Annotated in this window: 101 protein-coding genes and 2 pseudogenes (2 of these 103 running past the window's edge); 58 read left to right on the plus strand and 45 right to left on the minus strand. The window is 61.1% G+C overall.

Annotated elements, in window-relative coordinates:
* The 5 genes in view from epsE to epsA are tightly spaced (at most 19 nt apart) and all read right to left on the minus strand, a layout consistent with a single transcriptional unit that may run on beyond the window.
* Nucleotides 1-335, minus strand: the 5' end (the start) of a protein-coding gene (gene epsE / locus FDM28_RS17015) for a polysaccharide export protein EpsE (RefSeq protein WP_138517318.1). 469 nt of this gene lie to the left of the window's left edge; only the first 335 of its 804 coding nucleotides appear in the window; its start codon is at nt 333-335; the stop codon falls past the left edge of the window.
* A gap of 15 nt (nt 336-350) precedes the next feature.
* Entirely contained in the window at nt 351-1316 is a 966-nt protein-coding gene (locus FDM28_RS17020) for an EpsD family peptidyl-prolyl cis-trans isomerase (RefSeq protein WP_206022007.1), read from the minus strand.
* 8 nt (nt 1317-1324) lie between these two features.
* The gene (epsL, locus tag FDM28_RS17025) at nt 1325-2521 is read right to left on the minus strand and encodes an XrtB/PEP-CTERM-associated polysaccharide biosynthesis outer membrane protein EpsL (protein WP_138517322.1); all 1197 of its coding nucleotides are present in this window, start codon (nt 2519-2521) and stop codon (nt 1325-1327) included.
* A gap of 19 nt (nt 2522-2540) precedes the next feature.
* Nucleotides 2541-3962 (minus strand): undecaprenyl-phosphate glucose phosphotransferase, encoded by a 1422-nt coding sequence (locus FDM28_RS17030; RefSeq protein ID WP_138517324.1) that lies wholly within the window; start codon nt 3960-3962, stop codon nt 2541-2543.
* A complete protein-coding gene (gene epsA, locus FDM28_RS17035; protein WP_138517326.1) occupies nt 3955-4755 on the minus strand; it encodes an XrtB/PEP-CTERM-associated transcriptional regulator EpsA in 801 nt (266 codons plus the stop codon). Before epsA ends, FDM28_RS17030 begins: the two co-directional genes overlap by 8 nt.
* Before the next feature lie 311 nt (nt 4756-5066).
* Between epsA and galE the strand changes: the two genes are divergently transcribed.
* From galE to FDM28_RS17055, 4 genes and pseudogenes are all read left to right on the plus strand, one after another.
* Complete coding sequence (gene galE, locus FDM28_RS17040; protein ID WP_138517327.1) at nt 5067-6077, plus strand: UDP-glucose 4-epimerase GalE; 1011 nt, start codon at nt 5067-5069, stop codon at nt 6075-6077.
* A 6-nt stretch (nt 6078-6083) separates the two neighbouring features.
* Nucleotides 6084-7187, plus strand: a complete 1104-nt coding sequence (locus FDM28_RS17045) for a nucleotidyltransferase family protein (RefSeq protein WP_138517329.1) — start codon at nt 6084-6086, stop codon at nt 7185-7187.
* Between the two features lie 24 nt (nt 7188-7211).
* Entirely contained in the window at nt 7212-8666 is a 1455-nt protein-coding gene (locus tag FDM28_RS17050; RefSeq protein WP_138517331.1) for a mannose-1-phosphate guanylyltransferase/mannose-6-phosphate isomerase, read from the plus strand.
* Nucleotides 8667-8830: 164 nt separating this feature from the next.
* Nucleotides 8831-9268 (plus strand): annotated as a pseudogene (locus tag FDM28_RS17055) (FxDxF family PEP-CTERM protein); the annotation flags it as partial.
* A gap of 95 nt (nt 9269-9363) precedes the next feature.
* Here the strand turns inward: FDM28_RS17055 and FDM28_RS17060 are convergent.
* On the minus strand, nt 9364-10293 hold the full coding sequence (locus FDM28_RS17060; protein WP_138517335.1) for a polyprenyl synthetase family protein: 930 nt from the start codon (nt 10291-10293) through the stop codon (nt 9364-9366).
* 207 nt (nt 10294-10500) lie between these two features.
* Between FDM28_RS17060 and rplU the strand changes: the two genes are divergently transcribed.
* The 4 genes from rplU to proB all read left to right on the plus strand — a co-directional run bounded on the left by rplU (nt 10501) and on the right by proB (nt 13438).
* On the plus strand, nt 10501-10812 hold the full coding sequence (rplU, locus tag FDM28_RS17065) for a 50S ribosomal protein L21 (RefSeq protein ID WP_087496570.1): 312 nt from the start codon (nt 10501-10503) through the stop codon (nt 10810-10812).
* An 11-nt stretch (nt 10813-10823) separates the two neighbouring features.
* Nucleotides 10824-11081 (plus strand): 50S ribosomal protein L27, encoded by a 258-nt coding sequence (rpmA, locus tag FDM28_RS17070; RefSeq protein ID WP_087496571.1) that lies wholly within the window; start codon nt 10824-10826, stop codon nt 11079-11081.
* A gap of 73 nt (nt 11082-11154) precedes the next feature.
* A complete protein-coding gene (gene cgtA, locus FDM28_RS17075) occupies nt 11155-12246 on the plus strand; it encodes an Obg family GTPase CgtA (protein ID WP_138517337.1) in 1092 nt (363 codons plus the stop codon).
* 55 nt (nt 12247-12301) lie between these two features.
* The gene (gene proB, locus FDM28_RS17080) at nt 12302-13438 is read left to right on the plus strand and encodes a glutamate 5-kinase (RefSeq protein WP_138517339.1); all 1137 of its coding nucleotides are present in this window, start codon (nt 12302-12304) and stop codon (nt 13436-13438) included.
* 34 nt (nt 13439-13472) lie between these two features.
* Here proB and FDM28_RS17085 read toward each other — a convergent pair whose 3' ends face one another.
* The gene (locus tag FDM28_RS17085; protein ID WP_138517341.1) at nt 13473-13985 is read right to left on the minus strand and encodes a CNP1-like family protein; all 513 of its coding nucleotides are present in this window, start codon (nt 13983-13985) and stop codon (nt 13473-13475) included.
* Complete coding sequence (locus FDM28_RS17090; protein WP_138517344.1) at nt 13978-14604, minus strand: RNA pyrophosphohydrolase; 627 nt, start codon at nt 14602-14604, stop codon at nt 13978-13980. The genes FDM28_RS17085 and FDM28_RS17090 overlap by 8 nt, the downstream gene beginning before the upstream one ends.
* A 91-nt stretch (nt 14605-14695) precedes the next feature.
* Between FDM28_RS17090 and FDM28_RS17095 the strand changes: the two genes are divergently transcribed.
* On the plus strand, nt 14696-16438 hold the full coding sequence (locus FDM28_RS17095) for a proline--tRNA ligase (protein WP_138517346.1): 1743 nt from the start codon (nt 14696-14698) through the stop codon (nt 16436-16438).
* Nucleotides 16435-17079 (plus strand): lytic transglycosylase domain-containing protein, encoded by a 645-nt coding sequence (locus FDM28_RS17100; RefSeq protein WP_138517348.1) that lies wholly within the window; start codon nt 16435-16437, stop codon nt 17077-17079. Before FDM28_RS17095 ends, FDM28_RS17100 begins: the two co-directional genes overlap by 4 nt.
* Here the strand turns inward: FDM28_RS17100 and FDM28_RS17105 are convergent.
* Nucleotides 17076-18986, minus strand: coding sequence for a putative bifunctional diguanylate cyclase/phosphodiesterase (locus tag FDM28_RS17105; RefSeq protein ID WP_170211835.1), 1911 nt, complete (start codon nt 18984-18986; stop codon nt 17076-17078). The genes FDM28_RS17100 and FDM28_RS17105 overlap by 4 nt on opposite strands.
* Nucleotides 18987-19058: 72 nt before the next feature.
* Nucleotides 19059-19385, minus strand: a complete 327-nt coding sequence (gene grxD, locus FDM28_RS17110; RefSeq protein WP_138517352.1) for a Grx4 family monothiol glutaredoxin — start codon at nt 19383-19385, stop codon at nt 19059-19061.
* A 112-nt stretch (nt 19386-19497) separates the two neighbouring features.
* On the opposite strand from grxD, the gene FDM28_RS17115 reads away from it, so the two are divergent.
* Together FDM28_RS17115 and leuA are read left to right on the plus strand one after the other, a co-directional pair.
* Nucleotides 19498-19974 (plus strand): FKBP-type peptidyl-prolyl cis-trans isomerase, encoded by a 477-nt coding sequence (locus tag FDM28_RS17115; protein WP_138517354.1) that lies wholly within the window; start codon nt 19498-19500, stop codon nt 19972-19974.
* Between the two features lie 168 nt (nt 19975-20142).
* Nucleotides 20143-21906: a 2-isopropylmalate synthase gene (leuA, locus tag FDM28_RS17120; RefSeq protein ID WP_138517356.1), complete on the plus strand. Its 1764-nt coding sequence runs from the start codon at nt 20143-20145 to the stop codon at nt 21904-21906.
* Here leuA and FDM28_RS17125 read toward each other — a convergent pair.
* The 3 genes from FDM28_RS17125 to prmC form a co-directional block, all read right to left on the minus strand.
* On the minus strand, nt 21903-23051 hold the full coding sequence (locus FDM28_RS17125) for a DUF4268 domain-containing protein (RefSeq protein WP_138517358.1): 1149 nt from the start codon (nt 23049-23051) through the stop codon (nt 21903-21905). The genes leuA and FDM28_RS17125 overlap by 4 nt on opposite strands.
* A gap of 71 nt (nt 23052-23122) precedes the next feature.
* The gene (locus FDM28_RS17130; protein WP_138517359.1) at nt 23123-23461 is read right to left on the minus strand and encodes a zinc ribbon domain-containing protein YjdM; all 339 of its coding nucleotides are present in this window, start codon (nt 23459-23461) and stop codon (nt 23123-23125) included.
* 75 nt (nt 23462-23536) lie between these two features.
* Nucleotides 23537-24367 (minus strand): peptide chain release factor N(5)-glutamine methyltransferase, encoded by an 831-nt coding sequence (prmC, locus tag FDM28_RS17135; protein ID WP_138517361.1) that lies wholly within the window; start codon nt 24365-24367, stop codon nt 23537-23539.
* A gap of 117 nt (nt 24368-24484) precedes the next feature.
* Between prmC and FDM28_RS17140 the strand changes: the two genes are divergently transcribed.
* On the plus strand, nt 24485-26023 hold the full coding sequence (locus FDM28_RS17140) for a methyl-accepting chemotaxis protein (RefSeq protein WP_138517363.1): 1539 nt from the start codon (nt 24485-24487) through the stop codon (nt 26021-26023).
* Between the two features lie 7 nt (nt 26024-26030).
* Here FDM28_RS17140 and prfA read toward each other — a convergent pair whose 3' ends face one another.
* Together prfA and hemA are read right to left on the minus strand one after the other, a co-directional pair.
* Complete coding sequence (gene prfA / locus FDM28_RS17145; protein WP_138517365.1) at nt 26031-27140, minus strand: peptide chain release factor 1; 1110 nt, start codon at nt 27138-27140, stop codon at nt 26031-26033.
* Nucleotides 27141-27289: 149 nt separating this feature from the next.
* Entirely contained in the window at nt 27290-28549 is a 1260-nt protein-coding gene (hemA, locus tag FDM28_RS17150; RefSeq protein WP_138517367.1) for a glutamyl-tRNA reductase, read from the minus strand.
* A 76-nt stretch (nt 28550-28625) separates the two neighbouring features.
* Here hemA and FDM28_RS17155 point away from each other — a divergent pair, with 76 nt between their 5' ends.
* Complete coding sequence (locus tag FDM28_RS17155) at nt 28626-28895, plus strand: hypothetical protein (protein ID WP_138517368.1); 270 nt, start codon at nt 28626-28628, stop codon at nt 28893-28895.
* A gap of 51 nt (nt 28896-28946) precedes the next feature.
* Nucleotides 28947-29606 (plus strand): HAD family hydrolase, encoded by a 660-nt coding sequence (locus FDM28_RS17160; protein WP_138517370.1) that lies wholly within the window; start codon nt 28947-28949, stop codon nt 29604-29606.
* Nucleotides 29607-29619: 13 nt separating this feature from the next.
* Here FDM28_RS17160 and FDM28_RS17165 read toward each other — a convergent pair whose 3' ends face one another.
* From FDM28_RS17165 to ugpB, 6 genes are all read right to left on the minus strand, one after another.
* Nucleotides 29620-30405 (minus strand): substrate-binding periplasmic protein, encoded by a 786-nt coding sequence (locus tag FDM28_RS17165; protein ID WP_170211837.1) that lies wholly within the window; start codon nt 30403-30405, stop codon nt 29620-29622.
* A 72-nt stretch (nt 30406-30477) separates the two neighbouring features.
* Entirely contained in the window at nt 30478-31296 is an 819-nt protein-coding gene (gene ugpQ, locus FDM28_RS17170; RefSeq protein WP_138517374.1) for a glycerophosphodiester phosphodiesterase, read from the minus strand.
* Complete coding sequence (gene ugpC, locus FDM28_RS17175; RefSeq protein ID WP_138517377.1) at nt 31293-32330, minus strand: sn-glycerol-3-phosphate ABC transporter ATP-binding protein UgpC; 1038 nt, start codon at nt 32328-32330, stop codon at nt 31293-31295. The genes ugpQ and ugpC overlap by 4 nt, the downstream gene beginning before the upstream one ends.
* 15 nt (nt 32331-32345) lie before the next feature.
* Nucleotides 32346-33197, minus strand: a complete 852-nt coding sequence (gene ugpE / locus FDM28_RS17180; protein ID WP_138517379.1) for a sn-glycerol-3-phosphate ABC transporter permease UgpE — start codon at nt 33195-33197, stop codon at nt 32346-32348.
* The gene (ugpA, locus tag FDM28_RS17185) at nt 33197-34084 is read right to left on the minus strand and encodes a sn-glycerol-3-phosphate ABC transporter permease UgpA (protein ID WP_138517381.1); all 888 of its coding nucleotides are present in this window, start codon (nt 34082-34084) and stop codon (nt 33197-33199) included. Before ugpA ends, ugpE begins: the two co-directional genes overlap by 1 nt.
* A 95-nt stretch (nt 34085-34179) precedes the next feature.
* The gene (gene ugpB / locus FDM28_RS17190; protein WP_138517383.1) at nt 34180-35499 is read right to left on the minus strand and encodes a sn-glycerol-3-phosphate ABC transporter substrate-binding protein UgpB; all 1320 of its coding nucleotides are present in this window, start codon (nt 35497-35499) and stop codon (nt 34180-34182) included.
* Nucleotides 35500-35699: 200 nt separating this feature from the next.
* On the opposite strand from ugpB, the gene FDM28_RS17195 reads away from it, so the two are divergent.
* The 15 genes from FDM28_RS17195 (at nt 35700) to FDM28_RS17265 (ending at nt 51579) form a co-directional block, all read left to right on the plus strand.
* Nucleotides 35700-39650 carry a DUF3683 domain-containing protein gene (locus tag FDM28_RS17195; protein ID WP_138517385.1) on the plus strand — a complete coding sequence of 1317 codons (3951 nt, stop codon included), beginning with the start codon at nt 35700-35702 and terminating at the stop codon, nt 39648-39650.
* A 9-nt stretch (nt 39651-39659) separates the two neighbouring features.
* Nucleotides 39660-40073 carry a gamma-butyrobetaine hydroxylase family protein gene (locus FDM28_RS17200; RefSeq protein ID WP_138517387.1) on the plus strand — a complete coding sequence of 138 codons (414 nt, stop codon included), beginning with the start codon at nt 39660-39662 and terminating at the stop codon, nt 40071-40073.
* 82 nt (nt 40074-40155) lie between these two features.
* Nucleotides 40156-40887 carry a bifunctional demethylmenaquinone methyltransferase/2-methoxy-6-polyprenyl-1,4-benzoquinol methylase UbiE gene (ubiE, locus tag FDM28_RS17205; RefSeq protein WP_138517389.1) on the plus strand — a complete coding sequence of 244 codons (732 nt, stop codon included), beginning with the start codon at nt 40156-40158 and terminating at the stop codon, nt 40885-40887.
* Nucleotides 40888-40912: 25 nt separating this feature from the next.
* On the plus strand, nt 40913-41899 hold the full coding sequence (locus FDM28_RS17210) for a Tim44 domain-containing protein (protein WP_138517391.1): 987 nt from the start codon (nt 40913-40915) through the stop codon (nt 41897-41899).
* 34 nt (nt 41900-41933) lie between these two features.
* Nucleotides 41934-42488, plus strand: coding sequence for a ubiquinone biosynthesis accessory factor UbiJ (locus FDM28_RS17215; protein ID WP_138517393.1), 555 nt, complete (start codon nt 41934-41936; stop codon nt 42486-42488).
* Nucleotides 42485-44050: a ubiquinone biosynthesis regulatory protein kinase UbiB gene (ubiB, locus tag FDM28_RS17220; RefSeq protein WP_138517394.1), complete on the plus strand. Its 1566-nt coding sequence runs from the start codon at nt 42485-42487 to the stop codon at nt 44048-44050. The genes FDM28_RS17215 and ubiB overlap by 4 nt, the downstream gene beginning before the upstream one ends.
* A 52-nt stretch (nt 44051-44102) precedes the next feature.
* Nucleotides 44103-44414, plus strand: a complete 312-nt coding sequence (locus tag FDM28_RS17225; protein ID WP_138517396.1) for an FmdB family zinc ribbon protein — start codon at nt 44103-44105, stop codon at nt 44412-44414.
* An 18-nt stretch (nt 44415-44432) separates the two neighbouring features.
* A complete protein-coding gene (locus tag FDM28_RS17230) occupies nt 44433-45077 on the plus strand; it encodes a DUF502 domain-containing protein (RefSeq protein ID WP_138517525.1) in 645 nt (214 codons plus the stop codon).
* Nucleotides 45078-45124: 47 nt separating this feature from the next.
* Nucleotides 45125-46939 carry an aspartate--tRNA ligase gene (gene aspS / locus FDM28_RS17235; protein WP_138517398.1) on the plus strand — a complete coding sequence of 605 codons (1815 nt, stop codon included), beginning with the start codon at nt 45125-45127 and terminating at the stop codon, nt 46937-46939.
* Between the two features lie 76 nt (nt 46940-47015).
* Complete coding sequence (gene nudB / locus FDM28_RS17240) at nt 47016-47513, plus strand: dihydroneopterin triphosphate diphosphatase (RefSeq protein ID WP_138517400.1); 498 nt, start codon at nt 47016-47018, stop codon at nt 47511-47513.
* The gene (locus FDM28_RS17245; protein WP_138517402.1) at nt 47510-48259 is read left to right on the plus strand and encodes an endonuclease/exonuclease/phosphatase family protein; all 750 of its coding nucleotides are present in this window, start codon (nt 47510-47512) and stop codon (nt 48257-48259) included. Before nudB ends, FDM28_RS17245 begins: the two co-directional genes overlap by 4 nt.
* Nucleotides 48253-49470, plus strand: coding sequence for a cardiolipin synthase ClsB (clsB, locus tag FDM28_RS17250; protein ID WP_138517404.1), 1218 nt, complete (start codon nt 48253-48255; stop codon nt 49468-49470). Before FDM28_RS17245 ends, clsB begins: the two co-directional genes overlap by 7 nt.
* 102 nt (nt 49471-49572) lie before the next feature.
* Complete coding sequence (gene folE / locus FDM28_RS17255; protein WP_240792062.1) at nt 49573-50274, plus strand: GTP cyclohydrolase I; 702 nt, start codon at nt 49573-49575, stop codon at nt 50272-50274.
* A gap of 4 nt (nt 50275-50278) precedes the next feature.
* A complete protein-coding gene (locus FDM28_RS17260; RefSeq protein WP_138517408.1) occupies nt 50279-50701 on the plus strand; it encodes a BLUF domain-containing protein in 423 nt (140 codons plus the stop codon).
* A gap of 44 nt (nt 50702-50745) precedes the next feature.
* Complete coding sequence (locus FDM28_RS17265; RefSeq protein ID WP_138517410.1) at nt 50746-51579, plus strand: DUF429 domain-containing protein; 834 nt, start codon at nt 50746-50748, stop codon at nt 51577-51579.
* Here FDM28_RS17265 and FDM28_RS17270 read toward each other — a convergent pair.
* The 5 genes from FDM28_RS17270 to gpmA all read right to left on the minus strand — a co-directional run bounded on the left by FDM28_RS17270 (nt 51576) and on the right by gpmA (nt 56367).
* Entirely contained in the window at nt 51576-52412 is an 837-nt protein-coding gene (locus FDM28_RS17270; protein ID WP_138517412.1) for a MinD/ParA family protein, read from the minus strand. The genes FDM28_RS17265 and FDM28_RS17270 overlap by 4 nt on opposite strands.
* Nucleotides 52412-53206 carry a GGDEF domain-containing protein gene (locus FDM28_RS17275; protein ID WP_170211839.1) on the minus strand — a complete coding sequence of 265 codons (795 nt, stop codon included), beginning with the start codon at nt 53204-53206 and terminating at the stop codon, nt 52412-52414. The genes FDM28_RS17270 and FDM28_RS17275 overlap by 1 nt, the downstream gene beginning before the upstream one ends.
* A 105-nt stretch (nt 53207-53311) precedes the next feature.
* Nucleotides 53312-54064, minus strand: coding sequence for a HesA/MoeB/ThiF family protein (locus FDM28_RS17280; protein ID WP_138517414.1), 753 nt, complete (start codon nt 54062-54064; stop codon nt 53312-53314).
* Between the two features lie 5 nt (nt 54065-54069).
* Nucleotides 54070-55506, minus strand: a complete 1437-nt coding sequence (locus FDM28_RS17285) for a S41 family peptidase (RefSeq protein WP_138517416.1) — start codon at nt 55504-55506, stop codon at nt 54070-54072.
* A 117-nt stretch (nt 55507-55623) separates the two neighbouring features.
* Entirely contained in the window at nt 55624-56367 is a 744-nt protein-coding gene (gene gpmA / locus FDM28_RS17290; protein WP_138517418.1) for a 2,3-diphosphoglycerate-dependent phosphoglycerate mutase, read from the minus strand.
* Nucleotides 56368-56477: 110 nt separating this feature from the next.
* On the opposite strand from gpmA, the gene FDM28_RS17295 reads away from it, so the two are divergent.
* The 4 genes from FDM28_RS17295 to FDM28_RS17310 all read left to right on the plus strand — a co-directional run bounded on the left by FDM28_RS17295 (nt 56478) and on the right by FDM28_RS17310 (nt 58777).
* Nucleotides 56478-56885 (plus strand): rhodanese-like domain-containing protein, encoded by a 408-nt coding sequence (locus tag FDM28_RS17295; RefSeq protein WP_138517420.1) that lies wholly within the window; start codon nt 56478-56480, stop codon nt 56883-56885.
* Between the two features lie 29 nt (nt 56886-56914).
* The gene (gene grxC / locus FDM28_RS17300) at nt 56915-57178 is read left to right on the plus strand and encodes a glutaredoxin 3 (RefSeq protein WP_138517422.1); all 264 of its coding nucleotides are present in this window, start codon (nt 56915-56917) and stop codon (nt 57176-57178) included.
* Between the two features lie 84 nt (nt 57179-57262).
* Entirely contained in the window at nt 57263-57706 is a 444-nt protein-coding gene (gene secB / locus FDM28_RS17305) for a protein-export chaperone SecB (RefSeq protein ID WP_138517424.1), read from the plus strand.
* A 51-nt stretch (nt 57707-57757) separates the two neighbouring features.
* Entirely contained in the window at nt 57758-58777 is a 1020-nt protein-coding gene (locus FDM28_RS17310) for an NAD(P)H-dependent glycerol-3-phosphate dehydrogenase (RefSeq protein ID WP_138517426.1), read from the plus strand.
* Between the two features lie 17 nt (nt 58778-58794).
* On the opposite strand, the gene cphA is transcribed toward FDM28_RS17310, so the two are convergent.
* Together cphA and FDM28_RS17320 are read right to left on the minus strand one after the other, a co-directional pair.
* The gene (gene cphA / locus FDM28_RS17315) at nt 58795-61368 is read right to left on the minus strand and encodes a cyanophycin synthetase (protein ID WP_138517428.1); all 2574 of its coding nucleotides are present in this window, start codon (nt 61366-61368) and stop codon (nt 58795-58797) included.
* 7 nt (nt 61369-61375) lie between these two features.
* Nucleotides 61376-63550, minus strand: coding sequence for a cyanophycin synthetase (locus FDM28_RS17320; protein ID WP_138517430.1), 2175 nt, complete (start codon nt 63548-63550; stop codon nt 61376-61378).
* 180 nt (nt 63551-63730) lie between these two features.
* Between FDM28_RS17320 and FDM28_RS17325 the strand changes: the two genes are divergently transcribed.
* Together FDM28_RS17325 and FDM28_RS17330 are read left to right on the plus strand one after the other, a co-directional pair.
* The gene (locus FDM28_RS17325) at nt 63731-65989 is read left to right on the plus strand and encodes a cyanophycin metabolism-associated ABC transporter (RefSeq protein WP_138517433.1); all 2259 of its coding nucleotides are present in this window, start codon (nt 63731-63733) and stop codon (nt 65987-65989) included.
* Complete coding sequence (locus tag FDM28_RS17330) at nt 65986-66477, plus strand: cyanophycin metabolism-associated DUF1854 family protein (protein ID WP_138517435.1); 492 nt, start codon at nt 65986-65988, stop codon at nt 66475-66477. The genes FDM28_RS17325 and FDM28_RS17330 overlap by 4 nt, the downstream gene beginning before the upstream one ends.
* Nucleotides 66478-66523: 46 nt before the next feature.
* Here FDM28_RS17330 and FDM28_RS17335 read toward each other — a convergent pair whose 3' ends face one another.
* From FDM28_RS17335 to FDM28_RS17360, 6 genes are all read right to left on the minus strand, one after another.
* Complete coding sequence (locus FDM28_RS17335; RefSeq protein ID WP_138517437.1) at nt 66524-67084, minus strand: DUF1569 domain-containing protein; 561 nt, start codon at nt 67082-67084, stop codon at nt 66524-66526.
* 15 nt (nt 67085-67099) lie between these two features.
* Nucleotides 67100-67924, minus strand: a complete 825-nt coding sequence (gene panC, locus FDM28_RS17340; RefSeq protein ID WP_138517438.1) for a pantoate--beta-alanine ligase — start codon at nt 67922-67924, stop codon at nt 67100-67102.
* Nucleotides 67925-68038: 114 nt separating this feature from the next.
* Complete coding sequence (panB, locus tag FDM28_RS17345; RefSeq protein WP_138517440.1) at nt 68039-68941, minus strand: 3-methyl-2-oxobutanoate hydroxymethyltransferase; 903 nt, start codon at nt 68939-68941, stop codon at nt 68039-68041.
* 104 nt (nt 68942-69045) lie between these two features.
* Nucleotides 69046-69894 carry a segregation and condensation protein A gene (locus FDM28_RS17350; RefSeq protein WP_138517442.1) on the minus strand — a complete coding sequence of 283 codons (849 nt, stop codon included), beginning with the start codon at nt 69892-69894 and terminating at the stop codon, nt 69046-69048.
* 62 nt (nt 69895-69956) lie between these two features.
* A complete protein-coding gene (locus FDM28_RS17355) occupies nt 69957-70163 on the minus strand; it encodes a DUF3460 family protein (RefSeq protein WP_138517444.1) in 207 nt (68 codons plus the stop codon).
* A 24-nt stretch (nt 70164-70187) separates the two neighbouring features.
* Nucleotides 70188-71210 carry a DUF2167 domain-containing protein gene (locus FDM28_RS17360; protein WP_138517446.1) on the minus strand — a complete coding sequence of 341 codons (1023 nt, stop codon included), beginning with the start codon at nt 71208-71210 and terminating at the stop codon, nt 70188-70190.
* 94 nt (nt 71211-71304) lie between these two features.
* Between FDM28_RS17360 and nadC the strand changes: the two genes are divergently transcribed.
* From nadC to FDM28_RS17390, 6 genes are all read left to right on the plus strand, one after another.
* On the plus strand, nt 71305-72174 hold the full coding sequence (gene nadC / locus FDM28_RS17365) for a carboxylating nicotinate-nucleotide diphosphorylase (RefSeq protein WP_138517449.1): 870 nt from the start codon (nt 71305-71307) through the stop codon (nt 72172-72174).
* A complete protein-coding gene (gene nadA, locus FDM28_RS17370; RefSeq protein WP_138517451.1) occupies nt 72174-73277 on the plus strand; it encodes a quinolinate synthase NadA in 1104 nt (367 codons plus the stop codon). Before nadC ends, nadA begins: the two co-directional genes overlap by 1 nt.
* A gap of 103 nt (nt 73278-73380) precedes the next feature.
* On the plus strand, nt 73381-74967 hold the full coding sequence (locus tag FDM28_RS18155; RefSeq protein WP_138517453.1) for a methyl-accepting chemotaxis protein: 1587 nt from the start codon (nt 73381-73383) through the stop codon (nt 74965-74967).
* 112 nt (nt 74968-75079) lie between these two features.
* Entirely contained in the window at nt 75080-75778 is a 699-nt protein-coding gene (locus FDM28_RS17380; RefSeq protein WP_138517454.1) for a glutathione S-transferase N-terminal domain-containing protein, read from the plus strand.
* A complete protein-coding gene (locus tag FDM28_RS17385; protein WP_138517456.1) occupies nt 75775-76152 on the plus strand; it encodes a response regulator in 378 nt (125 codons plus the stop codon). Before FDM28_RS17380 ends, FDM28_RS17385 begins: the two co-directional genes overlap by 4 nt.
* A 67-nt stretch (nt 76153-76219) precedes the next feature.
* Nucleotides 76220-78199, plus strand: a complete 1980-nt coding sequence (locus tag FDM28_RS17390; RefSeq protein WP_138517458.1) for a methyl-accepting chemotaxis protein — start codon at nt 76220-76222, stop codon at nt 78197-78199.
* A 13-nt stretch (nt 78200-78212) separates the two neighbouring features.
* On the opposite strand, the gene ctlX is transcribed toward FDM28_RS17390, so the two are convergent.
* Both ctlX and FDM28_RS17400 read right to left on the minus strand, forming a co-directional pair.
* Nucleotides 78213-79145, minus strand: coding sequence for a citrulline utilization hydrolase CtlX (ctlX, locus tag FDM28_RS17395; protein ID WP_138517460.1), 933 nt, complete (start codon nt 79143-79145; stop codon nt 78213-78215).
* 48 nt (nt 79146-79193) lie between these two features.
* On the minus strand, nt 79194-80243 hold the full coding sequence (locus FDM28_RS17400; protein WP_138517462.1) for an ornithine cyclodeaminase: 1050 nt from the start codon (nt 80241-80243) through the stop codon (nt 79194-79196).
* A gap of 160 nt (nt 80244-80403) precedes the next feature.
* Here FDM28_RS17400 and FDM28_RS17405 point away from each other — a divergent pair, with 160 nt between their 5' ends.
* Nucleotides 80404-80823 carry an Lrp/AsnC family transcriptional regulator gene (locus FDM28_RS17405; protein WP_138517464.1) on the plus strand — a complete coding sequence of 140 codons (420 nt, stop codon included), beginning with the start codon at nt 80404-80406 and terminating at the stop codon, nt 80821-80823.
* A gap of 74 nt (nt 80824-80897) precedes the next feature.
* Here FDM28_RS17405 and nadB read toward each other — a convergent pair whose 3' ends face one another.
* The 6 genes and pseudogenes from nadB to FDM28_RS17435 form a co-directional block, all read right to left on the minus strand.
* Nucleotides 80898-82523 (minus strand): L-aspartate oxidase, encoded by a 1626-nt coding sequence (nadB, locus tag FDM28_RS17410; RefSeq protein WP_138517466.1) that lies wholly within the window; start codon nt 82521-82523, stop codon nt 80898-80900.
* Between the two features lie 33 nt (nt 82524-82556).
* Complete coding sequence (locus tag FDM28_RS17415; RefSeq protein WP_138517467.1) at nt 82557-84230, minus strand: SulP family inorganic anion transporter; 1674 nt, start codon at nt 84228-84230, stop codon at nt 82557-82559.
* A gap of 7 nt (nt 84231-84237) precedes the next feature.
* Entirely contained in the window at nt 84238-84984 is a 747-nt protein-coding gene (locus FDM28_RS17420; protein ID WP_138517469.1) for a YoaK family protein, read from the minus strand.
* Nucleotides 84985-85032: 48 nt separating this feature from the next.
* Nucleotides 85033-87201: a methionine--tRNA ligase gene (gene metG / locus FDM28_RS17425; protein ID WP_138517471.1), complete on the minus strand. Its 2169-nt coding sequence runs from the start codon at nt 87199-87201 to the stop codon at nt 85033-85035.
* 386 nt (nt 87202-87587) lie between these two features.
* Nucleotides 87588-88400: a crotonase/enoyl-CoA hydratase family protein gene (locus tag FDM28_RS17430; protein WP_138517473.1), complete on the minus strand. Its 813-nt coding sequence runs from the start codon at nt 88398-88400 to the stop codon at nt 87588-87590.
* Between the two features lie 581 nt (nt 88401-88981).
* Nucleotides 88982-91000 (minus strand): annotated as a pseudogene (locus FDM28_RS17435) (oxidoreductase); the annotation flags it as partial.
* A gap of 138 nt (nt 91001-91138) precedes the next feature.
* Between FDM28_RS17435 and FDM28_RS17440 the strand changes: the two are divergent.
* On the plus strand, nt 91139-91675 hold the full coding sequence (locus tag FDM28_RS17440) for a PadR family transcriptional regulator (protein ID WP_138517477.1): 537 nt from the start codon (nt 91139-91141) through the stop codon (nt 91673-91675).
* A 95-nt stretch (nt 91676-91770) separates the two neighbouring features.
* Here FDM28_RS17440 and FDM28_RS17445 read toward each other — a convergent pair whose 3' ends face one another.
* Nucleotides 91771-92385 (minus strand): FMN-dependent NADH-azoreductase, encoded by a 615-nt coding sequence (locus FDM28_RS17445; RefSeq protein WP_138517479.1) that lies wholly within the window; start codon nt 92383-92385, stop codon nt 91771-91773.
* Nucleotides 92386-92500: 115 nt separating this feature from the next.
* Between FDM28_RS17445 and FDM28_RS17450 the strand changes: the two genes are divergently transcribed.
* On the plus strand, nt 92501-93436 hold the full coding sequence (locus FDM28_RS17450) for a LysR family transcriptional regulator (RefSeq protein WP_138517481.1): 936 nt from the start codon (nt 92501-92503) through the stop codon (nt 93434-93436).
* Nucleotides 93437-93440: 4 nt separating this feature from the next.
* On the opposite strand, the gene FDM28_RS17455 is transcribed toward FDM28_RS17450, so the two are convergent.
* The gene (locus FDM28_RS17455) at nt 93441-94724 is read right to left on the minus strand and encodes a patatin-like phospholipase family protein (protein WP_420853042.1); all 1284 of its coding nucleotides are present in this window, start codon (nt 94722-94724) and stop codon (nt 93441-93443) included.
* A 122-nt stretch (nt 94725-94846) separates the two neighbouring features.
* On the opposite strand from FDM28_RS17455, the gene apbC reads away from it, so the two are divergent.
* From apbC to moeA, 12 genes are all read left to right on the plus strand, one after another.
* Complete coding sequence (apbC, locus tag FDM28_RS17460) at nt 94847-95938, plus strand: iron-sulfur cluster carrier protein ApbC (protein ID WP_138517485.1); 1092 nt, start codon at nt 94847-94849, stop codon at nt 95936-95938.
* A 16-nt stretch (nt 95939-95954) separates the two neighbouring features.
* Nucleotides 95955-96902, plus strand: a complete 948-nt coding sequence (locus tag FDM28_RS17465) for a LysR family transcriptional regulator (protein ID WP_138517487.1) — start codon at nt 95955-95957, stop codon at nt 96900-96902.
* Nucleotides 96903-97011: 109 nt separating this feature from the next.
* Nucleotides 97012-98553 carry a methyl-accepting chemotaxis protein gene (locus tag FDM28_RS17470; RefSeq protein ID WP_138517488.1) on the plus strand — a complete coding sequence of 514 codons (1542 nt, stop codon included), beginning with the start codon at nt 97012-97014 and terminating at the stop codon, nt 98551-98553.
* 140 nt (nt 98554-98693) lie between these two features.
* A complete protein-coding gene (locus tag FDM28_RS17475) occupies nt 98694-100364 on the plus strand; it encodes an OFA family MFS transporter (protein ID WP_138517490.1) in 1671 nt (556 codons plus the stop codon).
* A gap of 27 nt (nt 100365-100391) precedes the next feature.
* The gene (locus FDM28_RS17480; RefSeq protein WP_138517492.1) at nt 100392-102194 is read left to right on the plus strand and encodes an NAD(P)H-dependent oxidoreductase subunit E; all 1803 of its coding nucleotides are present in this window, start codon (nt 100392-100394) and stop codon (nt 102192-102194) included.
* The gene (fdhF, locus tag FDM28_RS17485) at nt 102195-105089 is read left to right on the plus strand and encodes a formate dehydrogenase subunit alpha (RefSeq protein ID WP_138517494.1); all 2895 of its coding nucleotides are present in this window, start codon (nt 102195-102197) and stop codon (nt 105087-105089) included.
* Nucleotides 105090-105101: 12 nt separating this feature from the next.
* Nucleotides 105102-105968 (plus strand): formate dehydrogenase accessory sulfurtransferase FdhD, encoded by an 867-nt coding sequence (locus FDM28_RS17490; protein ID WP_138517496.1) that lies wholly within the window; start codon nt 105102-105104, stop codon nt 105966-105968.
* On the plus strand, nt 105965-106711 hold the full coding sequence (locus FDM28_RS17495) for an ABC transporter permease (RefSeq protein ID WP_138517499.1): 747 nt from the start codon (nt 105965-105967) through the stop codon (nt 106709-106711). Before FDM28_RS17490 ends, FDM28_RS17495 begins: the two co-directional genes overlap by 4 nt.
* Nucleotides 106708-107421, plus strand: a complete 714-nt coding sequence (locus FDM28_RS17500) for an ATP-binding cassette domain-containing protein (protein ID WP_138517500.1) — start codon at nt 106708-106710, stop codon at nt 107419-107421. Before FDM28_RS17495 ends, FDM28_RS17500 begins: the two co-directional genes overlap by 4 nt.
* Nucleotides 107418-108245 carry an ABC transporter substrate-binding protein gene (locus FDM28_RS17505; RefSeq protein WP_138517502.1) on the plus strand — a complete coding sequence of 276 codons (828 nt, stop codon included), beginning with the start codon at nt 107418-107420 and terminating at the stop codon, nt 108243-108245. The genes FDM28_RS17500 and FDM28_RS17505 overlap by 4 nt, the downstream gene beginning before the upstream one ends.
* 10 nt (nt 108246-108255) lie before the next feature.
* Complete coding sequence (gene mobA, locus FDM28_RS17510; protein ID WP_138517504.1) at nt 108256-108939, plus strand: molybdenum cofactor guanylyltransferase MobA; 684 nt, start codon at nt 108256-108258, stop codon at nt 108937-108939.
* Entirely contained in the window at nt 108939-110204 is a 1266-nt protein-coding gene (moeA, locus tag FDM28_RS17515; RefSeq protein ID WP_138517506.1) for a molybdopterin molybdotransferase MoeA, read from the plus strand. The genes mobA and moeA overlap by 1 nt, the downstream gene beginning before the upstream one ends.
* 645 nt (nt 110205-110849) lie before the next feature.
* Here the strand turns inward: moeA and FDM28_RS17805 are convergent.
* Nucleotides 110850-112079 carry a type VI secretion system tube protein Hcp gene (locus FDM28_RS17805; protein WP_206022009.1) on the minus strand — a complete coding sequence of 410 codons (1230 nt, stop codon included), beginning with the start codon at nt 112077-112079 and terminating at the stop codon, nt 110850-110852.
* 379 nt (nt 112080-112458) lie between these two features.
* Here FDM28_RS17805 and FDM28_RS17525 point away from each other — a divergent pair, with 379 nt between their 5' ends.
* On the plus strand, nt 112459-114240 hold the 5' portion of the coding sequence (locus FDM28_RS17525; RefSeq protein ID WP_138517508.1) for an ABC transporter permease. 735 nt of this gene lie beyond the right edge of the window; the window shows 1782 of its 2517 coding nt (coding positions 1-1782); its start codon is at nt 112459-112461; its stop codon lies beyond the right edge, outside the window.

A 114240-nucleotide genomic window follows, 5' to 3' on the forward strand; every position in this document is an offset into this window, starting at 1 on the left:
CCCAACACAGACACTTGGTTGCCACGGATTTGAATGAGAGCAATGTTGACCTGCGGTTTTTGGATAAAGCCACCGGCTTGCAGGGCATCGGCAATCTTCTTTTCAGCGGCGGCTACCGACAGGCCACCCAGCGGCACGGCGCCTATGAGCGGGTAGGTGATGATGCCGCTTTCAGACACGCGGGTTTCAATGGTGAGGTCCGGGTTTTGGAAGACTTGCACCTTGATGGTGTCGCCCGCGCCCAGCGGGTAGTCGGCTTTGCCGTCTTGCGCCTGGGCTATCAGGCTACTGAGACCGAGTAAGCCGATAGCGAATAGTTGTGTGAGTTTTTTCATGGTTGTGGTGCTGGCTTACTTCAGGCCGGAGACGCCTTTTTCGATAACGGACTTGGTTTTGTCTTCGCTTGCGGCAGATGTGGGCTCTGCTGGGGTAGGCGTGGGGGCGGGAGCCGTAAGAGCTGCGGCGGCGTTGCCTTCAAACTCTCCCATGTAGGTGATTTTGGTGGTGCTGCGCAGTTGCTTGATGTTGGCTGCCACGGCTTCGCCCGCGCGCTGATTGATCAAAAACTGCTCAATGCGTGGCAACGCTGCGGCTTCGGCCACGGGCGCTTGCTGCGAAGACACCACGCGCACCACGGTGTTGCCTTGGGGGTTGTCGATGACAGTGGATTGACCATCTTTGAGTGCGTGGATTTTGGGCAGAGCCTCCAGCGGGATTTGCTCTGCGGCGCGGGTGGCGCTGCCGCCGTTGAACGGAATATTTTTAGCCTTGAGCGCAGCAGCAATGTCTTCCAGGCTTTTGCCTGTGGCTACCAGGGCTTTGAGCTGGTCTGCAACGCCCGGGGTGGCGGGGGCCACGATTTCTTGCACATTGAAAATGCGGCGCTCGCTGAACAACTGAGGGTGCTCAGTGAAGTATTTTTTGGTTTCTTCGGCGGTGGGCTTGGCGGTGCTCGCGGTGATTTGCTGAATGTAGGCACGGGCCAGAATGTCGCGCCGGGCGGCTTCAATTTGTGCCACCACATCGGGGGAGCGGTGCAGCTTGTTTTCGGTGGCTTGGTCGACAGCGAGTTGCTGGTCGATGAGCTTTTCGAGCACTTCTTTGCTCATGGCCTTCAAGGCTTCAGGACTCGCACCACCGGTGTTGGCACGGCTGAGCACCTGGTTGATTTGGTGGACAGAGATTTCTTCGCTACCCACTTTGGCGGCTACTTGGGTGGCGACTTTTTTGCCTTCTTTGTCTCCGCAGGCAACCAGCGCAGCGGCCAGGGCAACGGCCAGCAGGGTGGTAGAGAGGCGTGTGTGTTTCATGATCATGGGCTTGCTCAGTAAGTCAGTTGTGCGGATAAGAAAAGCATGGTGCTGTCGTAGTCCAACCCGGCTTGGTTGACGCCACGCGAAGCTGATTGCAGCGATGCGCTCAAGGCCAGTTTTTGGTGGGGTTGCCAGTTCACAGACACGCTGGTGTCGCGGGTTATGTCGCGGCGGGTACTGCTTTGGCCAGCGGTGGGGCTGCCCGCGTAGTCGCGTTGGGCCCATTCGTGTTTGAGGCGCAGGCCTACCTTGGGGCTGATTTGCCACACCGGGCCGATGCTGATGCGATCGGTGCTGGAGTAGTTGGTGTTAGTAGTGGCATACGCGTCTAGCGCGTGGGTGAAGCCTAAGCTGAGGCTGGATTTGCCGCTAATGGCCCAGTTGACGCCCGTGCCGAAGTTAAACCCGCTGTAGTCTCGCTGCCCATAGGTGGGGTGGGTGCGGTTGATGTGGGTGATGTTGGCGTTGGCCGAGTTGCCGCCGCCCAAGTCCCAGCGCAGGCGCAGGTCGTTGTCGATTTGGGTGTACTGGCTGTCTTGAGAGCCGGTGTTAGGCACCACGCGGTTGAGGTAACTGCCTTTGCCGGCCCGCATTTGGTAGCTGATGTTGCTACCGGAGCCGAATACGTAGCGCACTCCAGCGTCCACGGAGTTGGTGGTGAAGTCGCTTCCAGTAACTTGAGCAAGCTGGTTTTCCTGGCGGGTGGTGCTGGCGCCGCCAATCAAACGCCAGGGGCCATCGAGTTGCGCTGTGGCGTCAAAGCGGGTGGTGGTGTCTATGCGCTGGTTGCGCTGGCGGTAGCCGGTAAAGTCTGCAAAGCTGTTGAGTGTTTCTTTGCGGTCTGTGCTCAGTGTGCCGGTCACGCTGGGCGTGATGGCCCATTGCCATGCTGCGTCGTAGTTAGTTGCAGCAAAGCTCAAGTAGTTGAAGTTTTGGTACTGGTAGTCCACCACGTTGAGGTTGACGGCCAGTGTTTGCAGGCTTTGTTGGGTGTTAAAGCCCAAGCCGAGGGTGGTGACACCAATAGTTTCTGCGGCGCTGCTTTTGCCGATCAGGTTTTGCGTGTTGGCGCTGGAGGGCAGGCGAAACAGGTTGCTATCGGTTTGCACCGTGTAGCCCGCTGTAAGCGTGAGCGGGTCTTGCTGGGCGTGTGATGCACCAGCGGCTACCAAGGCCACTAGGGCCGGGAGTGTGTGGGAGATACGCATGGGTCCTGTACGCCTGGGCTCAGTACGCCTGTTGGTCTTTGGCCACCAGACGCACCGTGCGCAAGATGATGTGAATGTCCAGGCGCAAAGACCAGTTGCGCAGATAGTCGAGGTCGTAGTCAATGCGGCCTTGCATTTTGTCCAAGGTGTCGGTTTCGCCGCGGTAGCCGTTGACTTGGGCCCAGCCGGTAATGCCGGGTTTGACTTTGTGGCGCACCATGTAGCCTTTGATGAGCTTGCGGTACAGCTCGTTGTGGGCCACGGCGTGCGGGCGGGGGCCGACGATGCTCATGCGGCCTTGCAGCACATTGATGAACTGGGGCAGCTCATCGAGCGATGTTTTGCGCAAAAAGGCACCCAGTGGGGTGATGCGGCTGTCGTTCTTTTTGGCTTGGGTGACCACACCGCCGTCTTCGGTGACGGTCATGGAGCGGAATTTGTAGACCAATATTTCTTCACCATCCAGCCCGTAGCGCCGTTGCTTGAAGATGATGGGGCCGGGGGACGTGAACTTGACGGCTGCGGCAATGGCGAGCAGCACAGGGGCAATCAGGGTGAGGATGCCAAGCGAAAACACAATGTCGCTCAAGCGCTTGACCGCACCATTGGCACCACGGAAAGGGGTTTCACACACCGAGATCACCGGCATGCCGCAGACGGCGCTGGGGTGGCCCTGAATCAGATCGGTGACGAACATATCGGGCACAAAGTAAATGGAGGCCGTGGTGTCTTTGAGCTCGTCCAGGATGTGCAGGATGCGCGGCTGCGAGGCCATGGGCAGGGAGAGGTAGATCACCTGGATGCGGCTTTGCTGTGCAATGGTGGCGAGTTGGTCCAGCTTGCCGAGCAGGGGGTAGGAGGCGTCGGAAGCCAAGCGCTCGGTGTTGCGGCTGTCTACAAAGCCCACCAATTCCATGCGGGAGTAAGGGGAGCTTTTGAGTTTGTCGGCCAGGGCAAGGCCTTGCTCGTTCATACCCACAATCAAAGCCCGCTGTTTGCCGCCGTTGAGGCGCATCAACGTGGGGGCGGCCAGGCGCAGGCCCAGGGTGAGGGTGATTTCGGTGGCGGGGGCCGCCCAGAGCCAGGCGATGAGTGCGTCGCGGTCAAACTGTTTGACGTAGCCGGTGGCGTAGCCGGTGATGCCGAGCAAGCCCGCAATCCACACCCAGTTCAGGCCGATATCGAGCAGGCTGCCGGCCTTGGAGGCTTGCAACCGCGGCTCCCCCGGAAAAGTGAGCGCAAAGGTGAGCACTGCCAGTAGCAGGTAGGCGGGGGGAATATCGCCTTCGTAAATATATGCAATGACCCATAGCGAGCCCACGAGTGCAGCCGCGCAGAGGCAGGACTCGAGCATGCCGAGCAGGTTGTCCCGGCCCATGGAGGCTTGCTCGACACCGCGGTTGAACTCCGCCGCTGAAACCGTGACGTGCGCCTTAGACATGGCTGACCCAAGCGCGGAATTTGCCAACGGCTTGGGCGCGGTTGGATACGTCGAGCTTGCGGAAGACGCGCTGCATATGGTTTTTGACGGTGAATGCACTGATATCCAGGATGGACCCGATTTCGGGGTTGGTTTTGCCGAGTGCGACCCATTTCAGGATCTCGGCTTCGCGTTCGGTTAGCACGTCGGCCTCGGCGGGCAAGGCGGGTGTATCTGCCGTGGCAGGAGCAGCACCGATGTTGGCTTGGTGGGGCAGGTGCTCCACTTGGCGCAAGGCTGTGTCGATGTAGGGCAGCACAACCGCCATGGCGTTGCGTTCTTTCTCTGAAAACAGCTCTTGGGTGCTGAACACGACATAGAGGCAATCGTGGCTGCCGCGTTCGTCGGTGATGCCATGCACCGTGGCAGAGCGCATTTTTAACAAGGCCCCGCCCAAAGCACTTTTCAGGCCAGCATCGTCCATCGAAAAGCCGGATTGCCCGGCGTTGAGGCTGAAAGGCCGCTTGCCGAAGCTGGTCCAGCGCTCAAATAGGCTCACCAGCAGTGGTGTGAGCGGCTCGGTGTGGGAGGCGTGGGAGCGCACGCCGGCCATCGCGGAGAGGATGTCGTGCTGCACCGCACCGTTGGCAAAGTCACCCCACGAGGCAATCAGGATGTCGTGCGGCAGGTACTTTTGCATGTCGCCCTGCAACCAGATCAGCATGTCGAAGTGGCTGCGCACATCCACCGAGTGGGTAACCACGCGGTGGTAGTGATGAAGTTCCTCGGTACTGAGCGAGGGCAGAAAGGACATGGTGTGCACCGCGAGGTCTAAGGGTTAATGCTGATGTTTGAGCAAGTGCGCGATGGTACGTAGTCCATTCGGACCCGCCTATCCCCCAAATGGGTGAATTTGATCGGTGTAGTGCTATCCGCCACAGTTAATGTGAATTTGTTCACATTTCAAAAAGAAATCTTCTGTCTAATGCAGCGCTGGAATCTCACACGATGTTGTGACGGAACAGTGAATTCGCCCCTGAGGCAACCGGATATGTGTGGTGTTGTAGTCCGATTGGACTAAAGGGCAAACGCTAAACTTCTCACCAGAAAAAACGGGAGTAAACAATGATTTTTGTCACCGGCGGTGCGGGCTACATTGGTTCGCACACCTGTGTAGAGCTGTTGAATGCGGGCTTGGATGTGACCGTGTTTGATAACTTTTCCAATAGCCAACCAGAAGCCTTAAGTCGGGTGCAATCCATCGCCGGCAAGCAATTGCGGGTGGTTGAGGGTGATATTCGCGATGGCGTGGCGCTGCAACAAGCGCTGGCTGACAGCGGTGCAAAGGCGGTCATTCACTTTGCAGGGTTGAAGGCCGTGGGCGAGTCCGAGGCCGAGCCCTTGCGCTACTACGACAACAACGTGGTCGGCACCATGCGTTTGCTGGAGGCCATGAAGGCCACGGGCGTGAAGCAGATGGTGTTTAGCTCGTCTGCGACGGTGTATGGAGTACCCCAGTTTTTGCCCTACACCGAGCAGCACCCCTTGTCGGCAACCAATACCTACGGGCAGACCAAACTGGCGGTTGAGAGCATGTTGCGCGATGTGCATCGCAGCGACCCCGAGTGGCGTTTTGCCATCTTGCGCTATTTCAACCCGGTGGGGGCGCATCCGTCTGGCCGAATCGGTGAGGATCCGCAGGGCGTGCCCAACAACCTGATGCCTTTTGTGGCGCAAGTTGCGGTGGGGCGCCGAGAGTTTTTGAATGTGTGGGGTAACGATTACCCGACGCCGGATGGAACAGGGGTGCGGGATTACATCCACGTGGTGGATTTGGCGCTGGGACATGTGAAAGCCGTGCAGTTTTTGGAGCGGGAAGCAGGCTGCAATGCCATCAACTTGGGCTCGGGCGTGGGGCACAGTGTGTTGGATTTGGTGCGCGCTTTCGAGCGTGTGAGTAATCGGCCGGTTCCGTTTAAGGTTGGGCCTAGGCGTAGCGGTGATATCGCCGAGTCGTGGGCCAACCCCGCCTTGGCAAAGAATTTGCTGGGATGGTCTGCGATGTCTGATTTAAATAAGTTGTGCGCAGACACTTGGAATTGGCAAACACGCAATCCGAATGGATACACGGGATAAAAATAAATGACAAAAGGAATGATTCTGGCCGCTGGCCAAGGAACCCGCGTGCGGCCGCTGACCAAGGATTTGCCCAAGCCCATGGTGCCGATTTTGGGTAAGCCGGTGATGGAATACCTGATTGAGCACCTGGCCCGGCATGGCATACGCGAAATCATCATCAACGTGGCCTACCACCATCACCGGATTGAGCAGTATTTCGGGGATGGCAGCCGTTGGGGCGTGGAGATTGCCTACTCCTACGAAGGCGTGCGCGAGCATGGCGACATCTTGCCGCGGCCTATGGGCTCGGCAGGGGGCATGCGCAGGATTCAGGACTTCAGCGGTTTCTTTGACGAAACCACGCTGGTGTTGTGTGGCGATGCCCTGATTGACTTGGACATTACTGCCGCGATTGCAGAGCACAACGCCAAAGGCGCGCTCGCCAGCGTGGTGGCTTTGGAGGTGCCTCTGGAAGAGGTGCAAAACTACGGCATGGTGGTGGCAGACGATGACGGACGCATTCGCTCGTTCCAGGAAAAGCCGAAGCCTGAGGATGCTAAGTCCACCTTGGCCAGTACGGGTATTTACATTTTTGAGCCGGAAGTGCTCAACAAGGTGCCGGCTGGCAAGGTGTACGACATCGGCTCGGAGTTGTTTCCGCAGTTGGTGGCTGATGGGTCGCCCTTCTTTGTCCAAAACCGCCCTTTCCACTGGATCGACATTGGTCGGGTGAGCGACTATTGGACGGTGCTGCAGCGTGTGCTCAAGGGCGAGGTCGAGAACATGCCGATGCCGGGCAAGGAAGTGAAGCCCGGTGTGTGGGTGGGCTTAAACACGCAGATTCCGTGGGACAAAGTGAAGATTGAAGGCCCGGTGTACATCGGCTCCAGCGTGAAGATGGAGCCGGGTGCCACCATCATCGGCCCCGCTTGGATCGGGCATGGCAGCGTGATCCGCTCGGGGGCCCGTATTACGCGTGGCATTTTGTTTGAGTACACCCGCATTGCGCCGGACATGCATTTCCACGAGATGATTGTGTCACGCCTCTATTGCGTGAACCGCCATGGTGAAACCCTGTATGCAGGGGACGATACCTCCCGCTTGCGTTGGGGCGATGCGCGCGCTTGATTTTTTGACTATTCGAGAACTTTGATGTTGATTCAACCTGTTGTTTTGTCTGGCGGCTCCGGCACCCGTTTGTGGCCCTTGTCCCGCGAAAAGTACCCCAAGCAGTTATTGCCTTTGATCGGGAATGACTCGCTGCTGCAAGCCACGGTGCGTCGTGTGGAGGGTATTGCGGGCGTGGAGTTGGCTGCGCCTTTGGTAGTGTGCAACGAGGAGTACCGCTTTGTCATCGCGGAGCAGATGCGCTTGATGGGCAAGCCGGGCACCGTGGTGCTGGAGCCTTTAGGAAGAAATACGGCTCCAGCGCTTACTATTGCTGCGCGAGCAGCTATGAAAAACGGAGCGGACCCGGTTTTGCTGGTGATGCCTGCAGACCATGTCATTATGGACAAACCAGCGTTTCAGGCTGCCGTGGTGCAGGGTGCTGCGCTGGCTGAAAGCGGTGCTGTGGTGACGTTTGGCATCACACCGGATGCGCCCGAAACGGGTTATGGCTACATCCAGTCCGGGGCGGCATTTGGCGCGGACGGCGCCAAACAAATCGCTCGCTTTGTGGAAAAGCCGAACCTCGAAACCGCCCAAGCGTATTTGCGCGAGGGCACCTACTCTTGGAACAGCGGCTTGTTCATGATGAAGGCGTCGGTGTGGTTGGCGGCCCTGGAGCTTTGCCGCCCCGATATCGCCGGTGCATGTAAAACAGCGTGGGACCAGGGTAGCACCGACGGCGAGTTTGTGCGCGTGGGCAAAGACGCTTTTACTGCGTGCCCCAGTGACTCGATTGACTATGCGGTCATGGAGCGTTTGGCCGGTCAAACTGGCGCTGCATCTGTTGGCTTGCCGGTGGGCGTGGTGATTCCATTGTCTGCAGGCTGGTCCGACGTAGGGGCCTGGGAGGCCTTGTGGAATGTGTTGCCCAAAGATGCCGACGGCAATGTGGCGCAGGGCGATGTGCTCATGCAAGACAGTCGCAATACCTTGGCCTTGTCTGAAGGTCGCCTGATTGCGTGTGTGGGCGTGGATGATTTGATCGTGGTGGAAACTGCGGACGCGATTCTGGTGGCTCACAAAAACAAGACGCAGGACGTCAAGAAAATTGTGGATCGCTTGAAGCAAGCGGGACGCAGTGAAGGCCAGGCGCACCGTAAAGTATTCCGCCCTTGGGGCTGGTACGACAGCATCGACCATGGTGATCGCTTCCAGGTAAAGCGTATCGTGGTGAAGCCGGGCGCTGCGCTGTCGTTGCAGATGCACCACCATCGCGCGGAGCATTGGATTGTGGTGAGCGGTACCGCCAAGGTTACGGTGGGTGACAAAGCCGTACTGCTGTCAGAAAACGAGTCGACTTACATTCCGCTGGGTACGACACACCGTCTGGAAAACCCTGGCAAGTTGGCGCTGGAGATGATCGAAGTGCAGTCTGGCAGCTACCTGGGCGAGGACGATATCGTCCGCTTTGAGGATGTGTACGGACGCCAAGTGTGATTTTTTACACATTTTTGCCTTATGCCTAGTCCGTTGAGACTATGTCTTTTGACTTGGATGAGCGAGAAAATCGTGTTGTCTTTAGTTGATGTAACAAGATGTTTTTTCTTGTATCAATATTTGGGGGATTTATGAAGATAAAAAACTTGTTGATGGCAGTCCTGATTGCCGCCGCGAGCACTGCGGGTTTTGCTGGCGTGCTGACCTTTGCGGATGGCGAGGCTAAGATCGATGTCCAAGTCGCGAGCCCAACATTCCACGACGTATACAACCTCAAGGGATTGGGTGCGGGCACTTATGACTTCTCTGGTACGTTGAGCGGTAGTTATGTATCGTTCACTTCTGTAACCTTGAATGGTCAAGCTTGGACTGTTACCCCAAACGGAGGCTTCAGCTTTGCCTCTATCGAGTATTCTGGGAGCGGCCCATTCCAGCTGATCGTCGATGGTGTTAAGTTGACTGCGCCCAAAAAGTTCACATCTGGATACACCGGAACTATTTTTGCTGTGTCTGCAGTGCCCGAACCAGAAACCTATGCCATGCTGTTGGCCGGTCTGGGTGTGATGGGTGCTATCGCCCGTCGCCGCAAGCAGGCTGCTTAAGTAAGCGTCGCTCCATGTAAAAAGGGCTTGCCAGACGGCAAGCCCTTTTTACATGGAGCGACCGCTTGGTGCGCGCGAACTTGCGCGCTGTCTATTCAGTGATTCCGCTCCAAAAGCTGCGTTGCTAGCTGGATCAGGCAAGCGGAGTGATCATTCTCGGGCAGGCGTTTGGCGGCCTTAACGGCGCGTGCGGCTTCTGCGCGTGCGGAGGCTTTGGCAACATCCAGCGCCCCTGTCTTGCGCACGATAGAGACCACGGCGTCCAACATGCTCAGGTCGCCAGTTTCAATGGCGGTTTGGATCGTTGCTCGCTCGTCTTCGGTGCCGCGTTGCATGGCGGCAATCAGCGGGAGGGTGGTTTTGCCTTCGCGCAAATCATCACCTAAATTTTTGCCCATGACCGCCGCGTCTCCGGCGTAGTCCAGCACGTCGTCGATTACCTGGAACGCGGTGCCCATGGCTTGACCGAACTCGGCGCATGCCTCTTCTTGCTCGGAGCTTGCACCGGACAGAATCGCACCCACGCGGGCACTGGCTTCGAACAATTTGGCAGTTTTGGAGCGAATGACTTGCAGATAGCCTGCTTCGTCGAGCGCCGCGTTGTGCATGTTCATCAGCTGCATCACCTCACCCTCCGAGATGATGTTGGTAGCGTCCGCCAAAACTTGCATGATGCGCATGCTTTGAGCGTCCACCATCATCTGAAAAGCGCGGGAATACAAAAAGTCTCCCACCAAGACGCTGGCCGGATTGCCAAAGCGTGCGTTGGCGGTGGGTGCCCCGCGGCGCAGGTCGGAATCATCTACCACGTCATCATGCAGCAGGGTTGCCGTGTGGATGAACTCCACCACGGCAGCCATGTTGAAGCGTTGCTCGCCTTTGAACCCCAATGCGCCGCAGCACAAGAGCAATAGGGCGGGACGCAAGCGCTTGCCGCCAGCGGAAATGATGTATTGGGATACGCTGCCGACCAGGGGAACGCCGGAGTCCAATCTCTGGGCGATGACCCTGTCAACTTCGCGCATGTCGGGCTCGACGATAGAGAGACTCGTCGAAGAAGCAGGAGTGGAGACTTGCAAGGCGTTAGACCGGTTTGTTTTGCTGAATTATAGAGAGCCGTAAGCGTCGATGCGGTGGCTATGCCTCGAGGCTTTGACGTTTTTCCACGAAATGCTATACTCCAAGGCTCTGTAAAAATTCATTTGCAGAATTTCCTAGTCGAAGAGGTCAACATGTACGCGGTCATAAAAACCGGCGGCAAGCAATATCGCGTTGCTGCTGGCGAAAAAATTAAAGTAGAACAGATTGCTGCGGACGTAGGCCAAGAGATCGTGATCGACCAGGTTCTGGCAGTCGGAAACGGCGCCGAACTGAAGGTTGGCACACCCTTGGTGTCCGGTGCGACCGTTACGGTCACAGTAATTTCCCACGGCAAGCACGACAAAGTGCGCATTTTCAAAATGCGTCGTCGTAAGCACTACCAAAAACGTCAAGGTCACCGTCAGCAGTTCACCGAACTGCAAATCGGCGCGATCAAGGCTTAAAGGAATAGGTCATGGCACAGAAAAAAGGCGGCGGCTCTACGCGCAACGGACGTGACTCCAAGCCAAAGATGCTCGGTGTGAAGGCTTTCGGCGGTGAATTGATCAGCGCTGGCTCCATCATCGTGCGTCAACGCGGCACCAAGTTCCACGCTGGCGACAACGTCGGCATGGGCGTGGACCACACCCTGTTTGCACTGGTGGACGGCAAAGTGTCGTTTGCAGTGAAGGGTGCGTTGAACAAGCACACAGTGAGCATTACTGCAGCGTAAACTGCATAGGCTCCCCCGAGAAACCCTGCGCCCTTCGCGCGGGGTTTTTCATTTTTAACCTCGGTGTACGACCATGAAGTTTGTTGACGAAGCCTACATTGATATCTCCGCGGGAGATGGTGGCGCGGGTTGCGTCTCCTTCCGGCATGAGAAGTACAAAGAATTCGGTGGCCCCAATGGCGGCGACGGTGGCCGTGGCGGCCACGTGTTTGCGGTGGCCGACTCCAACTTGAATACGTTGGTGGACTACCGCTTTGCGCGTCGTTATGACGCCAAGCGCGGCGAGCACGGAATGGGTTCCGATATGTTCGGCGCCGCGGGCGATGACATCACTTTGAAGATGCCTGTGGGCACCATCATTTCCGATGCAGAAACCGGCGAAGTGTTGTTCGAATTGTTGCAGCCCGGTGAGGTGATCACTATCGCCAAAGGCGGTGACGGTGGCTTCGGCAACCTGCGTTTCAAAAGTGCAATCAACCGTGCGCCACGCCAGAAAACACCGGGCTGGCCCGGCGAAAAGCGCAACCTCAAGCTGGAGCTGAAAGTGCTGGCAGATGTGGGCTTACTGGGTATGCCGAATGCCGGTAAATCCACGTTTATTTCGGCAGTGTCCAACGCACGCCCTCGGATTGCTGACTACCCGTTCACCACCCTGCACCCCAACTTGGGTGTGGTGCGCGTAGGCCCGGAGCAGAGTTTTGTGGTGGCGGATTTGCCTGGCTTGATCGAAGGTGCCGCCGAAGGTGCGGGCCTGGGTCACCAGTTTTTGCGGCACTTGCAGCGCACCCGCTTGTTGTTGCACGTGGTCGATATGGCGCCTTTTGATGAAGGCGTGGACACCGTGGCGCAGGCCAAAGCCATCGTGAATGAGCTCAAAAAGTACGACGAAGAGTTGTACAAAAAGCCGCGCTGGCTGGTGTTGAACAAGCTGGATATGGTGCCCACCGATGAGCGCGCGGCACTGATCAAAGACTTTGTGAAGCGCTACAAGTTCAAAGGCCCGGTGTTTGAAATCTCGGCCTTGACCCGTGAGGGTTGCGAGCCGCTGATCAAGGAGATTTACAAGCACATCAAGGCGCAGCAGATTGCTGAGATGCCGCATGTGGAAGTAGACCCACGCTTTGCGCCCGGTTCGGCAGAGCCTGATGCGAATCCTGCAGCGTAATTTGCTCCTATTTTCATAGCTGCTCGCGCATGTAAAACGGGCGCTACAAGCCAAAATGAATCAAAAATTCAGTTCAACCGTGTTGCGTGATGCCCGGCGCGTGGTGGTCAAAGTGGGCTCCAGTTTGGTCACCAATGATGGGCGCGGCTTGGACGAGCAGGCCATTGGGGAGTGGTGCCGGCAATTGGCGCATCTGATTCGTGATGGGCGTGAAGTCATCATGGTGTCCAGCGGCGCGATTGCCGAGGGCATGAAGCGTTTGGGCTGGACGACACGTCCCAAAGCGGTGCAGGAGTTGCAAGCGGCTGCGGCGGTGGGCCAGATGGGCTTGGCCCAGATGTATGAAACCAAGCTGCGTGCCAATGACCTGGGCAGCGCCCAAGTGCTGTTAACGCACGCCGACTTGGCGGACCGCGAACGGTACCTGAACGCCCGCTCCACGTTGTTAACCCTCTTGAAACTGGGCGTGGTGCCCGTGATCAACGAGAACGACACCGTCGTCAACGATGAAATCAAGTTTGGTGACAACGACACCTTGGGCGCCTTGGTGGCGAACCTGGTAGAAGCTGATGCTTTGGTGATTCTCACCGATCAAAAAGGCCTGTTTACCGCCGACCCACGCAAAGACCCGACGGCCACATTCGTGAGCGAGGCCTTGGCCGGCGATCCCAAGCTGGAACTGATGGCTGGCGGCGCGGGCAGCAGCATCGGTCGCGGAGGCATGCTCACCAAAATCTTGGCTGCCAAGCGGGCCGCGGGTTCTGGCGCCTCCACCGTCATCGCTTGGGGGCGGGAGCCAGACGCTCTGATCCGCTTGACCCAAGGCGATGCCATTGGCACGTTGTTGACGGCGCAAACCCAAAAGAACCAGGCCCGCAAACAGTGGATGGCAGACCATCTGCAGATGCGTGGCGCTGTGGTGGTAGATGCCGGTGCGGCGGCCAAGGTGCGTGACGAGGGCAAGAGCTTGTTGCCCATCGGCATGGTGCAAGTAGAGGGCGATTTTTCCCGTGGCGATGTGATTGCAGTGCGGGATGAAGCAGGGCAGGAAATCGCGCGCGGTCTGGCCAACTACGCCAGCGCCGAGGCCCGCTTGCTATGCCGTAAGCCTTCTGCTGAGTTCGAGCGCTTGCTCGGGTATGCGGCAGAACCGGAAATGTTGCACCGGGATAACTTGGTGCTCACACGCTAAGCCTTTTGACCTGGTGGCACACCGGGTTAGCGTTTCAATCTCCGCCCAGTTTGGGCGATTTCTTGCCAAATTGCAGTGCTTTGAGAATGTCTGCTTTGGAGCTCGCAACGCGTGCGTCGCAAGCGGCTTGCTTGGCAAACACGCGGGCATGCTGCGAACCCATGTTGTCCATCACATCCCGCCACACGGGTGTAGATACTGTAGACCAGCTGCCGCTCGAGCCTGCGCGTGCGTAGGTTTTCACTTCACCCGTGAGGCAGCGAATGCCTTCGTACACGGCATTGGTGGTGCCGGTGCTGTTGGTCATGACTGCCACATAGCGCACGATGCCATCCCCGCCGGTGTACAGCGTGTTGGGGTCAATGCCCACTTTCACCGTCACGAAGTTGGGCATGTCCAGCATGAGCAATTTGCTAGTGGAAAAGGCGGGAGGTGGTGCTTCTTTCTCCTCCGCCCAGTCCGGGTTGTCCAGCGTGTTTTGGGCCGTGGCAAGTGTGGCCCACAGCGACAAGGCCAGCAGGCCCAGCGTCTGTTGCAATTTATTCATGGTGAGGCGGCAGGTTGGTGCCCGGGTCCGGCTCAAAGGATGCGCCGGGCGGGAGTTCCATGATGTTGGGCTGCAGGCGGTCAAAGCCGCTGTCCGGGTCCCGGTGGCGACCTCCGCCATGCCGCAAAAAGCGGTTGCGAGATTCGTTGCGGGGCAAGTAGCGGGCCAACTCGGTCAGCGCCATTTCATACACCCCGCGTTTGAACTCCACGACGGCGTCCAAGGGCACCCAGTAGTCATTCCAGCGCCAAGCGTCAAACTCCGGATGGTCGGTGGCACGCAGGTTCAAATCCCAGTCGTGCCCCACCAGTTGCAGCAGAAACCAAATCTGCTTTTGTCCTTTGTAATGGCCTCGCGCGTCTCGGCGGACATACCTGTCCGGCACCTCGTAGCGCAACCAGTCCCGGGTACGGGCCACAATGCTTACATGCTCCGGGTGGAGCCCCACTTCTTCGTGCAATTCGCGGAACATGGCTTGCTCGGGAGTCTCCCCCCGGTCAATGCCACCTTGCGGAAATTGCCACGAATGGGTCCGTATGCGCTTGCCCCAAAATACCTGATTTTTCTGGTTGAGCAGGACGATGCCGACGTTGGGCCGAAATCCGTCCCGGTCAAGCATAATCAAACCCCAATTTTTAAACTTCATTCATTATGCACAGCGAAAGCGGTGCATCAAGGTCTGGAGTTCCCTGTAGTTCACTGAGCGACCCATGAAAGCCTCCCAATTCCTGATTTCCACCCTCAAAGAAGCACCCACCGATGCCGAAGTGGTGAGCCACAAGCTCATGATGCGTGCGGGCATGATCAAAAAACTGGGTGCCGGCATTTACAACTACATGCCCATGGGCCTGCGGGTGATCCGCAAGGTGGAGGCCATCGTCCGCGAGGAAATGAACCGCGCAGGCGCGGTGGAACTGACCATGCCGGTGGTGCAGCCTGCCGAGCTGTGGCAGGAAACAGGCCGCTTTGACAAGATGGGCCCTGAGCTGCTCCGCATCAAAGACCGGCATGAGCGCGATTACGTGGTGCAGCCCACCAGCGAAGAAGTAGTGACCGACATCGCCCGTCAAGAAATCAAAAGCTACAAACAGCTGCCCAAAAATTTCTACCAGATTCAGACCAAGTTCCGCGACGAGCGCCGCCCCCGCTTTGGCCTGATGCGCGGCCGCGAGTTCATCATGAAAGATGCCTACAGCTTCGACCGTGATCAGGATGCGGCAAAAGCCAGCTACCAGGTCATGGCCAAGGCCTACCGCCGCATCTTCGACCGCTTTGGCCTGACCTACCGCGCAGTAGCGGCGGACAGTGGCGCAATTGGCGGCGATTTGAGCGAAGAGTTCCAAGTAATTGCAGCGACGGGTGAGGACGCTATCGTCTACTGCCCTACCAGCGACTACGCCGCCAACATGGAAAAAGCAGAGGCTTTAGCGCCTGTGGCGCCCAGAGCGCCTGCGCAAGCTGCTATGGAAAAGGTAGCAACCCCGGGCAAGAGCACCTGCGCCGATGTGGCTGCGCTGCTGAGCGTGCCGCTGACGACCACAGTGAAGTCACTGGTGCTCGCCACTGATACGCTGGATGAGCACGGCGCGGTTCAAAAGACCCAGGTCTGGCTGTTGTTGCTGCGCGGCGACCACGACATGAACGAAGTCAAGGTCGGCAAGCTGCCCGGTTTGGCGGACTTCCGCTTTGCCACCGTGCCCGAAATCGAGGCGCACTTCGGAGCCAAGCCCGGCTACTTAGGCCCGATAGGTTTGAAGCTGCCGGTGAAGATCGTGGCGGACCGCGATGTGGCTGTCATGGCGGACTGGATTTGCGGTGCCAATGAGGAGGACTTCCACATCCGTGGTGTGAATTGGGGGCGTGATTTGCCCGAGCCTGCACTGGTGGCAGATATCCGCAATGTGGTGGAGGGCGATGCCTCGCCAGACGGCAAGGGCGTGCTGGCCATCGAGCGCGGTATTGAAGTGGGCCATGTGTTCTACCTCGGCACCAAGTACAGCAAGGCCATGAACGCCACCTTCCTCGACGTGAATGGCAAACCCCAGTTCATGGAAATGGGCTGCTACGGCATTGGTGTCACGCGCCTGCCGGCGGCTGCGATTGAGCAGAACCATGACGACAAAGGCATCATCTGGCCCGACGCCTTGGCGCCGTTTACCGTGGTGCTGTGCCCGATCAACCCCGATCGTTTCCCGGACGTAAAAGCCGCGGCCGACAAGCTCTATGAAGAATTGCTGGCTGCGGGTGTTGACGTGATTCTGGACGACCGCAACGAGCGCCCCGGCGCCATGTTTGCGGACTGGGAGCTGATTGGTGTGCCGCACCGCGTCAACATCGGCGATCGTGGTTTGAAAGACGGTGTGGTGGAGTACCAGCACCGCCGGGATGCTGCCGCTATCAGCGTGCCCGTGGCGGACATCGCCTCTTTGCTGCTTAACCGTCTCAAGGCATGAGTCTGCCGGTAGCCGGTTCGCTGATTTCAAGGCGAATCGGGCTGCAGCGCTTGACTGCTCTGTGCGGGCTGCTCTGTTTTTCGCAGCAAAGAGCATGGGCGGGCGCCCAGGTGGAAGAGCCATTGGTGGACTCGGTGCGTACCGCGCTGTCGTCGGCCATTACCAACTCGGCCCCGCCGATTCCGGAGTTTCAGGATACGGAGTCGCGCCTCAAATACCTGCGCTGGCTGGGTGCCATGAGCGAGCGCTTGAAGAAGAAAAAGCCCGAGTGGGATGTGCGCCGCGAGTTTTTGCAAACGGTCTGGTACGAGAGCAGGCGCGCCGGGCTGGATGTGTCATTGGTGCTCGGTCTGATCCAAGTGGAGAGCAACTTCCGCAAATTTGCCGTGAGCAGTGTGGGCGCTCGGGGCTATATGCAGGTCATGCCGTTCTGGACGCGGGTGCTGGGCGATGGGGATGCCGGCAAGCTGTTCCATATGCAAACCAATCTGCGTTTCGGTTGCGTGATCTTGCGCCATTATCTGGAGCGTGAGCGGGGCGATGTGTTCATGGCCTTGGGCCGCTACAACGGCTCCCGGGGCAAGGCGCCGTACCCCAACGCGGTGCTGGGCGCGCGCCGCAACTGGGAGTGGGCGGGCTAAGCCGCCTGGGTTGCCAGCGCCTGCGAGCGCATACTGGGGCGGGAGCGCCAATAAGCCTCAAAATCCCGTGCCGGCATGGGGCGGGCAAACAAGTAGCCTTGCGCCTGGTCGCAGCCCATGCGGGCCAAGGCGTCGCGTGTGGCCTCGTCCTCGACGCCTTCTGCGGTGACTGTCAGCCCCAAGCTCTTCGCCAGGTGGATGATGGCGCTGACCATGGCTACATCCTGCGCCCCTTGGAGCAAGCGGCGCACAAAAGACTGGTCGATCTTGAGCTTGTTGACGGAAAAGCGCTGCAGGTATGACAGGTTGGAGTAGCCGGTGCCGAAGTCGTCAATCGCCAGTCGTATGCCCATGTCCTGAATACGCTGGAGCGTGGAAATGAACTTCTCGGTGTCCCGGATCAGGGTGGACTCGGTCACCTCCAGCTCCAGCGCATGCGGGTCCAGACCAGTGTCTTGAAGCGCTTTGGCGATCACGGCCTCCACATTGCCCCGGCTGAATTGCACGGGGGAGAGGTTGACGGACACCGTCATGGGCGGCGCGCCAGCCTCACGCCACACCTGCATTTGCCGGCAGGCCTCGGTCAGCACCCATTGGCCGATATCCACAATCAGCCCCGACTTTTCTGCTGCAGGAATGAACAGCCCCGGCGACACCATACCCAGTTTGGGGTTTTGCCAGCGCACCAGGGCTTCGGCGCCTACGAGCTCGCCACTGTGCATATCAAACACCGGCTGATAGTGCAGCACAAACTCCTGCTGGGCCACCGCTTGCCGCATGCTGGAGACCAGTTGCAGGCTCTCGTTCATGCTGCTGCGGATGTCCTCGGAGAAGATGCGGAAGGTGTTGCGCCCGGCCTCTTTGGCCTGGTACATGGCTTGGTCGGCATGGCGCAAGAGCTCGTCAAACGTAGTACCGTGCTCCGGGTAGATGGCAATGCCGATGGAGCACGAGGCCAATACGTCCAACCCGCGCAGGTGAAAGGGCGCGTGCATGCGCTGCAGAATTTGCTCGCTGACCAGTACGATGTCCTCCACCCCGTGCAGGTCCGTCAGGCCGATCAAAAACTCATCACCTCCCTGACGGCAGACGATGTCCGTCTGCCGCACGGATTCGCGCAGGCGCTCGGCCACCTGGGTCAAAAAATTGTCGCCGGCGGAGTGGCCGACCGAGTCGTTCACGTCTTTGAAATTGTCCAAGTCCACAAACAACAGGGCGACCAGCGTGTGGTTGGTGGCAGCAACGCGCATGGCCTCGGTCAGCAACTCGTTGCCGAGCATGCGGTTGGGCAGGCGTGTCAGGCCGTCATGCTGGGCCAGGTAAGTCAGGTTTTTTTCAGACGCATGAAAACGGGCAATCTGGGCGCGCAGCCGGCTCAGCGCGTTGTGCATGTCGTAGGTGAGGAACCAGATCAAAAACCCATTCACCAGCAGAATGCTCAGGCTGTCGGTGAGCCGGTCCAGCTCGGTGCCCGGCGTGACCCCGGTGCGCCAGTTATTCAGCGTGCCCAAGCCCAGCAGCAACACGCAGCCGAGCATGAACATCAGCAGCATCCAGAAACGCCGCGGTTTGAGCAACTGGCCCGCCCCGATCAGGATGACGGGGTATCCCAAGAGCGACGAGTCCCGCAACCCGTCGCTGAACCACATGATGCTGAAAAGGGAGAGGGTGGCCGTGCCCAGAATCAGCCCGGCGGCAGCCTCGTAGTGGCCTTTGTAGTTCCACCACTGCCCGGGCAACATCATCGCGGCACCCAGGCCCAGGCTGATCACTACGTCCCAGCGGGATTGCATTCCGTACTGGATGGCAGTGCCGGTGAAGGCGATAAACACCAACAAGCCGAACTGAAAAATACGCCGGCTGCGGATGGCGGCGTCCTCTGTATCGTGGGCGAGGGGGGTGAACACAGCAGACTCCCTGCAAGGTTCTGACATGCTGGCGGGGCCGGTCTTGTGTGCCAGCTTGCTCGCCGGGTGGGTTTAACCGGCTTGGGTACCGAGCACTTGGACCAGCTCGCCGGATTCGTACATTTCCATCATGATGTCCGAGCCACCGATGAACTCGCCCTTGATGTAGAGCTGGGGGATGGTGGGCCAGCTGCTGTATTCCTTGATGCCTTGGCGGATGCCGTCGTCTTCGAGCACGTTGACCGTCTTGATGGTCTTGGTGTCCACGCCGCAGGCCTTCAGGATCTGGACGGCGCGGCCGGAGAAGCCGCACTGGGGAAAGCTGGCCGTGCCCTTCATGAACAGCAGGATCTCGTTGGATTTCACCAGTTCGTCAATGCGTTGTTGTGCGTCGCTCATGTCAAAAATTCCGAGTAGATAGATACCCTAATTATTTCACCTTCGCCCCGGCTTGTCGCCGCTCAGTGGCCTAGGCGCACGGCGGACAAGGCTTTTTACGATAATCGGGGGCATGAACATCACCAAAAACACCGCAGTCACCCTGCAATTCAAGATTTCCGACGCCACCGGCAAGTTGCTGGACCAGAGCCAGGAACCCATCGCCTACCTGCATGGCGGCTACGGCAACACCTTCCCCAAGATTGAAGAAGCGCTTGAAGGCCAGGCGGCCGGCTACGCCACTACCGTGGAGCTGGCCCCAGTCGACGCGTTTGGCGAGTACAAAGAAGCGTTGCTGCAAACCATTCCCAAAACCCAGTTTCCCCCGGGCGTGAAGGTGGGCGGCCAGCTTGAAGGCCGTGCTGAAGACGGCCAGACCATCGTGTTCAACGTGGTCAAGATCAAAGGCCCCGTGGTGCACCTGGACGGCAACCATCCCTTGGCGGGCAAGACCCTGCGCTTTGCGCTCAAGGTGCTGGAAGTGCGTGCTGCCAGCGAAGAGGAAATTGCGCACGGACACGTGCATGGTGCCCACGGCCATCACCATTGATTGCTTGGCAATTCGTCCGAACTAGGATGGATTGCTGATTTCTTGAAAATATCGGCATAAATTGCCGATATTTTTTCTAACGTGGCAAATAACGCAATCGGCTGCCCGGCCTGCGGGGCTACGATACCAGTCTAGAAATTGGTTTTGTGCCCTTCAGGAGTTTTTGCCGTGTTGTCCAACCCCGCTACCAAATACCGCGCCTTCCCTGCCATTGACCTGCCTAACCGGCAGTGGCCCACGCGCAGCATCACCCAGCCACCTATTTGGATGAGCACGGACCTGCGGGACGGCAACCAATCCCTGTTTGAGCCCATGAATGCGGAGCGCAAGATGCGCATGTTCCGCACGCTGCTGCAAGTGGGATTCAAAGAGATCGAGGTCGGCTTCCCCAGCGCCTCGCAAACCGACTTTGACTTTGTGCGCGAATTGATCGAAGGCGGCCATGTGCCGGACGATGTCACCATCGAGGTGCTCACCCAGTCCCGCGAGCACCTGATCCGCCGCACCATTGAATCGCTCCAAGGCGCCCGCCGCGCCATCGTGCACGTGTACAACGCCACCGCCCCCGTCTTCCGCGACGTGGTGTTTGGCATGAGCAAGCCGGAGGTCAAAGAGTTGGCCGTGTCTTCGGTGCGCTTGATCAAAGAGATCACCGCCACCATGCCGGAGACCGAGTGGGTGCTGCAGTACAGCCCCGAGGTATTCACCAGCACCGAACTCGAGTTTGCCTGCGAAGTGTGTGATGCTGTCACCGCAGAGTGGGGCGCCACACCCGCTAATAAGGTGATCCTCAACTTGCCTGCCACCGTGGAAGTGTCCACCCCCAACATTTATGCTGACCAGATCGAGTGGATGCACACCCATTTGGCCCGCCGCGACAGCGTCATCTTGAGCCTGCACCCGCACAACGACCGCGGCACCGGCGTGGCGGCTGCCGAGCTGGGCATGATGGCCGGCGCCGACCGCGTGGAAGGCTGCTTGTTCGGCAACGGCGAGCGCACCGGCAATGTGGACCTGGTCACCCTCGCCCTCAACCTGTATACCCAAGGCGTGAGCCCCGGTCTCGATTTCTCCGACATCAACGCCATTGCCCGCACCGTCGAGCATTGCAATCAGTTGCCCATCCACCCGCGCCACCCGTATGTGGGCGACCTGGTGTTCACCGCGTTCAGTGGCTCCCACCAGGATGCCATCAAGAAAGGCTTTGCCGCCCAAAAGGCGGCCGGCCCGGATGCGATGTGGAATGTGCCCTACATGCCCATTGACCCCGCCGACGTGGGCCGTAGCTACGATTCGGTGATCCGCGTGAACAGCCAGTCCGGCAAGGGGGGCGTGGCCTATCTGATGGAAGCCGAGTTCGGTGTGGTGATGCCGCGCCGCTTGCAGGTGGAGTTCTCCGGCGAGGTGCAAAACTACACCGACAGCCACGGCGGCGAGATGAGCGCGCAAGACATTTGGAACCTGTTTGACGCCACCTACCTGAACGCGGCAGACGCCAAAGTGCGCTATGTGGAGCATCACCTGTTCGACCACCCCGGCCAGACCGGCAAAGCGCATGTGCAAGGCATTCGCATTGGTGTGGAAGTGGACGGTCAGCCTATGCTGCTGAGCGGCGAAGGCAACGGCCCCATCGACGCGGCAGTTCATGCCTTGCAAACCATTGGCGTGAAGGTGCAGGTGCGCAGCTATGAAGAGCGCAGCACCAAAGCCAGTACGGATGCCGCGAATTCAGAGGGCAGCACAGGCGCTGCGGCCCAAGCCTGCGCTTTCCTGGAGTTGGTGGCGACGAATGGCGATACCGGCAAGGGCGGCGAGCGCTTTGGCGTGGGCATGGACACCAACATCGTGACCGCTTCGGTCAAAGCCTTGATCAGTGGTGTGAACCGCCTGGGGCTGGTGGATGTGGATGCCGTAGAGCCTGTCGCGGCTTAACGCAAGGCGGCACGCAGATGCGGAATCTGTGTGTCGAACGTGTTTTCAAGTCGTTGAATATGCTCGACAAGCCAAGCAATCATGGCGGGCCAGCTCTCGCGGTTGTGCCCGTCGAAAGTTTGGCTGTATTCGATGATGGAAACTTTCTTGTCGTCCATGCGTCGCCATGAAAGCGGGCCGCCAAAGGATTGATCGATCTCTCCGGCGCGGGAAGCCAACACATCAAAAAGCATTTTGTTTTGTTCTTTGAGGGTTCGGCTTAATACAAAGTTCACCCGGACTTCGTCGCGGTTGAAGATCATGGCGTAATGCACTCCGCCGATACCGGCGCCTGCATTGAGCCAGTGGTCTTTGGAGGGGCCTACGTTGCCGTACAGCTTGACCTTGGCCTGCTCCAAGGCCTCCAGGGTTTGATGCCAAAAGTCTGTCCGCAGCTTGTGGCGATTGGCCTGGCCACGTTCCAGCGACTGCTCTTCGACTTCTTTCTCTGAAATGCCAATCATCAACTCTTCTGCTTCGGGTAGCGGAATTAGTTGTTCAACGGTAAGAAAAAGGTCGTTGCCATCTTGGAAAGGCGTCGCTTTGAAACACTTGAGGAGGACACGATGCTTGAGAAGCCACAGCACGGTAGAGGTGACTTCTTTCCGGAATTCGGCAGCGACCATGATGATGCGTTGATCCATGCCGGGGTTGAGCACCACATCATCAAAATCTTCCTTCCCCAAAAATTCACAGATCAGGGTTTTGGCGTCTTGTCCCGGCTGATGCTTGTCCAGATAACGCTGAAAAATGTCGGCGATTTTTTGTTGTGACAAGGTGGAGCAGTAAGAGGCGTACTTCAGCGACTGCCACACCACGTTTCGGCCGGAGTCATCCAGCTTGTTTTCGATGATGACCAGCCCGCCTGCCTTGTCGATGGCTAACAAATCCAGCCGCTCTTTGGTGTCATCGAAGCCGTCGAACTCTTTTTGAATGATGAGCAGGTCTTCACCCAAAGCGTCTGGTTGATTGGCGAGCCACTCTTGAAGGTGGTTGCGCTCGGAGAAGCCCAAATCGGCAAACCGAACCTGTTGAAGTTTGCTGATGCGATTGGTGCCGTGATTGATTCTGTACATGAATGCCTCCTTGTTTTGCAGGGCTTGCACCGTGCGTCCATGTCACCCGGTTTTCCAACTGTAACGCTGGCACACGCTCACACATTTGCAATGACAGCCGCTCACGCCTTCTTCAGGTAGCAGGCTTTGAGCATGAAGCTGCCGCCGTCCATCTTGCAGTCCACCTCGTGGTCGCCGCCCACCAGGCGGATGCTTTTGACCTTGGTGCCTTGCTTGAGCACGGTGGAGCTGCCTTTAACTTTCAGGTCTTTGATCAGCACCACCGCATCGCCGTCCTGCAGCACCTGGCCGTTGGAGTCTTTGACGACTGCGGAGTCTTCGTCATCTTCCGCCGTCGCGGTTTGGGGCCATTCAAAGCCGCAGTCGGCGCAGACGAAGTTGCTGCCGTCGGGATAGGTGTTTTCTAAAGTGCATTGGGGGCAGGCGGGGGTAGTGGACATGGTGTCTTTATCTTTGCTATGAATTCAGGAGCTGCTCGCGCAATATGTACGAGCGCTAGAGGCATATTTTTTTTTTTAATTTTGGGCGGGCCACTGGCCGCCGCTGCAGCGTTCGATGCAGGCCAGATCCCGGCGGCTTTGCACATGACCGAAGCCGGCGGCTTCCAACAGCCCCCGCACCTCACCCGCCTGGTCGTAGCCGTGCTCCAGCAGCAGCCAGCCGCTAGGCAGCAGGCGGCTTCTCGCCTGGTCGATGATGGTGCGGATGTCGTCCAGTCCGTCATCGCCGGCGGTGAGTGCCTGGCGCGGCTCAAAGCGCAGGGCGGGCAGGTGTTCGTCGTTCTCGCGGATATAGGGCGGGTTGGACACAATGGCCTGAAACTGCCCCTGTGTGCCGCTAAGCCAAGAGCCTTGGCAGAACGCCACCGCCAAGCCCAGCCGCTGTGCATTGGCCTGTGCCACAGCCAGTGCGGCGTGGCTGTAGTCCACGGCCTCCACCTGCAGGCTGGGTTGCGTGGCTTTCAGTGCCAGCGCAATCGCGCCGCTGCCGGTGCCCAAATCCACCACCCGGGCGGTGGGGGTGGGGCTCAGCACCTCCAGGGCCCACTCCACCAGGGTTTCGGTGTCGGGGCGGGGCACCAGCACGTCGGAGGTGACGTGCAAGCTAAGTCCGAAAAACTCCTTGTATCCCAGCAGGTAAGCCACCGGCTCGCCGGCCAGGCGGCGGGCAGCCAGCGTTTGCAGGCGAGTGTGTGCGTCTGTGTTCAGTTCGTCCGCATCGTGTGCCAGCAACCAGGCGCGAGCGTGGGTAGGCTGGTCCAAGGCATGTAGCAGCAGGTGCCGGGCATCTGTGGGTTCAAGGCCTTGTCGTTGCAGGTCGGCAAGGGTGTGGGCAATCGTCGGCATCCCTTGATTGTCGTTGACCGCACAGTCGCTCGGGGGATAGGGCTAGGGGCTTTCCTGCTTGACCGCGCAGGGTAATAAAACTCTACTCGGCCCATAGGGCTACAACAAGGGGCTTGTATGTTGAAAAATCTGTCAATCGCCAAGCGCTTGGGTCTGGGCTTTGCGCTGATTCTGGCGATGTTGTTGCTCACCATTTTGGTCAGTATTGTGCGGCTCAACCAAGGGGCTGCCGCAACCCAGACGATGGTGAATGACCCGATTAAAACCGAGCGCTTGGTGAGCGACTGGTACCGAAATATTCACACCGGTGTACGGCGGACTGCGGCGATTGCGCGCAGCTCAGACCCGGCGCTGGCGGAGTTTTTTGCGGAAGACCAGGCCGCCTCCACCAAAAGCTCGGGAGAGTTGCAAAAAACCTTGCAAGACCTGATGGTGTCGGACGAGGAGAAAGTGCTTTTTAAAGAGATTGGCGAGCAACGCAAGATCTACATCGCGGCGCGCGACCAAATTGTGGCGTTGAAGAAAGAAGGCAAGACAGATGAGGCGGTGAAAGCCTTGGACGACAAGTTCATGCCGGCTTCCAAGCTGTACCTGGCCAAGATGGATGCTTTGCTGCATCAACAGCGTGATGCCGTGGATGTGTTGGCCAAACAAATCCAGGAAAACCACGAGAGCAGCCGCCTGCTGTTGGTGGCTTTGGGGGTGGTGAGTTTGTTGTTCGGTGTGGTTTGCGCGTTGCTCATGTCCCGCTCGATCACGGTACCGCTAGCACAGGCCAGCACCATGGCGCAAAAGGTGGCTTCGGGTGATTTGACAGGCCATGTGCAGGTGGACCGGGGCGACGAAGTTGGCCAGCTGTTGGTCAATTTGCGCGATATGCAATCGGGTCTGGTGAGGGTGGTAACCAATGTGCGCCAGGGCTCAGAGAGTGTGTCTACCGCCAGCGCCGAAATCGCCCAAGGTAACAACGACCTCAGCGCTCGCACCGAGCACCAGGCTAGCGCGTTGGAGCAAACCGCTGCAAGCATGGAAGAGCTCAACGCCACCGTCAAACAAAACGCCGACAACGCCCGGCAAGCCAATCAGCTGGCTATGAGTGCCTCCACGGTTGCAGTGCAAGGCGGTGAAGTGGTGAGCCAAGTGGTGGACACCATGAAGGGCATCAACGAGTCCAGCCGCAAGATCAGCGACATCATCAGTGTGATTGACGGCATCGCCTTCCAGACCAATATCCTGGCGCTGAACGCAGCTGTAGAGGCGGCTCGGGCGGGAGAACAGGGGCGTGGCTTTGCGGTGGTGGCTTCAGAAGTTCGATCGCTGGCAGGACGATCTGCCGAAGCCGCTAAAGAAATCAAAACCCTCATCAACACCAGCGTGGAGCGCGTGGAGCAGGGCACGGCCTTGGTCGACAAGGCGGGTGACACCATGACCGAAGTCGTCAGCAGCATCCGCCGGGTGACGGACATCATGGGCGAGATCAGCGCGGCCAGCAACGAGCAAAGTGCCGGTGTGGCGCAAGTCGGTGAGGCCGTCACGTCCATGGACCAGGCGACGCAGCAAAACGCCGCGTTGGTGGAAGAAATGGCGGCAGCCGCCAGCAGCTTGAAGAGTCAGGCCAACGACTTGGTGCAAGTGGTGGGCGTGTTCAAGCTCTGACAGAGCCTTAGTTCAGATTGTTTTCCAGCGCAGCCAGTTGCTGCGCGGCTTCGTAGGCCTGCAGGGCATCCACCACGTCGTCCAGGTCGCCTTCCATTGCGCGGTCCAGCTTGTAGAGCGTGAGGTTGATGCGGTGGTCGGTGAGCCGGCCTTGCGGGTAGTTGTAGGTGCGGATGCGGTCGCTGCGGTCGCCGCTGCCCACCAGGCTCTTGCGCTCGGCGGCGTCTTTGGCGGCGCGCTCAGAGCGCTCTTTCTCGTGGATGCGCGCCGTCAGCACCTTCAGGGCCTGGGCCTTGTTGCTGTGCTGGCTGCGGCCGTCTTGGCACTCGGCCACGATGCCGGTGGGGATGTGCGTGATGCGCACCGCCGAGTCGGTTTTGTTGATGTGCTGACCGCCGGCGCCGCTGGCGCGGTAGGTGTCGATACGCAGGTCCGACGGATTGATCTTGGCGGCCTCTACCTCGTCCTGCTCCGCCAGCACGGCGATGGTGCAGGCGCTGGTGTGGATGCGGCCCTGCGTCTCGGTGGCGGGCACGCGTTGCACCCGATGACCACCGGACTCGAACTTCAACATGCCGTAAGCACCACAGCTGCCGCTACCGGTTTGTGTGCTGCCTTCCACCCGCAGCACCACTTCCTTGTAGCCGCCCAGCTCGCTCTCGGAGGCGTTCATGATTTCGGTGCGCAGGCCTTTGGCGTCGCAGTAGCGGGTGTACATGCGGGCGAGGTCGGCGGCAAACAGGGCGGACTCGTCGCCCCCTGTGCCTGCGCGGATTTCCACAAACGCGGGGCGTGCGTCGTCGGGGTCCTTGGGCAGCAGCATGCGCTGCAGCTCGGTCTCCAGCTGTGCTAGCTCAGCGGTGGCGCTGGCAATTTCTTCCTCGGCCATCTCCGCCATGTCGGGGTCGGCCTTCATCTCCTCCGCACCTGCCAGATCAGCCTCGCGTTGCTGGAATCGCGTCCAGCGGCCGGCGACTGCCGCCACATCGGTGTGCTCGCGTGAGAGTTTGAGGAACTGCTCCATGTCTTTCATGATGTCTTCGCGGGAGAGCAAAAACTCCAGCTCTCCCTGGCGGTCGACGTAGCGGGCAAGTTGTTGGCGGAGAAACGGTTTCATGGGTAAGAAATTCTGCTGGTTAACGTCGCAACGCCGGTAAGGCCCGAGTCGAAGCGAAAAAACAAAATGTGGCTGTTTAGCTCCCCTCTCGCCCGGCGGGGCGAGAGGGGTTGGGGAAGAGGGGGGTGAACCCCGAAGCTTCACCCCAGCTAACGGCTATTCCGCAAGAAGAAGTGCTGGATGGCATTGCCGGCCCGCTCACGCGCAGCCGCGTCGCCGGCATGGAGCTCAGCCATCGCGCCGTGCAGCATTTTTTGGCTCAGGCCTCGGGCCAGCGCTTCCAGCACCGCGTCTACGTCTTCGCCCTTGGCCAGCAGCTTGCGGGCACGGGCGAGTTCGGCGGCGCGCCATTCTTCGGCTTGCGCGTTGAGTTGCTGGATCAGCGGGACCGCACTGCGCTGGTCCACCCAGTGCATAAAGCTTTGTACGCCGGCATCCACAATGGCCTCGGCCTGGGCCACGGCGGCCTGGCGGTTGGCCTGGGCGGTTTGCACCACGCCGGCTAGGTCGTCCACGGTGTAGAGGTACACATCGCCCAAAGCTTTGACTTCGGGCTCGATGTCGCGCGGCACGGCCAGGTCCACCATGAACATGGGGCGGTGTTTGCGCTTTTTGAGTGCGCGCTCCACCGCCCCCAGGCCGATGATGGGCAGGGTGCTGGCGGTGCAGCTGATGACCGCATCAAACTCGTGCAGCCGCTCGGGCAGGTCGGCCAGGCGCATCACCTCGCCGCCGAAGCGGCTGGCCAGCTTTTCGCCCCGCTCCAGCGTGCGGTTGGCAATGGCGATGGCCTTGGGGTTCTTGGCAGCAAAGTGCGTGGCGCAAAGCTCAATCATTTCGCCCGCACCCACAAACAGCACCTTGACCTTGGCTAGGTCTTCAAACAAATTGCCCGCCAAGCGCACGGCCGCGGCGGCCATGCTGATGCTGTGTGCGCCGATTTCGGTAGAGGTGCGCACCTCTTTGGCCACGGCAAACGAGCGTTGGAAGAGCTGCGAGAGCGTGGTGCCCAAGGCGCCAGCCTCGTCGGCCGCACGCACAGCGTCTTTGAGTTGACCCAATATTTGCGGCTCGCCCAGCACCATGCTGTCGAGCCCGCTGGCTACGCGGAACGCGTGGCGGGCGGCTTCTTGGTCGGTCAGGCGGTAGGTGTGGGAGTGCAGCTCGCTGGCAGATACCCCGCCGCTTTGGGCCAGCCAGTTCAGGGTGTGGTCCAGCGCGGCCTCATCGCCAGCGCAGTAGATTTCGGTGCGGTTGCAGGTGGAGACAATGGCCGCCTCCGGGGGGCGGGCCATGCTTTGGCGCAGCCCGTGGAGCTGCGGGGCGATCTGGTCACTGGCGAACGCAAACCGGCCCCGCATATCCAGCGGTGCGGTGGTGTGGTTAATGCCTAATGCCCAGACTGCCATATGTTTAGACCGCGATTATAAAATCCAGCGACCTCCACCCCCCGCATTGGCTTGATTGGCCTTCGCAATGACCGCCATGGGCCCACTCGATCTCCTGAACCACCTGCTGAACTTTGCAGCCCCCGCCTTGGTAGTCGGGCTGCTGCTGGCGATTCTGGCTCCAGTTTTATATAGAAAAGTGCCGATAGCGCACAGCCTGCGTGCGCAAGCAGCTATTAATTTTATAGCGGGCCTGGTGTCGCTGCTGGCCGGACTCGTGTTTTTCGGGCGTGACGGCAAGATGGGCACCTATGCCGCCATGGTGCTGGCGTGTGCTGCAAGCCAGTGGTGGAGCATGCGGCGTTGAGCGGCTGCGCTCCGATTATTTGATTTTCTTTTGATTTTTCGCAGGAGTTGCATGTCTTCACGTTTCAAAGCGGTTTTGTTTGACCATGACGGCACCTTGGTCGATTCCGAGGCGGTGCACCACGCGCTGTGGAACCAGGTGTTGCAACCCTATGGCGTGGAGATTCCGCTGGACGTGTACATGCAGCATTACTCCGGCGTACCTGCTCTGGCCAATGGCGAAGATGTGCGCCAGCGCTACGGTTTGGCCCCCAGCGCGGAGGCACTGGCAGAGGCCAAGAACACGGCCGCCGAGCACTACCTGCAGACCAACGCCTTCCCCTTGATGCCCGAGGTGCGTGCGTGCCTGGCGCGTTTGAACGCGGCCGGCCTGCGCAAAGGCGTGGTCACGGGGGCACGCATGTTTGCGATTGCGGCCACCCTGCGCTCGCACGTCATGGCGGCGGAATTTGAGGTGGTGGTTTCTGCCGACGAGGTGGTGCACAGCAAGCCCGCGCCCGATTGCTACCTGCTGGCTTTGCAGCAAATGGACCTGCAAGCCCACGAAGCCGTGGCCTTTGAGGACACCGAGCATGGGGTGGCGGCGGCTGTGGCGGCGGGCATTGCCTGTGTGGCGATTCCGACCCCGATGTCGGCGGGACAAGACTTCAGTGCCGCTACTGTGCTGCTGCCGGATATGCAGTCGGCGGTGGATTGGGTACTGGGCCGCTAAGCCCCGGCACGGCTCAGGGCTTGCGTAAGCGGGCCACCGTGCCGTCTTTGCGCATGGCGCGGATCGTTTCGTCGATCTCGCGCATGCGCCCGACCAGGGGGGAGCGCTTGCCAATGCAAACCTTCACATCATCCATTGCGAGCACTAACGGGATGGCTTTGATGTCATCGTCCAGCCCGAGGGCCTTGAGTGCGGGCTCCGCGAGATCCTCGACTTCCACAAACACATCGAACCGGCCGGCCAGCAGCATGCGAAAGGCCAGCTCCCGGTCCCGCACGTATTCCACGTGTCGAGAGCCCAGGGTGGCTTTGGTCCAGTTGTTGCCCAATATGCTGCCGAGTTTGAGGCCTGCGAGGTCGGTATTCGTTTGGAACTTGAGGTACTTGGCAAACTGAGGGTGGTCCGCGCGTGCGTAGGCGCTCAACCTGGCTTGCAGCAGCGGCTCGGTGCTCGCCACGGTGTATTCCAGACGCGCCGGAGTGGCTGCGCTCACAAATCCGTCTGCCTCCCCGTGTTCCACCATGGATTGCGCCCGCGCCCACGGGTACGCATGGTGAGTAACGCCCAGTTGGAGCCGCTTGTTGAACAGCTCCTCGACGATGCGGGGCGAGGTGCCGCGCAGCACGCCGTTGTCCAGGTAGGAGAGGGGCGGGAAGTTGTCGGCATACACAAACTTGAAAGCCCGCGTGTCTTTGGCCCGGCTCGTTGTGCTGCCCGCCGCAATAGCCAGTGTGGCTGCCGATAGCAGCCATGTGCGCCTGCCGGGAGGGCTGGGGCTGGCGGATTCGTCTGTCGTCATCGGGTCAGTGTAGAACCCGGCAGCCCGCGCGCAAGAGGGCATTCCTGTAGCGCGCTCGCGGCAGGGGCGTGTTTACACCGGGCTGAACAGGTCCACCCGGTCGGTGATGATGCCGTCGGTATGCAGGTCGATCAGGCGCTGGGCGGCCCATTCGTCGTTCACGGTGTAGCTCAGCGTGCGCATGCCGGCAGCCTTGGCCTGGGTCACGGTGCGGCTGTCCCACAGGGCGTGATTACACACAATGGCCTGGCAGCCCAGGCGCAGTGCGGTTTCCAGCCAGCCGGTCCATAAGGTGTCGAGCAGCAGGCCACGCGGCAATTCGGGTTGGGTGTCCAAGGCGCCTTCCAGCGCTTCGGCGCTGAACGAGGTGAGCAGCGGCGGCACGGCCTGGCCTGCCCACAGGCGGGCAGCGTGCTGCGCGACCACTTCGCCTGTGTGACGCTCGGTGCCGGGGGTGGGCTTGATTTCGATGTTCAGCAAGTAGCCGTTGCGCAGGCAGTAGGCGGCGATGCCGTCCAGCGTGGGAATCGTCTCGCCCGCGTAGGCACGGCTGTGCCAAGCGCCGGCATCGAGCTGGCTTAGGGTGTGCCAAGCGTGGTTGCCTGCAATGGTGTGGTTTGCTACATCTTTGATAGCTACTTGCGCTTGCTCTATGGGCGCTAGCGCCTTGTAGGATGCATTGGTGGTGCGGGTGAGGGTGGCGTCGTGCAGCAAAAAGGGCACGCCGTCGGCGCTGAGTTTCACATCGCACTCGAACATGCGGTAGCCATGGCCGGCCCCGAGGCGAAAGGCAGCCAACGTGTTCTCCGGCGCCAGCTTGCCGGCACCGCGGTGGGCGACCCAGCGGGGGTAGGGCCAGGCGGGGAGGTCGAACACGTTTTCCGCAGTCATACCGACTCCACGCGCTTGCCGGTGGCCGCGTCGAAATGGTGCAGGCGGTCCGCGCGCGGGGTGACGTGCAGGGTGCTGCCCAGGGCGGGCACAGCGGCCGACTCTTCGATGCGGATGATGACGGTCTCATCCGCGTCCGCGGCGTTCAATTTGTGCGCCCACTTGCCGTAGATCAGGCGCTCGGCACCCAGCATTTCCACCGCTTCCACTTGCAGGGCCCATCCGCCAGACGTGATGTCCAGGTGCTCGGGGCGGATGCCGGTGATGACGCCGGGTTTGGCATCCGGTGCGTTTTTGAGCAGGTTCATGGGCGGCGAGCCGATAAAGCTGGCCACAAAGGTGCTGGCCGGGCGGGTGTAGACCTCTTCGGGCGTGCCGAACTGCTCCATCACCCCACCATTCATCACGATCATGCGCTGGGCCAGGGTCATGGCTTCGACCTGGTCGTGCGTCACAAACAGGCTGGTGATGCCCAGCTCGCGGTGCAGCTTCTGGATTTCCAGCCGGGTTTGGGCGCGCAGCTTGGCGTCCAGGTTGGAGAGGGGTTCGTCAAACAAAAACACCTGGGGCTGGCGCACGATGGCGCGGCCCATGGCCACACGCTGGCGCTGGCCGCCGGACAGGGCCTTGGGCTTGCGCTCGAGGTAGGGGGCCAGCTCCAGAATTTTGGCGGCCTTGTCAACGCGCGCCTTGATCTCGTCCATGGGCACGTTGGCGATCTTGAGGCCATAGGCCATGTTCTCAAACACGCTCATGTGCGGGTAAAGCGCGTAGTTCTGGAACACCATGGCGATGTCGCGGTCGCTGGGCTCCAGGTCGTTCACCACGCGCCCGCCAATGGAGATCTGGCCGTAGCTCACTTCTTCCAGTCCTGCCACCATGCGCAAGAGCGTGGATTTGCCGCAGCCGCTGGGCCCGACGATGACGATGAATTCACCATCCTGAATCTGGGCGTTCACGCCATGGATGACCTGGTTGGCCGTTTTGCCGCTGCCGTAGCGCTTGATGACGTTTTTGAGTTCGATGGAAGCCATAAATTCTGAGTCCTATTACTTTTCGGTGTCCACGAGGCCTTTGACAAACCACTTTTGCATGAGCATGACCACCAGCGCGGGCGGCAGCATGGCCAGCATGGCGGTGGCCATGACGATGTTCCATTCGGTTTGTGCGTCGCCGCCGGAGATCATTTGCTTGATGCCGATGACCACCGGGTACATGTCTTCCTTGGTGGTGACGAGCAGCGGCCAGAGGTACTGGTTCCAGCCGTAAATGAACTGAATAACAAACAGTGCTGCCATGCTGGTGGCCGACAACGGCACCAAGATGTCTTTGAAGAAGCGCATGGGGCCCGCACCGTCCACCCGCGCGGCTTCTACCAGTTCATCCGGCACGGTCAGGAAAAACTGGCGGAACAAAAAGGTGGCCGTAGCCGACGCAATGAGCGGCACGGTCAGCCCGGCATAGCTGTTGAGCATGCCCAGATCCGCCACCACTTGGTAAGTGGGGCCGATGCGCACTTCTACAGGAAGCATCAATGTGATGAAGATGGCCCAAAAGAAAAACATGCGGGCCGGAAAGCGGAAGTACACGATGGCAAAGGCCGACAGCAGCGAAATGGCGATCTTGCCGATGGAGATGACCAGGGCAGTAATCAGGCTGACCATCATCATGCGGCCCACGGAGGCGTGGCTGCCGCTGCCTTCGCGCCCACCGGTGAGGGCCGTGACGTAGTTGTCCCACATGTGGGCGCCGGGCCACAGAGGCATGGGCGACTGCACCACGGCGTCAGCCGTGTGGGTGGAAGCCACAAAGGTGATGTAAATGGGGAATGCCACGATGAGCACCCCGATGATGAGGATGGCGTGCGACAAAAAGTCCAGCCAGGGGCGACGTTCGACCATCAGTAGTTCACCTTTTTCTCAACAAAGCGGAATTGCACGACCGTCAACGCGACAACGATCACCATCAGCACCACCGACTGGGCTGCCGAGCCGCCCAAGTCCATGGCCTTGAAGCCGTCGAAATACACCTTGTAGACCAGAATGGCCGTGTCTTTGCCCGGGCCGCCTTTGGTGGCCGCATCGACGATGGCGAAGGTGTCAAAGAAGGCGTACACCACGTTGATCACCAGCAGGAAGAAAGTGGTGGGGGAGAGCAGCGGGAACTGGATGGTCCAGAACCGGCGCCAGGGGCGTGCACCGTCCATGGACGCGGCCTCGATCAGCGATTTGGGGATGCTCTGCAAGCCGGCTAGAAAGAACAAAAAGTTGTAGGACAGTTGCTTCCAAACTGCGGCCATGACGATCAGCGCCATGGCGTGGTTGCTGTTGAGCAGCGGATCCCAACTCGCACCCAGCGCGCGGATGCCGTAGCTCACGATGCCGATGCTAGGGGCAAACATGAACAGCCATAGCACGCCCGCCACCGCAGGCGCTACGGCGTAGGGCCAGATCAGGAAGGTGCGGTAGATGCCGGAGCCTTTGACCACGCGGTCGGCAAATACAGCCAGCATCAGAGAGATGCTCAAGCCGCATACGGCGACCAGTGCAGAAAACACCGCCGTGGTTTTGAAGGAGGCGAGGTACGACGCATCGTTCCACAGGTTGCGGAAGTTCTCCAGCCCGACGAACTGTACCGAGGTGCCGAAGGCATCGCTTTGCTGCACGGATTGCAGCAGGGCTTGTGCTGCCGGCCAGAAGAAGAAGACCGAGATGACGACCACCTGCGGTGCGATCAGCACCCAGGGCAGCCATGCCGACTTGAATACCACCCGTTTTTCAGTTGCCATAGTGGGGGAACAAAGGGTTGTTGTTATGGGGGGTGCAGAAATAGAAAAACGGAGTGGCCGCCTGAGCGGTCACTCCGTCGTTCCGGGGCGGGAATTTACTTGTTGGCTTTTTCGAAGCGTGCCAGCAGTTCGTCACCACGGGTCACGATGGCATCCAGCGCTTCTTTGGCGGTCTTTTTGCCAGCCCAGACGTTTTCGAGTTCTTCGTCCTCGATGGCGCGGATCTGCACGTAATTGCCCAAGCGGATACCGCGGGACTTGTCTGTCACCTTGCGGATCATCTGGTTCACGGCCACATCGGTACCGGGGTTCTCTTTGTAGAAGCCGGACTTTTCGGTCAACTCAAACGCAGCAGTGGTGATGGGCAGGTAGCCGGTGCGCTTGTGGCTGGCCGACTGCACTTCGGGCTTGGAGATGTAGTCGAAGAACTTGGCAATGCCTTTGTATTCTTCGGCTTTCTTGCCGGCCATGACCCACAGGCTGGCACCGCCGATGACGGTGTTTTGGGGTGCGCCGGGTACGTCCTTGTAGTAGGGCAGGGGCGCAATGCCGTAGGCGAACTTGGCGTTCTTCTTCACGTTGCCGTAGAAGCCGCTCGATGTCGTCATCATGGCGCACTCGCCGGAGACGAAGCTGGCTTCCGGCACGTTGCCACGGCCCTTGTAGACGAACAGGCCCTGCTTGGCCATGTTGGCCAAGTTTTCAATGTGGCGCACGTGCAGGGGGGAGTTGATCTTCAGGCGGGCGTCCATGCCGGCCAGGCCGTTTTGCTTGGAGGCGAACTCCACGTTGTGCCAGGCAGAGAAGCTCTCCAGCTGTGTCCAGCCTTGCCATGCCAGGGAAATGGGGCACTTGTGGCCGCTGGCCTTTAGCTTGGCGGCTGCCAAAGCCACGTCACCCCAGGTGGAGGGGGCTTGGTCGGGGTTGAGGCCCGCAGCTTTGAAGGCGTCCTTGTTGTAATAGAAGATGGTGGTAGAGCTGTTGAACGGGAAGCTCAGCATCTGGCCGTTAGGCGCGGTGTAGTAACCGGCCACAGCAGGCACGTACACCTTGGGGTCGAACTTGTAGCCGGCATCGGCCATGACCTTGCCTACAGGCACGACCGCGCCCTTGCTGGCCATCATGGTGGCGGTACCCACTTCAAACACCTGCAGGATGTGAGGGGCGTTGCCGGCGCGGAATGCGGCCACGGCAGCGGTCATGGATTCGTCGTACGTACCCTTGAAGGTGGGTACGATTTTGTAGTCTTTCTGGCTGGCGTTGAAATCTTTGGCCAGGTCGTTCACCCATTCGCCGTTCACAGCGGTCATGGAGTGCCACCACTGGATTTCGGTTTGCGCTTGGGCTTGGGTGGGAATGGCAAAGGCAGCCGCGGAAACGGCGGCAATAGAGAGAGCTCTGCGGGTGATGGACATGGGTGCCTCCTGAATGTCGAATGCGGCGATGCTAGGTGCGCCGCATGTCAAATATGTGTCACTCTCATTACAACCTGAGAATTTTGACTGATTGGTCAGGGGTTTCCATTAGAAAAGCCCGTGTATAGGCGGTGCGGTACCATCGCAGACCTACCAAAAAAAGGCCGTGTTGGGGCCTTTGGCAGCTACTACACACCCTGATGAACGCTCCCACCTCGCTCAATCACCTTCTCAGCGCCGCAAATCCGGGCGCTCATGCGCAAGAGCGCATCCGCGAAATTCCGTACAACTACACGTCTTTCTCCGACCGGGAAATCGTGATTCGCTTGTTGGGCTCCCACAGCTGGGAGTTGCTCAACCAGTTGCGTGGCGAGCGCCAGACCGGCCGCTCCGCCCGCATGCTGTACGAAGTGCTGGGCGATGTCTGGGTGGTGCAGCGCAACCCCTATTTGCAGGACGACCTGCTGGACAATCCCAAGCGCCGCGGCCAGTTGGTGGACGCCCTGAACCACCGCCTGTCTGAGGTGGAGAAGCGCCGCACCCCTGACACCGACCCCGAGCGCGACGCCATGGTTGGCCAGCTGCTGGTGGCGGCCCGCGCCGCCGTCAAGGCATTTGACGCCGCGTTTGTCGAAGTGGCGGCCCTGCGTAAAAAGACCCAAAAGCTGCTCTACAAGCTCACCGCCAAAGACAACGTCAAGTTCGACGGTCTGAGCCGCGTGAGTCACGTGACCGACGCGACCGATTGGCGCGTGGAATATCCTTTTGTGGTGCTGTGCCCGGACTCGGAAGAGGAAATGGCCGGTCTGGTGAAGGGCTGTATCGAACTCGGGCTGACCATCATTCCCCGGGGGGGCGGCACCGGCTACACCGGCGGCGCGATTCCACTGACCTGGAAGAGCGTGGTCATCAACACCGAAAAGCTCGAAGCCATGACCGAGGTGGAGATGAAGCGTCTCCCCGGTTTGGACCGCGATGTGGCCACCGTGTGGTCCGAAGCTGGTGTGGTCACCCAGCGGGTGGCGGATGCGGCCGAGCGCGGCGGCTATGTGTTTGCAGTGGACCCGACGTCTGCCGAGGCCTCGTGCATAGGCGGCAACATCGCCATGAATGCGGGCGGCAAAAAGGCCGTGCTTTGGGGCACGGCGCTGGACAACCTGGCCAGCTGGCGCATGGTGACCCCGCAGGCCGAGTGGCTGGAAGTGACCCGCATCAACCACAACATGGGCAAGATCCATGATGTGGAGGTGGCCAGCTTCGAGCTGCAGTACTACAAGGCCGATGGCAAAACGCCCATCCGCACAGAGCGGCTGGACATTCCCGGCACCACCTTCCGCAAGGAAGGCCTGGGCAAGGACGTGACCGACAAGTTCCTGAGCGGCCTGCCCGGCATCCAGAAAGAAGGCACCGACGGCCTGATCACCAGCGCGCGCTGGGTGGTGCACAAGATGCCGGCTCACACCCGTACGGTGTGCCTGGAGTTTTTCGGCAATGCCAAGGACGCGGTGCCCAGCATCGTGGACATCAAGGACTTCATGTTCGCCGAGCAAAAGCGCAGCGGCGTGTTGCTGGCCGGCTTGGAGCACCTGGACGACCGTTACCTGAAAGCCGTGGGCTATGCCACCAAGAGCAAGCGTGGCGGTTTCCCCAAGATGGTGTTGTTCGGCGATATTGCCGGCGACAACGCCGACGATGTGGCCCGCGTCACCAGCGAAGTGGTGCGCTTGGCCAATGGCCGCAGTGGCGAAGGCTTTGTGGCCATCAGCCCAGAAGCCCGCAAGAAGTTCTGGCTGGACCGCAAACGCACCGCGGCCATCAGCAAGCACACCAACGCCTTCAAGATTAATGAAGACGTGGTGATCCCGTTGCCCCGCATGGCGGAGTACACGGACGGCATCGAGCGCATCAACATCGAGCTGAGCCTGCAAAACAAGCTGGCCCTGTGCGATGCCTTGACCGAATTCTTTGAGCGCAGCGACCTGCCTTTGGGCAAGACGGACGATGCCAACGACATTCCATCGGCTGAGCTGCTGGAAGACCGCGTGGCGCAGGCCCTGGAGCTGGTGGCGCAGGTGCGTGGCCAGTGGCAGGGCTGGTTGGAGCAGGTGGAGAGCCTGTTCCCCCAGCTGCAAGACCACACGCTGCGCGCCAGCTGGAAGACCCAGTTGCGCGCGCCGCTGCAAGCCATCTTCACGGGTGCGGCGTTTGACGCCATCCTGGCCGAGTGCACCGCCATTCACAAGCGCGTGCTCAAAGGCCGCGTCTGGGTGGCGCTGCACATGCACGCCGGTGACGGCAATGTGCACACCAACATTCCCGTCAACAGCGATGACTACGACATGCTGCAAGCCGCCCATGGCGCGGTCAAACGCATCATGGCGCTGGCCCGTAGTCTGGACGGCGTGATCTCCGGCGAGCACGGCATCGGTATCACCAAGCTGGAGTTTTTGAGCGAAGCCGAGCTGGCGCCGTTCATTGCCTACAAAGCCAAGGTGGACCCCGAAGGCCGCTTCAACAAAGGTAAGTTGCTACGGAATCAGGAGCTGCCTGCGCTAGATGGGCAAGGGTTCGCGCCGCATTTGACTGCGGATGGTTCCACCATCTACGCCGATTTGACCAATGCCTACACGCCGTCCTTCGGCCTCATGGGGCACGAGTCGCTCATCATGCAGCAGAGCGATATTGGCGCGATTGCCGATAGCGTGAAAGACTGCCTGCGCTGCGGCAAGTGCAAACCGGTGTGCGCCACCCACGTGCCGCGTGCCAACCTGCTCTACAGCCCGCGCAACAAAATTTTGGCGACCTCGCTGCTGGTCGAAGCCTTCCTCTATGAGGAGCAGACCCGCCGCGGCATCAGCGTGAAGCACTGGGAAGAGTTTGAAGACGTGGCCGACCACTGCACGGTCTGCCACAAGTGCGAATCGCCCTGCCCGGTGAAGATCGACTTTGGCGACGTGACCATGAACATGCGCAACTTGTTGCGCAAGATGGGGCAGAAGTCCTTCCGCCCCGGCAACGCGGCGGCCATGTTCTTCCTCAACGCGACCAACCCGGAAACCATCAAGCTGATGCGCACCGCCATGGTGGGCGTGGGCTTCAAGGCCCAGCGCTTGGCTAACCAGGTCTTGCGCCTGGCGGCGAAGAAGCAGACCAACAAACCCCCGGCCTCGGTGGGCACTGCGCCTATCAAGGAGCAGGTGATCCACTTCATCAACAAGAAGATGCCCGGCGGCTTGCCCAAGAAAACGGCGCGCGCCTTGCTGGACATTGAAGATGCGGATTACGTGCCCATCATCCGCAACCCGAAGTCCACCACTTCGGAAACGGAGGCGGTGTTTTACTTCCCCGGCTGCGGCTCGGAGCGCCTGTTCAGCCAGGTGGGCTTGGCAACCCAAGCCATGCTCTGGCATGCGGGTGTGCAAACCGTGTTGCCGCCCGGCTACCTGTGCTGCGGCTACCCCCAGCGTGGCTCCGGTCAGGCAGACAAGGCCGAGAAAATCATTACCGACAACCGGGTGCTGTTCCACCGTGTGGCTAACACGCTGAACTACCTGGACATCAAGACGGTGGTAGTGAGCTGCGGTACCTGCTACGACCAGTTGCAGGGCTACGAGTTCGACAAAATCTTCCCCGGCAGCCGCATCATCGACATCCACGAGTACCTGCTGGAAAAAGGCATTACGCTGGTGCCCGAGGGCGGTGCGGGTGCGGGTTACCTGTACCACGACCCTTGCCACAGTCCCATGAAGTTGCAAGACCCGATGAAGACGGTCAAGGCGCTCGTGGGCGATGCGGTGTTGAAGAATGACCGCTGCTGCGGCGAGTCCGGCACGCTGGGCGTGACCCGCCCCGACATCTCCACCCAAATCCGCTTCCGCAAGGAAGAAGAGTTGCGCAAGGGAGAAACCGCTTTGCGTGCCCTGACGGCGCCCGAGGGACAGGCGCCCAAGGCGGAAGGCAATGTGAAGATATTGACCAGTTGCCCGAGCTGCTTGCAAGGCCTGAGCCGCTACGGCAACGACCTGAACAACGGCTTGCTGGAGGCCGACTACATCGTGGTGGAGATGGCCAACCAGATTCTGGGCAAAGAATGGTTGCCCGAGTACGTGCAAACCGCCAATGCCGGTGGCATTGAGCGCGTGCTGGTCTAAGGGGGCGCCATGGCTGGTTTGACCGCTGGAGCGCCCACACCGCAAGACATCACCGTCCACGGCCAGAGCCGCGTACTGGAAGTGGGCTTCTCGGATGGGGCGCGCTTTCGCATTCCGTTTGAGTTGATGCGGGTCTACTCGCCCTCTGCGGAGGTGCAGGGCCATGGCCCGGGGCAAGAAACCCTGCAAACCGGCAAGCGCGATGTGGAGCTGGAAGCACTGGACCCGGTAGGCAACTACGCGGTGCAGCCCCGCTTCTCAGACGGCCATGACACCGGCATCTATACCTGGGACTACCTGTACTTTTTGGGTTCCCAGCAGGCGCGCCTGTGGCAGGATTACGAAAACAAGCTGAAAGCTGCGGGCGTGGAGCGCGATGCGGTGATGGCGCCCAAGGGTGGTCATAGCTGCGCGAGCCATTGATTTTCCAGCATCGGATTGCTATTGTTTCAGGAGCTGCTGGCGCACATTCCACAAGCGCTAGAGCCCAATTTGACTAAAAAATATGAGCACTACCCATTTCGGTTTCAAGTCGGTTGATGAGGCGGAGAAGGCGCGCCACGTACGCGGCGTGTTTGACTCGGTCGCCCCCAAGTACGACTTGATGAACGACCTGATGTCGGCCGGCCTGCACCGCGCCTGGAAGGCTTACACCGTGTTGGTGGCCAACCTCAAAGAGGGCGACAAGGCCCTGGACATCGCCGGTGGCACGGGCGACTTGGCCATGGCGTTCTCCAAAAAAGTCGGCAAATCCGGCCAGGTGGTGCACACCGATATCAATGAGGCCATGCTCTCCACCGGCCGCAACCGCCTGCTGGATGCCGGCATTGTGTTGCCAACCCTGGTGTGCGATGCGGAGAAGCTGCCTTTCCCTGACAACTACTTCAACGTGGTCAGCGTGGCCTTCGGCCTGCGCAACATGACGCACAAAGACGTGGCGTTGGCAGAAATGCAACGGGTCTTGAAGCCCGGCGGCAAGCTGCTGGTGCTGGAGTTTTCCAAGGTGGCGCCACCCCTGGAGAAGGTGTACGACTGGTATTCCTTCAAGGTGTTGCCGCGTTTGGGCAAGCTGATCGCCGGAGATGACGCCAGTTACCGCTATCTGGCCGAGTCCATCCGCATGCACCCGGGTCAACAAGAGCTAAAGACCCTCATGCACAAAGTGGGCTTTGGTCATGTGGACTATCACAATTTGACTGGCGGCATTGCCGCCTTGCATGTTGGAATCAAGTGCTGAGATCACAAAAAACTTGGAGACGCACATGAAAATTTGGGCATTGGCTTTGACACTGGCGCTGACCCTGACGGGTTTTGACGCAGAGGCTGCCCGTCGCCTGGGCGGGGGCAAGTCGTTCGGCAAGCAGTCGAGCAATGTGACGCAGCGCGAAGCCGCGACCCCTGCGGCGCCCGGCGCTCCTGCGCAAAGCGTCAACAACACGGCGGCCAAACCCGCACCGGCGGCTGCGCCTGCCGCAGCCCAGGCGCCCAAGCGCCCGTGGGGCGCGATGTTGGGTGGTTTGGCAGCCGGCCTGGGCCTGGCCTGGCTGGCCCACTCGCTCGGCATGGGCGAAGCGTTCGGCAATATGTTGATGTTCGGCTTGCTGGCACTGGGTGTGATGATGCTGATTGGCATGTTCATGCGCAGCCGCAAGCCGGTAGCGCAAGCCCCCTCGCCATTCGCCTTTCAGGGCGCTGGCCCGGCACCCGTGCAGGATGTGAAGCAGTACCGTGCGGAAAATGTGGGCAACGATGCGTCGGCCCGTCCGTGGGAGCGTGGCAGCATGGCCTTTGAGGCGCCTCAGCCGCCTGCCAATGGCGGCTCCATCATCGGCTCCGCCTTGATGGGTTCGCAAACCTGGGGCGTGCCTGCCGGTTTTGACACCGAAGGCTTCCTCAAGTCGGCCAAAACTAATTTTGTGACCCTGCAAGCGGCGTGGGACCGTGCGGATGTGGCCGCCCTGCGCGCCATGATGACCGACGACATGACCCGCGAAATCCAGACCCAACTGGCGGAGCGCGAGGCCCACACTGGTGCAGGCGCCAACCAGACGGATGTGGTGATGATCGAAGCCCGTTTGCTGGGCATTGAAGAGCTGCCTGATGAGTACATGGCCAGCGTGGAGTTCTCCGGCATGATCCGCGAAGAGCCCTCGGCCGGGCCCAGCCCGTTCCGCGAGGTCTGGAACATGACCAAAGCCAAAAACGGCAGCAGCGGTTGGTTGGTGGCGGGTGTGCAGGCCCTGCAATAAAGCCGGTCATTTTTCAGGAAGATAATGGGGGACTATGGCAACACAGTCCCCCTTTTCCATGCTGGAAGGCCTCTTCCAGAACCTCCCTCTCCCTTTAACGCCTCCCGCTTGGGCGGTAGAAGAAAGCCACCGTCGAGTCGTGCTTCTGCTCAACCACGTGTTGCAGCAAGAGCCGCAAGCCACCGAGCGCTTGGCACGTCAGAAGGGCCGTGTGATTCATACCCAGTGGCGTGAGTTCAGCTTCCGGGTACAGGCCACACCTGCCGGTTTGCTGGACCTGGCCGGTGCGGATGCCACGCCGGACCTGACACTCACCGTGACCGAAGAATCTCCTTTTGCGATTGCGCAAGCCGTCATGCAGGGCGCCAAGCCCTCGGTGCGGATTGAGGGCGATGTCCAGCTGGCGGCCGAAGTGAATTGGCTGGCCGACCATGTGCGCTGGGATGTGGAGGAAGACCTCTCCAAAATCATGGGGGATGCGCCCGCGCACATGCTGATGCAAACCTGCCGTACTGTGGGCCAGGCCTTGCAACAGTTTGTGGGCAGCAAGCGCCCGGCAGCGGCGGAATCCAGCGCCAAAGCCCCATGAGCCGCCTCGGCCGCGGCCTGTTCATTGTCTGGGTCGTCCTGCGCTACGGGCTGGACGAGCTGGTGCTCACCAGCTTCCAGAAGCCCTGGTTGCGTTTGATTGCGCGCATCGTATCCATAGGCCGCTCTCTGGATGAGCCGCGCGGTCAGCGTTTGCGCGAAGCGCTGGAGCGGCTGGGGCCGATTTTTGTGAAGTTCGGGCAGGTGCTCTCCACCCGCCGCGATTTGCTGCCGCTGGACATCGCCAACGAGCTGGCGAAGCTGCAAGATCGTGTGCCACCGTTTGACTCTGCCGTGGCCGTAGCCACTATTGAGCGCGCTTTGGGCAAGCCGGTGGCTGAAATTTTTGTGTCCTTCGAGCGCACGCCGGTGGCCAGTGCGTCGATTGCGCAGGTGCACTTTGCGGTGTTGCGCGACCGGAACGGGCGTGAGCGGGAGGTGGCCGTCAAAGTGCTGCGCCCTGACATGCTGGGCGTGATCGACAAAGATTTGGCGCTCATGCGCATGATGGCCGGCTGGGTCGAAGGGCTGTCCACCGACGGCAAGCGCCTCAAACCCCGCGAGGTGGTGGCCGAGTTTGACAAATACCTGCACGACGAGCTGGACCTGGTGCGCGAAGCCTCCAGTGCCGCGCAACTGCGCCGCAACATGGAGGGGCTCGATCTGGTGCTCATTCCCGAGATGTTGTGGGACTACTGCACTACCGAAGTGCTGGTCATGGAGCGCATGCATGGTGTGCCCATCAGCCAGATTGGCAAGCTCCGCGCGGCTGGGGTGGATGTGCCCAAGCTGGCGCGCGATGGCGTGACCCTGTTTTTTACCCAGGTGTTCCGCGACGGGTTTTTCCATGCCGATATGCACCCGGGCAACATCCAGGTCAGTCTGGCGCCGGAGACGTTTGGTCGCTACATCTCCTTGGATTTCGGCATCGTCGGCACCTTGACCGAGGTGGACAAGGAGTACCTGGCACAGAACTTTGTGGCCTTCTTCCGCCGTGACTACAAGCGCGTGGCCGAGCTGCACATCGAGTCCGGCTGGGTGCCTGCGGCCACCCGGGTGGATGAGCTGGAAGCCGCCGTTCGCGCCGTGTGTGAGCCTTACTTTGACCGGCCGCTCAAGGAAATCTCGCTGGGCATGGTGCTCATGCGCCTGTTCCAGACCTCGCGCCGTTTCCAGGTGGAAATCCAGCCGCAACTCGTGTTGCTGCAAAAAACGCTGCTCAATATCGAAGGCCTGGGCCGTGATCTGGACCCCGATCTTGATCTCTGGGCGACCGCCAAACCCTTCCTAGAGCAGTGGATGCTGCAGCAAGTGGGTCCCCAGCGTTTGATTCACGACCTCAAGGCGCAGGCTCCGCGCTACGCCAAGTTGCTGCCCGAGTTGCCCGGTTTGCTGCACCAGTATTTGCAGCGCCGCAACGGAGGTAGTGACGATGTGATGCGTGAGCTGCTGCAAGAGCAAAAGCGCACCAACCGCTTGTTGCAAACGCTGGTAGCGGTCGTCATCGGCTTCTCGGTGGGTTTGGTGCTGGTGCAGCTCTGGGCGCGTATCCGCTGGTTTTGATCGCACACCTATAATTGAGGGTTTTGCAACTTCAGGTCTGAGCACTACTTCCATGCCCATTTACGCCTACAAATGCGAGTCCTGCGGGTTTGCCAAGGATGTACTGCAGAAAATCTCCGACGCCCCGCTGCAAGACTGCCCCCAGTGCAACGCCCCCGCGTTCAAAAAACAACTCACTGCAGCTGGTTTCCAGCTCAAGGGTTCCGGTTGGTATGTGACCGATTTCAAGGGAGGCAGTGCCCCCGCGACCGGTGTGGCGCCCGCCACTGGCGACAGCGCAGCCGCTAAAACGGAAACCAAAGCGGAAACGCCGGCGGCTGCACCTGTACCCGCCGCACCCAGCACCCCGTCATCCACCACCTGAAGCGGAGCACCTGTGCCCATTAAAAAATACCTGCTCACCGGCCTGATGGTTTGGTTGCCCTTGGCAATCACCATTTGGGTCCTGCTATGGCTGGTCGGTTTGCTGGATGCCGTGTTTGCCGGCTTCCTGAGTGGCGTGGCGGCAGTAACCCCCATCACCTCTGCCCCCACGATTGAGCGGCTGCACAGCATTCCCGGCCTCGGGGTGGTGTTGGTGTTCGCGGCTTTGCTGGTCACGGGCGCATTGGTGTCCAACGTTGCAGGTCGCTGGTGGGTGAAGCAGTGGGACAAGTTGTTTACCAACATTCCCATTGTCAAATCCATCTACAACAGCGTGAAGAAGGTGTCTGACACCTTGTTTTCCAGCAATGGCAATGCCTTTCGTACGGCCCTGTTGATCCAGTACCCCCGCGAGGGCAGTTGGACCATCGGTTTCCAGACCGGTACGCCCGGTGGCGAAGTGGCGACCCATTTGGGCGAAGACTTTGTGAGCGTGTATGTGCCGACCACACCCAACCCGACCAGTGGTTTCTTCCTGATGCTGCCGCGCAAGGACGTGGTCGAGCTCGACATGAGCGTAGATGAGGCGCTGACCTACGTCATCTCCATGGGTTCGGTGGCGCCCAGTGCCCACGTCCCCGCGGCGCCTGCGGCAAGCAAATAACTTATTACTAACCCGCTGCACCCGGTGCAGCGAATTGAAAGCACTCTATGGCTATGCGTTCTCATTACTGCGGTCTCGTGACCGAAGCCCTGTTGGGCCAAACCGTGACCCTGTGTGGTTGGGTCAATCGTCGTCGTGACCACGGTGGCGTGATTTTTGTGGATGTACGTGACCGCGAAGGCTATGTGCAAGTGGTGTGTGATCCCGACCGCGCCGACATGTTCAAGGTGGCCGAAGACATCCGCAATGAGTACTGCGTGCAGATCAAGGGTCTGGTGCGTGCGCGTCCCGAAGGCACCACCAACGACAGCCTCAAGAGCGGCAAGATTGAAGTGTTGTGCCACGAACTGACGGTGCTGAACGCCTCGGTCACCCCTCCGTTCCAGATTGACGAAGACAACCTGTCTGAAACCACCCGCTTGACCCACCGCGTGTTGGATCTGCGCCGTCCTTACATGCAGAACAACCTGATGTTGCGGTACCGCGTGGCGATGGAAGTGCGCAAGTTCCTGGATGCCAACGGTTTTGTGGATATCGAAACTCCCATGCTTACCAAGAGCACGCCCGAAGGTGCGCGCGACTACCTGGTGCCCAGCCGGGTGCACGATGGCCAGTTCTTCGCTTTGCCCCAGTCGCCCCAGTTGTTCAAGCAGCTGTTGATGGTGGCGGGTTTCGATCGCTACTACCAGATCACCAAGTGCTTCCGCGATGAAGACTTGCGCGCGGACCGCCAGCCTGAATTCACCCAGATTGATATCGAGACCTCTTTCCTGACCGAGGAAGACATCCGTGACATGTTCCAAGGCATGATCACCACCGTGTTCAAAAACACCATCGGTGTGGACTTGGGCGAGTTCCCGGTCATGACCTACCAGGACGCCGCCCGCCTGTACGGCTCCGACAAGCCTGACTTGCGTGTGAACTTGCAATTCGCTGAGCTGACGGATGTCATGAAGGACGTGGACTTCAAGGTGTTCTCCGGCGCAGCCACCATGAAGGGCGGCCGTGTGGTGGCCTTGCGCGTGCCCGGCGGTTCTGCAGAAAACGGTGGCATCAGCCGCGGTGAAATCGACGCGTACACCGAGTTCGTCAAGATCTACGGCGCCAAGGGCTTGGCCTATATCCGCGTGAACGACCTGTCCAAGGGCCGTGATGGCTTGCAAAGCCCTATCGTGAAAAACATCCACGATGTCGCTTTGGCTGCAGTGCTGGAGCGCACCAGTGCCCAGAACGGCGACCTGATTTTCTTCGGCGCAGACAAAGAGAAGATCGTCAACGACGCGATCGGTGCCCTGCGCATCAAGATCGGCCATAGCGAATTCGGCAAGAAAAACGGCTTGTTTGAAGCCGGTTGGAAGCCGTTGTGGGTGGTCGACTTCCCGATGTTTGAATACGACGAGGAAAGCCAGCGTTACACCGCCGTGCACCACCCCTTCACCGCGCCCAAGGAAGGGCATGAGGACTGGATGGTCACCGCGCCTGAAAAGTGCATTTCCCAAGGCTACGACATGGTCTTGAATGGCTGGGAAATGGGCGGCGGCTCGGTCCGTATCCACCGCGCTGATGTGCAGCAAAAGGTGTTCGATGCCTTGAAGATCACCCCTGAAGAAGCCCAACTCAAGTTCGGCTTCCTGCTGGACGCTTTGCAATACGGCGCGCCACCCCACGGTGGTCTGGCCTTCGGCCTGGACCGTATCGTCACGCTGATGACGGGTGCCGAGTCCATCCGTGACGTGATTGCCTTCCCCAAGACCCAGCGTGCCCAGTGCTTGTTGACTCAAGCCCCCAGCCCGGTGGATGAGAAGCAACTGCGCGAATTGCACATCCGCTTGCGCAACGTGGACTTGGCCAAAACGGCCTGAGACGCACAGACCCTTCGCAGGGGTGATGCACAATGAAAGGGCACTCTTCGGGGTGCCCTTTTTCATTGCGAGGCCCATGACACAGTACTTCAAAATTCCGCAGTCGGTCTTGGTGGTGATTCACACCCCGCAGCGCGAGGTGCTGTTGATCCGGCGGGTGGAGCCGGACCCTGATGCACCGCCCTTTTGGCAATCGGTGACCGGTGCCAAGGATGCCGTGAATGAAGACTGGGCCGTCACTGCCGCCCGGGAGGTGTGGGAAGAAACCGGTTTGGATTGCCGCCCCGGCGGTGCCTTGCAGGGGGCATTGACCGACTGGGGGCTGGAGAATGTGTACACCATCTACCCGCGCTGGCTGCACCGCTATGCCCCCGGGGTAACGCACAACACCGAGCGGGTTTTTGGCTTACAGGTGCCCGCCATTTGCGCCGTCACACTGTCGCCGCGTGAGCACACCGACTACCGCTGGTTGCCCTATGCAGCGGCAGCAGACCTGTGTTTTTCACCCTCCAACGCAGAGGCGGTGTTGCAGCTGTTGCGCATGCCCCCGACCTTGCAGGGGGAGGGCGCATGACCACTTTGCGGGTGGTGACCTACAACATCCACAAAGGCGTGCAAGGCGTGGGGCCGCTGCGGCGTCTGGAGATTCACAACCTGAGCCACACCATGGCGCACATGGATGCCGATGTGCTGTGTTTGCAAGAGGTGCGCAAAATGCACCACCGCGAGGCCCGGCACTTTCCGCATTGGCCGGAGGCGCCGCAAGCTGATTTTTTGGCTCCTGCCGGGTACGAAGCCATTTACCGTACCAACGCCATCACCCGCCATGGCGAACACGGCAACGCCTTGTTGACCCGATGGCCTGTGGTGCAACACCAGCATGAGGACATGTCGGACCACCGCCTGGAGCAGCGCGGTCTGCTGCATGTGGAGCTGGATATTGCCGGGCGCACAATACACGTGCTGGTGGCGCACCTGGGGCTGATTCGAGCCGGTCGCCAGCGCCAGTTGCAGCAACTACGCCAATTCATTGCACGGGAGATTCCCCCCACCGCCCCTTTGCTGGTGGCGGGAGATTTCAACGACTTGCCGGCCTGGGTCGCGCAGCAATTGGCACCTGCTGGTTTGGCAGCGCCCATGGGGCGGCGTTGTGCCACCTTTCCCTCCCGCTTGCCACTGGTGCAGTTGGATCATGTACTCGCGCGGGGGCTCACCCCCGTGGGGGCACAGGTGCCCCGTGGCATGACCTGGGCGCGCATGTCGGACCATTTGCCACTCATCACCGAGTGGACGTTGATGCCGGAGCCTGCGTCATGCTGAGATCCGCTACGTTTGCTGCCGGTCACCAGCTCACTTTGCTGGAGGGGGGCGCGCAGTTTTTTCCGGCCCTGATTGCCGCGGTGGACAGTGCCCAAAAGGAAGTGCGGCTGGAAACGTATATTTTTCACTTTGATGCACAAGGCTTGGAGGTCGCTCAGGCCTTGGAGCGTGCGGCGCAGCGGGGTGTGCCGGTGTACGTGGTGGTCGATGGGGTAGGCACACCGCTGGTTCCGCCGGAGTGGCAGCGTCGTTGGACGGCCAGTGGGGTCCGTTGGCACCAGTACGCCCCCTTGGGGCATCTGGGTTTGTTGATACCCGGCCGCTGGCGACGCTTGCACCGCAAACTGTGCGTGGTCGACGGGCGGTGGGCGTTTTGTGGCGGTATCAACATCGTGGACGATTGGTTGGACCCCCACCATGGCGCGCTCCAGGTGGCGCGGTTGGACTACGCCGTCCGGGTCGAAGGCCCCTTGGTGGCGCAGTGCCAGCTGGCCATGGAGCAGTTCTGGGCGCGCCTGGAAACGACCCGCCAACTGGAGCAACTCCATTGGCAAGAGGTTCGCAAGAGTTGGCCCGCGCTGGGCTTGTTTCCTTCGCGGGCAGGGACACCGACCGATGCCACGGCAGTGACCACCGGAAGCTTCGCGGCACTGGTGCTGCGAGACAACGTGCGCAATCGCACGCGCATCGAGCGTGCCTATTTGAAAGCCATTGGTGAGGCCCGCCAGCATATCGTGCTGGCAAATGCCTATTTTTTACCAGGTGCGCGTCTGCGGCGTGCGCTCAAGCACGCGGTGCGCAGAGGGGTCAGGGTGCAGGTCGTGGTGCAGGGGCGCTATGAGTATTTCATTCAGTACCACGCTTCGCGGCCGGTCTTCAGCGAGCTGGTGAACGCGGGGGTGGAGATTCACGAGTACACCCCCGGTTTTTTGCATGCCAAAGTGGCGGTGGTGGACGGTGTGTGGGCAACGGTAGGCTCGTCCAACCTCGACCCCTTGAGCTTGCTGCTCGCGCGGGAGGCCAATGTGGTGGTTCACGATGCGGCGTTCGCGGGCCGGCTCCACGCGGCGCTGTGTGCTCTCATTCAAACAAGCACCCGCGCCCTGGACCGGGCTGCCGACGCTAAGCGCCCTTGGCGGCAGCGACTGCGCGACCGGCTGGCATTCGGGTTCATGCGGGTTTTGCTGTTCTTTAGTGGTAGTCGCTATTAAATTGATAGCTGCTCGCGCACTATTGACGGGCGCTAATATCGAAAAACCCTAAAATTCAATCGCTGGTACCATGACCGGACTTTCATGACCAACAAATTCACTATGAGCTCCTCTGACGCTTTTGAGGGAACCCCGGTTTCCGTAAAAATCCGCGAACGGCTGAAGGCCTCCCGCAAGCGCTTTCATGCCAACGATAACATTGCCGATTTCATTCAGCCGGGTGAGTTGGAAACCTTGTTGGACGAAGTCGAAGTGCAGATGCGCGGCGTGTTGAACAGCCTGGTCATCGACATCGAGAACGACCACAACACTGACAACACCGCCCGCCGTGTCGCCAAGATGTACCTCAACGAGGTATTTCGGGGTCGCTATGTGCCGGCACCCACCATCACCGAGTTTCCCAACGTCGGGCACCTGAATGAGTTGATGATCGTAGGCCCCATCACCGTGCGCAGTGCCTGCAGCCACCACTTTTGCCCGGTGATCGGCAAGATCTGGATCGGTGTGATGCCCAACGAGCACACCAATGTGATCGGTTTGTCCAAATACGCCCGTCTGGCCGAGTGGATCATGGGCCGTCCCCAGATCCAGGAAGAAGCCGTAGTGCAGCTGGCCGACCTCATCCAGGAAAAAACCCAACCTGACGGCTTGGCCATCGTCATGGAAGCCAGCCACTACTGCATGGCCTGGCGCGGTGTGAAGGATATGGACAGCAAGATGATCAACTCGGTCATGCGCGGTGTCTTCCTGAAAGACCCCAACCTGCGCCGCGAATTTCTCTCCCTTATTCCTCAGAAAGGCTAATGCCATGTTGGTTCGTTTGCTCTATGCCAGCCGCGCGATCGATTCGAATCCCGAAGCGATCGATGCCATTCTGTCCCAGTCCCGCAACTACAACCCTACCTGCGGGATCACTGGCATTCTTTGCTACGGGGGGGGCATCTTTTTGCAGGCCATCGAAGGGGGCCGCATGGCGGTCAGTGAGTTGTACGGGCACATCCAAAAAGATGTGCGCCACAAAGATGTGGTGCTGCTGCACTACGAAGAAATCACCGAGCGCCGTTTCGGTGGCTGGACGATGGGGCAGGTCAATATGTCCAAAATCAACACCAACATTTTGTTGAAGTACGCCGAGCGGCCTGAGTTGGACCCGTACTCGGTGTCGGGCAAAGTGTCTTTGGCCTTGCTCGAAGAGCTGATGGCTACCGCCTCCATCATCGGGCGCGCCTGATCGGAGCGCATGACCTGGACAGCCTTTGTGGGCTGGTGTTGTAGATGGCACTTCTTGTCGGTTGTGATTTCTCCAGCAGCCCCTCAGCGCGCAAAGCGATCGTGGGTGCCACCGGTGTGCAAACCGGTGGGCGATTGGTGTTGCAGCGCCTGGATCGCTTGTCCTCACTGGACGCATTCTCGGCGTGGCTGATCCAGGAACCTGCCTGGATAGGCGCTTTCGATTTGCCATTTGGCTTGCCGCGTGAATTGGTGGTGGCGCTGGGGTGGCCCACCGAGTGGGAGGCGTGCATGCGCCACTACGCAGGGCTGTCGCGTGACGAGATCCGGGCCACTTTTGCCGGGTTTTGCAATGCCCGCCCCGTAGGAGGCAAGTTTGCGCACCGGGCGACAGATATACCTGCTAGGTCCAGCCCATCCATGAAGTGGGTCAACCCGCCGGTGGCCTTCATGCTGTATGCCGGCGTGCCACGCTTGCTGCAAGCCGGTGTGTATGTGCCCGGCCTGCAACAGCCTGCTGCCGCCTCCGGGCCGGCACGCGTCGCGCTGGAGGCGTATCCCGGGTTGGTGGCAAGAGCGGTGTTGGGCAGCCGGAGCTACAAAAGTGACGACAAAGCCAAGCAAACGGCCGATCGCTTGATTGCCCGCAAAGATCTTATCAACGCCTTGGAGACCGGCCAAACCCGGTGGGCGGTCCGCCTGAAGTTAAGCCACGCCCAGCGGGATGCTCTGGTGGAAGATGCCAGCGGCGATAGCCTGGATGCGGTGCTGTGCCTGGTGTTGGCGGCGTGGGCGGAAGTACAGCATCAGCAGGGCCATCCCCTGTACGGTTTGCCGCAGAATTTGGACCCTTTGGAGGGCTGGATTTTGTCGGCTTAAGCGGCCCTCAGACCCACGGTTTCTTCCACCTTGACGGCCAGTTGCGAAATCGCAAGCGCTGCCGGGCTGCCGGGCATGGCCTGTAGCAGCAATTGGCGCCGCATGATGGCTTGTCGCACTGAGGGGTCGGCCGGAATATCGCCCATGTGCACCAAGCGCACATGTTTGCCCGTGTCGGTGGTGACGAAACGGTCCAGCACCTGCTGCAATTGGGTGGTAATGGCCCGGCCATCGCCCAAGCGTGCGGTCTGGTTAATCACCATGCGAATGGTTTGCCGTTTTTGCTGGCCTACCAACACCTTGATGGTGGCATACGCATCGGTAAGCGAGGTGGGCTCGGGTGTAGCGACCACCAGTACTTCAGACGCGAGGGACACGGCAAACAGCACCACATCGGAGATGCCGGCACCCGTGTCCAGAATGACCACATCGTAATGCGGCACCAGTCCGTTCATGATTTGCAGAAAATCCCCACGCACTTCCGGTGTGAGGCGCGAATACTCCACCATGCCGGAGCCCGCCAACAACACGGAAAAACCGCCTGGAGCCCGAATAATGGCCTCTTCCAGCTTGGCTTTGCCGGTGAAGACATCGTGCAAGGTGATTTTGGGGTAGAGGTTTAGCACCACATCCAGATTGGCCAGGCCCAAGTCCGCATCGAGCACCAATACGCGCTGGCCGCGTTTGGCCAAGGCAGCCGCCAAGTTTGCAGAGACAAAGGTTTTTCCTACGCCGCCTTTACCGCTGGTCACGGCAACGACTTTGCCGATAGGTTTCAGCGGCACGCCGGTACTGCCTTCGGAGGACTCAGGAGGGTTCAGTACGTCAGACATCAAAATACCCTTTGCATGGCACTGCCGGCATTGCCGACAGGTGCTTCGCTGGAAACGCTTTCAATCCAGGCCGGTTCACCCAATGCGAGGTGGCCGAACAAGAGATTTTTTTCTTCAGCACTGACATAAATTTCTTGCTGCTGGTCCAGGTAGATCCGGTTACGCCCGTCCGCCTTGGCCCGGTACAGCTGCATATCCGCGCGTTCCGTCCACAGTGTGGCGGTGGAGCGGACCCACTCGGGCGCAAAAGCTCCGCCTATGCTCACCGTGACCTTGATGGACAAGCCCGGCGCTATAGGAATGGACATGGCTTCCACATGTGCGCGAATACGCTCTGCGACTGCCGCACCAAAACCGGTGTGGCAGCTGGGTAGCATTACCGAAAACTCTTCTCCGCCGAACCGTGCCACGGTGTCCATGGGGCGCACACAGCCAGAAAGCGCCTTGGCAATCGCTTGCAGCACCTGATCGCCTGCTTGGTGGCCGTAGGTGTCATTGACTTTTTTGAAGTGGTCGATGTCCAGCATCAGCAGCAAAGCGGGTTCGCCGGACCGCGCGACCACGTCAATCGAACGCTCCACGACCGCACGGAAATGGCGGCGGTTGGCGAGTCCGGTCAAGGGGTCTTTGAGAGAGAGTTCACACAAGCCATCGATCATGGCCTGCAAATACGCGGTGGAGGACGCTTCGGGTGGTGGCAGGGTGACGTTGCCGTCATGGTCCAGCAAGGCGCGTGCATCGTCTAGGCGCAAGCGCTGAAGCTCAACGAGGGACGGTGTAAGCGGTTTTGCCACAGTTTTACAAATAAAGTGCTAGAAAGTCTAACAGGAAGCCTTGCTCTCTTGCGGCAAAAACGAGGCGGTAGCCGGGTATTTGGCAGGTGTTCGCGGCTCAATCTCTCAACGGTGCGTACTGCATACCGGGCAGGCTGGATCGCGGGGAAGCCGCATTTCGGTCCATTCGCTGCGCAGCCCATCAAACAACATCAGGCGCCCAGTGAGGTTTACCGGGAAACCCATGAGTACCTTGAGTGCCTCGGCCGCCTGCATGGCGCCGATGATGCCCACCAGTGGCGCGAATACGCCCATGGTGGCGCAGCGGGTGGGTGGGGGTGCGTCGTCGGGGGGGAACGCACAGGCGTAGCAGGGGGCGTCTGTTTTTCGGGTGTCAAACACTGCCACTTGCCCATCGAAGCGGATGGCTGCGCCGGACACTAAGGGGATTCCTCGCGCGACACAGGCGGCATTGACGGCTTGGCGTGTGCTGAAGTTATCGCAGCAATCCAACACGACATCTATGCCGGGAAGGTGCGCTGCGAGCCATTCGGCGTCAGCGCTTTGTGCGTAGCCATGTACCTGCGTTCCAGGGTTGAGCGCGTTAAGCCGCGTAGCGGCAGACGCAACCTTGGGTTGTCCTACGCTGGAGGTTGAGTGGATGATTTGCCTTTGCAGGTTGGTCAGATCGACCTCGTCGGGGTCCACCAAGCTCAGTTGGCCGACCCCAGCCGCAGCCAAATACATAGCTGCTGGAGAGCCCAAGCCCCCCGCGCCGATCACCAAAACGTGGGCTTGGGTGATTTTTTCCTGGCCCTCTATACCGATTTCATCCAGCAGGATGTGGCGGGAGTACCGCAGCAGTTCCTCATCCTGCATGGGAATCAGTTTTCTTTGACTTCTTCTTTGCGTTCGACCTGGGTTTTGCTGACCAGTACAGGCTTGCCTTTGAGCTGGTTGATCGCTTGCATCAACTGGAAGTCTTTGTCCGAGCCAAATTCCGGCACCTTGCGGTCTGTCACCGGTTTGCGGGATTCTTCTTCCAGGCGTTTCAGAGCTTCTTCGCGGGCTTTTTCACGCGCCGCATCTTTTTTCTCTTCGCCTTGGCCGCTGGTCAGGTGCTTCTCCAGGTCCGCTTCCCGCATGCGCAGGGCCGCGTAAGGGCTGCCTTCTTCGGTTTCGTCCACCATCACATCGGGCACGATGCCTTTGGCTTGAATGGAGCGGCCGCTAGGGGTGTAGTAGCGGGATGTGGTGATTTTCAGGCCCGTATCCGGTCCGAGGGGGCGGAAGGTTTGCACCGAGCCCTTGCCGAACGACTGGCTGCCCATAATCGTTGCGCGTTTGTGGTCTTGCAGTGCGCCGGCCACAATTTCGCTAGCCGACGCAGAGCCCTCATTCACCAAGACCACCAGAGGCACCTTTTTGAGTGCCGCGGGCAGGCTTTTCAGCGCGTCGGCCCCTGCGAGACCCCGAATGTCACTTGCTGAGGCACGCAGTACCTGCTTGCTCTCAGGCGTTTGGCCGTTGGTGGACACCACAGTCACGTTGTCGGGCAAGAAAGCGGCAGACATGGCCACGGCCGAGGTCAGCAGGCCGCCCGGGTCGTTACGCAAATCCAGCACCAAGCCCTTGATCTTGGGGTCTTGTTTGTAGATCTCGTCCACTTTCTTGGCGAAATCTTCAAAGCTGCGTTCCTGGAACTGGCTCACACGAATCCAAGCGTAGCCTGGCTCGATCACTTTGCCGCGCACCGATTGCTGCTTGATTTCTTCGCGGGTGATGGTGACCGGGAACGTACGGTTTTCATCCTTGCGGTAAATGGTGAGCAGCACCTTGGTGGCGGGCTCGCCGCGCATGCGCTTGACGGCTTCGTTCAACGTCAGGCCTTTGACGGCGGTGTCGTCAATTTTGGTGATCAGATCGTTGGTCTTGAGGCCGGCCCGGAAGGCTGGGGAGCCTTCAATGGGGGACACCACTTTGACCAAGCCGTCTTCCTGGGTAATTTCAATCCCCACGCCGACGAACTTGCCCGAGGTGCCTTCCCGGAATTCTTTGAATGATTTTTTGTCGAAATACTGGGAGTGCGGGTCCAGACTGGCCACCATGCCGGTGATGGCGTCAGTAATCAGCTTTTTCTCATCCACGGGCTCCACATAGTCGCTTTTGACCATGCCGAATACGGTGGCGAGTTGCTGCAGCTCTTCCAAAGGAAGCGGGGCCAGCGAATTACGTGCAACGGTTTGCAGCGAAACGGTGGTGAGGGCGCCGGCAACTACGCCCAATGCAACCCAGCCGGTGATTTTCAGTTTGTGACCCATAGTTCTTCCTGTGCCGTACCAATATACACCTTGGAGCGGCGCTATCAGGCGGGGTTCCCCGCATGACCTGCAAAAACGCCCGCAAAAGCGGGCGTTGTTAACGGGTGCTTCCCCGGATCAGGCCTTGCCTTGGGAAGCGACGGCGGCTGCAGCCTTGGCAGCCGCTTCGGCATCGCCCAAGTAGTAGTGGCGAATGGGCTTCAGGTTGGCGTCCAGTTCGTACACCAATGGAATGCCGTTAGGGATGTTCACCCCCACGATGTCGTCGTCCGAGATGTTGTCCAGGTACTTAATCAGTGCGCGGATGGAGTTGCCGTGGGCTGCCACCACAATGCGCTTGCCCGCCTTGATGGCGGGGGCCATGGATTCATTCCAGAACGGAATGACGCGGTCCACGGTGTCTTTCAGGCATTCGGTCAAAGGCACTTGGTCGGCAGGCAGCTTCGCGTAGCGGATGTCTGCGCGCTCGCTGCGGGGGTCGCTGGCCTCCAGTGCGGGTGGCGGCGTGTCGTAGCTGCGGCGCCAGACCAGCACTTGGGCGTCACCGTATTGTTTGGCCATATCCGCTTTGTTCAGGCCTTGCAGCGCGCCGTAATGGCGCTCGTTCAGGCGCCAGCTGTGCACCACGGGAAGCCAGGTGCGGTCCATTTCGTCCAATGTGTGCCACAGGGTGCGAATGGCGCGCTTGAGCACGCTGGTGTAAGCCACGTCAAACTCATAACCGTCCGCTTTGAGCAGGCGACCTGCGTTTTTGGCCTGCTCAATGCCGGTGGGGGTCAGGTCCACATCGGTCCAACCGGTGAAGCGGTTTTCCAGGTTCCAGGTCGATTCGCCGTGGCGCACGAGAACAAGTTTGTACATGGTGGTGGGTCAAGTGTTGAGGAATCCAGCCCGCACGGGCGGCGGGGCCTAGCCCGTCATTCTAAAATGGCGGCTTCGAGTGAAGTAACCAACAAGGAACAAAGTTCTGTATGAAATTTATTATCGACAATTGGATGCTGATCGCGATTGCATTGTCTTCAGGCGGCATGCTGATGTGGCCGGTATTGCAGGGTGCGACCGCCGTGGGTGTGGAGCCTTCCGCCGCTATTCAGTTGATCAACCGCGAAAAAGCGAATGTGGTCGATGTGTCTGACGTTGCTGAGTTTGCAGCCGGGCACATCGTGGGATCCAAAAACCTGCCGTTGGCAGACTTAGAAGCCAAGCTGGCGGGCGCCATCAAAAACAAGGCACTCCCCTTGGTGCTGGTGTGCCAGACCGGTGCGCGCTCTGCCAAGGCCGTGGATATCGCCAAAAAACTGGGTTACGAGCAGGCTCAATCCCTGCAAGGCGGGCTGAAATCCTGGAAAGCCGCTAACCTGCCGGTTGAAAAGGCCTGATTCCGGCCCCAGAACCGAGGAAATTGAATATGCAAGCCGTCAAGATGTACACCACCGCCGTCTGCCCTTACTGCGTGCAGGCCAAGCGCATTCTCAAATCCAAAGGGGTGGAAACCATTGAAGAAATTCGTGTGGATGCCAACCCGGATGAGCGGATGAAGATGATGGAGCTCACCGGCCGGCGCACGGTGCCCCAAATTTTCATCGGCGACACCCATGTGGGCGGTTGCGATGATTTGATGGCGCTGGACAGCCGCGGCGGCTTGCTGCCTTTGTTGGGCGCTGCAGCCTGACATAATTCCCGCCAACGAATTTTGTTTTCGTAGCCCGTCGGTGTTGTGCCGGCGGGCTTCTGTTTATCTAGAGAGACTTTTGCCATGGCTGACCAAGATCCCGTATTCCAAATCCAGCGCGTTTACCTGAAAGAGGCTTCGTTGGAGCAACCCAATTCCCCCGCCATCCTGCTGGAGCAGGAGCAGCCCTCCGTCGATATCCAGCTGGGTGTGGAAGCCGCTCCTGTGGCAGAGGGTGTGTTTGAAGTGTGCGTGACCGCCACCGTGCAAACCAAAATCCAGGACAAGACCGTGTTCCTGGTGGAAGCCAAGCAAGCCGGTATTTTTGAAATCCGCAACCTGGCGCAAGAGCAATTGGGCCAGATCATGGGCATCGCTTGCCCGCAAATCGTGTACCCCTATTTGCGTGGCAACGTGGCGGACCTGATTCAGCGCGCCGGCTTCCCGCCCGTGCACCTGTCGGAAATCAATTTCCAAGCCATGTACGAGCAGCAGCAAGCGGAGTCTGCTGGTGGCCTGTCACAGTAAATTTCTGAGTGTTTTAGGCCTCTAGCGCCGATGGAATAAGCGCAAGCAGCTATGAAAATCATAGTGATCGGTGCGGGTGCCTGGGGTACCGCACTCGCGATCAGCGCCGCCCGCAACACGCGCAATCGCCACGAGGTCACCCTGTGGGCTCGCGACGCTGAGGCGGCGCGGGCGATGGAGGTAGACCGCGTGAACGCACGCTACCTGCCGGGTAGCGCCTTTCCTCCCGCCCTGATCGTGAGCGCAGCACCGCTGGACGCGGTGGTGCATCCAGATGGTGGCGCGGTGGACCTTGTCATCGTGGCAACTCCCATGGCGGCACTGCGCAGCACGCTGCAGCAAATCGCGACGTTGCCATGCCCGGTGGCGTGGTTGTGCAAAGGCTTCGAAGCACCTCTGAATGCCGGTATGGGCTTGCTGGGTCATGAGGTGCAACAGGCCGTGGCACCTCATTTGCGTGCCGGTGTGTTGAGTGGCCCCAGCTTCGCGCAGGAGGTGGCTGCCGGCATGCCCACTGCCTTGGTGGCTGCCAGTGCCCACGAGGAAGTGCGCATTGCGCTCGTGGATGCCTTCCACAGTGCCGAACTCCGCGTCTACGCGAATGACGACGTGGTGGGGGTGGAGGTCGGCGGGGCGGTAAAAAATGTGTTGGCAATTGCCACGGGCTTGTGTGACGGCCTGCATTTGGGGCTGAACGCCCGTGCTGCGTTGATCACCCGGGGTTTGGCCGAAATCACCCGCCTTGGCATGGCCTTGGGGGCCAAAGCAGAAACCTTTATGGGCCTGAGCGGTTTGGGTGATTTGGTGCTGACGGCTACTGGTGATTTGTCCCGCAACCGCAAAGTCGGTTTGGCACTGGCGCAGGGCAAGACGCTGGAACAGGCCGTAGCAGAGCTCGGCCATGTCGCAGAGGGCGTCTACAGTGCCCGTACCGTGTGGCAGCGTGCCTCCAGCCTTGGAGTTGCGATGCCGATCACACAGGGTGTGGTGGACTTGCTGGATGGAAAGTTGCAAGCCCACCAAGCCGTGATGGCTCTGATGGGCCGCGGGCCCGCTGCAGAGGTGTACTAAACCCGCCGCGGCGGGTTTTATTGTGCAGCTGCCACTTTGGCCGCAATGTGGGCCATGGCTTCTTCCACTTGGTCTACCAGCACCAGGCACAACTCGCCGGCTTGCAGCTTGTCCATGGCGGTATCAATCGCCAAAAATTCGCCGAATACCTCGGATTGCTGTTGGGTACGTTTGGCATTGACCAAGCCTTCGCGCAGCAGCGCCAGCACTTCGCCGTCGCTGCGGCCACGCTGGCACTGGTCTTCAAACATCACCACTTCATCAAAGGCATCGCCCAGGATTTCGGTTTGTTGCCGGATGTCCTGGTCGCGCCGGTCACCGGCACCGCTGATCACCACCGAGCGGCGGCTGGCAGGTAGCGCTTGGACGGCTTGTACCAAGGCCAGCATCGCATCCGGGTTGTGACCGTAGTCGGCAATCACGGTGGCGCCACGGTACTTGAACAGGTTGAAACGCCCGGCGGCGTTGTGGCTGTCGTTGGAAAAGTTGGCCAAGCCCTTGCGGATCACGTCCCAGCCAATACCCAGAGACCATGCGGCCGCGACGCTGGCCATCACGTTGTCCACCTGGAAGCCGATGGCGCCACCCAGGGTGATCGGCACATCCACCAAGGGAATGGACTGCAGCACGTCGCCCTTGCTGGCGATGAGGTGATTGCCTTCCACGTACACCACGGCTTGCCCTTGGGCGCGGTGGGTGGCCATCACGGCATTGTTTTTGTCGGCGGCAAAGAAAATCACGTCGCCTTTGCACTTGGCGGCCATGGCTGCCACGATGGGGTCTGCCGCGTTCAAGACGGCCGCGCCGGTGGGCGCCACGTTTTGCACGATGACCCGCTTGAGCACGGCCAGTTCGTTGACGGTGGTGATGTAGTTCAGACCCAGGTGGTCGCCGCTGCCCACGTTGGTGACTACGGCCACATCGCACTTGTCGAAAGCCAGGCCCTCGCGCAGCACGCCGCCACGGGCGGTCTCCAGCACGGCCGCATCCACATCGGGGTGCAGCAAGACGCTGCGTGCGCTCTTCGGGCCGCTGCAGTCGCCGGTGTCTATGCAGTCACCATTCACATACACGCCATCGGTGTTGGTCATGCCGACTCGCAAGCCGTTTTGCGTCAGCAGGTGGGAGATCAAGCGAACGGTGGTGGTTTTGCCATTCGTGCCAGTGACAGCCACGATGGGAATGCGGCCGTCCTGTCCCTTTTTGAACATGCTGCCGATGATGGCTTCGCCCACAGCGCGGCCTTTGCCGAAGGAGGGCGATAAGTGCATGCGCAGGCCGGGTGCTGCGTTCACCTCCACAATGCCGCCGCCTTGTTCTTCCAGAGGGCGCAGGATGGTGTCGCACACCACATCCACGCCGCAAATGTCCAAACCCACCATGTGCGCTGCGGCAATGGCGCGTGCGGCCACTTCCGGGTGCACGTCGTCCGTCACATCGGTGGCTGAGCCGCCGGTGGACAGGTTGGCGTTGTTGCGCAGGTTCACGCGCTGGCCTTTGGCCGGCACAGACTCCGCGTTGAAGCCTTGGGTCGCCAGTGTGGCTTTGGCAATTTCGTCAAAGCGGATTTTGGTCAGCGAGGTCGCATGACCCGAACCACGGCGCGGGTCTGCGTTGACTTGTGCCACCAGTTCGGCAATGGTGTGTACGCCATCGCCCACGACCTTCGGCGGATCGCGCCGCGCAGCGGCCACCAGCTTGTCGCCTACGACCAGCAAACGGAAATCGTTGCCCGGCATGAAGCGCTCAACGAGGATGTCGTCACGGAACTCCTTGGCGACGGCAAACGCCTTGAGCAGCTGCTCCTTGCTGGTGATGTTGACGGTAACGCCTTTGCCCTGGTTGCCATCGTTGGGCTTCACCACCACCGGCAAGCCGATGTCCTGGGCGGCGGCCCAGGCGTCTTCTGCATCCACCACCGAGCGTCCGCCGGGTACCGGCACGCCGGCTGCGGAGAGCAGCTTTTTGGTCAGCTCTTTGTCTTGTGCGATGGCTTCGGCGATCGCGCTGGTCACGTCCATCTCGGCTGCTTGAATGCGCCGCTGTTTGCTGCCCCAGCCCAAGCGCACCATGCTGCCTTCGGTCATGCGGCTGTAGGGGATGCCACGGGCTACGGCCGCATCCACGATGGAGCCGGTGCTGGGCCCGAGGCGGACGTCTTCGTCCAGCTCGCGCAGTTCTTCCAGGGCGGCGGGCAAGTCAAAGGGGGTGTCGTTGAGCGCGGCGTTGCATAGCTTCTCTGCCAGTTCCATGGCCAGGCGGCCTACTTCTTCCTCGCTGTATTCCACTACTACTTGGTACGTGTTTTCGTCCACGGTAGGGGTAGTGCAGCTGAACGTGACGGGGCAGCCTGCCTGCGCTTGCAAGCCCAAGGCCGCCAATTCCAGTACGCGGGCCAGCGATACGCTTTCTGCGTGCCCCACCGGCTGAAAAGGGCTGATTTCGGGAAAGCGGGCGCGCAGTTTGTCTTCAAATCCCGGGATGGAGGTGACGGCGGCCTCCTGGGCAGTGCACGTCACCACCGATTGAATGGCAGTGTGGTGGCTCCACAAATTGGGGCCGCGTAAGGCGCGAATGCGGGTGACTTCCATGGTGGGCTCAGTAAGGAGTTTTCTTGGGGTTGGATTCGAAGGTGCGCAGGCCGGCACCGATCAATTCCACGGGGATGTCGAGGGCCCAAGCCGCACCGATGGCGGCCATGACCATTTCAGGCTTGTCAGCCTTGGCGGGCTTGAGGGTGGCAAGCGGGAGTAAGGCCACTTCGTGGGCACCCTGCACCAAAACGATCTCGCCACCCCGCACGAAGAGGGCGCGGCCTTCTTTGGCACGGTGGGCCACTAGGGCGGCGTTGTCTGCGTCGGGTGCGTAGAAGATGACTTTGCCGTCGCACAAATCGGCCAGCTCCACCACTTGCGGATCGGTGGCATTGAGGACCGCGGTGCCGGATGGCAACACCACATCGACTTGCGTGCGCGCCACCTTGTAGGTTTGCTCCGCGTCCAGAATGTCGAACTCCGCCAGATCCGGGGTGCAGCTAATGTCAGTTACCACGCCCACGGCGCAGCGGTCATAGGCCAAGCCTTCGGCCAGGATCATGCGGCTGCTGTTTTCAAACACTGCAGCTTGTACCGAGCGGTTGATCAACAGGCGCTGGCTGGGCTCCCAATGGGCGCTGTCTTTGGCGTCGATCTGGCGACCATCCAGGTACAAGCCTTCGCTGCAGGCCAAGCCCACATGCTTGCCACTGATGTGCACCAGCCAGGCAATCAGGCGCGCCAAGCGGCCTGTGTGCTGGGTGCCGGTGACGCCGATGACAGGAATGCGTCCTTCCGCTTGTGGATCGAAAAGGTGTTCCACAATGGCCTTGCCCACATTGCGGGGCGTGCCGACGGCGGGCTTGATGTGGAAGAGCAAACCGGGGCTGGCGTTGACTTCAATCACCGCGCCGCGTTGGCTCTTCATGGGTTTGGAGCAGTCTTCCATCACCATGTCGATGCCGGCAATGTCCAAGCCCACAATGCGGGCCGCCAGCGCAGCGGTAGCCGCCACAGTGGGGTGCAGCTCATCGGTCACGTCCCAGGCCACGTTGCCGTTGCGCTGGATCAGCACTTTTTGGTCTTTCGCGGGCACCGATGCGGGGGTCAACCCGGCGCGGCGCAATTCCAGTTGTACTTCGGGGCTCTTGTCGGGCTCGATGGGGGAGAGGGGCAGCTCTTCCGCCTCGCCGCGACGCGGGTCGGTGTTGATTTGCGCATTCACCAGCTCGGTGACCGTGCTGGTGCCATCGCCGATGACCCACGCCGATTCGCCCCGTGCGGCAGCGACCACCCGTTTGCCCACGACCAGCAGTCGGTGTTCGTTTCCGGGAATGAACTTCTCCACGATAACGCTGCCACCACTTTGCTCCTTGGCCACGTGGAAGGCAGTTTCGATGCTGGCTTGGTCGGACAAGTCCAAGGTGACGCCCCGGCCATGGTTGCCGTCGTAGGGCTTGACGGCCACCGGCAGTCCGATGTCCTGGGCGGCTTCCCAGGCCTTCTCCGGCGAATTGACCAGCGCCCCCTCGGGCACCGGCACGCCGCAGGATTTGAGCAGGCTCTTGGTCAGATCCTTGTCGCTGGCAATCTCTTCGGCAATCGCCGAGGTCTGGTCGGTTTCTGCGGTCCAGATCCGGCGCTGTGCAATGCCATAGCCCAGTTGCACCAGGTTGCCTTCGGTCAGGCGGATGGACGGGATGCTGCGGTCGGTGGCTGCATCCACAATGTTGGAGGTGCTGGGCCCGAGGCACAGGGAGTCCACCATGTCACGCAGCTCGGTGATCTGCGCCTCCAGCGCGTACGCCGTGTCATTGACGGCCGCCATGATCAGGTCGCGGGCCACGACCAGTGCCTTGCGCCCAATCTGCTCTTGCCGGGTGCGGAAGGTAATTTTGTACACACCGGGCTTGGACATCTGGCGGGCCTTGCCAAAGCTGGTCTGCATGCCACTGAGGTTTTGAATCTCCAGCGCCACATGCTCCATGATGTGTGCCGCCCAGGTGCCTTCGCGCAAGCGCTCCAGGAAACCGCCGCGCACACCGGGGCTGCACTTGTGCTCTATCAGCCCCGGGAGCCAAGTCGTGAGCCGCTCGTAAAAGCCGGGCAGGGTGTTGGAAGGGTGGTTTTCCAACTCGCCAATGTCTACCCAGGCCTCGATGACCGGGCGGTAGGTCCAGATATTGGGCCCGCGGAGGTGGGTTACCCGGAGAATTTCAATATTTTTCTTGGCTGTCATGGCTTGTTGGAAAAGAGCGGTCCACCATTGTTACGCTTTGTGCGTTGTGTATTTTCGCTCACTGATGATGCGGAAACCGGCCTGAGTGCGCTAGCGCGTAGTATCGACTGCCTGAAGTGGGGTGTGCAGCAATGCATTTACCCCTCAAAAACTGATTCAAATTCACCCTTTTTGCGATCCATGACCACAGAAGCCCCTGCTTTATCCACGCTGTCCGGCGAATTGCCGACCATTTGGCGTGAAGCGGTCCAAAAACAACTACGCCCTCAAGAGAACGTGCTGGCCTCGCTGGAGGTTGACCTTGACCCGCAGCTGCGCTTTGTCAAAGGCCTGGTCGTACTGACTAACCAGCGCTTGCTGTCCTGCGACGGGGCCACGCAGGCGTGGGGCTCCTGGGATTTGCAAGCCGGGCAAACGTTGCTGCACCATGACCATGCGGGTGTGGGGCATATAGATTTGTTGGATGCCCATGCCTTGCTGGGCACCTGGCGATTTACCCTGGGCCAGAACCTATTGGCAATCCGGCTGGTGGACCAGTTTCAGGCCCAGCTGGAAAGCACCGTGTCCGGCCGCCCCTTGGCGCAGGCCTTGACCAACGTTTGCCCCAGCTGCAAGGCGCCCCTGGAGCCCGAGCAGGAAGAGTGCCCGGTGTGTACCAAGGTGGTCCACACCCCGCCCAGTACCTGGACGCTGTTCCGCCTCTGGCGTTTTGCCCGGCCCTATAAAGGCCAGTTGCTGTTGGGTTTTGTGCTGACCTTGTTAGGGACTGCCGCTAACCTGGTGCCGCCTTACCTCACGATGCCCTTGATGGACAACGTGCTGATCCCGTTCCAGAACGGACAAAAGATCGACCCCATGCTGGTGGGTATGTATATGGGGGGGCTGTTGGGCTCTGCCTTGCTGGCGTGGATCCTGAGCTGGGCCAAGACCTACATCCTCGCCCTCGTCTCAGAGCGCATAGGCGCTGATCTGCGCACCACCACGTACGAGCATTTACTGCGTTTGTCGCTGGAGTATTTCGGTGGCAAGCGCACCGGCGACCTGATGTCGCGCATCGGTAGCGAGAGTGACCGAATTTGCGTGTTCCTGTCTCTGCATCTGCTGGACTTCGCGACCGACGTGATCATGCTCACCATGACGGCCGTTATCCTGTTCTCCATCAACCCGTGGCTGGCGGTGGTGACCTTGGTGCCCCTGCCATTCATTGCGTGGATGATCCATTTCGTGCGGGACCGTCTGCGCACGGGCTTCGAGAAAATTGACCGGGTATGGGGTGAAGTGACCAACGTGTTGGCCGACACCATTCCCGGCATCCGTGTGGTCAAGGCGTTCGCCCAGGAGCGTCGCGAAGCCACCCGATTCCGCGAGGCCAACAAGCACAACCTCGCGGTGAACGACCGCATCAACAAAATCTGGTCTTTGTTTTCCCCCAGCGTCTCTTTCTTGACGGAGTTGGGCTTGTTGGTGGTCTGGGCCTTCGGTATTTGGCAGGTGTCCAAAGGCGAAATCACGGTCGGTGTGTTGACTGCCTTCATTGCCTATATCAGCCGCTTCTACGGCCGCTTGGATTCCATGAGCCGCATTGTCTCGGTCACGCAAAAGTCTGCTTCCGCCGCCAAGCGCATTTTTGACATTCTGGATCACGTCTCCAGCGTGCCTGAGCCGGTCAACCCGGTGCCCATGGGCAAAGTCCAGGGCAGCATAGAGGTGCGAGATGTGGGATTCCGCTACGGTAATCGTGAAGTCAACCGTGGGATCAACCTCAAAATCGCGCCCGGAGAAATGGTGGGGTTGGTCGGACACAGCGGCTCGGGAAAAAGCACGCTGGTCAACCTGATCTGCCGTTTTTACGATGTGTCCGAAGGCGCCATTCTGGTGGATGGGGTGGATATCCGCTCCTACGCCATTTCAGACTACCGGCAGAACATCGGTTTGGTGCTCCAAGAGCCCTTCCTTTTCTTCGGCACCATCGCGGACAACATCGCCTACGGCAAGCCGGACGCGACCCGTGCCGAGATCATCGCCGCCGCCCGCGCCGCGCATGCGCATGAATTTATCCTGCGCTTGCCACAGGGCTATGACTCCATGGTCGGCGAGCGCGGCCAAGGCTTGTCCGGCGGGGAGCGCCAGCGCATCTCGATTGCGCGTGCCTTGCTGATTGACCCGCGCATTTTGATTCTGGACGAGGCTACCTCGTCGGTGGACTCCGAGACCGAGAAAGAAATTCAGAAGGCGCTAGAAAATCTGGTGCAAGGCCGCACCACGATTGCGATTGCCCACCGGCTCTCCACGCTGCACCGGGCCGATCGTCTGGTGGTGTTGGACCGCGGCAAGGTGGTGGAAGAGGGAACTCATGACGCATTGATGGCCAGCGAAGGCGCGTACTTCAGTCTGTACCAGGCCCAGGCCCGCAACAACATGATGGAGGAGGCCGCATGAGCGCGCTGCACACCGTAACTGCCAGCCGCTTCACCCTGGAGCGCACGCCTTTCGGCAAGCTGGTGCTCACCAATGCATCCGGTGAGCGCTTTGAGGGCGTGGTGCCCGTGCGCGCCTTCCCGATTCAGTCGCCGGAAGACGGTATTTCGCTGGTCAGCACCGATGGTAAGGAGGTCGCCTGGGTGGACCTGCTGGCCGATGTGTCCCAGCCCGCCCAGGACCTGATCCGCGCGGAACTCGCCACCCGTGAATTCATGCCGGTGATTGAACGCATCGTGTCCGTCACCAGCTACTCCACACCCTGCACCTGGACGGTAGAAACTGACCGGGGTACCACCGAGTTTGTGCTGCGCGGTGATGAGGACATCCGACGCATCGGCAAAGACAACGCCTTGCTGATTGCAGACGCCCACGGCATTCAATATTTGGTGCGCGACCAGTTTGCGATGGACGCCCACAGCAAGCGGGTACTGGACCGCTTCTTGTAAATAAAAAGGCACCCGAGGGTGCCTTTTCTCATGAGGTCTGGGGTACTCAGGCTTTGATGGTGAAGCCCGACAGGTGTTGCGCGAGGTGCATGGCGTGCGCCTGCTCATATTGGGGTTTGGTCAGTGCGCCATAGGCGAAATGAGGCTTGAGCTCTCCACTCCACTGCGAAAAGGCTGCAATGGTTTTCTGCAAGCGTTCCACTGCCGCTGCAGCAGGCGTGTCACTTGCCAGCACCGGTGCGCCGGGAATGGGTTCCGCCAGGTTGTGGCTCATCTTGCCGCGCCAGCTGAACACGCTGAATGCGGCAGCACCCACGGTTTTCTGAAACAGGGCCGATTTGGGCTTGGGAAACCCGCTCATGGAAAACTCAATGCTTTGGGCGCAATGCTCCAGCGTTTGGCTCCAGCTGAACACAGCGGCGCTGTCCAGGGCCGGCGCCTGTGCAAGCCGCATGATTTCTTCGTGCGCTGCGGCCAATGTGCTGAATTGCAGCCCCCGGTCCTGCCCTGCGACACAAGCCGTCAGCATGCCGCCCGCAGCCCCTACGGCGAAGGTGGCGCCCCGGGTAAGGCAGGCGCGGCGTTCAGGGTTGAATTCGGTGGTCATGCTCGTTGCAACGCCTCAGATTTCCATGTTGTCGATCAAGCGGGTGCTGCCCAAGCGGGCGGCGGCCAACACCACTTTGGTATCTCCCGTCTGCGGCGTTTGCAAGTCGGCTTGGCGGCGCACGGCAACATAGTCGGGCAACCAGCCTGCGGCGCGCAGGGCTTGCATGCCGTCTTGCTCCAGGCGTGCGAGATCAGTTTCGCCCTGGCGTACGGCATCCACGATGTGGCGCAAGGTGCGCGATAGCAGCAAGGCTTCCTCGCGTTGTGCCGGGGTCAGGTAACCGTTGCGGCTGGAGAGCGCCAAGCCGGCCTCGTTGCGCTGGGTTTCACCACCCACCACATCAATCGGCAGGGCGAACTGTTTCACCATGTTGCGGATCACCATCAGCTGCTGGTAGTCCTTTTTGCCAAAGAGGGCCGTGCGCGCTTGCGTAACCGCCAACAGTTTCATGACCACCGTACACACCCCGATGAAAAAACCAGGACGGAAGTGACCTTCCAGAATGTCGGCCAGCTCGGTGGGCGGGTGGACCTTGAAGGTTTGCGCCTGCGGATACAGCTCGGATTCTTTGGGGGCAAACACGATGTCGCACCCAGCAGCCTCCAGATGCTCGCAATCGGCTTCCAGCGTGCGGGGGTAGGTGTCGAAATCTTCGTGCGGTGCGAACTGCAGGCGGTTCACAAAGATGGTGGAAATCGTCACATCCCCCAGCGGTTTGGCCTGACGCACCAGCGCCAGGTGACCCGCATGCAAATTGCCCATGGTGGGCACGACGGCAGGGTGACGGTACTGGCCAAGCGCCTCGCGCAGCTCAGAAATGGTGTGAATCAGTTGCATAGATAAACCGAAGGGAAGTTACGACCAGGGACACCGCAGAACCGGCTTGGCCGGGCTGCTGGTGTCGCCCCCTTGAGGGGGAAGCGCCGCAGGCGATTCAGGGGTGTTCAACGGTCACCACGCGTGGATGGCGTCGTCCGGGAAACTGCCGTTTTTGACGGCGGCTACATAGGCCTCCATGGCGCCCCGGATGCTGGTGGCCTCCAGCATGAAGTTGCGCACAAACTTCGGGTTCTTGCCCAGGTTCACGCCCAGCATGTCGTGCAACACCAGCACTTGGCCGGCCGTGCCTTTACCGGCACCAATGCCGATGGTGGCGCAGTGTGGCAGCTCGCGGGTCAACTCGGCGGACAAGGGGGCTGGCACCATTTCCAGCACCACCATGGAGGCGCCGGCGTCTTGCAACTCCAGCGCATGCTTTTTCATGACATCCGCCGCGGCGTCACCACGGCCCTGCACGCGGTAGCCGCCGAGGGCGTGTACGGTTTGCGGCGTCAAGCCCAGATGGGCGCACACCGGGATGCCGCGCTGCACCAAGAATTGCACCACCTCGGTGGTCCAGCCGCCGCCTTCGAGCTTCACCATGTGGGCGCCGGCTTGCATGATCACGCTGGCACTGCGGATGGCCTGTTCTTTGGACTCCTGGTAGCTGCCGAAGGGCAGGTCACCAATCAGCCAGGCCGTGCCTTGCGCACGGCGCAGGCCCCGCGCCACGCTTTCGGTGTGGTAGGCCATGTCTTCCAGCGTCACACCCACGGTGCTGTGGCGGCCCTGGCAGACCATGCCCAGCGAGTCGCCCACCAGAATGCATTCCACGCCGGCCGCGTCCGCCACGGCCGCAAAGGTCGCGTCGTAGGCCGTGAGCATGGTGATTTTTTCACCCCGGGTATGCATCTCCTGGATGCGGGGCAGGCTGATGGGCTTGCGGGTGGACGGCGCAGACGCCGGGGGCAGCGTGCCGTAGGGAGTCGCGTTGGTTGCGCTGGAGGCTTGTTCACCGGTCGGGTTCAGGGCCATGGAGGACTCCAAAAATCGGGATTACAAATCGGGCATGCCAAGGGTTTGGCGAAAGTGGGGCGAATACTAACCGCAGTTGGCCACCCGTATTTAGAGCGCGCGGTTCAGGCCGTGGAATACGCCAGGCGCACATAAATCGGCGCAAAGGCCTCGGCCTGGGTGATTTCGATCAGGGTTTCCTTGGCGAGCTCAAGCAACGCAATAAAGGTCACGACCAGCACGGGAACGCCCTGGGTGGTGTCAAACAGGTTTTCAAACCCCACAAAGCGCTGACCCTGCAGCTTTTTGAGCACGATGCTCATGTGCTCGCGCACCGAGAGCTCTTCGCGGCTGATTTTGTGGTGCTGCACCAGCTTGGCCCGCTTGAGAATGTCGCGCCAGGCGGTTTGCAGCTCGTCCACCGATACATCGGGGAAACGGGGCTTGAGGCTTTGCTCGATGTAGACGTTGGCCTTCAGGAAGTCGCGGCCGTACTGGGGAATGGCGTTCAGCCGCGCGGCGGCCAGCTTCATCTGCTCGTATTCCAGCAGGCGGCGCACCAGCTCGGCCCGGGGGTCTTCGGCTTCTTCGCCCTCGGCCGTCTTTTTGGGGGGCAGCAGCATGCGCGATTTGATCTCGATCAGCATGGCCGCCATCAGCAAGTACTCGGCGGCCAGCTCCAGATTGCGCTTGCGGATCTGCTCCACGTACACTAAGTACTGCTTGGTCACGCTCAACATCGGGATGTCGAGAATGTTGAAGTTCTGCTTGCGGATCAGGTAGAGCAGCAAGTCCAGAGGGCCTTCAAACGCCTCCAGAAACACCTCCAGCGCATCGGGCGGGATATAGAGGTCTTGCGGCATGGCGAACAGGGGTTCGCCATACAGGCGCGCAAGAGCCACCTGGTCCACCACGTCAGGCATCTGCCCGAGTTCGGCGACTCCGGGGGCAACGCCTTCGGTGCTGGAAGTCATGGTGCTATGAAATCAGGAGCTGCTCGCGCACATTTGGCGAGCGCTAGAGCCTGATTTAATGCTTAATCGTGCTTGGTCTGGTAGACGTAGGGTTTCTGTGCGACTTGGGCACTGCGAAAGCCCTTCCAGGCCATGCGGTCCACCACTTTGTCCCACAGCAGGGCGCGGCCCTTGCGCTGTTCGGCTTCCAGTGTGGGCTTGGTGACCTTGAGCTGGTCGATGAACTGGGTGGCGTCAGAGCGGTAGTCGGGGCGGCGGAAAATGTTCATGGGAATGTCCTTGTTTGCGGCATTTTAGTGGGTACTCACCTGGTCCGCGTGCGGATGGGGTGCCAGCGGCTGGGGCAGGGTGCGCTCGGGAGCGTCGCGCTCCACCACCAAGGTGTGGGCGAATTCGCCGTTGGCGAGCCCGGCTGCGTGGGCTTTGCGCCGTTTTTGGAGCCCCCACCACGCGGCCCCGCCCAAAGCGGTCGCCACCAGGCCGGCCAGCAGGGCGTATCGAGAGAGCCACCCCGTCAGGCGGGCCCAGCCGCCCTGTTGTTTGGCGGCGGCCGCGCCGATGACCAAGCCGGTCAGGCCATGGTCCGCCACCCGGTCAATCGTGGGGTTGAAGTCGGTGTAGCGCTTGCCAGGGGCAAATTGCAAGGCCTGGAGCAGGGCGTGTGCGTTGGGGCGGTAGTTGGGTAAAGCCTGGAGTGTGGTGACCAGGCCCAGGCTGAAATAGCCTTCGCGGCCCAGCACAAAGGTGTTGTAGTTCGCATCGTGCGGCTCAGTGGCGGGGGCGCCCCGGTCTTTGGACGATGTGGCCCACACCACATGGTGGTTGGCCGCGTCATAGCGGGGGGGCTGGACCCAGCCCAGGAGCTCGGTGGCCGGCAGGCCCTGCTTGACCCGTGCGGCATTGGCTGCACCGGTGCTGTCTTTGTAGCGGCTCAGCAGCTCTTTGGCATCCCAATCCGCAGCGTCTGCGTCCCGCAGGTAACCCACGGGTTCAAAGCGAATGGTCATGAACCAGGGGGCTTCGTTGTCTGGAAACACCAGGCCTTGCAGATGGGCGTCCTGGCCGGGGTTGCCCATGGCGGCCAGCACCTGGGCGGCATGGGGCTGGGGAATGTAGACATGGCCCGCCGGCAAGGCCAGCTGGGCTTGCAGGGTGTCGCGTACGGTCAGGGGGATGGCTGCCGGGCCGGCAATCGACGCCGCCTTGGCCTCTGCCCAGATGCGGTCAGTTTCCTCTTTGCTGAGGGTCTGCGCGCTGCCCAGTGCATGCCAAAAGCTGATGCACAGCAACAATATCTTCCATAAACCGTGTTTCATGGGTGCCCCAGGCTGCCAGTAACCAAACGACTTTCATTCTGGCATAGCCCGGGGGGGCCGACCCGCGCGTGGCGGGCGGGTTATCCTCGACGGTATGAGCACTTTTGACTTCTCTTTGGCCGACATCGCTGCCCTGGCGCAAGCCGATGTGGCGCGCGCTTTGTCGGAAGACGTGGGCGCTGGCGACCTGACCGCCTCCTTGATCGACCCCACCCGCCGCGCCCGTGCGCGGGTGCTGGCCCGTGAGTCCGCCATCATTTGTGGCGAGCCATGGGCCACTGCCGCCGTGAGGGCCATGGACCCCTCGGCCGCCATCATCTGGCATGTGCGCGAAGGCCAACGCTGCGCGCCCGACCAGGTGGTGTTGGAAATTGAGGGCAATGCCCAGGCCCTGTTGACCGCCGAGCGCACCGCACTCAACTTTTTGCAGCTGCTGAGCGCAGTCGCCACCAAAACAGCCACCTTTGTGGATGCTGTGAACGAAGTGCCCGGCAACCGCGCCGCCATTGTGGACACTCGCAAGACCATCCCCGGCCTGCGCTTGGCGCAGAAATATGCCGTCAAGACCGGTGGCGGCACCAACCACCGTATCGGCCTGCACGACGCGGTGTTGATCAAAGAAAACCATATTGCTGCCGCCGGCGGCTTGACTGCCGCCCTGCAGCGCGCCACCCAGTTTGCCGCTACCGCCAAGTTCATTGAGGTGGAGGTGGAAACGCTGGACCAGTTGCGGGAGGCACTGGACTGCGGTGCCAAGATGGTGCTGCTGGACAACATGACCTTGGCCCATCTGGTGCAGGCGGAGGCCATCAACGCCGGCCGTGCGATTCTGGAAGTGTCCGGCGGCGTGAACCTGGACACGGTGCGCGCGATTGCGGCCACCGGTGTGGACCGTATTTCCATCGGTGCCCTGACCAAAGACGTGAAGGCCACCGACTTCTCCATGCGATTTGAGGATCTGTGATGAGCGCCACCGATGTGATTGATGTGGAATACGAGCAGCCCGCCTGCAGCACCAAACACGCCTGGGCGCGCGTGCCCGTGGAGCCCACGCCCAGCCAGCGCGTGGCGCTCAAAGACAAGATCAAGCGCCTGCTGAAAGAGAAAAATGCGGTCATGGTGTCGCACTACTACGTGCACCCCGACTTGCAGGATTTGGCTGAAGAAACCGGTGGCCTGGTGAGCGATTCGCTGGAGATGGCCCGCTTCGGCCGCGACCACAGCGCGCAGACGCTGGTGGTCTCGGGCGTGAAGTTCATGGGGGAGACCAGCAAGATTTTGTCGCCCCACAAGACCGTGCTCATGCCCGACCTGGATGCGACCTGTTCGCTGGATTTGGGCTGCCCGATTGACGAATTTAGTGCCTTTTGCGACCAGCACCCGGACCGCACCGTGGTGGTCTACGCCAACACCAGCGCTGCCGTCAAAGCGCGTGCCGACTGGTTGGTGACCAGCAGCTGCGCGCTGGACATCGTGAAGGCGCTCAAGGACAAGGGCCAGAAGATTTTGTGGGCGCCTGACAAGCACCTGGGCGGCTACATCCAGCGTGAAACCGGCGCCGACATGGTGTTCTGGGAAGGCGCCTGCATCGTGCACGACGAGTTCAAGGCCTTTGAGCTGGAGGCGCTGATTAAAGAGCACCCGAAGGCCAAAGTGCTGGTGCACCCCGAGTCGCCCAAAGACGTGGTGGCCCTGGCGCATGCCGTGGGCTCGACGAGCGCCATCCTCAAGGCCGCGCAGACCTTGGATGCTGACACCTTCATCGTCGCCACCGACAACGGCATGCTGCACAAGCTGCGCACGCTCAACCCCGGCAAGACCTTCATTGAAGCGCCTACCGCCGGCAACAGCGCTACCTGCAAGAGCTGCGCCCACTGCCCCTGGATGGCCATGAATGGCCTGGCCGGCGTGGCCCACGTGCTGGAGCACGGCCTGAACGCCATCGAGGTCAACCCTGCCCTCATCGACCGCGCCCGCCTGCCGATCGACCGCATGCTCGCCTTCACCGCCGCCCTCAAAAACGGGCAGCCGTTGGGCGGCTTGATTCCGAACATCGGCGCGGCCTGAGTCGCGCGCGGGGTGGCTGACGGCAGAGTCATCAAACCGTCACACCGCAGTCATTCAATAGGGTTTTCCCGCCCCCTGCGGGGCTTTATCCCTAGAGGTTGTCATGCGTGTGTCCACCCGCTTGTTTGTGTTGGTTGCCAGTCTGGCGGCGCTGTTGTTGTTGATCGGAGGGCTGGGGGTCGTGGGGGCCCGGCAGTCCAACGAAGCATTGCGTTCGGTGTACGAGCAGCGCACGGTGCCCGCCGTGCAACTCGGGCTGATCGATGCGCTCACCTTCAGCAGCCGCATGCATGTCGCACAGGCGTTGGCCAACCCCTTGCCGGACGTGATTGCGTTCAGCGTCAAAGAGATCGCCTCCAACCAAAAACTGATTGCCGACACCTGGGCCCAGTACCGCCAGCAAGTGCTGGATGGCGAGGCCGAGTTGCTGGCCGCAGAGTGGGAAAAATCGCGCAAGGCCTATGACGAACAAGGTCTGCAACCCGCGGTGAAAGCGCTGCTGGACAACGACATCACCACCGCCCAAGCCGCCATGGTGGAGAAGATGACGCCTTTGTCAGAGCCGGTGAACCGCAACATCCAGGCTTTGCAGCAGATCCAAATCCAAGGCGCCAAAACCGAATACGAGGCCGCGGGGAGTCGCTATCTTCAGTTGTGGTGGGTGAGTGTGGTGTTGATCGGGGTGGGCCTGGTGTTTGCCATGGCTTTTGGCTTGCGCACGGTGCGCAGCATCACGCGGCAACTGGGGGGAGAACCTGCCCAGGCCCATGCGGTGGCGCAGCGTTTGAGCGAGGGTGATTTCAGTGCCGCCCTGGATGCCTCCGTGCTTCCCCACAGCCTGCTGGCCCAGCTCGGCCGGATGCAGCACAGCCTCAGCGAGGTTGTGGCGCGTGTGCGGCAGTCATCCGAAGCCGTGGCGGGGGCGAGTGTGGAAATCGCCTCGGGCAACCACGATCTTTCCAGCCGCACGGAGCAGCAGGCGGGCGCCATTCAGCAAACATCGGCCTCCATGGAGGCGCTGGGCGATACCGTGCGGGTGAATGCGCAGCGCGCTGCGCGGGCCGATGCACTGGCGCGCACGGCGTCCGATGCTGCGAGCCAGGGCGGGGAGGTGGTGGCCGATGTGGTGAGCACCATGCAAGAGATCAACGAGAGCTCGCGCCGCATTGTGGACATCATCAGCGTGATCGATGGCATTGCGTTCCAGACCAATATCCTGGCCCTGAATGCCGCCGTGGAGGCTGCCCGTGCGGGTGAGCAGGGGCGGGGGTTTGCCGTGGTGGCGTCCGAGGTGCGCTCGCTGGCCGGGCGCTCGGCGCAGGCAGCCAAAGAGGTCAAAGCCCTGATCGATGCCAGCCTGGAGCGGGTCGAGCGCGGCAATGTGCTGGTGGCCAAGGCGGGGCAGTCGATGTCGCAGGTGGTGGGCTCTATCCGCCATGTGACCGAGATCATGGGCGAGATCAGCAGTGCCAGCGAGGCGCAAAGTACGGGTGTGCAGCAAGTGGGCCAGGCCATCGTGCTGATTGACCAGACCACCCAACAAAACGCCGCCATGGTGGAAGAAATGGCTGCCGCCGCCAGCGGCTTGCGCCACGAGGCGCAGCAGCTGGTGGAGTCGGTGGCTTTTTTCCAGCTGGGGCGCCACAGCACAGGTTTGCCGGCACCCGGCGGAGTGCTCGCTCTGCGCTGAACATTGCGCTGCCTGCCGGGTGAAGGCGGCAGGGTGAGGCATGAATGCGGCAGCTAGCGCTCGTAGAATATGCGCGAGCAGCTATCAAAAACAGAGCATTCAGGAGTTTGCAATGCACGATGTGTCCGCCTTTCCCGTCACTGCCAAGTGGCCTGCACAGCACCCGGAGCGCTTGCAGCTCTATTCCTTGGCCACGCCCAATGGCGTGAAAGTGAGCATCGCCCTCGAAGAGCTGGGCCTGCCCTACGAGGCCCACAAGGTGAGCTTTGAGACGAACGACCAGACCACGCCCGAGTTCCTGTCGCTCAACCCGAACAACAAAATTCCCGCCATCCTCGACCCGCAGGGCCCCGGCGGCGCGCCGCTGGCGCTGTTTGAGTCCGGCGCCATCCTGATTTATCTGGCCGAAAAAACCGGCAAGCTGTTGCCCAGCGACCCGGCGGCACGGTACCAAGCCATCCAATGGCTGATGTGGCAAATGGGCGGCGTGGGGCCCATGTTCGGGCAGCTTGGTTTCTTCCATAAATTTGCCGGCAAAGACTTTGACGACAAGCGCCCGCGTGACCGCTACGTGGCAGAGAGCCGCCGCCTCTTGGGCGTGCTCAACCGCCATCTCGCCGGCCGGCAGTGGATCATGGGCGACGACTACACCGTGGCAGACATTGCCGTCTTCCCCTGGGTGCGCAATCTGGTGGGCTTTTACGGCGCGGGTGACCTGGTGGGCTTTGCCGATTTTCCCGAGGTCGCGCGCGTGCTGGCTGCCTTTGTGGCGCGCCCCGCCGTCGTGCGGGGGCTGGCGGTGCCGGCATGAGTGCGCGTGCCCTGCATATTCTGGTGGCGGACGATAACCCCATCAACCGCATGATGGCTGCGCGCTTGCTCAAAGAGGCCGGTTGCCATGGCGTGCTGGTGGACGATGGCACGCATGCACTCACGGCCCTGCAAGCACAGCGTTTTGATGGTGTGTTGCTGGATGAAAGCATGACGCACCTCAACGGCTCCGAGGTGCTCAAAGAGCTCAAGCGTTGGCGCGCAGAAGGGCGCATGGTGCCCCCGGTGGTCATGGTGACCGGCAACGATTTGCCGTCGGACGTGGAGCACTTTATGGGTCTGGGAGCCAAGGGGCTCATTCCTAAGCCCTTGTCGCGCGACTCGTTGCGGCGTGCGCTGGTGCTGTTCAAGTAAAAGGCGCGCTGCGCACGGTTGCGCATGAAATTTGCTTGGGTTCTCCGGTCGTTCGGAGCAACCTGAGATGAATACCTACAACCAAGCCCTTCTTTCGCATGCGCCAGTGAGCGCGCCCGCACCTTTGAGTCTTTTTGGCGCCCATGGCATATGGGCCAGCGGCGTGCAAGTGATGCGCAGCATCAACTTCGCCAGCAAAGCACTGATTGTTTCCTGCCTGTTTGCGCTGCCGATTGCGTGGCTGTCGTGGGCCTACTTCCAGGCGCAGCTTGCGGCGGTCGAATTTTCTGAAAAAGAGCGCGCCGGTGTGCACTACCTGCGCGCGTCCTACCCGGTACTGAAACTTGCCCTGCAATTGCGTGGCGCGCCCTCCGAGGGGGCCGGTGCGCTGACGGAGGCCATGGACCAGTCGTACGCGGGGTTGGAAGAGGTGCAGGCTGCGCTGGGCGGCAGCCTGGGCACCGGTGCCGCTTTTGAGGCCCTGAAGCAGGCCCGCGCGCAGGCCAAGATACCGGGTGGAGATGCGGTGGAGCGCTTCATCCGGAACACGGCGCACATCCATGCGCTGATTGCCGTGATGAACACCGCCACCGATGGCTCCAACCTCACCCTGGACCCCGACATCGACAGCTACTACGTGATGGATGCCGCCGCCTTCCGGCTGCCGGACCTGATGGACCGTGTCGGCCTCATGCACGCTGCTGGTGCAGCCGCTTTGCGGGATGGAGCACTCAGCCCCGCGTTTCGCACTGCCATCGACAAAGCGATTGCGATTGCCGAATTCCACAACACCAACCTGTTGGCAGGTATCGGCAAGGCGGTGCTGCAAACGCCGGAGCTGTCCAGCCGCATCCAGATGGAGGCGATGCGGGACCGCACCCAAGCGTTTCTGGATGCGGTGAACACCACGGTGCTGACGGCGGGCGCCCTGGAGCCTTCCGGCGTGGCCCGTTACGCATCCTTGGGCGATGCGGCCTTCGCTGCAGAGGCCGCGCTGGCAGACCGGCTGCTTCCGGTGCTGGACGAGCTGATTGAAAAGCGCGTGGCCTCGGCCCAGTGGCAGATCAAGCTCACCATCGGCATTTTGGTGGTCACGCTGGTCTTGGCGATTTACTTTTTTTACTCTTTCTACCTCGTGACCCGTGGCGGCCTGCGGCTGATCAGCCAGCACTTGCAGGAGATGGCAGAGGGCGATTTGCGTCGCCCGCCCAGCCAACCCTGGGGGCGGGATGAGCCCGCATCGGTCATTGTGGATTTGCGCAAGGCCTACGACTCGCTGCACACCCTGATCCGCAAGGTGCGCCACTCGGCGCGCGACCTGACCGGCACCAGCGGCGAGATTGCCCGGGCCAGCCTGGACCTGTCTTCGCGAACCGAGTCGGCGGCGGCAGCGCTGGAGCAGCAGGCGGCCACGATGGAGGAGATCGGTTCCTCGGTGCGCATGATGGCTGAGAACTCCCAAAGTGCGGCCGGCCTGGCCCGTGAGAACGCCGATGTGGCACAAAAAGGGGGCGTTGTCATCGGCGAGGTGGTGAGTGTGATGGGGGCCATCAACGGGTCTTCACAAAAAATCGGGGACATCATTGCGGTGATTGACGGCATTGCTTTCCAGACCAATATCCTGGCGCTCAATGCGGCTGTGGAAGCTGCCCGCGCAGGGGAGCAGGGGCGCGGCTTTGCGGTGGTGGCCAGCGAGGTGCGCGTGCTGGCGCAGCGCTCTGCGGCGGCAGCCAAAGAAATCAAAGACCTGATTGTGGCCAGCGTGCACAACGTGGAGCAGGGCACCCAGGTGGTGAGCGGGGCCGGTCACACCATGGAAGAGATTCTGGGCAACGCCAAGCGCATCAACGATCTGCTGAACGAGATTGCAGTGGGCTCGCGCGAGCAGGCAGAAGGGGTGACCCAGTCGGTGGCAGCGATTCAACTGTTGGAGCAAAACACCCAGCAAAACGCCGCCCTGGTGGAAGAAACCAGCGCAGCGGCAGGCGCCTTGCGCGACCAGTCGGACGGGTTGATGCGCGAGATTGCCAACTTCCGCGTGGCCTGAGCTTTGCAGCCGCCTAGCGTGCGGCCAAGTGAATGCCTGCCAGCATGCAGCGCACCGAGCCGCCTGCCAGCTCGATGGTGGGCACGTCCAGCGGCACGAGGTGCGCACTGCGCGCTATGCGCTGCACTTGATCGGCAGACAGGCTTGCCAGCGCACGGCGGGAGAGAGCCAACAAGCGCTCGCGGCCATTGCTCAGCTCCAGCGCGTTGCCGGCGAATTCGCCGATTTGCGCGGCGCTGAGCGCAATCACTTCGCGGCCGGTTTCTTCGAGGCGCTGCTGCACATGGGCGCGGCGGGCGGCGTCGGAAATCAGGTCCAGCCCCACCAGCGCAAATTCGGTGGCCACGCACATGAGCACATTGGTGTGGTACACCGCGCGGCCCTGCGCGTCCACCGCGTCAAAGGCCAGGGGCTCGTAGTTGAAGTGGGTGGCAAAGCGCTCCAGCGCAATCGGGTTGGCGCGGTTGCTGCGCGCGGTGTAGGCCACCCGGGCAATGTGGTCCAGCACCATGGCGCCGGTGCCCTCCAGAAAGAGGCCATCGGGCTCCAGCCCGGAGTAGTCGATCACGTCTTGCACCCGGTACTGCGCCTTGAGCATCTCAATCACATCGCTGCGCCGCTCCAGCCGGCGGTTGGGCGAGTACATGGGGTACAGCGCCACATGACCGCCCGCGTGGGTGGAAAACCAGTTGTTGGGGAACACCGCATCCGGCGTGCGGCCGGGCTGCTCGTCTTCAAACAAGTGCACCCGCACACCGTGCTGCTCCAGGGTGCGGGCGGCCTGGGTCACTTCGGCATAGGCCTGGCGGGCGACTTCACCGGCAGCCTGCTCGGCATCCATGCGCTGAAAGGCGTTGTCGGCCGCCGTTTGCGGGTTGGGGGTGAAGTGGTGCGGCCGCACCATGACCACGGCGGCAGGGGCTTGGGGGTAAATCTGGGGGCGCATGGCGGGCTCCGGGGTGCTGGGGTTGAGGCGGTTAGCGCGTGGTGTGGCTCAGGCCACGCGGCGCATGCGGGCGCGGCCGGCTTGGCGGCGGGTGTGGCTGAACAGGTCTTTGGGGTTGCTGGCCTCGGGCACCAGCTCCACATCGGTGCCGATGTTCAGTTGCAGCGCTTGCTCGTACACAAAGCGCAGGGCCGAGTAGTCCTCCAAGGCAAAGCCCACGGAGTCGAATACGGTGATCTGCTCCGCGCTTTGGCGGCCTGCCGCCGTGCCGGCCAGCACCTTCCACAAGTCCACGACGGGGAAGTCGGCGGGCAGTTGTTGAATGTCGCCCTCCACCCGGGTTTGCGGCTCAAACTCCACAAACACCCGGGCCGCCCGCAGCACATCGGCGTGCAGCTCGGTTTTTCCGGGGCAGTCGCCGCCCACCGCATTCAGGTGCATGCCGGGCTCCAGCATGTCGGGGGTGATGATGGTGGCGTAGGCCTTGTCGGCCGTCACGGTGGTCACGATGTCCGCGCCCGCTACCGCCTCGGCAGTGCTGGCCGCGCGGACTACCCGCAGGCCTGGGAAGGCCACAAGGTTAGCCACCAGTTTGTCGGTGGCCTCTGCGTCCACATCGAATACTGCTATTTCTTCAATGCCCAGCCAGTGGTGAAAGGCTAGCGCCTGGAACTCGCTTTGCGCGCCGTTGCCGATCAGCGCCATACGCTTGCTGTCGGGGCGGGCCAGGGCGCGGGCCGCCATCAGCGAGGTGGCGCAGGTGCGCAGAGCGGTGGCCAGCGTCAACTCCGAGAGCAGCACGGGGTAGCCCGTGTCCACTTCGGCCAGCACGCCGAAGGCCATCACCGTGTAGAGGCCCTTGGCGGTGTTGGCGGGGTGGCCGTTCACGTACTTGAAGGCGTAGCGCTGCGCGTCGGACACGGGCATCAGCTCGATCACGCCAATCTCCGAGTGGTTGGCGACGCGCGCAGATTTTTCAAACTCCGGCCAGCGCACAAAGTCGTTGTGGATGTGGTCGGCCAGCTGGCCGATGAAGTCTTTCACGCCAATGGTGTGAATCAGCTCGGTCATCGCGGGAACATCAATAAAGCGGGTCATGGTCAGTGCTCAGAAGGTGGGAAATCGCGGGGCCTGCGGGGGAGGGGCAGGGCATGAGGAGGATTGTTTCGGGGAGCACTGCCAAACAGAAGCACAACTTTTAGGCAAAAAGTGGGTAATGAGTAGCAAAATGCCGGCATTGAATGGCACTTTGAAACTTATGGACGATACCGACCGCGAACTCATTGGCCTGCTGCGTGACAACGCGCGCCTCTCCACCGTGGCCCTGGCCGCCAAGCTGCGGGTGGCGCGCGCTACGGTGCAAAACCGCATCGCCCGGCTGGAGAAAGACGGCACGATCACCGGCTACACCGTGCGGCTCAAGCCCGCGGCCGAGGCCGCCCGCATTCGCGCGCTGATGAGCGTGGCGGTTGAGGGCAACCGCGCCATGGAGGTAATGACCGCCCTGCGCGGTCACCCCAATGTGCAGGCCCTGCACAGCACCAATGGCCGCTGGGACATCGTAGCCGAGCTGCGTGCCGACACCCTGGAGGCGTTTGATGCGGTGCTGCGCACCATCCGGCAGATCGATGGCATTGCCACCACCGAGACCAGCATTCTGCTGTCGACCTACAAGTAGCCTTTACCTATCAAAAGAGCCGCTAGCGCAGGTGGAATGTGCGCAAGCAGCTCTTGTTTTGATAGCAGAGAGGTTTAAGGCGCCAACGTGGTCGGCACCGCTTCGGCCAGCATGTCGGGGTAGTCGCGGCTGAAGTGCAGGCCGCGGCTCTCATGGCGGGCCTGGGCGCTTTTGACGATCAGGTCGGCCACCTGCACCAGGTTGCGCAGCTCCAGCAGGTCGCGGGTGACGTGGAAGTGGGTGTAAAACTCGGCAATCTCGCCCTGCAGCAGTGCAATGCGGTGGGCCGCGCGGTCCAAGCGCTTGTTGGTGCGCACGATGCCCACGTAGTCCCACATGAAGCGGCGCAGCTCATCCCAGTTGTGGGAGATGACCACGCTTTCGTCCGCATCCGTCACGCGGCTGTCGTCCCAGGCCGGCAGTTCGCGGGGTTGTGCCGCGCGCTGTGCGGTGAGTTGGTTTGCTATCAATTGCGTAGCTGCTCGCGCAAACACCATGCACTCCACCAGCGAATTGGATGCCAGGCGGTTGGCGCCGTGCAGGCCCGTGCAGGCGGTTTCGCCCACGGCATACAGGCCTTCCACATCGGTGCGGGCATCCAGGTCGGTGAGCACACCGCCGCAGGTGTAGTGCGCCGCCGGCACCACGGGAATGGGTTGCGTAGCCATGTCAATGCCCAGCTCCAGGCAGCGGGCGTAGATGTTGGGGAAGTGCTCCTGGATGAAGGCCTTGGGCTGGTGCGAGATGTCGAGGTACACGCAGTCAAAGCCGCCTTTTTTCATCTCGAAGTCGATGGCGCGGGCCACCACGTCGCGCGGGGCCAGCTCGGCACGCGGGTCGTGGCGGGGCATGAAGCGCTCACCCGTGGGCAGCAGCAGGCGGCCACCCTCGCCCCGCACCGCTTCGCTGATCAAAAAGCTCTTGGCGTGCGGGTGGTAGAGGCAGGTGGGGTGGAACTGGATGAACTCCATGTTCTGCACCCGGCAGCCTGCGCGCCAGGCGGCAGCAATGCCGTCGCCGGTGGCGGTGTCGGGGTTGGTGGTGTAGAGGTAGACCTTGCCAGCGCCCCCGGTGGCCAGGATGGTGTGGGGCGCCTGGAAGGTAAGCACCTCGTCGGTGTCATCGTCCAGCGCGTACAGGCCCACGCAGCGGTTGGGGCCGCTGCTCTCGGCATCGTGGCCAAGCTTGGCGGTGGTAATCAGGTCCACCAGCGTGTGGTGCTCAAACAGCGTCACATTCGGGCTGGCTTTGACCTTTTCAATCAGGGTTTGCTGCACGGCGGCGCCGGTGGCATCCGTCACGTGGACGATGCGCCGCGCGCTGTGGCCGCCTTCGCGGGTGAGGTGTAGCTGGCCGGCGTGGCCCGCCTCTTCAGAAAACGGCACACCCAGCTGCTGCAGCCAGGCGATGGACTGGGGCGCGTTCTCCACCACAAATTGCGTGGCTTTGAGGTCGCACAGGCCGGCACCTGCAATCAGTGTGTCGTCCACGTGGGCGGCAAAGCTGTCGTCCTTGTCCCACACAGCGGCAATGCCGCCCTGGGCCCAGCCGCTGCTGCCTTCGCGCACTGCGCGTTTGGTGAGGATGGCCACGCGGTATTGCTGCGAAAGCAAGAGCGCAGCACTCAGGCCGGCCAGGCCGCTGCCAACGATGAGCACGTCAAAGTGCTGGGAGGTACTTGTTTTTGTTGTGGTGGTCATGCCATGCAATCGGGGAAATCAGGTTGGCGCGCATCAGGCCGCTTGTGCGTCGTGCACTGCGAGCTCCAAGGCCTGCGCCAGGGTGGGGCTGAGGTTGGCGGGGCCCAAGGCCTCCGTGACACCGCAGCGCAGCAATATGTCCTGCGGCTGGAAGGCCAGCCCACAGGCAATCAGGCGCACACCCTGCTTGTGGCAGGTGTGCACCAGGTCCAGCACCGTGTCGGCGCCGGAAGAGTCGATGTAGAGCACGTTTTTGAAGTCCAGCACCAGCACGCGCTCAGGCAGGTGGTCTTCCAGGTTTTCAATCAGTTTGACCGCGCCGAAGAAGATGGCGCCATGCAGCCGGTAGGCCGCCACAGCGCGGGCCGGCTCGGCCAGAGGCGGGTAGTCGTGTGCGCTCACCTGCTCGCAGCGCGAGAGGCTGGAGATGCGGTAGATGAAAGTGAGGCAGGCGGCGACCAGGCCCACCTCTACGGCAACTGTCAGGTCAAACACCACCGTCAGGAAAAACACGGCCAGCAGGGTCGCGCGGTAGGGCATGCGGTACTGCCGCAGGTGCACAAACTCACGCCACTCGCCCATGTTCCAGGCCACAAACATGAGGATGGCGGCCATGGCGGCCAGGGGAATGTTCTTGGCCAAGGGCGCGGCAACCAGCACTACCAGCAACAAGGTGACGGCATGCACCATGCCCGCGACGGGGCTGTTGGCGCCGCTCTTGACGTTGGTGACGGTACGGGCAATGGTGCCGGTGGCCGGCATGCCGCCGAAAAAGGGCGTGACGAGGTTGGCAATGCCTTGGGCCATCAATTCCTGGTTGGGGTCGTGCCGGTCGCCGATCATGCCGTCGGCCACGCGGGCGCACAGCAAAGACTCAATCGCGCCCAGCATGGCCAGGGTGGTGGCAGGAATGAACAGAAAGCGCACCGTCTCCCAGCTGAAGTCGGGCAGAGCAAAGCCGGGCAAACCGGATGGCACGCCCCCGAAGCGGCTGCCTACAGTCTCGACCGGCAGGTCGGCCAGGCTGACGGCCAGTGTGGCCAGCACGAGCGCGACCACCGCGCCCGGGATCAGCGCCAGCCGGGCAGCCAGCGGTCGTGTGCCGGCTAGCCGCGCGAGGCCGAATTGCCAGGCCACGATGACGGCCAAACTGGCTAGCGCCAGCACCGTGGCCGGCAGGTTGAGGGTGTGGAGCGAGGCGCCCAGCGTATGCAGGATGCCGAAAAAGCTGCCCGGCATGGGGCCGGTGTTGAGGCCCAGAAAGTCTTTGACTTGCGAGAGGGCAATCAACACGGCAATGCCGTTGGTAAAGCCGATGACCACCGCAATCGGAATAAAGCGCACCAGCGTGCCCAGCCGGAAGAAACCGAAGGCAAACAGCATCACGCCCGACATGGCCGTGGCAATCACCAGGTTGGCATAGCCATAGCGCTCGACGATGCCGTACACGATGACGATGAACGCCCCCGCCGGCCCGCCGATTTGCACCCGGCTGCCGCCGAGCGCCGAGATCAAAAAGCCAGCCATGATGGCGGTGAACAAGCCCGCCTCGGGCTTGAGTTCGCTGGCGATGGCAAAGGCCATGGCCAAAGGCAGTGCCACCACCCCCACGGTGAGGCCGGCGCCGATGTCGCCCGCCAGGCGCTGCCGGTTGTAGCCCTGCAGGGCGTCCATCAGGCGGGGGCGGAAAAAACGGGTCACAGCCATGGCCGGGTCAGGCAGCGGGGTACGCGGAAGGGTGCAAGTCCTTCCACAGGGGTTTGATCACGAGCGCCAGCAGCGCCACGGCCAAAGGCAGGGTGGCGATATAGCCCGCATGCTTGAAGCCCAGCGCCCCGGCCAGCGCGCCGAGTGCAAAGGCGGCAATCAGCTTGCCCTGCAGGCGCAACTTATCGCGGTTGGCCCGCACCGGGTGTTCAGAAGGGGCGGGGTTGATGTAGAGCAGCTTGCCCAACTCAATGCCCATATCGGTGACCAGGCCGGTGATGTGGGTGGTGCGAATCTCGGCGCGGGAGATTTTGGTGATCACCGCGTTTTGCAGACCCATGATGAAACACAGCAGCACCACCGTGAGCGGCACAAACAGATGGGCCGCAATGGCAATTGCGCCGCCAAACAAGCCGAACACCAATAGCAAGGCGGCTTCCAGCAAAAGCGGCAGGCCATACGCGCTGTGCAGGTGGTGGCGCATGCCCCAGTTCACCAGCAGGGCGGTGCACATGGCGCCAGCCACAAAAGCCAGCAGCATGGCCAGACCGGCCAACACGGTGCCGGTGTGGCCCAGCACCAGCGCATCTGCCATGCTGGACACCACACCCGTCATGTGGGAGGTGTATTGGTTGACCGCCAGAAAGCCACCTGCATTCGCCGCCCCCGCAACGGCGGCGAGCGTTACACCCAAACGCGTGTTGGCTTGCGGAGTGCGCTGCACATCGGTCCAACCACGGATCAGTGGGATCATGCTGTGGGACCGGTGTGTGCTGTGCCTGACGGAAAAAGCCGCTGTGCCTTAGTGGATGCGCATGCCGGGCTGGGCGCCGGGCCAGGGGTGCAGGATGTGGATGCCGGGCTGCGCAGTTTCATCTGCGTGGCTGGCAGCAAGAACCATACCCTCGGAGATACCAAACTTCATCTTGCGCGGCGCCAGGTTGGCCACCAGCACGGTGAGTTGGCCCACCAGGTCTTCGGGCTTGTACATGCTGGCAATGCCACTGAACACATTGCGTGTGGTGGGCTGGCCTTCGGCGTTTTTCTCGCCCACATCGAGCGTGAGACGCAGCAGCTTGGTGGAGCCTTCTACCGCTTCGCAGTTCACGATTTTGGCAATGCGCAGGTCGATCTTGGCGAAGTCATCAATGCTGATGGTGGGGGCCAAGGCCTCGCCGCCGGGTGCATTGGGGTCAGCAGGAATGGCTGCCGGTGCTGACTTTGCTACTTTTTTAGGAGCTGCTTGCGCAGGTTCTGCGGGCGCTACAGCCTCTTTCACTTCAAAAAGCGCGTCCAGTTGCTCGGGGGTGACGCGTTGCATCAGGTGTTGGTAGGGCTGGATGGCTTGCACATCGCCGGCCACGTTCCACTGCTGCATGTCCACGCCCACAAAGCCTTGCACCGCTTGCGCCAAGCCGGGCAGCACGGGCGAGAGATAGCGGGTGAGCGTGGCGAAGGTGTTGATGAGCACCGAGCACACCTGGTGTAGCGCCTGGTTGTTGGCCACATCCTTGGCCAAGTCCCATGGCTTGTTCTGGTCCACATAGGCATTCACCTTGTCGGCCAGCAGCATGATCTCGCGGGTGGCTTTGCCGTATTCGCGGGCTTCGTACATCTGGGCGAGTGCATCGCTGGCGCCACGCACTTCGGCTAGCAGGGCTGCACCGGTGGTGCCGAAGTCGCTGGTGAGCTTGCCGTCAAAACGCTTGGTGATGAAGCCGGCAGCACGAGAAGCAATGTTCACGTACTTGCCAATCAGGTCGCTGTTGACGCGCGCCATGAAGTCGTCGGCGTTGAAGTCGATGTCTTCATTGCGGGCGCTCAGCTTGGCAGCCAGGTAGTAGCGCAGCCACTCGGCGTTCATGCCCAGGCTCAGGTACTTGAGCGGGTCCAGGCCGGTGCCCCGGCTCTTGCTCATCTTCTCGCCATTGTTCACGGTCAGGAAGCCGTGCACGAACACGTTGTTGGGCGTCTTGCGGCCGCTGAACTTCAGCATCGCAGGCCAGAACAGGGTGTGGAAAGTGACGATGTCTTTGCCGATGAAGTGGTACTGCTCGGTGTCGGCGGCGGCGATGTACTCCTCAAAGCTGCGCGTATCGCCGTGCTTGGCCTTGGGGCCGCCTTTGTCGAACCAGTTCTTCAGCGAGGCCAGGTAGCCCACGGGCGCATCCAGCCACACATAGAAGTACTTGCCCGGCGCATCAGGAATCTCGATGCCGAAGTAGGGCGCGTCGCGGCTGATGTCCCAGTCGCCCAGGCCTTCGCTCTGGGTGCCGTCCGGGTTGGTGCGTACGGAGAACCACTCTTTGATCTTGTTGGCCACTTCGGGCTGCAGTTTGCCGTCTTGTGTCCAGTTCTCCAGAAACTCCACGCAGCGTGGGTCCGACAGCTTGAAGAAGAAGTGCTCAGAATTTTTGAGTTCGGGCTTGGCGCCGGAGAGGGCGGAGAAGGGGTTGATCAGGTCAGTAGGCGCGTAGACCGAACCGCAGACTTCGCAGTTGTCGCCGTACTGGTCCTTGGCGTGGCACTTGGGGCACTCACCTTTGATGTAGCGGTCTGGCAGGAACATGTTCTTCTCGGGGTCGAAGAACTGCTCGATGGTGCGCACTTCAATCAGGCTGCCATCGGCGCGGTCGCGCAGGTCACGGTAAATCTGGCGGGCCAGCTCGGTGTTCTCAGGCGAGTGGGTGCTGTGCCAGTTGTCAAAGCTGATGTGAAAGCCGTCCAGGTACTGCTTGCGCCCTGCCGCGATGTTGGCCACGAACTGCTCGGGCGTCACGCCGGCCTTTTCGGCTGCAATCATGATGGGAGCGCCGTGCGTGTCGTCCGCTCCCACGAAGTTTACCGCGTTGCCCTGCATGCGCTGGAACCGCACCCAGATGTCGGCCTGGATGTATTCCATGATGTGGCCGATATGGAAGTTGCCGTTGGCGTAGGGGAGGGCGGTGGTGACGAAGAGTTGGCGGGGCATGGGGAATCGACTTTCACAGAGGAACCGGTGATTTTAGTCGGGGCGTGCTTGTGTTCCGGTTTTGTGGGGGATCAGGCGGGCTGGGCGTTTTGCTCCGTGTCCCCCGCCCGCTGCGCGAGCTCCTCCTTGACCTGCGCAAAACGCCCAGCCCGCCTGATCCGGCGAGGATGGTTCGAGGCAGTTGCGCAAAACAGGCAGCCGCCCCACTCCTGACGTGAGGAGGTTTGCTTGCCTGGAAAATTCTCCATCGCTTCGCAGCAGCAGGCTGGGGGTGCGTGCCGCAGCGAGGTCAAGGAGGAGCCCGCAAAGCGGGCGGGGGACACGAGCGGAGGTACGTACCCTCAGCCTGCTGCGTGCTCAGCAAAAACGCAGGAGCGAACCGTAGCTCAGTCCTTGAACACCGGCGCCCGCTTCTGCATGTTGGCCGTCATCGCCTCGGTCAGGTCTTGGCTCATCAACATGGCAGCGTTCCATGTGGCGATGTAGTTCAGGCTGTCGGCCACGCTGTGGTCGCGGGCGTAGGTGATCATTTCTTTGGTACCGCGGATGGACAGTGGGGACTTGGCCGCAATCGTCGCGGCAATCTCTTGCACCCCGGCGTAGAGCGCCTCGCGGCTTTCAAATACGCGGTTCACCAGGCCGATGCTCTTGGCCTCTGCGGCGTCCATCTTGCGGCCGGTGTAAGCCAGCTCGCGGGTGATGCCGTCACCTACCAGCTTCGGTAAACGCTGCAGGGTGCCCACGTCGGCAGTCATGCCGATGTCGATCTCCTTGATGGTGAAAAACGCATCGGCGCTGGCGTAGCGCATGTCGGCGCAGGTCACGAGGTCGATGCCGCCGCCAATGCAACCGCCATGGATGGCCGCCAACACGGGTTTGCGGCAACGCTCCAGGCTGGTGAGCGTGTCTTGCATGTCCAGAATCATGCGGCGCAGGCTCTCGCGCATGCGGCCATCGCAGTCGTTGGCGATCTGCGGGCCGATGCCCATCATCATTTGCAGGTCGATGCCCGCGCAGAACAACTTGCCTTCACCTTGCAACACCGCCACCCGCGCCTCCGGCGTGCGGTCCACCCACTCAAAGGCCTGGCGGATTTCCTGCCACATGGTGGCGTTCATGGCGTTGGCTTTGTCGGGGCGGTTCAGGCGGATGGTGGCGATGTGCGCGTCCAGCGTGACCTTCAGGGTTTCAAACTCCATGTGTGTCTCCTTTTATGTGCCAAATAGGCTGCTGGCGCCCATGGAATGTGCGCGAGCAGCTATTGTTTTTATAGTGTTGATGAATCCAACCTTCAGGCCTTGGCGGGCTTCATCATGGCCATATAGGGCGCCAGTCGCTTGCCCATCTCGTCGCCTAATGCTTGCAGGCCGCTCATGGGGCGCACCATGACTTCAAAGTCGGTGATCTTGCCCTCGGCGTCGAATTGCACCATGTCAATGCCCTTGAGCTCTTTGCCATTCACCCGGGCGCTGAACTCCAGCACCAGGCTGTGTCCATCGGCACTGGCCAGTTCGCGGTGGTACTTAAAGTCTTCAAACACTTGCACCACGTTGGTCAAGATGACTTGCACCGCCTGCGCGCTGGGGTAGGGCGTGTGCGCCATGGGCGAGCGGAACACGGCCTTGCGGTGCAGGATGGTGGGCAGCTCGGCCAGGTTTTGTTCGGCAATCATCTGGTGCCACAGCTTGAGGCTGGCCGCCACCGGGGCAGGCAGGGTTTGCGCCAGCGTGGGAGCTGCACCAGCTTGTGCAGACTCGGCGGGTGCTGCGCCAAATGCCAAGGCGAGCTCGGTGCCTTGCTTGATGGCACGCTTGGCGTCCAGCTCGGCAGCTACATCGGCACCGCCAATCAGGTGCACATTCACGCCTGCGGCTTGCAGCTCGGCCTGCAGCGCGCGCTGTGGGTCCTGGCCTGCACAGACCACCACGTTGTCCACGGGCAGCACCATGTCCTTGTCTCCCACGGTGATGTGCAGGCCCGCGTCGTCCACCTTGCGGTAGGTTACGCCGTTGATCATTTCTACCTCGCGGTTCTTGAGCGAGGTGCGGTGAATCCAGCCTGTGGTCTTGCCCAGGCCGTCGCCCACTTTGCTGGTCTTGCGCTGCAGCAGGTAGACCTTGCGTGGTGTCTTCTCAATGTGCGCGGGTTTCAAGCCACCGGCGCTGGCATAAGCGGTATCCACGCCCCATTCGGCAAAGAACTTGGCCTGGTCCAGGCTGGGGCTGGTGCCTTCATGCAATAGGTACTCGGCGGTATCAAAACCGATGCCGCCCGCACCAATCAGCGCCACGATTTTGCCCACGGGCTTCTTGTCGCGCAGCACGTCCAGGTAGCCCAGCACTTTGGGGTGCTGGATGCCTTCGATCTCGGGCATGCGCGGTGTCACGCCTGTGGCCAGCACCACGTGCTTAAAGCCGGCCGCTGTCAGGTCTTGTGCGCTTACTTTTTGGTTCAGCTGCAGCTTCACGCCAGTCAGCTCAATCTGTTTGCCGAAGTAGCGCAGCGTCTCGTAGAACTCTTCTTTGCCGGGCACTTGCTTGGCCACGTTGAATTGACCGCCGATTTCGCTGGCAGCGTCATACAGCGTGACATCAAAGCCGCGCTTGGCCGCTTCGGTAGAAAAGGCCAAGCCGGCCGGGCCTGCGCCCACTACGGCAATGCGCTCTTTGCTGGGGGCGGGGCTGTCCACCATCAGGGTCTCGTGGCAGGCGCGCGGGTTCACCAGGCAGCTGGTGATCCTTCCGCCAAAGGTGTGGTCCAGGCAGGCCTGGTTGCAGCCGATGCAGGTGTTGATCTGGTCGGCTTTGCCCTCGGCCGCCTTTTGCACAAACAGCGGGTCGGCCAGGAAGGGGCGGGCCATGCTCACCATGTCGGCTTGGCCGCTACTGAGGATTTGCTCTGCCACTTCAGGCGTGTTGATGCGGTTGGTGGCAATCAGCGGAATTTTCACCTTGCCTTTGAGCTGCTCGGTGACCCAGGCGAACGCGGCGCGCGGCACTTTGGTGGCGATGGTGGGAATGCGGGCCTCGTGCCAGCCGATGCCGGTGTTTAGGATGGTGACGCCAGCAGCTTCCAGCGCTTGGGCGAGTTGCACCACCTCTTCTTTGGTCGAGCCGCCTTCCACCAGGTCCAGCATCGAGAGACGGAAGATGATGATGAAGTTGGCGCCTACCCGTTCACGCGTCTTGCGCACGATCTCCAGCGCGAAGCGGATGCGGTTCTCATAGCTTCCGCCCCATTCGTCATCGCGCTGGTTGGTTTGCTTGGCAATGAACTCGTTGATCAGGTAGCCCTCAGAACCCATGATCTCCACGCCGTCGTAGCCCGCGCTTTGGGCCAAGGCCGCTGCGTTGGCGTAATCCTCAATAGTCTGGCTCACTTCTTCAGAAGTCAGCGCATGGGGGCGGAAGGGGCTGATGGGCGCCTTCAGCGCACTGGGAGCCACCAGTTCGGGGTGGTAGGCGTAGCGGCCGAAGTGCAGGATCTGCATGCAAATCTTGCCGCCTGCCGCGTGAACCGCGTCGGTCACTACTTTGTGCTTGTCGGCTTCCTTTTGCGTGGTCATGGCGGCGCCGCCGGGCATGGGGCGAGCGCGGTCGTTCGGCGCAATGCCGCCGGTCACGATCAGGCCCACACCACCCTTGGCGCGTTCGGCGTAGAAGGCGGCCATGCGGGTGAAGCCGTCCTTGGCTTCTTCCAGGCCCACGTGCATGGAGCCCATGAGCACCCGGTTTTTCAGGGTGGTAAAGCCCAAATCCAGAGGGGCGAGCATGTGGGGGTAGGTGAGCGTGGCAGTCATGGGTGTCTCCTGTTGTGTATTCGGGTGGCCGGCGGGCACCAAGGCACGCGCAGCTATGCAACCAGTTGCAGTGTAGAAGTCTAGCCATATTTATGCAACTGGTTGCATAGTTAGAGTGCTGCCCTTAGACTCGCCCGCATGTCGCTTGCCCATGCCGTGCTTACTTCGCTGATCGAAAAACCGTCCTCAGGGTACGAGCTGGCGCGGCGGTTTGACAAGTCCATCGGCTACTTCTGGCACGCCACGCACCAGCAGATTTACCGCGAACTGGCCCGCATGGAAGAGAAGGGCTGGATCGTCTCTGACAGCGCGCCCGACGCCGGTGCCACTCGCAAACGGGAGTACAAGGTTTTGCCGGACGGCCGGGCAGAACTGGTGCGCTGGACCAGCGAACCTGCTGCGCCCATGGATTTACGGGATGAGTTCACCGTCAAGCTGCGCGCCGATGCTGCTTTGAATGAAGTGGACTTGAGTGATGAACTGCGTGCCCGCATAGCCCAGCATACCGAGCGGCTGGCGCACTACCGCGCGATTGAAGCGCGGGACTTTGCGCGGGGTGATGCCATGCCGCGCGCGAAGCGGCTGCAACATCTGATTTTGAAGAAGGGCATCCTGTTTGAGGAAGGCAGCATCGCCTGGGCGCAGGAGGCGCTCGCGGTGTTGCAAGGCGCGTAGAGGTTCTGCCGCCCCAAACAACAAAGCCCGGCAGAGCCGGGCTTTGTTGTTTGCAGCAATGCCAACCCTTTCAGGCTGGCCTGCAAAAGGGCTGGTTAAGCCGCCAGTTTGGCAATCGCGTTCGCGGCTTCACCCAGGGCTTCCGCCTTCTTGGCGTCGCCCATGGCCACGCCCTCAGCGCGCACAAAGCGCACATCGGTGATGCCCAGGAAACCGAACACGGTTTGCAGGTAGCTCTCTTGGTGCTCGGCAGCACGGCCCCAGTCGTTGGTGGAGTACACGCCGCCGCGGGTGGAGGCCACGATCACGGTTTTGCCGCCAGCCAAGCCCTTGGGGCCGGTTTCGGTGTAGGTGAAGGTGCGGCCGGCTTGGGCGATGCGGTCGATCCACGACTTGAGCTGGCTGGGGATGCTGAAGTTGTACAGCGGTGCGCCCACCACGATCACGTCGGCCGCGAGGAACTGGCTCACCAGTGCTTCAGAAATCGCGTTTTCGCGCTTCTGGCCTTCGCTCAGGTCGGCAGAGCCGGCAGGCATGCGAAAGCCCAGAGATTCAGCGGACAAGTGGCTGGGCGCGTCAGTGGCCAGGTCCAGATATTCCACGGTGGTGCCGGGGTGGGTTTTGACCCATTGCGCCGTCGCGTCTTGGGTCAATTGGCGGGAAACCGAGTTGGGGCCGAGGATGCTGGAGTCGATGTGCAGGAGTTTCATGGCAGTTTTTCAATGGAAGGTGGTTCGATGGAACTAGTGTCATTGAATGGCGAATGATTGATAAGTCTGCATATTTGCATTAGATTGTTCTAAATTTAGAACAATCAAAGGCCTTATGCACGACACCAATGACATGCTGTACTTCGCCGAAGTGGTGGAGCGGGGTGGGTTTGCCGCAGCCGGGCGGGCGCTGGGTATGCCCAAGTCCAAGCTCTCGCGCCGGGTGGCCGAGCTGGAGAGCCGGCTGGGCGTGCGCCTGCTGCAACGCACCACCCGCAAACTGTCACTCACCGAGGTGGGCGAGGTGTATTTGCGCCATTGCATGGCCATGCGCGAGGCGGCCGACGCGGCGGCCGAGGCCATCGAGCAAGTGCAAACCGAGCCGCGCGGCACCATCCGCGTCGCCTGCCCGGTCACGCTGGCGCAAACCACGGTGGGGCCCATCATGGCGTTGTTTCTGGCGCGCCACCCCTCGGTGAAGGTGGACATGCGCATCAGCAACCGGGTGGTGGATTTGGTGGAAGAGGGCATCGATGTCGCCCTGCGGGTGCGCACCACCTTGGATGACAGCGGCAGCCTGGTAGTGAAGCGCTTGGGCGAGTCGGCGACGGTGCTGGTGGCCAGCCCTTTGCAACTGGAGCGCCAGGGCCAGCCCGCCTCGATTGACGACCTGGCCCACATGGACACCGTGGCCATGACCGTGGTGGACGGCCGTGCCAGCCTCGTGTTGCAGGGGCCCGATGGCGCCAGCCATACGCTGGTGCACCAGCCGCGCTATGTGGCGGATGACTTGCTCACCCTCAAATTTGCAGCTTTGCAGGGCACGGGCATGTGCTTTTTGCCGGACTACATGTGCCGGCGCGAGCTAGAAGACGGCCGCTTTGTGCATGTGCTGCCGGGGTGGGCGCCGCCGCGCGGCATCTTCCATGCGGTGTACCCGTCCCGCCGTGGCATGGTGCCGGCGGTGCGGCGGTTTTTGGACTTTTTGGCCGAACACACCAGCAACGAGGGAATGCCCAAGCTGCCGCCGGGTTGCCCGTCTATAGGGTGAGCTCTTAGCGAAGGCGCAAAGGGTCCACGCGCCGCTCGGGCCGCGCGCTAGCCGCCAAAGCCCCCGGCAGAGTGTCCGCCTCCGGGTCGGTCCAGCCGAAGAATTTGCACACCTCGGCCCGCTGGGCTTTGGCGTCGGCGTAGCCCAGCGCCATCAGCTCGGTGGTGTAGCCGCTCTCAAACAGCAGGTAGCTGGCCAGCGCGGCGCCCTTCACATCGGCCTTGGCGGACGACACGCCCACGCCGCCCAGCATGGTGCGCACGGCGTGGGGCAGGTCTTGCACATGGCGGGAGGCGACGGCATCCAGCCGCTGGCTGGGCGCAATCACCAGCAGCTCCACCGGGCGCAGGGCGCTGCCCTTGCGGGCTTCCTCGGGCACAAGTTTGATGGTGTGGTTGATGCGCTGCACCCGCTCTACATCCACCGCGAGCGCATCCAAAAAGATGTTCGACAGCGCGTGCCCCGCAATCTGCGCAATGCTGGGGTAGCTGCTGGTGGTGTGCAGGTGGGCCTCGTTTTTAGGCTCGTGCATGCGCCCGGCGCCGATGACCAGTATGCGTTCTGCTCCTAAATGAATAGCGGGTGCCACCGGCGCGCTCTGGCGCATGGAGCCGTCGCCAAAGTATTCCTCGCGGCCGTTGATATGCAGCTGGGTGGCCGGAAACACAAACGGAATGGCGCTGGACGCCAGCAAATGGGCATGGGTGATGCGGTCGCGCACGGCGTAGCGCTGGGTGCGCACCCAGGGCATGAGGCGCTTGTCACCCTCAAAAAACGTGACGTGGTCCCCGGTGCTGTAGCTGGAAGCGGTGACCGCCAAGGCCCGCAAATGTCCCTTGCGCACCAGCCACGGCACCCGCTCCAGCGGCACCAGGCTGTGCAGCAATTCGCCCAATGGGCTGTTGTCCAAGAGCGAGCGGGGCTTGATGCGGCGCCACTTGGCCAGCACCCAACCCAGCGAGAGCAATGTGAGCCAGGTGGCCCCGGAGCGCAGCATGCTCAGGTGGTCGGCCCGGTACACCTCGTGGGCGTGGAAGTTTTTCCAGGTGTGGGCAATTTTGCGCACGGTGCCGTCAAAGTCATCCGCACCACAGGCCAAGGCCGAGGCATTGATGGCGCCGGCCGATGTACCGGCGATGATGGGAAACGGGTTGGGCTGTGCACCCGCACCGCAGGCCAGCCGCAAATCGGCAATGGCCTCCAGCACGCCCACCTGGTAGGCGGCACGCGCGCCACCGCCGGTGAGCAGCAGCCCGGTAACAGGGGGCGGAGTGTGCGGGGCAGACATGCTGTGCATTATGAAAGTCCGGCACCACTTGTAAACCACCCATCTGCGGTGTTTACCCTGAAGCACCGGCTCACGATGCGGGAAAGCGCACTTGGATAGACTCTGCCGCTCAGGAGTACCCCATGGCATTGACCGAACAAACCCTCTTAACCGCCCTGCAGGGCGTGACTGACCCCAACACCGGCAAGTCTTTTGTTGCCAGCAAAAACATCAAAAACGTCCAGATCCACGGTGGTGATGTGCAGTTCAGCCTGGAGCTGGGCTACCCCGCCCAGAGCCAGTGGCCGGAGTTCATCGGCGCGTTGACCACGGCCGCCATGGCTTTGCCTGAAGTGCAGGCGGTGGACATCGATGCCAGCACCCTGGTGGTGCCCCATGCGGTGCAGCGCGGTGTGCAACTGCTGCCGGGGGTGAAAAACATTGTGGCCGTGGCTTCGGGTAAAGGCGGTGTGGGCAAGAGCACCACCGCTGCCAACTTGGCGCTGGCGCTGGCCGCCGAAGGGGCCCGCGTGGGCCTGCTGGATGCCGATATTTACGGCCCCAGCCAGCCTATGATGATGGGCATTGAAGGCCGGCCCGACACGGCCGATGGCAAAACCATGGAGCCGATGGAAAACCACGGTGTGCAGGTCATGTCCATCGGCTTTCTGGTGGACGGCGACCAGGCCATGATTTGGCGCGGCCCCATGGCCACCCAGGCGCTGGAGCAACTGCTGCGCCAGACCAACTGGAAAGACTTGGACTACCTGGTGGTAGACATGCCCCCCGGCACCGGCGACATCCAGCTCACCCTGAGCCAGCGCGTGCCCTTGACGGGCGCGGTGGTGGTTACGACCCCGCAGGACATTGCCCTCTTGGATGCCAAAAAGGGTATCAAAATGTTTGAGAAGGTGGGCGTGCCGATTTTGGGCATTGTGGAAAACATGGCGGTGCATGTGTGCACGAACTGCGGCCATGTGGAGCACATCTTCGGTGCTGACGGCGGCAAAAAAATGGCCGAAGGCTATGGCATGGACTACCTCGGTGCCTTGCCCTTGGCCCTGCACATCCGCGAGCAGGCCGACAGCGGCAGCCCTACTGTAGTGGCTGAGCCGGATAGCGAAGTCACCCAGCTGTACAAGCGGATAGCCCGCCAGGTGGCGGTGAAGATTGCGGCGCAGTCCAAAGACTTCTCCAGCAAGTTCCCCACCATCACCATCAGCAAAAACAGCTGACAACGGTGCGCCCGGTATGAACCTGCTTTCCTCCCTGCGGTATTTGGTGGCGCTCGACGAGCACCGCCACTTTGCCCGGGCGGCGCAGGCCTGCCACATCACCCAGCCAGCGCTCTCCAACGCCTTGCGGGCGCTGGAGGAAGAGTTTTCGGTCGTCATCGTGCGGCGGGGGCGCACCTTCATCGGCTTCACGCCTGAGGGAGAGCAGGTGCTGGAATCCGCCCGGCGCATGCTGCACGAGCACAAGGTGTTGGCCCAGTCGCTCTCCAGCACGGCCGACCGGCCTACCGGGCGGCTGTTGATTGGTGCGGTACCCACTGCAGTGCCGATTGCGGCGCGCTTTGCGGCCATGCTGCAGGCCCGGCATACTGATCTGATGCCGGTGGTGTTGTCGCTGAGCTCCACCGAGCTGGAGCAGCGGCTCGAGAGTCTGTCGATCGATTTGGCCCTGGGCTACACCGACCGCATGAACCTGCGGGAAGTGCAGCTCACGGCGTATCCGCAGTACAACGAACACTACTTCTTGTTACGAAAAGCCGCGAAGCCCCACGCGGTCGAATTGCAAATCGGCAAGCCCATGGAATGGCGGGCTGCGGCCGATCTGCCCTTGTGCCTGTTGACGCCCGAAATGCACAACCGCACCATCGTGGATGCATCGTTTGCGGCAGCAGGGTGCAAGCCGCGCGCCATTATTGAAACCAACTCCATCCTCACTATGGCGCTTTCTGTGGTGGCCGGCCAGGTGTGTAGCGTCATGCCCGGGGCGCTGGTGGCGGCGGTGCGCGGGTACCGCGAGCTCGAAGCGCTCCCCTTGGTGGCGCCGCAGGTGCTCACGCCCATCAGCTTCATGGCACATGCCACCGTGCGCCCCTCGCGGGCCATGGAGGCCGCCCTCGTCCTTGCACAAGATGGCGCTTGGTTGCGCCATGCCGCTGCACATACGGGACTTTTAACCTCCCATTAGTTTGATTTAAATCAAACAAACGGGTGTACAAACGCTAATTCCCCTAATTCGGGGAATTTGGTAGGGTCTCTGCCGCAGGGACAGCCCCCCGTTTTGGAGAGTGACACCGATGTTTTTTTTCACCGGACTACAGCGCCGTATCGACGCAGGCGTACGCCAACTGACTGCAGGACTCACCGGGGGCTTCTCACTGGACACCGCGCACCGGGTCGATGTGCAGGGCCGCCAAGTTGCCACCTTGCGCAGCGGCGCGCGGGTGCTGAACCTGGATTACGACCTGCCAGATGGATTTACCCGCCAAACCGGCATGGTGGCCACCGTGTTCGCCCGTGACGGCGACGACTTCATCCGTATCACCACCTCGGTGCGCAAGCTCGATGGCGAGCGTGCGGTGGGCACGCCGCTGGACCGCTCGCAACCCGCCTACACCGACGCCCTGCAAGGCCGTGCCCATGTGGGTTACGCCATCATTTTCGGCAAGCAATACATCGCCCATTACGCGCCCCTGAAAGACAGCAGTGGCCAAGTCATTGGCATCTTGTTTGTGGGGCTGGACATCACGGCCTCGCCCGGGTTGAGCTTGTCTGCGGCCATGGCGTGGCGTATCTCGGCGGTGTATGGCACTGCGCAGCTGGTTTTTCTGGGCCTCAATGGGCGGCTGGACAGTGCGGTAGAGCTGGGCATGGGCGTATTCATGGTTGGCCTGCTGTGGTGCACCACCTATGCTTTGATGAACCGCTATGTAGCAACGCCCTTGCAAGCCGGGCGCAGCGCCTCGCAGCGCATGGCCGCAGGCGACCTGACCCGCCAGGTGCATGTCGCCAGCCGCGACGACATCGGCCAGGTGCTGATGTCCATCAACAGCATCAATGTCGGCTTGGCCACCTTGATCAGCAAGGTGCGCAGCGCTTCCGAGGTGGTGTCCATGGGCACAGAAGAAATTGCCGATGGCAATGTGGACCTGGCCAACCGCACCGAAAAGCAGGCGGGCGAAGTGAACGCCGCCGCCTCAGCGGTGCACGAGCTCACTGCCACCGTGGCCCAGACCGCTGAGCAAGCGGCTCAGGCCAATAAGCTGGTCAGTACCATGTCGGCCGTGGCCAGCGGGGGCGGTGCGGTGGTGCACGACGTGGTGAGCACCATGGGGCAGATTTCGGCCAGCGCCAACAAGATCAACGACATCATTGCCTTGATCGAGGGCATTGCGTTCCAAACCAATATCCTGGCCCTGAACGCTGCCGTAGAGGCCGCACGGGCCGGGGAGCAGGGGCGTGGCTTTGCGGTAGTGGCATCCGAAGTTCGCAGCCTGGCGCAACGCTCATCCACGGCCGCCCACGAAATCAAGGACTTGATCAGCGCCTCGGTGAGCAGCGTGGCGGCCGGTAGTGTGCTGGTAGACAAAACGCGCCAGAGCATGGAGCAAATTACCGCTTCCATTGCGGAGGTGGTGCACTACATCGATGGCATTGCCCACGCCAGCCAGGAGCAGCGTGCAGGCATCGAAAACGTGAACCGCAGCGTGTCAGAGATCGACCAGATGACGCAGCAAAACGCCGCCCTGGTCGAAGAGGCCGCCGCCGCCGCCATGCGCATGCGCGACCAGGCCCACACCTTGACCGACGCGGTCAACAGCTTCAAGACCCAACCCTGAATGCCGCATTGCAGCATTTAGTTTTTGAATCAATGCATGTGATGAATCCATTGGACGCATTCTGCTTGACCTGTGACACTTCGTCCGCCCCGTTGGACAGCGGCGAGCCAGTGTTTTTATAAATCCTAAAAGGAGACTCAATGTCTGGACTACTTGATAAAGAACGGATCATTGCCGGCCCCGGCTTTAACCGCTGGCTGGTACCCCCCGCCGCCCTCGCCATTCACCTGTGCATCGGCATGGCCTACGGCTTCTCGGTGTTTTGGTTGCCCTTGTCCAAAGCCTTGGGCATTAAAGAAGCCATCAAATGCGGCCCGGATGTAGGTTTCTGGGGCCAGCTGTTCACCACCACCTGTGACTGGCAGATTTCCACCCTGGGCTGGATGTACACCTTGTTCTTCGTGTTGCTGGGCTCCAGCGCTGCCACCTGGGGCGGCTGGTTGGAGCGTGCCGGCCCCCGCAAGGCGGGCGTCGTGTCGGCCGTGTGCTGGTGCGGTGGCATGTTGATCTCGGCGATCGGCATCAAGACCCACCAGTTCTGGCTCATGATTCTGGGCTCCGGCGTCATCGGCGGTATTGGTCTGGGCTTGGGCTACATCTCTCCGGTGTCGACCCTGATCAAGTGGTTCCCGGACCGTCGCGGCATGGCGACCGGCATGGCCATCATGGGCTTTGGTGGTGGTGCCATGATCGGCTCCCCCTTGGCGGCTGACCTGATGAAGTACTTTGCCACCCCTACCGACGTGGGCGTGATGCAGACCTTTGTGGTGATGGCGCTGATCTACTTCGTGTTCATGATGGCTGGCGCCTTTGGCTACCGCGTGCCTGAAACCGGCTGGAAGCCTGCAGGCTGGACGCCTCCTCCTGCCCAAACCAGCAACGCCATGATCACCCAGAAGCACGTGCACGTGAAGAAGGTGTGGGGCATTCCCCAGTTCTGGCTCATCTGGATGGTGTTGTGCATGAACGTGAGCGCCGGTATCGGTGTGATCGGTATGGCATCTCCCATGTTGCAAGAAGTGTTCGGCGGCACCCTGATCGGTGTGCAGGCCAAATTCAGCGAGTTGGATGCCTTGGTCAAGTCGGCCGATGTTGCCCAAGTGGACGTGGCCAAAAAGCAAATGGCTGCCATCGCAGCCGTGGCTGCCGGCTTCACCGCCTTGTTGAGCCTGTTCAACATCGGTGGTCGTTTCTTCTGGGCCAGTCTGTCCGACAAGATGGGCCGCAAGGTCACCTACATCGTGTTCTTCGTGCTGGGTGGGCTGATGTACTTCAGCGTTCCCGGTAGCGCGGCAGCGGGCAGCATCGTGCTCTTTGTGGGCGCCTTCTGTGTGATTTTGAGTATGTACGGCGGCGGCTTTGCCACCGTGCCGGCGTACCTGGCTGACATTTTCGGTACCCAGATGGTGGGCGCGATCCACGGCCGCTTGCTGACCGCCTGGGCTACTGCCGGTGTGTTGGGCCCGGTGGTGGTGAACTACATGCGCGAGTACCAGCTGGGCTTGGGCTTGCCCCGTGAGCAGGTTTACAACCAGACCATGTACATCCTGGTGGGCATGCTGGTGGTGGGCTTGATCTGCAACTTGCTGGTGAAACCGCTCGACAACAAGTGGTTCATGACCGATGCCGAACTGGCCGAAGAGAAAAAGCTCGCCCACGAGCGCGCTGCAGCCTCTGAAGTCGGTGCCAGCACCGGCGGCGCAGACACCATTCCCGTCGGTGTTGTGGTGTTCGCCTGGTTGGCAGTGGGGTTGCCGCTGGCGTGGGGCGTGTACCGCACTCTGCAGAGCGTGGCCAAGTTCTTCGCTTAACTTTTCAAGAATATCAACAGGAACGCCATGACAGCATCCACCGTTGCTCCGCAGACCACCACAGTGGCATTGGCCACGGTGGACGACATGCGGGACCGCATCCGCCGCAAAAGCAAACTCAAAGGCCGCCAGGCCGATGATGCCTCGGTGGCAGAGGTCCGGGCTTTGATTGGCGCAGCGCCTCACCGGCGTGACCTGTTGATTGAACACCTGCACAAGCTCAACGACGCCTACCGCTGCCTGCACGACAGGCATCTGGTAGCCCTCGCCAAGGAAATGAACATTCCCATGGCCGAGGTGTTTGAGGTCGCCACCTTCTACCACCACTTCGAGGTGGTGCGAGGGGGCGAGTCCGTGCCTAAGTTGACGGTGCGGGTGTGCGATGGTTTGAGTTGTGAGATGGCCGGCGCCAAGGATTTGCTTGCGCGTCTGCCTTCAATCTTGGGTAATGACGATGTTCGCGTGATTCCGGCGCCCTGTATTGGCCGCTGCGAACAGGCGCCTGCTGCGGTGGTGCACCAGCACCCTGTGCCCCGGGCGACTGTGGAGTCGATTGAAAAACTGGTTAAACAGGCCCAAGGCGGCCACCCCTCTGCGCAAGCAGCTACAGAATTTATAGCGTCTGCCCATGCAGAACGCGCCGTGTCTCCGGAACCCCATGCGGTGGAAGTAGCCCCGGGCTACACCGGATACGACACCTACAAAGCAAACGGCGGCTACGCACTGGCCGCCGCCCTGAGCCAGGGCACCCAAGATGTCGAAACGGTCATCAAGGCCATGGAAGATTCCGGCCTGCGGGGTTTGGGCGGCGCCGGTTTTCCGGCCGGGCGCAAGTGGCGCATCGTGCGCGACCAGCCTGCCCCCCGCCTGATGGCCGTGAACATTGACGAGGGCGAGCCCGGCACGTTCAAAGACCGCACCTACCTCGAGCGTGACCCGCACCGTTTTTTGGAAGGTTTGTTGGTGGCGGCCCAAGTGGTCGGCACCACCGCCTGCTACATCTATCTGCGGGACGAATACCACGGCTGCCGTGCGATTCTGGAAACCGAGATCGCCAAGCTGCAGGCCAATCCGCCGTGCTCCTTGCCGGTCATTGAGCTGCGTCGTGGCGCGGGTGCCTATATTTGCGGTGAAGAGTCCGCCATGATCGAAAGCATTGAGGGCAAGCGCGGCGAGCCCCGCATGCGCCCGCCTTATATCGCCCAAGTGGGCCTGTTTGGCCGCCCCACGCTGGAGCACAACTTCGAGACCCTTTACTGGGTGCGCGACATTGTGGAAAAAGGCGCTTCCTGGTTCAGCAGTTTCGGCCGCAATGGTCGCAAGGGCCTGCGCTCCTTCAGCGTGAGCGGTCGCGTCAAGTTCCCGGGCGTGAAGCTGGCGCCTGCCGGCATATCGGTGGCGGAGTTGGTGGACGAATACTGCGGCGGCATGCTCGATGGGCACACGCTGTACGCCTATCTGCCGGGCGGCGCGTCCGGTGGCATTTTTCCGGCCAGCTTGTCGCATGTGCCTTTGGACTTTGACACTCTGCAGCCGCATGGCGGCTTTATCGGTTCGGCTGCGGTCATTGTGCTGAGCCAGCACGACAAGGCCCGCGATGCCGCCCTGAACATGATGCGATTTTTCGCCCACGAGAGCTGTGGGCAATGCACGCCCTGCCGCGTTGGCACGGCCAAGGCAGCGACACTGATGGAATCGCCCGTGTGGGACCACACCACACTGGAAGACCTCAACACGGTGATGACCGACGCCTCCATCTGCGGCTTGGGCCAGGCGGCCCCGAACCCGGTGCGCTGCGTCCAGAAATATTTTGCACACGAGGTGAGCTGAATGAACGCACCCGCCAAACATGTTGAAGTCACGCCCCAGGTGATTACGTTTCATCTGGATGGAAAACCCGTCGAAGCCTATGAGGGCGAATCGATTTTGAAAGCCGCGGAGCGTAGCGGTGTGTGCATTCCTCACCTTTGCTACAAGGATGGCCTGCGCGCCGATGGCAACTGCCGCGCCTGTGTGGTCGAAATCAAGGGCGAGCGCACGCTAGCCCCCAGCTGCTGCCGCAGTGCCACCGCGGGCATGGAAGTGCAGGCCCAGAGCGAACGCGCCGTCAAAAGCCAGAAGATGGTGCTGGAGATGCTGCTTTCCGACATGCCGGACGAGGGCTACAAGTGGAACGATTCGGCAGCAGCCACCCCTGATGCCTCGCAACAGCACGGCGAGTTGAGCGCCTGGGCTGCGCGCATGGATGTGTCTGTGCGCTCCGAACTCAAAGCCTTGCGCCGCGAGCAGCCCAAGGCGGACATCTCGCACCCTGCCATGGCCGTCAATCTGGATGCCTGCATCCAGTGCAACCGCTGTGTGCGCGCCTGCCGGGAAGAGCAGGTGAACGACGTGATCGGCTACGCCAATCGCGGCGCCCATGCCGAGATCGTGTTCGACCTGAACGACCCCATGGGCGACAGCACCTGCGTGGCCTGCGGCGAGTGCGTGCAAGCCTGCCCCACCGGTGCGTTGATGCCCAAATCCCACATCGGCACCCAGGTGGTCGATAAAAAGGTCGACTCGGTCTGCCCGTTCTGTGGCGTGGGCTGTTTGCTGACCTACAACGTCAAAGACGACGTCATCGTGAGTGTGGAAGGGCGCGATGGCCCGGCCAACCACAACCGCCTGTGCGTCAAGGGCCGCTTCGGCTTCGATTACGCGCACAGCCCCCAGCGGCTTACCGTGCCGCTGATCCGCAAGCCCGGCGTCGCCAAGGACCCGGAGCTGCTGAACAAGCTCAACCGCGATTCGTCAGATTGGTCCGAGGTCTTCCGCGAAGCCACGTGGGAAGAAGCCTTGGCCCTGTCCACCGGCAAGCTGCGCGGCCTGCGCGACACCTACGGTAACAAGGCGTTGGCCGGTTTCGGTTCTGCCAAGGGCAGCAACGAAGAAGCTTATTTGTTCCAGAAGCTGGTGCGCACCGGCTTCGGCAGCAACAACGTCGACCATTGCACACGCCTGTGCCACGCCTCCAGCGTGGCGGCGCTGCTCGAAGGCGTGGGCTCTGGCGCGGTGAGCAACCAGGTGAATGACGTGGAGCACTCGGACCTGATCTTTGTGATCGGCTCCAACCCCACGGCCAACCACCCGGTAGCAGCTACCTGGATGAAGAACGCGTCCAAAAAGGGCGCCAAGATCGTGTTGGCAGACCCGCGCATTACCGACATCGGCAAGCACGCCTGGCGAACCCTGCAGTTCAAGCCTGACACCGATGTGGCCATGCTCAATGCATTAATCCATGTGGTGATTGAAGAAGGCTTGGCAGACCAGGACTTCATCGCCAAGCGCGCCAGCAACTACGAGGCGCTGCGTGAAAACGTCAAGGGCTACAGCCCCGAAGCCATGGAGCCCATTTGCGGTGTGCCGGCGCAAACCCTGCGCGAAGTGGCTCGTGAATTTGCCAAGGCCAAGGGCGCCATGATTTTGTGGGGCATGGGTGTGAGCCAGCACGTGCACGGCACCGACAACGCGCGCTGCCTGATCGCGCTGGTCACCGTGACCGGCCAAATTGGCAAACCCGGCTCCGGTTTGCACCCGCTGCGCGGTCAGAACAACGTGCAGGGCGCATCCGATGCGGGCCTGATCCCCATGATGTTCCCCAACTACCAGCGCGTCACCAACAAGGCGGCCCACGCCTGGTTTGAAGATTTCTGGAATACCAAGCTCGACGACCAGCCCGGCTACACCGTGGTGGAAATCATGCACAAGGCCTTGGCCGATGACAGCGACCCCCACAAGGTGCGCGGCATGTACATCATGGGGGAGAACCCTGCCATGAGCGACCCCGACCTGAACCACGCCCGCCACGCACTGGCGTCCTTGGAGCACATGGTGGTGCAGGACATTTTCATGACCGAAACCGCCTGGCTGGCCGACGTGGTGTTGCCTGCGACCGCCTGGCCTGAAAAAGACGGCACTGTCAGCAACACCGACCGCATGGTGCAACTGGGCAAGAAGGCGGTGAACCCACCTGGCCAGGCCAAGCCTGACCTGTGGATCCTGCAGCAGATTGCCAAGGGCATGGGCCTGAACTGGAACTACACCGGCGAGAGCGATGGTGTGGCAGCGGTGTATGAAGAAATGCGCCAGGCCATGCATGCCGCTATCTCCGGCATCACCTGGGAGCGCCTGCAACGTGAATCCAGCGTGACCTACCCTTGCCTGAGCGCTGAGGACCCCGGCGCGCCCACGGTGTTTATCGACAAATTCGCGACTGATGACGGCCGTGTGCACCTGGTGCCTGCCGACATCATTCCGGCCAATGAGCGCCCGGATGCGGACTACCCCTTTGTGCTGATCACCGGCCGCCAGCTGGAACACTGGCACACCGGTAGCATGACGCGCCGCGCCACGGTGCTCGACGCGATCGAGCCCATGGCCACTGCCTCCATGTGCGGGGACGACTTGCAAGCCATGTCCCTGCAAGCGGGCGATGTGATCACCATCGCCTCGCGGCGCGGCAATGTGGCGCTGCATGTGCGGCGCGATGACGGTACGCCCCGCGGCGCGGTGTTTGTGCCCTTTGCCTACTACGAGGCTGCGGCCAACCTGATGACCAACGCGGCGCTGGACCCCTTCGGAAAAATTCCGGAGTTCAAGTACTGCGCAGTGGCCATTCGCCGGGGCGGCACGCCTGCCGCCATGAGCGGCTATGGCACCAACCCCGCGCCTGCGGTGGCCTGACACCGCGTTGGAATGCCTGCGATGACTGCCATCCCCTACCTCACCGAAGCGCGTGCGCCGCTGACGCACAGCATTGAGGTGGTGAACCAGCACGGCGAGCGGCAGTCGCTCGACATTCCTGCTGAGCGCCCGCTTACCGTGTATGTGGACAAGCGCGAGCTGGTCACCTTGATGACCTTGGGTGAGCGCCCCGAGTGGCTGGTGTTGGGTTACCTCATCAACCAGCGGCTGGTACCGGATGCTTCGGCCATCGATTCCATCACGGTCGATTGGGAGGTGGGCGCTGCGGCCGTTAAAACACGGGCTGGCATCGTGGATGTGGAAGCCAAAACTGCCAAGCGCGTGGTTACCACCGGGTGCGGGCAGGGGAGCTTGTTTGGCGAGGTCATGGCGCATATCGAAGGCATTGCCTTGCCGCCCACGGTGGTCACCCAAGCGCAGGTCTATGCCATCGTTAACACCATCCGCCTGCAGGACAGCACCTACAAGTCTGCCGGTTCGGTGCACGGCTGCGCGCTGTTTCGCGGCAGCGAGCGTTTGCTGTTCGTGGAGGACGTAGGTCGCCACAACGCCATCGACACCATTGCCGGCTGGATGGCTCTGCAAGCTCTGGCCTCGGAGCCGCTGGACGTGAATGGCCTGATTTTTTACACCACCGGTCGCCTCACCAGCGAGATGGTGATGAAGGCTGCCCAGATGGGCGTGGCCGTGGTCATCTCCCGCAGCGGCATGACGCAAATGGGCCACGCCGTGGCCACCGATCTCGGGCTGTGCGCCATCGGCCGTGCGCTGAACACCCGCTTCCTGTGCTTCAGCGGTGCGCACCGCTTGCAGCTGGAGCCGGCACCTGTGGCCGAACCTGCAGAGGCTGGCATTTGAGTTCTCTGGGCGAGAGCGGGCTGGCCGCTGTGCGGCTGATTGCCGATGCCGACCCGCTGCTGTGGTCTATTGTTTGGCGATCCCTGATCTTGAGCGCAGCCGCCAGTGCGCTGGCCTTTGTGCTGGGCACGATGCTGGGGGCCTGGCTGGCGGTGAGCCGCTTCACCGGCCGGGGCTTGGTGCTGGCAGTGCTCAACACCATGCTCTCACTGCCCTCGGTGGTGGTGGGCTTGGCGGTGTATCTGCTGCTGTCCCGCTCCGGGCCACTGGGCTTTTTGGGGTGGCTTTATTCCTTCAAAGCCATGTTGCTGGCGCAAACCGTGCTGGTCTTGCCCATTGTCATTGCGCTCGTGCGCCAGGTGGTGGAGGACGCCGATGCTGCCCATGGCGAGCAGTTGCGCTCGCTGGGCGCGAGCCCGCGCCTGCGCGGCTTGCTGCTGGCCTGGGATGAGCGCAGCGCGTTGTTGACCGTGGCCTTGGCTGCATTCGGGCGCGCCATTGCCGAGGTGGGCGCCGTCATGCTGGTAGGCGGCAATATGGACGGTTTCACCCGGGTGATGACCACCGCCATCGCGCTGGAAACCAGCAAGGGCGACTTGCCACTGGCCATGGGCTTGGGGCTGGTGCTGCTGGGTGTGGTCTTGCTGTTGCAGTTGCTGTTGGCCGGCCTGCGGGCCTGGCTGCAGAAGGTGGATGCGGCTCTGCCGGTAGCCGGCACGTCGTCCAGAGGGCCGCGCGCATGAGTGGAGCCCCTCTGATTCGCCTACAGGATGTGTCGGTGGCACTCACCCCGCGCCACGGAGCACCGCTGGCGCTGGAGGGGGTGAGTCTCCACATCCACGCTGGCGAGCGGGTGGCGCTGGTAGGGTCCAACGGCAGTGGCAAGTCCACGCTGTTGCGGGTTCTCCACGGTTTGCAGCAACCCGTGTCCGGCCAATTGCTACGCGACGCTGCCTTGCGCCAGGCCATGCTGTTCCAGCGCCCCGTGTTGCTGCGCTTGACGGTGCAAAACAATCTGGCGCTGGGCTTGTGGCTGCAAGGAACCCCGTGGCGGCAGGCCCGTCACCAGGCTTTGCAAGTGCTTCACGATACAGGGCTGGAGGATGTCGCCCAGCGGCGCGGCCGCCAGCTCTCGGTCGGCCAGACGCAGCGGGTGGCGCTGGCGCGGGCTTTGGCCCTGAAGCCGGAGCTGTTGTTGCTCGACGAGCCCACCGCCAGCCTGGACCCGCATTCCAAACGCTTGGTGGAGGCCACGGTGCAGGGCTTTGCGGGCACCATGGTGTTTGCCAGCCACAACCTCGGCCAGGTGAAGCGCCTGGCCACCCGGGTGGTCTACCTAGAGCAGGGTCGCCTGCTGGTGGACCTGCCGGTGCAGGCGTTTTTTGACCACGCGGTGTTGCAGGCCCATTCTGCAGACGCCGCCAATTTTGTAAAAGGAGAGGGAGTCGTATGAAACGTTTGATATCTTTTGGGGCTCTAGCGCCCGTCCGTTCTGCGTTAGCAGCTATTGTTTTGGTAGCGAGCGGCGCGCTGCACGCGCAGGTGTTGGTGATGGCGTCCACCACCTCCACCGAGCAATCCGGCTTGTTTGCCCACCTGTTGCCCGCCTTCAAGGCCGCCACCGGGGTGGATGTGAAAGTGGTCGCCGTGGGTACCGGCCAGGCCATCGATATGGGCCGCCGTGGTGACGCGGATGTGCTCTTCGTGCACGACCAGGTGGCTGAAGAAAAGCTGGTGCAAGAGGGGTTTGCCACCAAGCGCCTGCCCGTCATGTACAACGACTTTGTGCTGGTGGGGCCTGCAGCAGACACGGTGGGTGTGCGTGGCAAGGATATTCTGGCTGCGTTCAAAAAGCTCGCTGCATCGCCCGCGAGCTTTATCTCCCGCGGCGACCGTAGCGGCACCCATGCCGCCGAGCTGCGCTACTGGAAAGCCATAGGCACCGAGGTACCCAAGTTCGCCGGTTACCGCGAATGCGGTTGCGGCATGGGTCCAGCCTTGAATATTGCTGCGTCTACCGCAGGCTATGTACTCACCGATCGTGGCACTTGGCTCAACTTCAAGAACCGCGCCGATCTCGTGGTGCTGGTGGAGGGCGACAAGCAACTCTTCAACCAGTACGGTGTGTTGCCGGTCAACCCCGCCAAGCATCCGCACGTCAATACGACCGATGCGGCGAAATTTGTGGATTGGGTGACCTCGGCAGCCGGCCAAGGCGTCATCGCTGGCTACAAAATCGGGGGTGAGCAACTTTTCTTCCCGAATGCCAAAAACTGAGTCTGCCTCCATGGTCCACGCCTCCGCTTTGACGCTGTCAGACATCACCGCTCTGGTGCTTGCAGGCGGGCGCGGCATGCGCATGGGCGGGGTGGACAAAGGGCTGCAACCCTTGCATGGCGTGCCCATGGCCCAGCACGCCTTGCAGCGCCTGGCCACCCAGCAGGGTGGGCCATACGGTGAAGCTTTGGCGGGCGCCATCGTGAACGCCAACCGCAACCCCGAGATGTACCTCGCCATGGGTGAGGCCACCTTCGGCTCCGGGCGCGTGCAGGTAGTGCCGGACCGCGATACCGAGTTTGCCGGCCCGCTGGCAGGTTTTCAGGCTGGGCTGGACGTGTGTGCCACCCCGCTGATGCTCACGGTGCCGTGCGATAGCCCCTTGTTCCCGCTGGATTTGGCGCGGCGCCTGCTGGCCGCCCTGCTGCAAGCCGATGCCGATATGGCCGTGGTGATGGCCCCGGAAGCCGGCCGCGACGGGCAGGTGGTATTGCGCAGCCAGCCGGTGTTTAGCTTGATGCGCACCACCGTGGCCCCCAGCCTGCACGCCTTTCTGGCCAGCGGTGGCCGCAAGGTAGATGCCTGGACGGCCAGCTTGCGGTTGGTGCAAGTTCCTTTCGATGCGCCGGGTGATGACCCGCGTGCTTTTGCCAATGCCAACACGCTGGACGAACTGCGCCAGCTCGAATCCTGATGAAAACGCTGGACGATATTGCCCGCTCCCTGCAGGGGTACGACCCCCAGGCCCTGCGCATGGCCGATGCCAATACCTTTATCGACCACTTGGTGGCGCCCGTGCAGGGCACCGAGGTGCTGCCACTGCGCCAATGCTTGGGCCGGGTGCTGGCCGAGGATGTGATCTCCGGCATGGCCGTGCCCGCACACGACAACTCCGCCATGGACGGCTTTGCCTTCCCCGGCACCGTGCTGGCGGGCCAGACCACCCTCACCTTGCGCATGGCGGGCACCGCACTGGCTGGCAAGGCGTGGACCGGCAGCCTGAACCCCTGCGAATGCCTCAAGGTGATGACCGGCGCCATCCTGCCTGCCGGCCTGGACACCGTGGTGCCCCATGAGATGACCACGGTGGAGGGTGATCAGGTCCACATCCCCGCCGACCGCCTGCGTGCTGGCGACAACCGCCGCCTGCGTGGAGAAGACCTGCAGCTCGGTGGCGTGGCGCTATCAAAAGGGGAGCTGCTCGCGCCCGCATCCATGGGGCTGGCGGCCAGTTTGGGCCTGCAAACCTTGCCGGTGCTGCGCCGGTTGAAGGTGGCCTATCTGTCCACCGGGGACGAGGTCATGTCCCCCGGCGAGCCGCTGCGCGAGGGCGCCGTGTTTGACAGCAACCGCTACACCGTCACCAGCTTGCTGGAGCGCCTGGGCTGCGATGTGATAGAGCTGGGTGTGGTGCGCGACGAGCCCGTGGCACTTGAGGCTGCCTTCCGCAGCGCAGCCCAGCAGGCTGATGTGATCATCAGCAGCGGCGGCGTGAGCGTGGGCGAGGCCGATTTCACCAAGGGCATGATGGCCAAGCTGGGCGATGTGGCGTTCTGGCGCATTGCCATGCGGCCCGGCCGGCCCTTTGCGCTGGGCCGCATCGGCAACACCGTGCTGTTTGGCTTGCCGGGCAACCCTGTGGCGGTGATGGTGACTTTCCTGTCGCTGGTGCGCCCCGCGCTGCTCAAGATGATGGGGGCCACCCTCAAGCCCTTGCCTTTGTTGCAGGCCCACAGCCTGGAGCCCATGCGCAAAAAAGCCGGTCGTACCGAATACCAGCGCGGCATCGTCACCACCGGCCCTGACGGGCTGCTGCAGGTGCGCACTACCGGCAACCAAGGCTCGGGCGTGCTCAGCTCCATGGTGCAGGCCAACGGCCTTATCGTGCTGGGGCACGAGCAGGGCAATGTGGCGGTGGGTGATTTGGTCCGCGTGATGATGTTTGAAGGCGTGATTTAGTGCGGTTGCTTGTCGTCGCTGACCCGCATTCTGCGAGGTGTTCAGCAGGGTGTTCGTCGTGCTCAGTTGACGGCTATCGACACAAAGCGATCTCTGATCTGCTTGGATTCATGATCGGGAAGCGGACATTGACGGCCGGCTGCTTTCTCGTAGTCCATCGTCTCGTACACCAATTCACATTCACTAATAGTCACGAGCTTTACCCCCGAGCTTGACTGGTTAAGATATTAGATCGTTAATAAATTTCCTCAACGACGGCACCTACCTTTTTGATATCGTACCGTTACTCAAACACCAGTCAATTTTATTTTTTCTCCGAAATCGCCACAAGTTTGAAAGTAGTCAAAATTATTTCACATCGATGCAGTAAATGTTGTGGAGTCATCTCGAAATCTACAAAATGCGGTGCACTTTGGGAAAGTGCATATTTGAAAACCAGAAAACCCAAAAATTAGGCTTTAGGGAAGAATAAATCTCCCATCTCCCATCTCCCATCTCTCGTTTATTGAATATCCATAGGATCAAATCACCAGAAAATAAACTCTGATCATGGATAAATCGATTTTTCGAAGATGGTGTAAGGGTGAAAATGATAAGTGCTAAAAATCAGGAGCCTAAACTCCTGATTTTTGGTGCCTGCGAACGCTAGATGCAGTTTGCTTTGCGGCGCTTCAGAACACCGCCAATCAAACCAAGCCCAACCAGCAACATGGCGTAAGTTTCAGGTTCTGGCACTGGTGTGATCGGTGGCAGACTCACCGCTAGCGCAACTGCAGATGGAGAAAGGTTTCCATTCCCAAAATCAGCTATGTTTTTCGCTAGGCTTGCGGACGCCGCTTTATTCTCCAAGATATTCCACGCAAACGAAGTTGACTGCCCTCTGGTTCCGTCGTCTTTAATATCCCACGCTGTCTGAGAAAATGCACCGAACACGAGAGATTCTCTGATTTCGGTGCCTGTCGAATCGCTCGAAAGTGCAAAGGACTTCAAGAAAACATCAGTCATCGCCATCTGCATGAAGGTCACCGGTCCTGCGACACCAGAAGTCACGAATTCAAGCGTGGCTCCGGAAAAAGACTTTCCTTTAGCTAGACGAGTCAAGGCCGCCGGAATACTTCCGTCAAGATCCTGTGTCCATTCAATGCCGCTAGCCACTGTTTTTCCAGTTACTAATCCAGCAGCCCTCGAAATACTATTTGGCGTAGTAAAACTAAACTGTGCCGTATTCAACTTAATCCAGTTTTCGTAACCTGTAGCATTGCTATCACCTGCAATAACATCTCCGGAGTTCCCGCCTAGTCGCAAATAAATGCTGGTTTCTCCATTTAAAGCTGCATCGGTTTTCGGGTCCTTGGAAGGTGGCTGCAACCGTTTATCTAGTCCGGTAAATGTGCCTGTCCCAAGATTGAGTTGAGTCGTTACGACAGGATTAAGAGCTTTTACACCGCTATTTGGTTTATAGGACAGCGTTATGTCATCGAACTTCACCGAGCCTGTAACACCAGTCCCACTGGTACTTATGCTGCCTAACAAGAATTTTTGTGCGGAAAGTGAAAGAGCCGCCCCCGTCTCAGAGTCATTGGATGTAAAGGTTCCAGCGAAGGCCTTTCCAGTAAATTGGTTGGACAGCAAGGTGGGGACGTTTGGCCCGTACTTTTGAGTCCAAGTCAAATCGTCAAAAACAACTTTCCCGGCATACATCCTCGATGGCTCTACGGCAATGGTTTGTGTTACACCCCACGTAAAACTGTCAACCTTGGTTGAACCCCCTGGCAATGTCAAAGTGAGGTTCGCTTGCGCGAATGATGGTGCTGCCCAGAGAGTTAATGCCGCTAATACTGTGGTATTAAGAATTTTTTGATGAATTTTTATCATTTAGGCGCCCTTTGAGTTAATGCGAGTCCAATTTAGACGTGCTTAGGGGATAGGGCAATAGTCCGAATGAATGAATTTCCCCGATTTTCAGGTGGCGATACACCCGCATTTTCGAGTAGCAAATAGGATGTCGGCCGTGTAAATGAGATTTACTGGCGGTCAAATCATTTGCTTTCTGCGAGTGACCGACGCGTGCTTGGCGGTCGTTCAGTCATGCTACAGGCGTGGCTTCTCAGAAGCTAGCAATTACCTTTGTGCAGCACGTCAAAGTTGGGTGCACCCAGAAATTCACATATTCAATGCGCCCAGCCGCAGCCAGCACTAGGTAAACCCGGCCCGCATTGTTTGTGGCCTTTTGCAAGCTGCTAAGGTTGCGGGCATGAATCTCTCTTTCTGGCGCCTGGGCTGGCGCACCCTTTGGCGCGACGTGCGCTCCGGCGAGCTGCGTTTGTTGATTTTGGCCGTCACCTTGGCGGTGGCTGCACTTACTGCCGTGGGCTTTTTTGCCGACCGCTTGCAGGGCGGCTTGCAGCGCGATGCCCGCCAGCTCCTGGGCGGCGATGCCGTGATTTCCAGCGACAACCCGCCGCCCCCAGCCTTTGAGGAGCGCGCGCGTGCGCTGGGCCTGCAGGTGGTGCACACCCTGGGCTTTCCCACCATGGCCCGCGCCAGTGACGCGCAGGGCGGGGCGGCCAAGCTGGTGGCACTCAAAACCGTGGAGGCCGGCTACCCCCTGCGCGGCACGCTGCGCATCAGCACCGGCCCCGATACGCCTGACACCCCTACGCGCGACATCCCCGCCCCCGGCCAGGCGTGGGTGGATGCCGCCTTGCTCGACGCCATTGGCATCCAGGTGGGTGATGCGGTGTTGCTGGGCGATGTGCAGCTCAAGGTGGGCGCCATTCTGGTCATCGAGCCCGACCGGGGCGGTGGCTTCATGAACTTTGCCCCCCGCGTCATGCTCAACCAGACGGACATTGCCGCCACCGGGCTCATCCAGCCCGCCAGTCGCCTGAATTACCGCATGGCGGTGGCCGGCCCGGAAGCCGCCATCAAAACCTATGTGCAGTGGGCGGATGCCCAGGTCAAAGGGGGCGTGCGCGGTGTGCGGGTGGAGTCGCTGCAAAGCGGCCGGCCTGAAATGAGCCAGACGCTGGACCGCGCCAACAAATTCCTGAGCTTGGTGGCCCTGCTGGCCGCTTTGCTGAGCGCAGTAGCCGTGTCCCTGGCCGCACGTGCTTTTGCGGCCAACCACCTGGACGACTGCGCCATGCTGCGCGTGCTGGGCCTCTCGCAGCGCACCATCGCGAGTGCCTATGCGTTTGAGTTCGCGCTGGTCGGCCTGTTTGCCAGCGCTTTAGGCGTGGCTCTGGGCTTTGGGGTGCACTACCTCTTCGTGGCTTTGTTGGCGGGGCTGGTAGACAGTGCACTGCCCGCCGCCTCGCTCTGGCCGGTGGCGCTGGGCTTGGGCATGGGCCTCACGCTGCTCATGGCCTTTGGCCTGCCGCCTGTGTTGCAGCTGGCCCAGGTGCCAGCGCTGCGCGTGATCCGCCGCGATGTGGGCAACCTGCGCCCCGCGTCCTTGGGGGTGCTGGCGATTGGCGTGGCCGGTTTTGCCGCGCTTTTGCTCACCGTGAGCAGCGATTTGACGCTGGGCCTGATCGCCGTGGGCGGCTTCGCAGCGGCCGTGCTGGTGTTTGCAGGCCTGAGCTGGCTGGCGGTGAAGCTGCTGCGCCGCAGCGTGAACGAGACCACCGCCCCCCGCTGGTTGGTGCTGGCCACGCGCCAGGTGTCGGCCCGCCCCGCCTACACGGTGGTGCAGGTGAGCGCCTTGTCCGTGGGGCTGTTGGCCTTGGTGCTGCTGGTGCTCCTGCGCACCGACCTCATCAGCAGCTGGCGCAAAGCCACGCCGCCGGATGCGCCCAATCGCTTTGTCATCAACGTGATGCCTGAGCAGTCCGAAGCCTTCCAGAAAGCGCTGACCACCCAAGGCGTGACCAAGTTCGACTGGTACCCTATGATTCGCGGCCGGTTGGTGGCAGTGAACAACAAACCGGTATCCCCCGACGATTACACCGAGGATCGCGCCAAGCGCCTGGTGGACCGCGAGTTCAACCTCTCGCACAGCGCCAAGAACCCGCCGCACAACCTGATTGTGGGC

The sequence above is a fragment of the Rhodoferax bucti genome (genome assembly GCF_005876985.1).
GTDB classification, from domain to species: Bacteria; Pseudomonadota; Gammaproteobacteria; order Burkholderiales; family Burkholderiaceae_C; genus Allorhodoferax; species Allorhodoferax bucti.

Bases quoted from the DNA above. Each gene is read 5' to 3' on its own strand.
- FDM28_RS17020 (WP_206022007.1), bottom strand. From the start codon at position 1,316: ATGATCATGAAACACACACGCCTCTCTACCACCCTGCTGGCCGTTGCC.
- epsL (WP_138517322.1), bottom strand. From the start codon at position 2,521: ATGCGTATCTCCCACACACTCCCGGCCCTAGTGGCCTTGGTAGCCGCT.
- FDM28_RS17030 (WP_138517324.1), bottom strand. From the start codon at position 3,962: ATGTCTAAGGCGCACGTCACGGTTTCAGCGGCGGAGTTCAACCGCGGT.
- epsA (WP_138517326.1), bottom strand. From the start codon at position 4,755: ATGTCCTTTCTGCCCTCGCTCAGTACCGAGGAACTTCATCACTACCAC.
- galE (WP_138517327.1), top strand. From the start codon at position 5,067: ATGATTTTTGTCACCGGCGGTGCGGGCTACATTGGTTCGCACACCTGT.
- FDM28_RS17045 (WP_138517329.1), top strand. From the start codon at position 6,084: ATGACAAAAGGAATGATTCTGGCCGCTGGCCAAGGAACCCGCGTGCGG.
- FDM28_RS17050 (WP_138517331.1), top strand. From the start codon at position 7,212: ATGTTGATTCAACCTGTTGTTTTGTCTGGCGGCTCCGGCACCCGTTTG.
- FDM28_RS17060 (WP_138517335.1), bottom strand. From the start codon at position 10,293: ATGCGCGAAGTTGACAGGGTCATCGCCCAGAGATTGGACTCCGGCGTT.
- rplU (WP_087496570.1), top strand. From the start codon at position 10,501: ATGTACGCGGTCATAAAAACCGGCGGCAAGCAATATCGCGTTGCTGCT.
- rpmA (WP_087496571.1), top strand. From the start codon at position 10,824: ATGGCACAGAAAAAAGGCGGCGGCTCTACGCGCAACGGACGTGACTCC.
- cgtA (WP_138517337.1), top strand. From the start codon at position 11,155: ATGAAGTTTGTTGACGAAGCCTACATTGATATCTCCGCGGGAGATGGT.
- proB (WP_138517339.1), top strand. From the start codon at position 12,302: ATGAATCAAAAATTCAGTTCAACCGTGTTGCGTGATGCCCGGCGCGTG.
- FDM28_RS17085 (WP_138517341.1), bottom strand. From the start codon at position 13,985: ATGAATAAATTGCAACAGACGCTGGGCCTGCTGGCCTTGTCGCTGTGG.
- FDM28_RS17090 (WP_138517344.1), bottom strand. From the start codon at position 14,604: ATGCTTGACCGGGACGGATTTCGGCCCAACGTCGGCATCGTCCTGCTC.
- FDM28_RS17095 (WP_138517346.1), top strand. From the start codon at position 14,696: ATGAAAGCCTCCCAATTCCTGATTTCCACCCTCAAAGAAGCACCCACC.
- FDM28_RS17100 (WP_138517348.1), top strand. From the start codon at position 16,435: ATGAGTCTGCCGGTAGCCGGTTCGCTGATTTCAAGGCGAATCGGGCTG.
- grxD (WP_138517352.1), bottom strand. From the start codon at position 19,385: ATGAGCGACGCACAACAACGCATTGACGAACTGGTGAAATCCAACGAG.
- FDM28_RS17115 (WP_138517354.1), top strand. From the start codon at position 19,498: ATGAACATCACCAAAAACACCGCAGTCACCCTGCAATTCAAGATTTCC.
- FDM28_RS17130 (WP_138517359.1), bottom strand. From the start codon at position 23,461: ATGTCCACTACCCCCGCCTGCCCCCAATGCACTTTAGAAAACACCTAT.
- prmC (WP_138517361.1), bottom strand. From the start codon at position 24,367: ATGCCGACGATTGCCCACACCCTTGCCGACCTGCAACGACAAGGCCTT.
- FDM28_RS17140 (WP_138517363.1), top strand. From the start codon at position 24,485: ATGTTGAAAAATCTGTCAATCGCCAAGCGCTTGGGTCTGGGCTTTGCG.
- prfA (WP_138517365.1), bottom strand. From the start codon at position 27,140: ATGAAACCGTTTCTCCGCCAACAACTTGCCCGCTACGTCGACCGCCAG.
- hemA (WP_138517367.1), bottom strand. From the start codon at position 28,549: ATGGCAGTCTGGGCATTAGGCATTAACCACACCACCGCACCGCTGGAT.
- FDM28_RS17155 (WP_138517368.1), top strand. From the start codon at position 28,626: ATGGGCCCACTCGATCTCCTGAACCACCTGCTGAACTTTGCAGCCCCC.
- FDM28_RS17160 (WP_138517370.1), top strand. From the start codon at position 28,947: ATGTCTTCACGTTTCAAAGCGGTTTTGTTTGACCATGACGGCACCTTG.
- FDM28_RS17165 (WP_170211837.1), bottom strand. From the start codon at position 30,405: ATGACGACAGACGAATCCGCCAGCCCCAGCCCTCCCGGCAGGCGCACA.
- ugpQ (WP_138517374.1), bottom strand. From the start codon at position 31,296: ATGACTGCGGAAAACGTGTTCGACCTCCCCGCCTGGCCCTACCCCCGC.
- ugpC (WP_138517377.1), bottom strand. From the start codon at position 32,330: ATGGCTTCCATCGAACTCAAAAACGTCATCAAGCGCTACGGCAGCGGC.
- ugpE (WP_138517379.1), bottom strand. From the start codon at position 33,197: ATGGTCGAACGTCGCCCCTGGCTGGACTTTTTGTCGCACGCCATCCTC.
- ugpA (WP_138517381.1), bottom strand. From the start codon at position 34,084: ATGGCAACTGAAAAACGGGTGGTATTCAAGTCGGCATGGCTGCCCTGG.
- ugpB (WP_138517383.1), bottom strand. From the start codon at position 35,499: ATGTCCATCACCCGCAGAGCTCTCTCTATTGCCGCCGTTTCCGCGGCT.
- FDM28_RS17195 (WP_138517385.1), top strand. From the start codon at position 35,700: ATGAACGCTCCCACCTCGCTCAATCACCTTCTCAGCGCCGCAAATCCG.
- FDM28_RS17200 (WP_138517387.1), top strand. From the start codon at position 39,660: ATGGCTGGTTTGACCGCTGGAGCGCCCACACCGCAAGACATCACCGTC.
- ubiE (WP_138517389.1), top strand. From the start codon at position 40,156: ATGAGCACTACCCATTTCGGTTTCAAGTCGGTTGATGAGGCGGAGAAG.
- FDM28_RS17210 (WP_138517391.1), top strand. From the start codon at position 40,913: ATGAAAATTTGGGCATTGGCTTTGACACTGGCGCTGACCCTGACGGGT.
- FDM28_RS17215 (WP_138517393.1), top strand. From the start codon at position 41,934: ATGGCAACACAGTCCCCCTTTTCCATGCTGGAAGGCCTCTTCCAGAAC.
- ubiB (WP_138517394.1), top strand. From the start codon at position 42,485: ATGAGCCGCCTCGGCCGCGGCCTGTTCATTGTCTGGGTCGTCCTGCGC.
- FDM28_RS17225 (WP_138517396.1), top strand. From the start codon at position 44,103: ATGCCCATTTACGCCTACAAATGCGAGTCCTGCGGGTTTGCCAAGGAT.
- aspS (WP_138517398.1), top strand. From the start codon at position 45,125: ATGGCTATGCGTTCTCATTACTGCGGTCTCGTGACCGAAGCCCTGTTG.
- nudB (WP_138517400.1), top strand. From the start codon at position 47,016: ATGACACAGTACTTCAAAATTCCGCAGTCGGTCTTGGTGGTGATTCAC.
- FDM28_RS17245 (WP_138517402.1), top strand. From the start codon at position 47,510: ATGACCACTTTGCGGGTGGTGACCTACAACATCCACAAAGGCGTGCAA.
- clsB (WP_138517404.1), top strand. From the start codon at position 48,253: ATGCTGAGATCCGCTACGTTTGCTGCCGGTCACCAGCTCACTTTGCTG.
- folE (WP_240792062.1), top strand. From the start codon at position 49,573: ATGAGCTCCTCTGACGCTTTTGAGGGAACCCCGGTTTCCGTAAAAATC.
- FDM28_RS17260 (WP_138517408.1), top strand. From the start codon at position 50,279: ATGTTGGTTCGTTTGCTCTATGCCAGCCGCGCGATCGATTCGAATCCC.
- FDM28_RS17265 (WP_138517410.1), top strand. From the start codon at position 50,746: ATGGCACTTCTTGTCGGTTGTGATTTCTCCAGCAGCCCCTCAGCGCGC.
- FDM28_RS17270 (WP_138517412.1), bottom strand. From the start codon at position 52,412: ATGTCTGACGTACTGAACCCTCCTGAGTCCTCCGAAGGCAGTACCGGC.
- FDM28_RS17280 (WP_138517414.1), bottom strand. From the start codon at position 54,064: ATGCAGGATGAGGAACTGCTGCGGTACTCCCGCCACATCCTGCTGGAT.
- FDM28_RS17285 (WP_138517416.1), bottom strand. From the start codon at position 55,506: ATGGGTCACAAACTGAAAATCACCGGCTGGGTTGCATTGGGCGTAGTT.
- gpmA (WP_138517418.1), bottom strand. From the start codon at position 56,367: ATGTACAAACTTGTTCTCGTGCGCCACGGCGAATCGACCTGGAACCTG.
- FDM28_RS17295 (WP_138517420.1), top strand. From the start codon at position 56,478: ATGAAATTTATTATCGACAATTGGATGCTGATCGCGATTGCATTGTCT.
- grxC (WP_138517422.1), top strand. From the start codon at position 56,915: ATGCAAGCCGTCAAGATGTACACCACCGCCGTCTGCCCTTACTGCGTG.
- secB (WP_138517424.1), top strand. From the start codon at position 57,263: ATGGCTGACCAAGATCCCGTATTCCAAATCCAGCGCGTTTACCTGAAA.
- FDM28_RS17310 (WP_138517426.1), top strand. From the start codon at position 57,758: ATGAAAATCATAGTGATCGGTGCGGGTGCCTGGGGTACCGCACTCGCG.
- cphA (WP_138517428.1), bottom strand. From the start codon at position 61,368: ATGGAAGTCACCCGCATTCGCGCCTTACGCGGCCCCAATTTGTGGAGC.
- FDM28_RS17320 (WP_138517430.1), bottom strand. From the start codon at position 63,550: ATGACAGCCAAGAAAAATATTGAAATTCTCCGGGTAACCCACCTCCGC.
- FDM28_RS17325 (WP_138517433.1), top strand. From the start codon at position 63,731: ATGACCACAGAAGCCCCTGCTTTATCCACGCTGTCCGGCGAATTGCCG.
- FDM28_RS17330 (WP_138517435.1), top strand. From the start codon at position 65,986: ATGAGCGCGCTGCACACCGTAACTGCCAGCCGCTTCACCCTGGAGCGC.
- FDM28_RS17335 (WP_138517437.1), bottom strand. From the start codon at position 67,084: ATGACCACCGAATTCAACCCTGAACGCCGCGCCTGCCTTACCCGGGGC.
- panC (WP_138517438.1), bottom strand. From the start codon at position 67,924: ATGCAACTGATTCACACCATTTCTGAGCTGCGCGAGGCGCTTGGCCAG.
- panB (WP_138517440.1), bottom strand. From the start codon at position 68,941: ATGGCCCTGAACCCGACCGGTGAACAAGCCTCCAGCGCAACCAACGCG.
- FDM28_RS17350 (WP_138517442.1), bottom strand. From the start codon at position 69,894: ATGACTTCCAGCACCGAAGGCGTTGCCCCCGGAGTCGCCGAACTCGGG.
- FDM28_RS17355 (WP_138517444.1), bottom strand. From the start codon at position 70,163: ATGAACATTTTCCGCCGCCCCGACTACCGCTCTGACGCCACCCAGTTC.
- FDM28_RS17360 (WP_138517446.1), bottom strand. From the start codon at position 71,210: ATGAAACACGGTTTATGGAAGATATTGTTGCTGTGCATCAGCTTTTGG.
- nadC (WP_138517449.1), top strand. From the start codon at position 71,305: ATGAGCACTTTTGACTTCTCTTTGGCCGACATCGCTGCCCTGGCGCAA.
- nadA (WP_138517451.1), top strand. From the start codon at position 72,174: ATGAGCGCCACCGATGTGATTGATGTGGAATACGAGCAGCCCGCCTGC.
- FDM28_RS18155 (WP_138517453.1), top strand. From the start codon at position 73,381: ATGCGTGTGTCCACCCGCTTGTTTGTGTTGGTTGCCAGTCTGGCGGCG.
- FDM28_RS17380 (WP_138517454.1), top strand. From the start codon at position 75,080: ATGCACGATGTGTCCGCCTTTCCCGTCACTGCCAAGTGGCCTGCACAG.
- FDM28_RS17385 (WP_138517456.1), top strand. From the start codon at position 75,775: ATGAGTGCGCGTGCCCTGCATATTCTGGTGGCGGACGATAACCCCATC.
- FDM28_RS17390 (WP_138517458.1), top strand. From the start codon at position 76,220: ATGAATACCTACAACCAAGCCCTTCTTTCGCATGCGCCAGTGAGCGCG.
- ctlX (WP_138517460.1), bottom strand. From the start codon at position 79,145: ATGCGCCCCCAGATTTACCCCCAAGCCCCTGCCGCCGTGGTCATGGTG.
- FDM28_RS17400 (WP_138517462.1), bottom strand. From the start codon at position 80,243: ATGACCCGCTTTATTGATGTTCCCGCGATGACCGAGCTGATTCACACC.
- FDM28_RS17405 (WP_138517464.1), top strand. From the start codon at position 80,404: ATGGACGATACCGACCGCGAACTCATTGGCCTGCTGCGTGACAACGCG.
- nadB (WP_138517466.1), bottom strand. From the start codon at position 82,523: ATGACCACCACAACAAAAACAAGTACCTCCCAGCACTTTGACGTGCTC.
- FDM28_RS17415 (WP_138517467.1), bottom strand. From the start codon at position 84,230: ATGGCTGTGACCCGTTTTTTCCGCCCCCGCCTGATGGACGCCCTGCAG.
- FDM28_RS17420 (WP_138517469.1), bottom strand. From the start codon at position 84,984: ATGATCCCACTGATCCGTGGTTGGACCGATGTGCAGCGCACTCCGCAA.
- metG (WP_138517471.1), bottom strand. From the start codon at position 87,201: ATGCCCCGCCAACTCTTCGTCACCACCGCCCTCCCCTACGCCAACGGC.
- FDM28_RS17430 (WP_138517473.1), bottom strand. From the start codon at position 88,400: ATGGAGTTTGAAACCCTGAAGGTCACGCTGGACGCGCACATCGCCACC.
- FDM28_RS17440 (WP_138517477.1), top strand. From the start codon at position 91,139: ATGTCGCTTGCCCATGCCGTGCTTACTTCGCTGATCGAAAAACCGTCC.
- FDM28_RS17445 (WP_138517479.1), bottom strand. From the start codon at position 92,385: ATGAAACTCCTGCACATCGACTCCAGCATCCTCGGCCCCAACTCGGTT.
- FDM28_RS17450 (WP_138517481.1), top strand. From the start codon at position 92,501: ATGCACGACACCAATGACATGCTGTACTTCGCCGAAGTGGTGGAGCGG.
- FDM28_RS17455 (WP_420853042.1), bottom strand. From the start codon at position 94,724: ATGTCTGCCCCGCACACTCCGCCCCCTGTTACCGGGCTGCTGCTCACC.
- apbC (WP_138517485.1), top strand. From the start codon at position 94,847: ATGGCATTGACCGAACAAACCCTCTTAACCGCCCTGCAGGGCGTGACT.
- FDM28_RS17465 (WP_138517487.1), top strand. From the start codon at position 95,955: ATGAACCTGCTTTCCTCCCTGCGGTATTTGGTGGCGCTCGACGAGCAC.
- FDM28_RS17470 (WP_138517488.1), top strand. From the start codon at position 97,012: ATGTTTTTTTTCACCGGACTACAGCGCCGTATCGACGCAGGCGTACGC.
- FDM28_RS17475 (WP_138517490.1), top strand. From the start codon at position 98,694: ATGTCTGGACTACTTGATAAAGAACGGATCATTGCCGGCCCCGGCTTT.
- FDM28_RS17480 (WP_138517492.1), top strand. From the start codon at position 100,392: ATGACAGCATCCACCGTTGCTCCGCAGACCACCACAGTGGCATTGGCC.
- fdhF (WP_138517494.1), top strand. From the start codon at position 102,195: ATGAACGCACCCGCCAAACATGTTGAAGTCACGCCCCAGGTGATTACG.
- FDM28_RS17490 (WP_138517496.1), top strand. From the start codon at position 105,102: ATGCCTGCGATGACTGCCATCCCCTACCTCACCGAAGCGCGTGCGCCG.
- FDM28_RS17500 (WP_138517500.1), top strand. From the start codon at position 106,708: ATGAGTGGAGCCCCTCTGATTCGCCTACAGGATGTGTCGGTGGCACTC.
- FDM28_RS17505 (WP_138517502.1), top strand. From the start codon at position 107,418: ATGAAACGTTTGATATCTTTTGGGGCTCTAGCGCCCGTCCGTTCTGCG.
- mobA (WP_138517504.1), top strand. From the start codon at position 108,256: ATGGTCCACGCCTCCGCTTTGACGCTGTCAGACATCACCGCTCTGGTG.
- moeA (WP_138517506.1), top strand. From the start codon at position 108,939: ATGAAAACGCTGGACGATATTGCCCGCTCCCTGCAGGGGTACGACCCC.
- FDM28_RS17805 (WP_206022009.1), bottom strand. From the start codon at position 112,079: ATGATAAAAATTCATCAAAAAATTCTTAATACCACAGTATTAGCGGCA.